The sequence below is a fragment of the Corynebacterium xerosis NBRC 16721 = ATCC 373 genome (assembly GCF_001552415.1).
Taxonomy (GTDB): Bacteria; Actinomycetota; Actinomycetes; order Mycobacteriales; family Mycobacteriaceae; genus Corynebacterium; species Corynebacterium xerosis.
On record NZ_BCRD01000007.1, the window covers coordinates 1 to 100486 of the forward strand.

At 69.9% G+C, this 100486-nt stretch carries 88 protein-coding genes and 1 pseudogene; 25 read left to right on the forward strand and 64 right to left on the reverse strand.

The annotated features are described in order from the left end of the window. The 4 genes and pseudogenes from acnA to CX1_RS10600 all read left to right on the forward strand — a co-directional run. Nucleotides 1-409, forward strand: a pseudogene (gene acnA / locus CX1_RS10585) (aconitate hydratase); the annotation flags it as partial. Nucleotides 410-536: 127 nt separating this feature from the next. Next, nucleotides 537-1103, forward strand: a complete 567-nt coding sequence (locus CX1_RS10590; protein WP_046650530.1) for a TetR/AcrR family transcriptional regulator — start codon at nt 537-539, stop codon at nt 1101-1103. Nucleotides 1104-1261: 158 nt separating this feature from the next. After that, the gene (locus CX1_RS10595; protein ID WP_046650529.1) at nt 1262-2005 is read left to right on the forward strand and encodes a glutamine amidotransferase; all 744 of its coding nucleotides are present in this window, start codon (nt 1262-1264) and stop codon (nt 2003-2005) included. Nucleotides 2006-2014: 9 nt separating this feature from the next. Then, the gene (locus CX1_RS10600; protein WP_082719314.1) at nt 2015-2830 is read left to right on the forward strand and encodes a glutamine amidotransferase; all 816 of its coding nucleotides are present in this window, start codon (nt 2015-2017) and stop codon (nt 2828-2830) included. Here the strand turns inward: CX1_RS10600 and CX1_RS10605 are convergent. From CX1_RS10605 to CX1_RS10615, 3 genes are all read right to left on the reverse strand, one after another. Continuing rightward, nucleotides 2827-3267 carry a hypothetical protein gene (locus CX1_RS10605; RefSeq protein ID WP_060925655.1) on the reverse strand — a complete coding sequence of 147 codons (441 nt, stop codon included), beginning with the start codon at nt 3265-3267 and terminating at the stop codon, nt 2827-2829. The genes CX1_RS10600 and CX1_RS10605 overlap by 4 nt on opposite strands. Nucleotides 3268-3327: 60 nt before the next feature. Beyond that, complete coding sequence (locus tag CX1_RS10610) at nt 3328-3642, reverse strand: hypothetical protein (RefSeq protein WP_046650527.1); 315 nt, start codon at nt 3640-3642, stop codon at nt 3328-3330. A 213-nt stretch (nt 3643-3855) separates the two neighbouring features. Beyond that, nucleotides 3856-4341 (reverse strand): Lrp/AsnC family transcriptional regulator, encoded by a 486-nt coding sequence (locus tag CX1_RS10615; RefSeq protein ID WP_046650526.1) that lies wholly within the window; start codon nt 4339-4341, stop codon nt 3856-3858. Between the two features lie 273 nt (nt 4342-4614). Between CX1_RS10615 and CX1_RS10620 the strand changes: the two genes are divergently transcribed. Then, nucleotides 4615-8286: an indolepyruvate ferredoxin oxidoreductase family protein gene (locus tag CX1_RS10620; RefSeq protein ID WP_060925656.1), complete on the forward strand. Its 3672-nt coding sequence runs from the start codon at nt 4615-4617 to the stop codon at nt 8284-8286. A 55-nt stretch (nt 8287-8341) separates the two neighbouring features. On the opposite strand, the gene CX1_RS10625 is transcribed toward CX1_RS10620, so the two are convergent. Further along, nucleotides 8342-9973, reverse strand: a complete 1632-nt coding sequence (locus CX1_RS10625) for an ABC-F family ATP-binding cassette domain-containing protein (protein WP_060925657.1) — start codon at nt 9971-9973, stop codon at nt 8342-8344. Between the two features lie 102 nt (nt 9974-10075). Here CX1_RS10625 and CX1_RS10630 point away from each other — a divergent pair, with 102 nt between their 5' ends. Further along, nucleotides 10076-11308 carry a lycopene cyclase family protein gene (locus CX1_RS10630; RefSeq protein WP_082719315.1) on the forward strand — a complete coding sequence of 411 codons (1233 nt, stop codon included), beginning with the start codon at nt 10076-10078 and terminating at the stop codon, nt 11306-11308. A 103-nt stretch (nt 11309-11411) separates the two neighbouring features. Further along, nucleotides 11412-12878 (forward strand): amino acid permease, encoded by a 1467-nt coding sequence (locus CX1_RS10635; protein WP_046650952.1) that lies wholly within the window; start codon nt 11412-11414, stop codon nt 12876-12878. Nucleotides 12879-13155: 277 nt separating this feature from the next. Here CX1_RS10635 and CX1_RS10640 read toward each other — a convergent pair whose 3' ends face one another. The 7 genes from CX1_RS10640 to CX1_RS10670 all read right to left on the reverse strand — a co-directional run bounded on the left by CX1_RS10640 (nt 13156) and on the right by CX1_RS10670 (nt 19572). Next, nucleotides 13156-13587 carry a metal-sulfur cluster assembly factor gene (locus CX1_RS10640; RefSeq protein WP_060925659.1) on the reverse strand — a complete coding sequence of 144 codons (432 nt, stop codon included), beginning with the start codon at nt 13585-13587 and terminating at the stop codon, nt 13156-13158. After that, the gene (gene sufU / locus CX1_RS10645; protein WP_082719316.1) at nt 13584-14102 is read right to left on the reverse strand and encodes a Fe-S cluster assembly sulfur transfer protein SufU; all 519 of its coding nucleotides are present in this window, start codon (nt 14100-14102) and stop codon (nt 13584-13586) included. The genes CX1_RS10640 and sufU overlap by 4 nt, the downstream gene beginning before the upstream one ends. 73 nt (nt 14103-14175) lie before the next feature. Beyond that, nucleotides 14176-15408: a cysteine desulfurase gene (locus CX1_RS10650; protein ID WP_046650950.1), complete on the reverse strand. Its 1233-nt coding sequence runs from the start codon at nt 15406-15408 to the stop codon at nt 14176-14178. Then, a complete protein-coding gene (gene sufC, locus CX1_RS10655; protein WP_046650949.1) occupies nt 15401-16162 on the reverse strand; it encodes a Fe-S cluster assembly ATPase SufC in 762 nt (253 codons plus the stop codon). Before sufC ends, CX1_RS10650 begins: the two co-directional genes overlap by 8 nt. Nucleotides 16163-16236: 74 nt before the next feature. After that, the gene (gene sufD / locus CX1_RS10660) at nt 16237-17427 is read right to left on the reverse strand and encodes a Fe-S cluster assembly protein SufD (protein WP_046650948.1); all 1191 of its coding nucleotides are present in this window, start codon (nt 17425-17427) and stop codon (nt 16237-16239) included. A gap of 4 nt (nt 17428-17431) precedes the next feature. Next, the gene (gene sufB, locus CX1_RS10665; protein ID WP_046650947.1) at nt 17432-18880 is read right to left on the reverse strand and encodes a Fe-S cluster assembly protein SufB; all 1449 of its coding nucleotides are present in this window, start codon (nt 18878-18880) and stop codon (nt 17432-17434) included. Continuing rightward, entirely contained in the window at nt 18877-19572 is a 696-nt protein-coding gene (locus tag CX1_RS10670) for a helix-turn-helix transcriptional regulator (RefSeq protein WP_060925660.1), read from the reverse strand. The genes sufB and CX1_RS10670 overlap by 4 nt, the downstream gene beginning before the upstream one ends. Nucleotides 19573-19798: 226 nt before the next feature. Between CX1_RS10670 and mptB the strand changes: the two genes are divergently transcribed. From mptB to CX1_RS10695, 5 genes are all read left to right on the forward strand, one after another. Beyond that, nucleotides 19799-21481 (forward strand): polyprenol phosphomannose-dependent alpha 1,6 mannosyltransferase MptB, encoded by a 1683-nt coding sequence (mptB, locus tag CX1_RS10675; RefSeq protein ID WP_046650945.1) that lies wholly within the window; start codon nt 19799-19801, stop codon nt 21479-21481. Between the two features lie 98 nt (nt 21482-21579). Then, on the forward strand, nt 21580-22527 hold the full coding sequence (locus CX1_RS10680; protein ID WP_046650944.1) for an ABC transporter ATP-binding protein: 948 nt from the start codon (nt 21580-21582) through the stop codon (nt 22525-22527). A 1-nt stretch (nt 22528) separates the two neighbouring features. Continuing rightward, entirely contained in the window at nt 22529-23317 is a 789-nt protein-coding gene (locus CX1_RS10685) for an ABC transporter permease (RefSeq protein ID WP_046650943.1), read from the forward strand. 28 nt (nt 23318-23345) lie between these two features. After that, on the forward strand, nt 23346-24347 hold the full coding sequence (locus CX1_RS10690; RefSeq protein ID WP_046650942.1) for a COX15/CtaA family protein: 1002 nt from the start codon (nt 23346-23348) through the stop codon (nt 24345-24347). Between the two features lie 37 nt (nt 24348-24384). After that, complete coding sequence (locus tag CX1_RS10695; RefSeq protein WP_060925661.1) at nt 24385-25380, forward strand: quinone oxidoreductase family protein; 996 nt, start codon at nt 24385-24387, stop codon at nt 25378-25380. Nucleotides 25381-25495: 115 nt separating this feature from the next. On the opposite strand, the gene CX1_RS10700 is transcribed toward CX1_RS10695, so the two are convergent. Further along, nucleotides 25496-26416: a heme o synthase gene (locus tag CX1_RS10700; RefSeq protein ID WP_046650955.1), complete on the reverse strand. Its 921-nt coding sequence runs from the start codon at nt 26414-26416 to the stop codon at nt 25496-25498. Between the two features lie 328 nt (nt 26417-26744). On the opposite strand from CX1_RS10700, the gene tkt reads away from it, so the two are divergent. The 5 genes from tkt (at nt 26745) to pgl (ending at nt 33667) form a co-directional block, all read left to right on the forward strand. Next, on the forward strand, nt 26745-28844 hold the full coding sequence (tkt, locus tag CX1_RS10705; RefSeq protein WP_060925662.1) for a transketolase: 2100 nt from the start codon (nt 26745-26747) through the stop codon (nt 28842-28844). Nucleotides 28845-29030: 186 nt separating this feature from the next. After that, complete coding sequence (gene tal, locus CX1_RS10710) at nt 29031-30149, forward strand: transaldolase (protein ID WP_060925663.1); 1119 nt, start codon at nt 29031-29033, stop codon at nt 30147-30149. 111 nt (nt 30150-30260) lie between these two features. Then, nucleotides 30261-31814, forward strand: a complete 1554-nt coding sequence (zwf, locus tag CX1_RS10715) for a glucose-6-phosphate dehydrogenase (RefSeq protein WP_046650940.1) — start codon at nt 30261-30263, stop codon at nt 31812-31814. A gap of 48 nt (nt 31815-31862) precedes the next feature. Next, complete coding sequence (locus tag CX1_RS10720; protein ID WP_046650939.1) at nt 31863-32933, forward strand: glucose-6-phosphate dehydrogenase assembly protein OpcA; 1071 nt, start codon at nt 31863-31865, stop codon at nt 32931-32933. Further along, nucleotides 32930-33667: a 6-phosphogluconolactonase gene (pgl, locus tag CX1_RS10725; RefSeq protein WP_060925664.1), complete on the forward strand. Its 738-nt coding sequence runs from the start codon at nt 32930-32932 to the stop codon at nt 33665-33667. Before CX1_RS10720 ends, pgl begins: the two co-directional genes overlap by 4 nt. An 83-nt stretch (nt 33668-33750) precedes the next feature. Here pgl and secG read toward each other — a convergent pair whose 3' ends face one another. The 46 genes from secG to aspS all read right to left on the reverse strand — a co-directional run bounded on the left by secG (nt 33751) and on the right by aspS (nt 85251). Continuing rightward, nucleotides 33751-33987, reverse strand: a complete 237-nt coding sequence (gene secG, locus CX1_RS10730) for a preprotein translocase subunit SecG (RefSeq protein ID WP_046650954.1) — start codon at nt 33985-33987, stop codon at nt 33751-33753. Between the two features lie 161 nt (nt 33988-34148). Continuing rightward, entirely contained in the window at nt 34149-36926 is a 2778-nt protein-coding gene (ppc, locus tag CX1_RS10735) for a phosphoenolpyruvate carboxylase (protein WP_046650936.1), read from the reverse strand. A gap of 161 nt (nt 36927-37087) precedes the next feature. After that, a complete protein-coding gene (gene tpiA, locus CX1_RS10740) occupies nt 37088-37870 on the reverse strand; it encodes a triose-phosphate isomerase (protein ID WP_046650934.1) in 783 nt (260 codons plus the stop codon). An 83-nt stretch (nt 37871-37953) separates the two neighbouring features. After that, nucleotides 37954-39165, reverse strand: coding sequence for a phosphoglycerate kinase (locus CX1_RS10745; protein WP_060925665.1), 1212 nt, complete (start codon nt 39163-39165; stop codon nt 37954-37956). Between the two features lie 102 nt (nt 39166-39267). Beyond that, a complete protein-coding gene (gene gap / locus CX1_RS10750) occupies nt 39268-40275 on the reverse strand; it encodes a type I glyceraldehyde-3-phosphate dehydrogenase (protein WP_060925678.1) in 1008 nt (335 codons plus the stop codon). A gap of 198 nt (nt 40276-40473) precedes the next feature. Then, nucleotides 40474-41466, reverse strand: coding sequence for a DNA-binding protein WhiA (gene whiA, locus CX1_RS10755; RefSeq protein ID WP_060925666.1), 993 nt, complete (start codon nt 41464-41466; stop codon nt 40474-40476). 61 nt (nt 41467-41527) lie between these two features. Continuing rightward, nucleotides 41528-42481, reverse strand: a complete 954-nt coding sequence (locus CX1_RS10760) for a gluconeogenesis factor YvcK family protein (protein WP_060925667.1) — start codon at nt 42479-42481, stop codon at nt 41528-41530. A gap of 60 nt (nt 42482-42541) precedes the next feature. Next, nucleotides 42542-43435, reverse strand: coding sequence for an RNase adapter RapZ (rapZ, locus tag CX1_RS10765; RefSeq protein ID WP_046650932.1), 894 nt, complete (start codon nt 43433-43435; stop codon nt 42542-42544). A 10-nt stretch (nt 43436-43445) separates the two neighbouring features. Further along, complete coding sequence (gene uvrC, locus CX1_RS10770) at nt 43446-45479, reverse strand: excinuclease ABC subunit UvrC (RefSeq protein ID WP_060925668.1); 2034 nt, start codon at nt 45477-45479, stop codon at nt 43446-43448. Beyond that, a complete protein-coding gene (locus CX1_RS10775) occupies nt 45479-45961 on the reverse strand; it encodes a PH domain-containing protein (RefSeq protein ID WP_060925669.1) in 483 nt (160 codons plus the stop codon). Before CX1_RS10775 ends, uvrC begins: the two co-directional genes overlap by 1 nt. Then, nucleotides 45958-46431, reverse strand: a complete 474-nt coding sequence (ribH, locus tag CX1_RS10780; RefSeq protein ID WP_046650930.1) for a 6,7-dimethyl-8-ribityllumazine synthase — start codon at nt 46429-46431, stop codon at nt 45958-45960. The genes CX1_RS10775 and ribH overlap by 4 nt, the downstream gene beginning before the upstream one ends. Further along, entirely contained in the window at nt 46428-47687 is a 1260-nt protein-coding gene (locus CX1_RS10785) for a bifunctional 3,4-dihydroxy-2-butanone-4-phosphate synthase/GTP cyclohydrolase II (protein WP_371415588.1), read from the reverse strand. Before CX1_RS10785 ends, ribH begins: the two co-directional genes overlap by 4 nt. A gap of 10 nt (nt 47688-47697) precedes the next feature. Next, nucleotides 47698-48297, reverse strand: coding sequence for a riboflavin synthase (locus CX1_RS10790; protein WP_046650928.1), 600 nt, complete (start codon nt 48295-48297; stop codon nt 47698-47700). Nucleotides 48298-48401: 104 nt separating this feature from the next. Further along, complete coding sequence (gene ribD / locus CX1_RS10795) at nt 48402-49487, reverse strand: bifunctional diaminohydroxyphosphoribosylaminopyrimidine deaminase/5-amino-6-(5-phosphoribosylamino)uracil reductase RibD (RefSeq protein ID WP_046650926.1); 1086 nt, start codon at nt 49485-49487, stop codon at nt 48402-48404. A gap of 1 nt (nt 49488) precedes the next feature. Further along, the gene (rpe, locus tag CX1_RS10800) at nt 49489-50175 is read right to left on the reverse strand and encodes a ribulose-phosphate 3-epimerase (RefSeq protein WP_046650925.1); all 687 of its coding nucleotides are present in this window, start codon (nt 50173-50175) and stop codon (nt 49489-49491) included. 31 nt (nt 50176-50206) lie between these two features. After that, entirely contained in the window at nt 50207-51694 is a 1488-nt protein-coding gene (locus CX1_RS10805) for an RsmB/NOP family class I SAM-dependent RNA methyltransferase (RefSeq protein WP_046650923.1), read from the reverse strand. After that, on the reverse strand, nt 51695-52642 hold the full coding sequence (gene fmt / locus CX1_RS10810; RefSeq protein WP_046650922.1) for a methionyl-tRNA formyltransferase: 948 nt from the start codon (nt 52640-52642) through the stop codon (nt 51695-51697). 8 nt (nt 52643-52650) lie between these two features. Further along, nucleotides 52651-53154 carry a peptide deformylase gene (def, locus tag CX1_RS10815; protein WP_046650921.1) on the reverse strand — a complete coding sequence of 168 codons (504 nt, stop codon included), beginning with the start codon at nt 53152-53154 and terminating at the stop codon, nt 52651-52653. 88 nt (nt 53155-53242) lie between these two features. Beyond that, nucleotides 53243-55300, reverse strand: a complete 2058-nt coding sequence (locus CX1_RS10820) for a primosomal protein N' (RefSeq protein WP_060925670.1) — start codon at nt 55298-55300, stop codon at nt 53243-53245. 36 nt (nt 55301-55336) lie between these two features. Continuing rightward, entirely contained in the window at nt 55337-56548 is a 1212-nt protein-coding gene (gene metK, locus CX1_RS10825) for a methionine adenosyltransferase (protein ID WP_046651383.1), read from the reverse strand. Between the two features lie 160 nt (nt 56549-56708). Next, complete coding sequence (gene coaBC / locus CX1_RS10830; RefSeq protein ID WP_046651384.1) at nt 56709-57959, reverse strand: bifunctional phosphopantothenoylcysteine decarboxylase/phosphopantothenate--cysteine ligase CoaBC; 1251 nt, start codon at nt 57957-57959, stop codon at nt 56709-56711. Between the two features lie 13 nt (nt 57960-57972). Continuing rightward, complete coding sequence (gene rpoZ, locus CX1_RS10835) at nt 57973-58254, reverse strand: DNA-directed RNA polymerase subunit omega (protein WP_046651385.1); 282 nt, start codon at nt 58252-58254, stop codon at nt 57973-57975. A gap of 130 nt (nt 58255-58384) precedes the next feature. After that, nucleotides 58385-58954, reverse strand: a complete 570-nt coding sequence (gene gmk, locus CX1_RS10840; protein ID WP_046651386.1) for a guanylate kinase — start codon at nt 58952-58954, stop codon at nt 58385-58387. A gap of 5 nt (nt 58955-58959) precedes the next feature. Further along, on the reverse strand, nt 58960-59283 hold the full coding sequence (mihF, locus tag CX1_RS10845; protein ID WP_046651387.1) for an integration host factor, actinobacterial type: 324 nt from the start codon (nt 59281-59283) through the stop codon (nt 58960-58962). Nucleotides 59284-59559: 276 nt separating this feature from the next. Beyond that, entirely contained in the window at nt 59560-60426 is an 867-nt protein-coding gene (gene pyrF / locus CX1_RS10850; RefSeq protein WP_046651388.1) for an orotidine-5'-phosphate decarboxylase, read from the reverse strand. A 7-nt stretch (nt 60427-60433) separates the two neighbouring features. Further along, entirely contained in the window at nt 60434-63775 is a 3342-nt protein-coding gene (carB, locus tag CX1_RS10855; protein ID WP_046651389.1) for a carbamoyl-phosphate synthase large subunit, read from the reverse strand. A 3-nt stretch (nt 63776-63778) separates the two neighbouring features. Then, nucleotides 63779-64951, reverse strand: coding sequence for a glutamine-hydrolyzing carbamoyl-phosphate synthase small subunit (gene carA / locus CX1_RS10860; protein WP_060925679.1), 1173 nt, complete (start codon nt 64949-64951; stop codon nt 63779-63781). A gap of 56 nt (nt 64952-65007) precedes the next feature. Beyond that, nucleotides 65008-66369 (reverse strand): dihydroorotase, encoded by a 1362-nt coding sequence (locus CX1_RS10865; RefSeq protein ID WP_046651390.1) that lies wholly within the window; start codon nt 66367-66369, stop codon nt 65008-65010. After that, the gene (locus CX1_RS10870) at nt 66366-67322 is read right to left on the reverse strand and encodes an aspartate carbamoyltransferase catalytic subunit (RefSeq protein WP_046651391.1); all 957 of its coding nucleotides are present in this window, start codon (nt 67320-67322) and stop codon (nt 66366-66368) included. The genes CX1_RS10865 and CX1_RS10870 overlap by 4 nt, the downstream gene beginning before the upstream one ends. Then, a complete protein-coding gene (gene pyrR / locus CX1_RS10875) occupies nt 67319-67915 on the reverse strand; it encodes a bifunctional pyr operon transcriptional regulator/uracil phosphoribosyltransferase PyrR (protein ID WP_046651392.1) in 597 nt (198 codons plus the stop codon). Before pyrR ends, CX1_RS10870 begins: the two co-directional genes overlap by 4 nt. A gap of 189 nt (nt 67916-68104) precedes the next feature. Next, entirely contained in the window at nt 68105-68986 is an 882-nt protein-coding gene (locus CX1_RS10880) for a PPK2 family polyphosphate kinase (RefSeq protein WP_046651393.1), read from the reverse strand. A 9-nt stretch (nt 68987-68995) separates the two neighbouring features. Further along, a complete protein-coding gene (gene nusB, locus CX1_RS10885; RefSeq protein WP_060925671.1) occupies nt 68996-69640 on the reverse strand; it encodes a transcription antitermination factor NusB in 645 nt (214 codons plus the stop codon). Nucleotides 69641-69648: 8 nt separating this feature from the next. Beyond that, entirely contained in the window at nt 69649-70212 is a 564-nt protein-coding gene (gene efp, locus CX1_RS10890) for an elongation factor P (RefSeq protein ID WP_046651394.1), read from the reverse strand. 108 nt (nt 70213-70320) lie between these two features. Then, nucleotides 70321-71412 (reverse strand): M24 family metallopeptidase, encoded by a 1092-nt coding sequence (locus tag CX1_RS10895; protein WP_046651395.1) that lies wholly within the window; start codon nt 71410-71412, stop codon nt 70321-70323. After that, nucleotides 71409-71900: a type II 3-dehydroquinate dehydratase gene (gene aroQ, locus CX1_RS10900; RefSeq protein ID WP_046651396.1), complete on the reverse strand. Its 492-nt coding sequence runs from the start codon at nt 71898-71900 to the stop codon at nt 71409-71411. The genes CX1_RS10895 and aroQ overlap by 4 nt, the downstream gene beginning before the upstream one ends. Continuing rightward, entirely contained in the window at nt 71897-72994 is a 1098-nt protein-coding gene (gene aroB, locus CX1_RS10905; RefSeq protein ID WP_060925672.1) for a 3-dehydroquinate synthase, read from the reverse strand. Before aroB ends, aroQ begins: the two co-directional genes overlap by 4 nt. A 119-nt stretch (nt 72995-73113) precedes the next feature. After that, nucleotides 73114-73644 carry a shikimate kinase gene (locus CX1_RS10910; protein WP_046651397.1) on the reverse strand — a complete coding sequence of 177 codons (531 nt, stop codon included), beginning with the start codon at nt 73642-73644 and terminating at the stop codon, nt 73114-73116. 12 nt (nt 73645-73656) lie between these two features. Further along, complete coding sequence (gene aroC, locus CX1_RS10915; protein WP_046651398.1) at nt 73657-74844, reverse strand: chorismate synthase; 1188 nt, start codon at nt 74842-74844, stop codon at nt 73657-73659. A gap of 30 nt (nt 74845-74874) precedes the next feature. Continuing rightward, entirely contained in the window at nt 74875-75327 is a 453-nt protein-coding gene (locus CX1_RS10920; protein ID WP_046651399.1) for a prepilin peptidase, read from the reverse strand. Between the two features lie 10 nt (nt 75328-75337). Next, nucleotides 75338-76162 (reverse strand): shikimate dehydrogenase, encoded by an 825-nt coding sequence (locus CX1_RS10925; protein ID WP_060925673.1) that lies wholly within the window; start codon nt 76160-76162, stop codon nt 75338-75340. Next, the gene (locus tag CX1_RS10930; protein ID WP_244465584.1) at nt 76159-77271 is read right to left on the reverse strand and encodes an endolytic transglycosylase MltG; all 1113 of its coding nucleotides are present in this window, start codon (nt 77269-77271) and stop codon (nt 76159-76161) included. Before CX1_RS10930 ends, CX1_RS10925 begins: the two co-directional genes overlap by 4 nt. Nucleotides 77272-77450: 179 nt before the next feature. Next, nucleotides 77451-77951, reverse strand: coding sequence for a Holliday junction resolvase RuvX (gene ruvX / locus CX1_RS10935; protein ID WP_046651539.1), 501 nt, complete (start codon nt 77949-77951; stop codon nt 77451-77453). Between the two features lie 3 nt (nt 77952-77954). After that, on the reverse strand, nt 77955-80624 hold the full coding sequence (alaS, locus tag CX1_RS10940; RefSeq protein WP_060925674.1) for an alanine--tRNA ligase: 2670 nt from the start codon (nt 80622-80624) through the stop codon (nt 77955-77957). Between the two features lie 83 nt (nt 80625-80707). Then, nucleotides 80708-82135 carry a replication-associated recombination protein A gene (locus CX1_RS10945; protein ID WP_046651541.1) on the reverse strand — a complete coding sequence of 476 codons (1428 nt, stop codon included), beginning with the start codon at nt 82133-82135 and terminating at the stop codon, nt 80708-80710. Nucleotides 82136-82147: 12 nt separating this feature from the next. Then, nucleotides 82148-83335: a phosphotransferase gene (locus tag CX1_RS10950; RefSeq protein ID WP_046651542.1), complete on the reverse strand. Its 1188-nt coding sequence runs from the start codon at nt 83333-83335 to the stop codon at nt 82148-82150. Between the two features lie 95 nt (nt 83336-83430). Beyond that, nucleotides 83431-85251, reverse strand: a complete 1821-nt coding sequence (gene aspS / locus CX1_RS10955; protein ID WP_060925675.1) for an aspartate--tRNA ligase — start codon at nt 85249-85251, stop codon at nt 83431-83433. Between the two features lie 249 nt (nt 85252-85500). On the opposite strand from aspS, the gene ypfJ reads away from it, so the two are divergent. After that, entirely contained in the window at nt 85501-86376 is an 876-nt protein-coding gene (gene ypfJ, locus CX1_RS10960; protein ID WP_046651543.1) for a KPN_02809 family neutral zinc metallopeptidase, read from the forward strand. Here ypfJ and CX1_RS12115 read toward each other — a convergent pair. Beyond that, the gene (locus tag CX1_RS12115) at nt 86373-86966 is read right to left on the reverse strand and encodes a DUF4112 domain-containing protein (RefSeq protein WP_169793218.1); all 594 of its coding nucleotides are present in this window, start codon (nt 86964-86966) and stop codon (nt 86373-86375) included. The two genes, ypfJ and CX1_RS12115, sit on opposite strands and share 4 nt — an antisense overlap. A gap of 34 nt (nt 86967-87000) precedes the next feature. Between CX1_RS12115 and CX1_RS10970 the strand changes: the two genes are divergently transcribed. Continuing rightward, nucleotides 87001-87801 (forward strand): hypothetical protein, encoded by an 801-nt coding sequence (locus CX1_RS10970; protein ID WP_244465581.1) that lies wholly within the window; start codon nt 87001-87003, stop codon nt 87799-87801. A gap of 22 nt (nt 87802-87823) precedes the next feature. Here CX1_RS10970 and CX1_RS10975 read toward each other — a convergent pair whose 3' ends face one another. Beyond that, nucleotides 87824-89272 (reverse strand): HNH endonuclease signature motif containing protein, encoded by a 1449-nt coding sequence (locus CX1_RS10975; RefSeq protein ID WP_052753374.1) that lies wholly within the window; start codon nt 89270-89272, stop codon nt 87824-87826. A 408-nt stretch (nt 89273-89680) separates the two neighbouring features. Here CX1_RS10975 and CX1_RS10980 point away from each other — a divergent pair, with 408 nt between their 5' ends. The 5 genes from CX1_RS10980 to CX1_RS11000 are packed head-to-tail and all read left to right on the forward strand — an operon-like array spanning nt 89681 to nt 94399. After that, a complete protein-coding gene (locus CX1_RS10980; protein WP_046651545.1) occupies nt 89681-90799 on the forward strand; it encodes an LLM class flavin-dependent oxidoreductase in 1119 nt (372 codons plus the stop codon). A 19-nt stretch (nt 90800-90818) separates the two neighbouring features. Then, nucleotides 90819-91475 carry a CE1759 family FMN reductase gene (locus CX1_RS10985; RefSeq protein WP_060925676.1) on the forward strand — a complete coding sequence of 219 codons (657 nt, stop codon included), beginning with the start codon at nt 90819-90821 and terminating at the stop codon, nt 91473-91475. 10 nt (nt 91476-91485) lie between these two features. Next, nucleotides 91486-92364, forward strand: coding sequence for a VOC family protein (locus CX1_RS10990; protein WP_046651546.1), 879 nt, complete (start codon nt 91486-91488; stop codon nt 92362-92364). A gap of 2 nt (nt 92365-92366) precedes the next feature. Further along, nucleotides 92367-92933, forward strand: coding sequence for a transglutaminase-like domain-containing protein (locus CX1_RS10995; RefSeq protein WP_046651547.1), 567 nt, complete (start codon nt 92367-92369; stop codon nt 92931-92933). Between the two features lie 35 nt (nt 92934-92968). Beyond that, nucleotides 92969-94399 carry an L-serine ammonia-lyase gene (locus CX1_RS11000; RefSeq protein ID WP_060925677.1) on the forward strand — a complete coding sequence of 477 codons (1431 nt, stop codon included), beginning with the start codon at nt 92969-92971 and terminating at the stop codon, nt 94397-94399. A gap of 6 nt (nt 94400-94405) precedes the next feature. On the opposite strand, the gene hisS is transcribed toward CX1_RS11000, so the two are convergent. Then, nucleotides 94406-95692 (reverse strand): histidine--tRNA ligase, encoded by a 1287-nt coding sequence (gene hisS, locus CX1_RS11005; RefSeq protein ID WP_046651548.1) that lies wholly within the window; start codon nt 95690-95692, stop codon nt 94406-94408. 10 nt (nt 95693-95702) lie between these two features. Beyond that, on the reverse strand, nt 95703-96386 hold the full coding sequence (locus CX1_RS11010; RefSeq protein WP_046651549.1) for an MBL fold metallo-hydrolase: 684 nt from the start codon (nt 96384-96386) through the stop codon (nt 95703-95705). A 162-nt stretch (nt 96387-96548) separates the two neighbouring features. Between CX1_RS11010 and CX1_RS11015 the strand changes: the two genes are divergently transcribed. Beyond that, entirely contained in the window at nt 96549-97385 is an 837-nt protein-coding gene (locus tag CX1_RS11015) for a peptidylprolyl isomerase (RefSeq protein ID WP_113569992.1), read from the forward strand. Between the two features lie 127 nt (nt 97386-97512). On the opposite strand, the gene CX1_RS11020 is transcribed toward CX1_RS11015, so the two are convergent. Next, nucleotides 97513-99774 (reverse strand): RelA/SpoT family protein, encoded by a 2262-nt coding sequence (locus tag CX1_RS11020; protein ID WP_082719320.1) that lies wholly within the window; start codon nt 99772-99774, stop codon nt 97513-97515. Continuing rightward, the gene (locus CX1_RS11025) at nt 99767-100348 is read right to left on the reverse strand and encodes an adenine phosphoribosyltransferase (protein ID WP_046651551.1); all 582 of its coding nucleotides are present in this window, start codon (nt 100346-100348) and stop codon (nt 99767-99769) included. The genes CX1_RS11020 and CX1_RS11025 overlap by 8 nt, the downstream gene beginning before the upstream one ends. Nucleotides 100349-100486: the final 138 nt, after the last annotated feature.

A 100486-nucleotide genomic window follows, 5' to 3' on the forward strand; every position in this document is an offset into this window, starting at 1 on the left:
CGGCACCCCGCTGGTCGTCATGGGCGGCAAGGAGTACGGCACCGGTTCCTCGCGTGACTGGGCCGCCAAGGGCACCCTGCTGCTGGGCGTGAAGGCCGTCATCGCCGAGTCCTTCGAGCGCATCCACCGCTCGAACCTCATCGGCATGGGCGTCATCCCGCTGCAGTTCCCGGAGGGCGAGTCCTGGAAGTCCCTGGGCCTGGATGGCACGGAGACCTTCGACATCACCGGCATCGAGGAGCTCAACGAGGGCACCACGCCGAAGAACGTCAAGGTCGTCGCGACCAAGGACGGCGGCGAGACCATCGAGTTCGACGCGCTCGTGCGCATCGACACCCCCGGTGAGGCCGAGTACTACCGCCACGGCGGCATCCTGCAGTACGTGCTCCGCAACATGATCAACGGCTAGTCGCTTCCCCTCCGCGAGGAGGGGGTGACCCGCCATTGATCGGGCGCGCGGGGCCGGGCCGGTCGGTTTTCGAGCCGTCCGTCCCGGCCCCGGGTGCTTGGATGGAGAGGATTGCAGGTGGCCCCCGATGCCGAGAGTCAGTAGCAAGGACCTCCGTTCGCGCCGAAGCGAGATTCTCGAGGGCGCGCGCGGTTGTTTCGCGGAGTTCGGCTATGACGGGGCGACCGTTTCCCGGTTGGAGGCGGCCACGGGCAAGTCCCGTGGCGCGATCTTCCACCATTTCGGTTCCAAGGAAGGCCTCTTCCTCGCTTTGGCGGAGGAGGATGCCGATCGGATGGCCGAGGTGACCGCCAGTTCGGGTTTGGTCGAGGTGATGCGCGACGTCGTCGCCCACCCCGACCAGCACGAGTGGTTGGGCACCCGGCTGGAGATCGTCGGGCGCTTGCGCACGGACGCCGATTTTCGGCGGAAGTGGCTCGAGCACCAGGAGCATCTCGACGGCGCGGTGCGCAATCGCCTGCGCGACAGCGCCAAGTCGGGATCCCTGCGCGACGATTATTCCCCCGAGGCCCTGCGTTTGCTGTTGGAGCTGATGCTCGACGGCATCATCACGCGGGTGGCCACGGGCCGGTCGACCGAAGGCATGGATGAGGTCCTCGATTTGATCGAGGAGTCCGTCCGCCGGCCGCGGTAGCCCGGTTACAGGGTGCTTTGCGAACAGGTTCTGAATGCGCAGCCCGTCCCCGCTTCTGCGGGGGCGGGCTGCGTTGCTTTTCGACGCTCATGCGCACCCCGATCGGCGTGGGCACCCGATAAACCACCCGAAACGATGCCGGACTAAGCTGTCTATTCATGAACGGTGGACGAGATCGGGGACGCTTCCTGCTGGTGGCGCTGCGCGACGGCGACGACGTCGCGGTCGCCGAGTACGAGGACTTCCTGCGCGGCACGCGCTTGCCGAAGGACCGCCTGATCCACCACCCCATCACGTCGACGTCCGACGTGCTGCCCGACCTGTCCGGCTTCGACGGCGTCTTCGTGGGCGGCAGCCCCTTCAACGTCACGGACCTGGTGCATTCGGAGCTGCAGAAGCACGTCCACGATCAGCTCTACGACCTGCTCGTCTCCCCCGTTCCCACTCTGATGCTGTGCTACGGAAACAGCTTCGCGGCATTCGCCGGCGGTGGCCGCGTGGACCGCTCCCACCCGGAGCGCGTGGGCGTCAGCGAAGTGAACCTGACCGAGGCCGCGGCGGATGACCCGATCGTCGGAAAGCTGGCGAAGTCCTTCAAGGGGCTGACCGGCCACAAGGAATCCGTCGTGGAGCTGCCGGAGGGCGCCGTCCTGCTGGCGACGGGCCCCACGTGCCCCGTGCAGGCGTACCGCGCCAACCGGTCGACGTGGGTGACGCAGTTCCACCCGGAGATGGACGCCGAGGGCATCATCCGCCGCATGGGCTTTTACATGGACGCCGGCTACTTCAAGCCGGAAGAGGTCGAGGAAATCTCCGGCATCGTCCGCGCCACCGACCTGGGGCCTGCGGAGCAGATCCTGCATCACTTCATGGATTACTGTCTGGACCGGTCAGACGGATAATCTGGGGGCATGTCCTCCTCCGCCGACTTTTCCGCCGCCCCCGGCCCCGCCGACCGGCGACCCGCGACGACTTCCCGTGCCCAGGCGCCGGCGAAGCCGTTCCTGCTGCTGTCGACGCGCGCCGAGGACGCGGCGGCGCACGCGGAGCAGTTGTCCTTCGCCCGGGCGGCTGGGTTGGCGCCGGCGATGCTGCACCAGCTGCGCCTCGAGCGCGAGCGACCGAAGGCCCTGGATTTGGAGCGCTACGGCGGAGTGATCGTCGGCGGCGGCCCGTACAACGCCTCCGACGAGTCGAAGTCCGCCGTGCAGCTCGAGGTGGAGGCCTGGTTCGACGACCATCTCGCGGAAGTGCTGGAGACGGACTTCCCGTTTTTCGGCGCCTGCTACGGCGTCGGTCTGTTGGGCACGGTCGGCCGCGGCCGCGTCTCGCGCAAGCACGGAGAGGAGGCCGCCGTCGTGGAAGTCAGCGTCACGCCGGAGGGCGCGTCAGACCCGGTGCTGGCGGGCCTGCCCGAGCGGTTCCACGCGATGGTCGGCCACAAGGAGGCCATCGAAGAGCTGCCGGCGGGGGCGACGCTGCTGGCCACCGGCGCGTCATGCCCCGTGCAGATGTTCCGTCTGGGCCGCAACGCCTACGCCTCGCAGTTCCACCCGGAACTCGATGCCGACACCTTCGAGCAGCGTCTGCGCATCTACGCCGACCAGGGCTATTACCAGCCGGGCGGCAACGATCGCGCTGTGGCGGACGCCCGCCGCTTCGACGTCGCTCGCTCGGCGCAGGTGCTGCGCAACTTCACGCGCCTGCATTCGGGGCACAGGGGCTAGAACATCCGCCCCACTGTCGGGCAGTTGGCGGCGGTGTATTCGTCGACGCGCATGAGCGACCCGCTGTTCATCATGCCGCCCGTCAACGCGCCAGCGAGGCCCGCGAAGGGGTCGGTCACCATTTGCTCGGCGGTCGCCTGCTGCGTGGACCAGTATTCGGCCACGCGCTCGACGTCCGGTGCGATCTCTTCGGGGGCGACTTCCGCCGCTTCGTCGAACATGGCGGACAAGTCCCCCATTGCGGAGACCATCTGCACGCTGCTTTCGAAGAAGTTCGAATTGTTCATCGCCTGATTCGTGGCGGTGACGAATCGGTCCTTGTGCTTTTCCATCACCCCGCAATATGCGTCGATGGACCGGGTGGGCCCGCAGGCGGACATTCCCGCCGCGACGATGACGCAGACGCCGAGCGCCGCGATATGACGGATCTTTCTCATGATCGTCCTTTGATGGAATCAACCAAAATGTGAATGGATTTCCGGTCGCACTGCCGATGTTCAGGTGAACAAATCCCAGATGCCGAACAGGACGAGTGCGCCGGATGCGACGATCGCCCCCATGTCGAGGCCGCCGAGGAAGGACATCTCGTTGAAGAAGTAGATGAGGAACAGCCCCAATGCGATGAGCATGAGTGCCCGCGCCCGTTCCAACAGCCACAGGAGCCCTTCCGCCACCTTCTCCATCGTGTTCATGCCGGCGACGGTGCGCGCGGACGCGGTTCCATCCGAGGCCTTTGATTCCAGGTATTCCTTCCCCCACCCCCATGCCCCGCTGAGCAGTGCGACGACGACCAGAAGCAGTATGAATTCCACGACCGCGGCTCCCTTGAAAAGGGCGGGGCGAGAAGTTGCCCCGCATTCGCCTTTCAGCGTGCCCGATTCTTGTGGAGGACACCAGACGCGCATTCCGGTGCCCTCAATCTTTGTGTGTCTGAATTCACTGCGAGTTTCCGTCGAAAAGAAGGAGAAAGAGCTTTCAGGAAAGCGCGTTGCTTTGCGACGCCCGCGGTCATTCCCTTCGGTCGATCACACGGTGCGGCGCAGATCCTCGAGGAGCGGGAGAATGCGGTGCGGGATCCGGCGCCGGAGGACGATTTCGGAGCGCATCCGTTCGACGCCGTCGATGGCGATGATCGCCGAGAAGATCTCCTCCAGGTGCGCATGGTCGCGGGCCGCCAGGCGGCAAGCGAGGTCTTCGGTGCCGGCGACCGAATCGGCGCGGAGGATGAACGGGATTTCCGCGATGCGCGCCACGACCGTGTCCAGATCCGCCTGGCGGAGGGTCAGGTGCACGTCGGCGTTGAGAGGGTAGCCCAGCGCGGCCGGGTCGAGCGCCGGGGTGAAGTCCGGGATGACGCCCGCGGCGACGAGCTTGTCCATCCGTGATTGGGCGGTTCCGCGGGCCACTCCGAGGCGGCGGGCGTACTCGCGCACTCCCGCTCTCGGTTCCGCGACGATGAGGCGCAGCAGATCGACGTCGAGCTTGTCCAGGGGCTTCGGGGGCGGGGCCATAGCGGGCGTCCTTTCGTCGTCAAGCGCTTATGTCCGCATAGCGTGTGGAACGGGCGCAATCCGGGCCAATGGCCCAGGTTTTCGGCGAGTCGCATGCGCACATTGCCCAACTGGTACCGATTTCAGTGGACACCCGTGACTATGCCGTGGTTCACACCCTAGCGTGACGGGCACCACAAACCCAGTGGTGCATCTCCCCGTCGCCGGACGAGGCGGCGGTCACGACGACGGCCCCGCGGCACCCACGCGGGCGAAGGACGACAGGTGATCCCCATGACCACGATGCTCCCTCCCCCGTTCCGACCCGACGATCCCCGACACGACGGCCACCACGGCCAAGGCGGCGACACCCGAACGGCCCCCGGCCGAACGACGGACCGTCCCGGCGATCGTCTCGACGAGACCGGCCGCCCGGACGCCCGGGGCCGCGACATCGTCGCCGAACGCCTCACCGCCGACAAGGGCACCGTCCACCTGACGGGCATCCAGGCGCTCGTGCGCACGGTGCGCGACCGTGCGCTGGCCGATCGGGCCCGAGGATTGAAGACCGCCTCGTTCATCTCCGGCTACGAGGGTTCCCCGCTGGGCGGCTACGACCTCGAGCTCGCCCGCCGCAAGGACCTGCTGGCACCCCTCGGCGTCGTGCACCTGCCGGCGGTCAACGAGGAACTCGGCGCCACGTCGGTCTCCGGCTCCCAGCTCGCCGCCGGCGCCGGCACCCTGCGCGAGGGCGTCGACGGCGTCGTGGGCTACTGGTACGGAAAGGCTCCGGGCCTCGACCGCTCGGTGGACGCCCTGCGGCACGCGAATCTCGCGGGCACGTCGCCGACCGGCGGCGCGGTGGCCATCGTCGGCGACGATCCTTTCGCCAAGTCGTCGACGGTGCCGTCGTCCTCCGAGCGGCTGCTCGCGGACATCGGCATGCCCGTGCTGGTGCCCGCGGACTCCGCCGAGGTGGTCAAGCTGGGCATCCACGCCGCGTGGATGTCGCGCGAGTCCGGCCTGTGGACGGCGCTGCGCGTCACCGCGGCCGTCGCAGACGGCTCCTCGACCGTCACGCTCGACGGTCCCCCGGTGGCGCCCGCTCCCCCGGCCGACGGGCATTCCCCGTCGGCGCGCACCCTCGGTGCGACGCTCCACGAACTCGAGGCCTCCCGCGTCGGGGTGCGCCTGGATCGCGCCCGCGCCTACGCTCGCGACCGCGGCCTCAACCGCGTCCTCCACGAAGGCGACGCCGATCGCCTGGGCATCGTCTGCGCCGGAGCACCCGCCCTGGCGGTCGAGGAAACCCTGCGCGACCTAGGCTCCCCCGACGGCGTCCGCGTGCTGCGCTTGGGCATGACGTGGCCGCTGGACCCCGAGCAGATCGACGACTTCGCCGCCGGGCTCGACGAGATCATCGTCGTCGAGGACAAGGGCACCTTCCTCCTGGAGTCGGTGCAGGCCGCCCTGTACGAATCGGACCATCGTCCGCGCCTGGAACCCGCCCGCGACATCGCGGCCGCACTGCCTCCGGTGCTCGGCCGACTCGGGATCTCGCACGATGCTCCGGCTCCCGCGCCGATCCGTCGCAAAGCACTGCCCCTGTCGGTGCCCGCCCGCACGCCGCACTTCTGCTCCGGCTGCCCCCACAACGCGTCGACGCGCGTGACCGGCGACAGCCTGGTCGGCGCGGGCATCGGCTGCCACGCGATGGTGCTGCTCATGGACGAAAACCGCGTCGGCGACGTCACCGGCACCACGCAGATGGGCGGCGAGGGCGCGCACTGGATAGGCATGAGCCCGTTCGTCCGCGAGCGCCACCTGGTGCAGAACCTCGGCGACGGCACGTTCTTCCACTCCGGCTCGCTGGCCGTGCGCGCGCTGGTGGCCTCCGGCGTCGATGTGACCCTGAAGCTGCTGCACAACGGCACGGTCGCCATGACCGGCGGCCAGGACCCGGTCGGGCAGATGCCGCTGGCCGGGATCCTGAACCTGCTGCGCGCCGAGGGAGTCGGCCGCATCGTGGTCACCACCGATGACGTCGCCCGCACCCGCAAGGAGCTCGGCGGCGGCTTCGCGGGTGCCTTGCGCAGCCGCTTCGGGGGCCGCGCCGTGGAGGTCCGCGACCGCGCCGACCTCGCCGACGTCCAACGCGAGCTCGCCGCCGAATCCGGCGTCACCGTCCTGGTCCACGATCAGGCCTGCGCCACGGAGCTGCGCCGCGCCCGCAAGCGCGGCAAGGCCCCGACGCCGACGAAGCGGATCGTCATCAACGAACGCATCTGCGAGGGTTGCGGCGACTGCGGCGAGAAGTCCGGCTGCCTGTCCGTCCAGCCCGTCGACACCGAGTTCGGGCGCAAGACCCGCATCGACCAGACGACCTGCAACCTCGATTACTCGTGCATCCAGGGCGACTGCCCCGCGTTCACCGAGGTCACGGTCGATCCCGACGCGCGTGCCGAGGGGTCGGCCATCGCGGGGGCCCGGGTCTCCTCGCTTGACGACGCTGACCTACCCGATCCCCCGGCGGTTCACCTCGGGGCCGGCCGCAGCTGGAACGTCCGCGTCACCGGCGTCGGCGGCACCGGCGTGGTCATGTTGGCCGCCGTCATCGCCGCCGCCGCGCGCGAAGATGGCCGCCACGTCCGCGGCGTCGACATGACGGGTCTGGCGCAGAAGGGCGGCGCCGTGGTCTCCGACGTGCGCATTTCCGACGGTGCCTTGGAACAGTCCGGCCTGGTGCCCGCCGGCGCCGCCGACCTGCTGCTGGCCCTCGACGGGCTGACGTCGGCCGATCCCGCCAATCTCGCAGTGATCGACGCGGCCCGCACCACCGCGGTCGCCTCGTCGACCTCGACGCCCACCGGCGTGATGTGCACCGACGTGCGCGCCGAACGCCCGGATGGCGTGGCGCTGGCCGGGGCGATCGGCCGCTCCGCCGCTCGCGCGGTCACCGCCGACGCCGCCGCAGTGGCCCGCGCCATCTTCGGCGACGCGACCGTGCAGACCACCCTGTTGCTCGGCGCGGCCGTGCAGGCCGGGGCACTGCCCGTCTCCCCCGCGGCCGTGGAAAACGCCTTGCGCAGCAACGGCATCGCCGTCGCCGCCAACATCCAGGCGTTCCGCCGAGGCCGCCAGCTCGTCGCCGCCCCGGAGGCGGTCGCCGCGGCGATCGCGAATGCCGCGCCGACGAAGACGGCGCCGACGAAGAAGGCGAACAAGTCCTCCGTCTCCGGTGCGCCCGCCGCCCCGGCCTGGGCCAAGCTGCTCGTCAGCGAGGTTTTGGGCACCCCGGTAGAGGGCGGCCTGGCCGTCGAACTCCCCGCCGACCTGCGCGAATCCATTGCCCTGCGCGTCGCCGAGCTGAAGGCGTGGGGCGATGCATCCGACGCCCGCCGCTACGTCGAGGACCTCGCCGTTCTCGCCCGCGCCGAACGCGGGGTCGCCCCGCGCAGCACCACGCTGCTGCGCGCCGCCGCATTCGGCCTGCACAAGCTCGCCGCCTACAAGGACGAGTACGAAGTCGCCCGCCTCGCCCTGGACAAGGGCTTCCTCGACGGCGTCGCCGACGAATACGGCGAAACCGCCGACGTGAAGATCCTCCTCCACCCGCCCTTCCTGCGGGCACTCGGAATGGACCGGAAGATGCGCATGGGCACAACCGCGCGTCCGGCGCTGCGGGCCCTGACCAAGGCGAAGCGCTTGCGCGGCACCGCCTTCGATCCCTTCGGGCGCACCGCCGCCCGCCGGTTCGAGCGCGAACTGCGCGACGCCTACCGGGGGCGGCTCCTCGAGTTCGCCGCCGAGATGGACGCGGAGGCCGACGACGTGGCAAAGCAGAAGTTGCTTTCCGACGCCACCGCGCTCGCCGCACTGGCCGACTCGGTGCGCGGCTACGAGGACATCAAGGAGCGGTCCGCCGCGCCGCTGATGGAGGCACTGGGCATGATCGCCCCCGAATGATCGCGGTGTGGCCCGGGGCCCGGGGCCGGTTGGCCGGCTGGGCGGGTCAGCGGACCTACGCCAGCTCGACGATCTCCATGTACTCGTCGTTCCACAGGTCCTCGACGCCGTCGGGCAGCACGATGACGCGCTCCGGCTCGAGGGCCTCGACGGCACCGGGGTCGTGGGTGACCAGGACGACGGCGCCGGTGTAGGTCCGCAGCGCGTCGAGCACCTGCTCGCGGGACTGCGGATCGAGGTTGTTGGTGGGCTCGTCGAGAAGCAGCACGTTGGCGCGGGAGGATACCAGCGCCGCCAGGGCCAGGCGCGTCTTCTCGCCGCCGGACAACGTGCCCGCCGGCTGGTCGAGCTGGACGCCGGAGAACATGAACGCGCCGAGCAAACCGCGCAGCTCCTGCTCGTCGACGTCGGGGCACGCGTCGACGGTGTTCTGCCACACCGACTTCGCCGGGTCGATGGTGTCGTGCTCCTGGGCGAAGTAGCCCACCTTGAGGCCGTGGCCGGAGACGATGCCGCCCTCGCCGTCGGTGCGCTCCACGCCGGCCAGCAGCTTGAGCAGCGTCGTCTTGCCGGCGCCGTTGAAGCCGAGGACGACCACGCGCGAGCCCTTGTCGATGGCCAGGTCCACGCCCGCGAACACCTCCAGCGAGCCGTACATCTTGGTCAGGCCCTTGGCGTTCATCGGGGTTTTGCCGCAGGCCGCGGGCTCCGGGAAGGAGATGTGGGCGACCTTGTCGTCGACGCGGACCTCATCGAGCTCGCCCATCATCCGCTCGGCGCGGGCGACCATCTGCTTGGCCGCGCGGGCCTTGGTGGCCTTCGCGCCGAGCTTGTCGGCCTGCTTCTTCAGCTGCGAGGCCTTCTTTTCGGCGTTGGCGCGCTCGCGGCGGCGGCGCGCCTCGTCGGTGGCGCGGGCGTCGAGGTACTTGGACCATCCCATGTTGTAGACGTCGGCCTCGGCGCGCACGGCGTCGAGGAACCAGACCTTGTTGCACACGTCGCCGAGCAGTTCGACGTCGTGGCTGATCATGATCAGGCCGCCCTCGTGCTTGGACAGGAATCCGCGCAGCCAGGTGATGGAGTCGGCGTCGAGGTGGTTGGTCGGCTCGTCGAGAAGCAGCGTCGTCGCGGACTTGCCGCCACCGGCCGATGCCGCGAAGAGGATCTGCGCCAGCTCGACGCGGCGGCGCTGGCCGCCGGACAGGGTCTTCAGCTGCTGGTCGAGGACGCGCTCCTCCAGGCCCAGCGCGTCGCAGATGCGGGCGGCCTCGGCGTCGGCCTCGTAACCGCCGAGGTCGTGGTAGCGCTCCTCCAGCCGCGAGTACTTCCGGATCGCGGCGTCGCGCTTGCCGTCGGATTCGGAGGTTTCCATGATCTCCTGCTGCCGCTCCATGTTGCGGCGGATGGAGTCCAGGCCGCGGGCGGACAGCACGCGGTCGCGGGCGGTCTGCTCGATGTTGCCTTCGCGGGAGTCCTGGGGGAGGTAGCCGATCTCGCCGGAGCGGGTCACCGTGCCGCCGTAGGGCTCGCCTTCGCCGGCGAGGATCCGCATCGTGGTGGTCTTGCCGGCGCCGTTGCGCCCGACGAGGCCGATGCGGTCGCCGGGCTGGACGCGCAGCATCTCGCCCGGGGCATCCAGGAGGGTGCGGGCGCCGACGCGAACTTCGAGGTCATGGGTGACAATCACGTCGGTCCACCCTACCAGGAGGTATGCGCCGTCCCGGCATCGCCCGATTCCCGTCGACGACGTACGTGGATCGGGTTCGGCGCCGCCCGATATGGTGAGGCCATGAGTCAATTCGGACGTCGGTCCGGGAGCCCCCGCACCCGCGCCGTGGTTCTGGGCCTCGGCCCCGCCGGCCGCATCGCCGCACACCGGGCCGCGGCCCGCGGGTGGGACGTCATGGCCCTCGACCCCGCGGGCGGTTCCATGCCGTCGACCGTCGGCGCGTGGGCGCATCAGCTCCCCGCATGGCTGCCGGCGGACGCCGTCGCGTCGCGGTTCCGGCCGTCGGTGGTCACCTCCGGAGGTCGGCGCCGATTGCTTGACGACGACTACGTGGTCCTCGACACGGCCGTTTTGTCCCGGCTCGGTGGATTCGACGTGTGCCGGGAGCGGGGGATGCGGCACGCGGACGGTGCCGTGACGATCCGGGACGGGGACGGGGACGGCGAGGACTTCGGGGCGTGGACGAGCTCGGACGTCGTCGTCGACGCCGTCGGGGCCGCCCCGGGCGCCGCGGTCCTCGAGGCCAGGCAGCTGGCCTTCGGTCACGTGTTCCGCGAAATCGATGTGCCGGAACACTTGCGCGTGCCCGTCCTCATGGACTTCACCGTGCCCACGGGCACGGATCTTCCGCCGGACCGAGCCGATGCGACCGGAAGCTACCCCGCCACCTTCTCCTACCGCCTGCCGCTCGGCGATGGCACGTGGCTGATCGAGGAGACCATCCTCGCCGCCCGCGCCTCCTCGGGCGCCGACGATCCGCGGCGGGCCGAACTGCACGCCCATCTTCACCGAATGCAGTCGCGCCGCCTTGCCGATCTCGGCCTGGATCCCGCACGGGCGATCGCCGACGAAACCGTCGACTTCCCGATGGGGCCACGGCACCTGCCGGACGACGACCCACGCAAGGGCCACGGGCACTTCGGCGCGGTCGGCGGGTGGATGCATCCCGCGACCGGTTACTGCGTCGGAGCGGTGCTCGCCGACGTCGACCGTTTCCTCGACCAGCTGGAGGCCCGCGCCGACGCCTCGCCGCCCGGTGGCCGGCCGCTGGCGTGGCTGCGCAGGCGAGGGCTCCACGTCCTCCTGGGCTTCGACGCGGACCAGACGCGCGAGTTCTTCGACTCCTTCCTTTCGCTTCCCGACGCCGCCATCCGCGAATACCTCACCGGCACGTCGACCCCGAGGACCCTGGCGGTCATGGTGGCGCTGGCGATGCCGTTGGGCCGCCGCAACCCGAAGACCCTCGCCCGGCTGCTGGCCACCTTCGCCGACGGCAAGCCCGTCGACGGATAGGCCGGTCGCACATCGCACGGCATGTCCGTGGTGCGGCCGACACCGTCGCAAAGCAAAGTCCCGAAGCGCCGGCGCAACCCGGCCCGGGGCATATGATCTCCCCATGACCGCATCCCTCGACGCGAAGGGCCCGCTGGGCCACACGGGACAACTGCAGCGCACGCTGCGGGCCCGCCACCTGAACATGATCGCCATCGGCGGCGCCATCGGCACCGGCCTGTTCGTCGCCTCCGGCGCGACCATCTCCGAAGCCGGGCCCGGCGGTGCACTGGTCGCCTACGCGCTGATCGGCTTCATGGTGTGGCTGGTCATGCAATCGCTCGGCGAAATGGCCGCGTACCTGCCCGTCGCCGGATCCTTCCAGGAATACGGCACCCGCTACGTCTCCCCCAGCTTCGGCTTCGCCCTCGGCTGGAACTACTGGTTCAACTGGGCCATCACCGTCGCCGCCGAACTCGTCGCCGCCGCCCTGGTCATGCGCTACTGGTTCCCCGACGTGCCCGCCATCGTCTGGTCCGCCGGGTTCCTGCTGCTGCTGTTCCTGCTCAACGCCCTGTCCGCGCGGGCATTCGGCGAAGGCGAATTCTGGTTCGCCGCGATCAAGGTGATCACCGTCGTGGTGTTCCTGATCATCGGCGTGGCCATGATCGCCGGCATCATGGGCGGCACCTCCCCCGGCGTGCAGAACTGGACCACCGGCGACGCGCCCTTCGTCGGCGGCGGCATGGGCATCCTCGCGGTGTTCATCGTCGCCGGCTACTCCTTCCAGGGCACCGAGCTGGTCGGCGTTGCCGCCGGAGAGGCCGAGAACCCCGAGAAGACCATCCCCAAGGCCATCCGCACCATCTTCTGGCGCATCCTGCTGTTCTACATCGGCGCCATCGCGGTCATCGGCTTCCTCATCCCCTACACCGACCCGAACCTGCTCAACGCCGCCGAGGACAACATCGCGGTGTCGCCGTTCACCCTCGTCTTCGACCGCGCCGGCATCGCCGTCGCGGCCGGCCTGATGAACGCCGTAATCCTCACGTCGGTCCTGTCGGCGGGCAACTCCGGTCTCTACGCCTCGACCCGCATGCTCTATTCGTTGTCGCGGATGGGGCAGGCGCCGCGGTTCTTCGGCAAGCTGTCCAACCACGACGTGCCCATGCGCGCCCTGGTGGCCACCGCGTCGATCGGCATGTTCGGCTTCCTGACGTCCATCGTCGGCGACGGCGCGGCGTACACCTTCCTGCTGACGCTCTCCGCGCTGGCCGGGTTCCTCACGTGGATCGGCATCTCCTACAGCCACTACCACTTCCGCAAGGCGCTGAAGGCCCAGGGCGTGCCGCTGACCGCACTGCCGTACAAGGCGCCGTTCTTCCCCGCCGGCGCGGTCATCGCGTTGATCATGTGCTTCGGCGTGGTGCTCGGCCAGGCCTACGGGCCCGTGACCACCGGCGAAAACGTCTTCGCCATCCTGTCGCCCTACCTGGGCATCCCCGTGTTCCTGGCGCTGTGGTTCGTGCACAAGCGCGTCACAGGTTCGCGGGCCGTCAAGCCCGAGGAGGCGGACCTCTCGCGCGAGTAGTGCGCGAGTGCTGCTCGGTCGGTCGCACTTCAGCGGTCGCGCCCCAGCGGTGCTGTTCGGCCAGTGAGGCGGAACCACGCGTAAACCCACCCCGAATGGTTTAACCCACCCGTTACAGCGGGTGGGTTAAACCATTCGGGGTGGGTTAGCCGTTTCTCGGAGCATTGGCTCCCATTTCGCAGCGCAACGCCGGCGGTGCGCCCAGAGCGCATCGCCGGCGGGGGCAGTCGGAGGGAACGCGGGCCGTAGTCAAGCGAAACGCGGCGCCGCAACCGCCCTACACCGAGAAGCCGAGCGCGCGCATCTGCTCGCGGCCGTCCTCGGTGATCATGTGCGGGCCCCACGGCGGCGACCACACCCAGTTGAGCTGCATCTCGGTGATCTGCGGGTGATCCAGCACCAGCGTCTCGGTCTGATCGAACAGCATGTCCGTCAGCGGGCACGCCGGCGACGTCAGCGTCATGTTGATGACGGCCTTCGACTTGCCCTCGATCCAGATGTCGTAGACCAGGCCCAGGTCGACGACGTTGACGCCCAGCTCGGGGTCGACGACGTCGTACATGCGGTCCTCGACCTCGATGGCCAGCTGCTCCTGCTCGGGCGTCTGCTCCGGGCGCGGCGGCACCTCATAGGTGCTGCCGTCGAGGCCCGGGGCCGGGTTCTCGCCGGCCTCCGGTGCGGTGGCGTCGGTGGTGTTCGGCTCGGTCATCGGTTCACTTCCTTGTCTCCGGTGGTGTCTGTGCCGGTGGTGTCTGTGCCGGCGGGCGCCGCATCCGCGGAGCCGTCGGCGAGCGCGTCGGCGGTGGCCGCCTGGAACGCCTTCCAGCCCAGCAGCGCGCACTTCACGCGCGCCGGGTACTTCGAGACGCCCGCGAACGCCACGCCGTCGCCGATCAGGTCCTCGTCGCCTTCTTCTTTGCCGCGCGAGGTGATCATCCGCTCGAACTCGGCGAGCTTGGCCATCGCCTCCGCCACGGGCTTGCCCACGATTTCCTCGGCCATCACGGAGGTCGACGCCTGCGAAATCGAGCAACCGACGGCGTCGTAGGACACGTCTTCGACGGTCTCGCCGTCGTCGGAAAGCCGGACGCGCAGGGTCAGCTCATCGCCGCACGACGGGTTGACGTGGTGGACTTCCGCGTCGAAGGGATCGCGCAGGCCGCTGTGCTGCGGGTGCTTGTAGTGGTCCAGGATGACTTCCTGGTACATCGACTCCAGCTTCACTCCCGGCTCCTTTCTGTGCGGCCGCGCGGTGCCCGGCCTTCTCGCTTTACGACGCCCCGGCGTCCCCGGCGCATCACGCGCCGAAGAACTCCTTGGCATCGCGGATGGCGTCGGCGAGGGCGTCGACTTCATCCAGGGTGTTGTACAGGTAGAACGACGCGCGGGCGGTGGACTGGACGCCCATGGCGCGGTGCACGGGCCACGCGCAGTGGTGGCCGACGCGGATGCACACGCCGCGGTCGTCGAGGACCTGGCCCAGGTCGTGCGGGTGGATGCCCTCGACATGGAAGGAGATCGCCGCGCCGCGGTTTTCCGCGGTGTCGGGGCCGATGATGGTGACGCCGTCGATGGCCTTGAGGGCCTTCAGCGCCGCCTCGGTCAGCTCGTGCTCGTGCTTCGCGATCTCGTCCATGCCGATGGCCGACAGGTACTTCACGGCGGCGCCGAGGCCGACGACCTGGCTGGTCATCATCGTGCCGGCCTCGAAACGCTGCGGCGGGGCGGCGAAGGTCGTCTTTTCCATGGTGACGACCTCGATCATCGATCCGCCCGTGATGAACGGCGGCAGTGCCTCGAGCAGTTCGGGGCGGCCCCACAGGGCGCCGACGCCCGTCGGCCCGAGCATCTTGTGTCCGGAGAAGGCGAGGAAGTCCACGCCGAGCTCCGCCACGTCGATGGGCATGTGCGGCACCGACTGGCAGGCGTCGAGGACGGTCAGCGCGCCGACCGCCTTGGCCCGGCGGACCATCTCGGGGACGTCGGCGACGGCGCCGGTGACGTTCGACTGGTGGGTGAAGGCCACGACCTTGACGGACTCGTCGAGCTCGAGCGAATCGAGGTCGATTCGGCCGTCCGGGGTGACCCCGTACCACTGCAGCGTCGCGCCGGTGCGCCGCGCCAGCTCCTGCCACGGCACGAGGTTGGCGTGGTGCTCCAGCTCGGTGACGACGATGACGTCGCCCTCGCCGATGCGGTGCTCCCCCGCGCGCTCGTCGCCGAGCGAGAAGGCCACCAGGTTCAGCGCCTCCGTGGCGTTCTTGGTGAACACCAGCTCGTCGTAGCCCGCGCCGATGAACGACGCGATGGCCTCGCGCGCGTCCTCGTAGGCGTCGGTGGCCTCCTCCGCCAGCTGGTACGCGCCACGGTGCACGGGCGCGTTGTGCTGGGTGATGAAGTCCACCTCGGCCTCGATGACCTGGCGCGGGCGCTGCGACGTCGCCCCGGAATCCAGGTACGTCAGGCGTCGCCCGTCGCGCACGGAACGCGACAGGATGGGGAAATCACCGCGGAGCGAGCGATCAAGCATTGACGAACCGCTCGTAGCCGTGCTCCTCCAGCTCGTCGGCCAGCTCGGGGCCGCCGGACTGCACGATGCGGCCGTCGGCGAAGACGTGCACGTGGTCGGGGCGCACGTAGTTCAGGATGCGCTTGTAGTGGGTGATGATGAGGATGCCGCCGTCGTTTTCGTCCTGGTAGCGGTTGATGCCGTCGGAGACGACGCGCAGGGCGTCGACGTCCAGGCCGGAGTCGGTCTCGTCGAGGACCGCGAACCTCGGCTTCAGCAGGTCGAGCTGCAGGATTTCGTGGCGTTTCTTCTCGCCGCCGGAGAAGCCCTCGTTGACCGAGCGCTCGGAGAACGACGGGTCGATCTCCAGGTCGGTCATGGCCTCGCGGACCTCCTTGACCCAGTGGCGCAGCTTCGGGGCCTCGCCGCGCACGGCGGTGGCGGCGGTGCGCAGGAAGTTGGACATGGAGACGCCGGTGACCTCGGTCGGGTACTGCATGGCCAGGAACAGGCCGGCGCGGGCGCGCTCGTCGACCTCCATCTCCAGGACGTTCTCGCCGTCCAGGAGGATCTCGCCCTCGGTGACCTCGTAGCGCGGGTGGCCCGCGATGGTGTAGCTCAGGGTCGACTTGCCGGAGCCGTTGGGGCCCATGACGGCGTGGGTCTCGCCCGACTTGATGGTCAGGTTCACGCCCTTCAGGATCGGCTTCGGCTCGCCGGCCTCGTCGGTCGGCAGAACCTGCGCGTGGAGATTGCGGATTTCCAGGGTGCTCATGGGATGGGCTGTCCTTTTCTTTCGTCTTCGTCGCTGTTCGCGTCTGTGTGGGGAGTGGCTCGGGGCCGGGGCGGCTAGAAGCCGCCGGTTTCGAGCTCGTGGTCGATGAGCGCGATCAGGCGCTCCCGGATCGACTCCACCGGGATCAGGTTGATGACCTCGTTGAAGAATCCGCGGACAACGAGGCGGCGGGCCACGTCCTCCGGGATGCCGCGCGACAGCAGGTAGAACAGCTGGTCATCGTCGAAACGGCCCACCGTGGCGGCGTGGCCGGCGCCGGCGATCTCGCCGGTCTCGATCTCCAGGTTGGGCACCGAGTCGGCGCGGGCGCCCTCGGTGAGCAGGAGATTGCGGTTGAGCTCGTAGGTGTCGGTGCCCGATGCCGCGGCGCGGATGAGCACGTCGCCCACCCAGGCGGTGCGCGCGTCGGTCTTGCCGGAGCCCGGCTCGCCCTGGAGCGCGCCCTTGTACATGACGTTGGAGCGGCAGTTCGGCACGGCGTGGTCGACGAGCAGGCGCTGCTCGAAGTACTGGCCGGCGTCGGCGAAGTAGACGCCGAGCAGCTCGGCGTCGCCGCCGGGGGCGGTGAACTTCACGCGGGGGACGACGCGGACCACGTCGCCGCCGAAGGTGGCCACGGAGTGGCGCAGGACCGAATCGCGGCCCAGCGAGGCGTGGTGGCCGGACAGGTGCACGGCGCCCTCGTCCCAGTTCGCCAGGCTGACGACGGCCAGCCGACCGGCGTCGCCGACGACGAACTCGACGTTGTCGGCGTGGACGCCGGTGCCGCGGTAGTCGAGGATGACGACCGCTTCGGCCTGCTCGCGCACGTCGATGACGATGTGGCCGTAGGAGACGTTGCCCTCTCCCGGGCCGTCGACCGTGACGGTGACGGGTCCGCCGGACAGGGCGCCCTTGCCGAAGGTGACGATGGTCGCCTGCTCGAAGGACGAGTAGGCCTGCGCGGCGACGCGATCGGTGGGCGTGCCGGCGCGGCCGAGGCGCTCGTCGTCGCGGCCCACGGTTTCGACGGTGACGCCCTCGGCGTCCGCGCCCTCCACGGTGATGGCGGCGGCGACGGGGTCGCCGGCGGTGCCGTCGTGGAGGCCCGCGAGGCGGCGCAGCGGGGTGAAGCGCCACTCCTCGTCGCGGCCGCGGGGGACCGCGAAGTCCTCGACGTCGAAGGAGGCGAACACGTCGCCCTTGTTGGCCAGCACCCGGCGCTTGTGCTCGGACTGGCCCTCGTTGGTGATAACGCTGGTCATTGGATTAACCGACCGAACCTTCCATCTGCAGTTCAATGAGGCGGTTGAGCTCGAGGGCGTACTCCATCGGGAGCTCCTTGGCGATGGGCTCGACGAAGCCGCGGACGACCATGGCCATGGCCTCCTCTTCCTCGATGCCGCGGCTCATCAGGTAGAAGAGCTGGTCATCGGAGACCTTGGAGACGGTGGCCTCGTGGCCGAGCGTGACGTCGTCCTCGCGCACGTCGACGTACGGGTACGTGTCCGAGCGGGAGATCGTGTCCACCAGCAGCGCGTCGCACTCGACGTTGGAGTGGGAGTGCTTGGCGCCCTTGTTGACCTGCACCAGGCCGCGGTAGGCGGCGCGGCCGCCGCCGCGGGCGACGGACTTGGACACGATGTTCGACGACGTGTGCGGCGCCATGTGCACCATCTTCGCGCCGGTGTCCTGGAACTGGCCCTCGCCGGCCATGGCGACGGACAGAACCTCGCCGCGGGCGTGGGGGCCGGTCATCCAGACGGCCGGGTACTTCATGGTGACCTTGGAACCGATGTTGCCGTCGATCCACTCCATGGTCGCGCCCTCTTCGGCCTTGGCGCGCTTGGTGACCAGGTTGTAGACGTTGTTCGACCAGTTCTGGATCGTCGTGTAGCGGCAACGGCCGCCCTTCTTCACGATGATCTCGACGACCGCCGAGTGCAGCGAGTCCGACTTGTAGATCGGCGCGGTGCAGCCCTCGACGTAGTGGACGTAGGCGTCCTCGTCGACGATGATCAGCGTGCGCTCGAACTGGCCCATGTTCTCCGTGTTGATGCGGAAGTAGGCCTGCAGCGGGATGTCCACGTGGACGCCCTTGGGCACGTAGATGAACGAGCCGCCGGACCAGACGGCCGTGTTGAGCGCGGAGAACTTGTTGTCGCCGGCCGGGATGACGGAGCCGAAGTACTCGTGGAAGATCTCCGGGTGCTCCTTGAGCGCGGTGTCCGTGTCCAGGAAGATGACGCCCTGCTCCTCCAGGTCCTCGCGGATCTGGTGGTAGACGACCTCGGACTCGTACTGCGCGGCGACGCCGGCGACGAGGCGCTGCTTCTCCGCCTCGGGGATGCCGAGCTTGTCGTAGGTGTCCTTGATGTCCTGCGGGAGATCCTCCCACGTCTGCGCCTGCTTCTCGGTGGAGCGGACGAAGTACTTGATGTTGTCGAAGTCGATGGTCGACAGGTCCGCGCCCCACGTGGGCATGGGCTTCTTGTCGAAGATCTCGAGTGCCTTGAGACGCGTGTTCAGCATCCACTCGGACTCGTTCTTCTTCGCGGAGATGTCGCGGACGACGGCCTCCGACAAGCCGCGCTCGGCGGCGGCGCCGGCGGCGTCGGAATCGTGCCAGCCGTACTGGTAGGCGCCGATCGAGTCGATGATTTCCTCGTCGGTCTGCGGTGCCTGCACCTTCGCGGATTCGTTCTGGGCGAGGGTCATTGTCCGCTCCTTTCTGCTGGTGCGTGGGTGGTGACTGGGGTCAGGGGGATGTTCGTCGTGCAAATCCCGTTTCCGTCGGCGATGGTCGCCAACGGCTGGGTGTGCTGCCCCAGCAGATTACTGACCGCCTCATGTTCGGCGGCGCACAGCTGGGGGAAGTCCTGCGCGACATGGCTGATCGGGCAATGGTGGTGGCAGATCTGGACGCTGCCGGTCGTCTCGCTGACCGTCGCCGCGTAACCGTGGCGGCGGAAAGCGGTGACGACCGCCCCGACGACGTCGTCGAGGTCGGTCTCTCCGCCCACCGGCTCGATGCCGGCGAGGATCTCGGCGACCCGCCGCCGCGCGAACGCGGAAACGGCGGCGTCTCCCCCGGCGTCGCGCAGCGCGTCGAGCGCCGCGGCGGCAAGGGAATCGTAGGCGTGCCCGAACTTCGCCCGGCCGTCGTCGGTGAGCCGGAAGGACTTCGCTGGCCGGCCGCGGCCGCGGGGGCCGGTGGCCGGTGCGGGCGCGGTCTCGGCGAGACCTTCGTCGACGAGGATGTCGAGGTGCCGGCGCACTCCTGCGGCCGACAGCCCGAGCTCCTCGGCGATGGTTCCCGCCGAGGCCGGATTGTGTTCGAGCAGCGCGAGCAAGATCCGGCGGCGCGTGTCTCCGTCGCCGCCCTTGGTGGACGTATCGTCGTTGGCCATGCCGCTGGTTCACCTCCCGTGTGAGTGGGCGTCCGGTTCGCGTGAGCGTTTCGGGGCCCGGTCGTGGTCCGCACCCGGTGGCTGCCGGGTATTAGACAACACGAGTGTTCCGTAAATCGGCCCAGATGTCCAACGTCATGGCCCCGCGTGTCATGGGCCGGCACCGTTCCCGCGGCCGCGGGCCGCCTTCGGCCGATCGGCGGTCGGGGGCCGCTAGACTTGCCCCGTGCCCGAGACTCCCCTCCGCGGCGGCGCCGCCCACTGGATCATCGACGCGTTGCCGCGCATCGGCCGCGCCGGTTCGCGGTCGGCGTCGCTGCACCGCGGCACCGAGTCTCCCCTGGCGTTCCGCGTCGATCATCGCGAGCTGCGCCGTTTCACGTGGCTGCGGTGGCTGGGCACGCTCGGCGCGATCCTCGTCCTCGTCGGCGGCGTCGGGGCGGGCGCGACCCCGGTGGTGGGCAACGTCTTCTGGGAGACTCCGGTCGGTTCGATGCTCGGCCGGATGCTCATTTCGTCGACGATCGTCACGTTCACGGGCATCGGGATGCTCATCGCGGCGTGGCTCGGCGTCGGCGCTTTCGTGGCCTCGGGCGCGCGGACCCGCGTGACGTCGGTGGACACGGGCATGCTGGTGCGCACCTTCGCGGCGTGGGTGATCCCCCTGATCTTCACCGCGCCGCTGTTCACCCAGGACATCTATTCCTATTTGGCGCAGGGCGCCGTCGTCGACCGCGGCATGGACCCGTATGCGGCGGGCCCGGTGGAGTTGCTGGGCACCGAGGACCCGCTCGCCCGCTCCGTGCCGTTGATCTGGGCGGACTCCCCCAGCCCGTATGGCCCGACGGCGATGGTGGTGGCGTGGGCGATCGCCGCGGTCACCGATGACGCCGTGCTGCCGTCGGTGTTCCTGCATCGCGCGGTGTCGGTGGCGTCGCTCTACGTCGTGGCGTGGGCGCTGGTCCGCCTGGCGCAGCGCTGCGGCGTCAGCCCGCAGTTCGCGTTGTGGCTGGGCGTGCTCAACCCGCTGACGCTGCTGCATCTGGTCGGCGGCGTGCACAACGAGGCCCTGCTGCTGGCGTTCCTGCTCTCCGGCATGGAGCTGTGCCTGGTCGCGCTCCACGGCAAACCAATCCCCGGCACACCGGACGATCCCGTCGAGCCACGCTCGCCCGCCTTGAGCCGCAACGGCTGGCTGCTTTTCGCGGCCGGCGTGGCGCTGATCGCCATGGCCGGCATGGTCAAGGTGACGGGTTTCGTGGCCCTCGGGTTCGTGGGCATGGCCCTGGCGCGCAGGTTCGGCTTTACGACGATGGCCGTGGCCCGCGCAGCGGCCGTCACCGCGGCCACCGCCGCGGCAACCATCGTGGCCTTCTGCCTGGCCTCGGGGCTGGGCTTCGGCTGGATCACCAGCCAGGGCGGCGCGGCGACGGTGCGGTCGTGGATGTCACTGCCCACGCTGCTGGGCATCTCCTCCGGATTCGCCGGTCGCGTGCTGGGCATCGGCGACGTCTCCGAGGCCGCGCTGTCGCTGATCCGGGGCCTGGGCATCCTGCTGGCGGCGGCGTGGCTGCTGCGCATGCTCTGGGCGACGTTCCGGGGCCGCATCCACCCGCTCGGCGGTTATGGCCTGGCCATGTTCGCGATGGTCCTGCTCTTCCCGGTGGTCCATCCCTGGTACCTGCTGTGGGCGCTGGTGCCGCTGTCCGGCTGGGCCGACCGTTCCCAGTTCCGCGTGGCCGTCGTGGCCTACTCCGCGATTTTCAGCCTCACGGTCCTGCCGCGCGGCCTCGGCCTGCCGCCGGGGACCGTGCTGCAGATCTATCTCGGCTCCATCGCGGCCTTCGTCGCCTCGATGGCGATCATCCTCGCCATCGCCTGGCGCACGAAGGTTTTCCGGCTGCGCTGACGGCCCATCGGCGGCGCGGCCGCCCGGGGAGCCGACGGTCCGTCGTCAAGCGCCCCGCCGGGCCCCCGCCCCCGGGGCCTGGCCTAGGATGACCAACCGTGACCAGGAACACCGACTCCCCGGCGCTGCTGCTGCGCGGCGTGACCAAACGCTTCGGCGACGTCACCGCCGTCGACGGGCTGGATCTCTCCCTCGCCCGCGGCCGCGTGCTCGCCCTGCTGGGCCCCAACGGCGCCGGCAAGACCACCACCGTCGAGATGTGCGAGGGCTTCGTGCGCCCCGACGGCGGCGAGGTCCGCGTCCTGGGCCTCGATCCCATGCGCGACACGGATGAGCTGCGCACGCGCATCGGCATCATGCTGCAGGGCGGCGGGGCGTACCCGGGCGTGCGCGTCGGGGAGATGGTCGAGCTGGTGGCCTCCTACTCCGCGGATCCGCTGGACGTGGATTGGCTTCTCGACGTCGTCGGCCTCACCCGTCACCGGGGCACGTCGTACCGGCGCCTGTCCGGCGGCCAGCAGCAGCGGCTGTCGCTGGCGTGCGCGCTGGTCGGTCGCCCCGAGCTCGTGTTCCTCGACGAGCCGACCGCCGGCCTGGACGCGCAGTCGCGCCTGGCCGTGTGGGACCTCGTGTCCTCGTTGCGCCGCGACGGCGTGACCGTCGTGCTGACCACGCACCTGATGGACGAGGCCGAGGCGCTGGCCGACGACGTCCTCATCATCGACCGCGGCCGCGCCGTGGCGTCGGGCACCACCGCCGACATCACCGGCGGTACCTCGACCCAGGCGACTGTCGTCGAGTTCGACCGAGCGATCGACGTCCGGGCGTTGGCCGCGCACCTGACCGTGCCGGGCGGCCGGGCAGTCGACGTCGACGCCACGGCCCCCAACCGCTACCGGGTCACCGGCGCTGCGACTCCGGAGGGCATCGCCGCGATGGCCGGTTGGTGCGCCGACCAGGGCGCGTTGATCACGGAGCTGCGCGTGGCCCGCCGCAGCCTCGAGGACGTCTTCCTGGACATCACCGGCCGAGAGATGAGGAGCTGACATGGCCCCGACCACCCGCTTCCCCGAGGGCACCTTCGCCCCCGCGCCGAAGCGCGCGCCGATGGGCCGCGTCCTCGCGTCGCAGACGAAGCTCGAGTCGACGCTGATCTGGCGCCACGGCGAGCAGATGCTGTTGACCATGATCATCCCGCTGGCGATGCTCGTCGGTTTCACGCTCGTGCCGGTGCTCGACCGCGAGGCCCCCATCGTCTCGGTGTTCCCGATGGTGCTGGCCGTGGCCACGATGTCCGCCGGGTTCACCGGCCAGGCCATCGCCGTCGGCTTCGACCGGCGGTACGGGGCTCTCAAGCGCATCGGCGCATCGGCCTTGCCGAAGTGGGGCATCATCGCCGGCAAGGCGGGTGCGGTGGCGATCATGGTCACCGCGCAGTTCCTCATCTTCTCCGCCGCGGCGCTGGCGCTGGGCTACCGCGCCCCCGTCGCCGCCTTCGCTCTGGCCTACGTGGTGACCATGTTGGGCACCACCGCCTTCACCGCCATGGGGTTGCTGATGGGCGGCACGCTCGGCGCGGAGCTGATTCTCGGCCTGGCGAACCTGATCTGGTTCGTGCTGCTCGGTGCGGCGACGTTCGTGGCGGTCGGCCCGGAGCTCGGCGACGGTGCCCGCACGGCGCTGACCCTGCTGCCGTCGGTGGCGCTCACCGAGTCGCTGATCGCCGCTTTCGACGGCCGGTTGGCCTGGTACCCGCTGGCCGTCCTGGCCGCCTGGGGCCTGGCGTGCGCGATCGCCGCGACACGCCTGTTCAGGTTCGAGGCGAAGGGGGATTAGCCGGGGCCACCGGGTAGGCTTGTGAGACGTGAGCGACGCCGACCGTAAACTCCCCCTGTCCTTTCTGCCGTTGCCGACGATCGGCGCGCAGAAGATCATCGCCCTGCTGGTGCTCATCGCGCAGGCGGGCATCGCGGTCACCGGTTCGGTGGTGCGCGTCACCGGCTCCGGCCTCGGCTGCGACACGTGGCCGCAGTGCCACCCCGGCAGCTTCACCCCGGTCGGCGGCGCCGCGCCGTGGCTGCACCAGGCCATCGAGTTCGGCAACCGCCTGCTGACGTTCGTGCTCGTCGCCCTGACCCTGGCGCTGTTCCTGGCGGTGCTGCGCGCCGGCCGCCGCAAGGCGATAGTCGTGCTGGCGTTCCTCAACGGCCTCGGCGTCATCGTCCAGGCGATCATCGGCGGCATTTCGGTGCTCGTCGATTTGAAGTGGTACGCCGTCGCCCTGCACTTCCTGCCCTCCATGGCTCTGGTCTGGCTGGCGGGAATGGCGTGGGTGAAGATCCAGGAGCCCGACGACGGCCACGAGGTCCGCGTCTACGCCCGCCCGCTGCGCCAGCTCGCTGCGGCGTCCGGTCTCGCGCTGGTCGCCACCCTGGTCACGGGCACGATGGTCACCGGTGCCGGCCCGCACGCCGGCGACGCCTCGGTGCTGCCGGAGGATCGCCTGCAGTTGCCGATCGCCGAGCTGTCCCACGTCCACGCCGGCTTCATGTACCTCTACCTCGGTTTGTCCGTCGGCCTGGTCTTCGGCCTCATCGCCCAGAACGCGGAGCCCGCGCTGCGCAAGTGGGGCTGGTGGCTGGTGGCGCTCATCGCCGCGCAGGGCGCCGTCGGCATGGTCCAGTACTGGTCCGGCGTGCCCGAGGCGCTCGTGCCCGTCCACGTCGCGGGCTCCGGTGCGCTGACCGCCGTGACCGCCATCGTGTGGCAGCTGGGCTGGCGCCACGCCGGCGGCACGGCCACCGCCACCGGCTCCCCCGCCGGCGATGCGGAGTACAACTCCCATTCCGCGAGGGTGACCGCGTAGGATCTCGGGGCCGCCGTTTCGCCGGTAGCCTGGCCGCATGCGCGGCATCATCATCGAATCCTTCGGCGGCCCCGAACAGCTCGACTTCCGCGAGGACCTCCCCGACCCCATCCCGGGCGACGGGGAGGTCCTCGTTTCCGTCGGCGCGGTGGGCGTGAATTTCACCGACGTCTACCAGCGCGAGGGCATCTACCCCCGCCCCCTGCCCTTCACCCCGGGGTCGGAGGGCGCCGGGGTCATCCGCGACCTGGGCCCCGGCGTCGCGGGCGGCCCGGACGGCTGGTCCGTCGGTGATCGGGTCGCATGGTGCAACGCCCCGGATTCCTACGCCGAACTCGTCGCCGTGCCCGCCGATTCTCTCGTCGCCATTCCGGATTCCATCCCCGACGACGTCGCCGCGTCGATCCTCCTGCAGGGTTTGACGGCGCATTTCCTGGTCCACGACGTCGGGCGCCTGTGCCCCGGTAACACCGTCCTGCTCACCGCCGGCGCCGGCGGGGTGGGCCTGCTGCTCACCCAGTTGGCCGTTGCCGCGGGTGCGCGGGTGGCCACCATCGTGTCCTCCGACGAGAAGGCGGCCCTGTCGCGCGACGCCGGCGCCGAGCTGGTCCTGCACTACGACGACGACGTCCCCGCGCGCATCCGCGACTGGACCGGCGATCGCGGCGCAGACGATCCCGGGGTCGACGTGGTCTTCGACGGCGTCGGCAAGGCCACCTTCGACGTCTCGTTGCAGTGCGCCCGCGTCCGGGGCCTCGTGGCGCTCTTCGGCGCCGCGTCGGGAGCCGTGCCGCCCATGGATCCCCAGCAGCTCAACCAGCACGGCTCGCTTTTCCTCACCCGACCGCACCTGCGCCACTTCATCCGCGACCGTGCGGAGCTCTCCCATCGCGCCGGCGAGGTGCTCTCCCGCATCGCCGATGGCACGCTGCGGGTCCGCGTCGGGGACCGTTTCCCGCTTGACGACGCCGCCGGGGCGCACCGCGCCCTCCAGTCGCGGGCCACGACCGGGTCGCTGGTGCTGCTGCCCTGAGCCGGGCACGAGAAAACCGGGCACGAGAAAGCCGGGCACGGCAAAACCCCTCCCGGACCGCGAAGGTCCGGGAGGGGTTCGTCGTCAAGCGAAGGCGCGTGGGGGGATGGCAGGGCTAGAAGCCGGCCATCTCCGCGATGGTCTGCAGGCCGAGCACCGCGTCGACGGACAGGCCGACGCACACCAGGGCGAGGTAGTTGTTCGACAGCAGGAACAGCTTCATCGGCTTGATCTCGCCGCCGGCCTTCACGGACTTGTGCAGCGCGACGGCGCCCCACATGAACCAGACGCCCGCGAGCACCGACACCGCCAGGTAGACCCAGCCGGCGGCCGGGATCAGCAGGAAGGTCGTCAGCACCGTCGCCAGGGTGTAGGCGATGATGCGGACCGTGACGTACAGCGGCGGGCGGACGACGGGCATCATGGGCACGCCCGCGGCCTCGTAATCCTCGCGGTACTTCAGGCCCAGCGCCCACGTGTGCGGCGGGGTCCAGAAGAAGATGACCAGGAACAGGACGATGGCCTGCCACCAGTGGAACCAGCCCGTGACGTCCGGCGCGTTGTCCGTGATGACAGCCCAGCCGACCAGCACCGGCATGCAGCCCGCCGCGCCGCCCCACACCACGTTCTGGTCCGTGCGGCGCTTCAGCCACATGGTGTAGACGAAGACGTAGAACGCGATGGTCAGCAGGATGAACACGCCCGCCAACAGCGAATTGCACAGCAGCCACAGCCACAGGAAGCTGGCCACCGTCAGCACCGAGCCGAAGATCATGGCGTTGCGGTTGCTCACCGACTGACGGGCCAGCGGACGCTTGCGCGTGCGGTTCATGACCTTGTCGATGTCCGAATCGGCGACCATGTTGAACGTGTTCGCCGCGGCGGCGCCCATCCAACCGCCCACCAGGGTCAGCAGAATGAAGCCGACGTGGACCTTGCCGCGGTCGGCCTGCAGCATCGCCGGAATCGCGGCGACCAGAAGCAGTTCGATAACCCGGGGCTTGGTCAGCGCCACGTACGCCTTGACGGTGTCCAGCAAAGGGGGTCCTCTCGCATGAGTTGAAGCTCCAACCCAATCGGTCGGGCGGAAGGCCGGAAAAGTTCCCGGACCCGCGCGACGTCACGGAAACGGCCGGGCGGGCGAACGCGTCAGCGCCGACAACCCGGGACCCGGCAATGGTAGCGCCTGACCGATGCCCCGGCGGGCACCGGGGCCGCGTGCCGCGCGGCGGCTCGGCTCCGGCGCGATCGGGCGGCTTCGCGCTGTTGCCAATAGTTCCCGCGCGCGGGGCCCGGAATTGCCGCGCGCTAGGCATACAATGAAACGGAAAATCATTCGCGAGCGAGAACCAGGAGCATCTATCGTGACCCTCTCCCCCGAGCTGCAGGCCCGCGTCGAGCGGAATTACCCCTCGGATTGGACCGACCTGGACACCCGGGCCGTCGACACCGTCCGAGTGCTGGCCGCCGATGCCGTGCAGAAGTGCGGGTCGGGCCACCCCGGCACCGCCATGAGCCTCGCGCCGCTGGCGTACACCCTGTACCAGCGCGTCATGCGCCTGGACCCGCAGAACCCCAAGTGGGCCGGGCGCGACCGCTTCGTGCTGTCCTGCGGCCACTCCTCGCTGACCCAGTACATCCAGCTGTACATGGCCGGTTTCGGCCTCGAGCTCGACGACATCAAGTCCCTGCGCACCTGGGGCTCGCTGACCCCGGGCCACCCGGAGTACGGCCACACCGACGGCGTCGAGATCACCACGGGCCCGCTGGGCCAGGGCCTGGCGTCCGCCGTGGGCATGGCCATGGCCGCCCGCCGCGAGCGCGGCCTGTTCGACCCGGAGGCCCCCGCCGGCCAGTCGCCGTTCGACCACTTCGTCTACGTCATCGCCTCCGACGGCGACGTCCAGGAAGGCGTCACCGCCGAGGCGTCCTCGCTGGCCGGCACCCAGCAGCTGGGCAACCTCATCGTCTTCTGGGACGACAACGGCATCTCCATCGAAGACGACACCACCATCGCCTTCACCGAGAACGTCGCCGACCGTTACCGCGCCTACGGCTGGCAGGTCATCGAGGTCGACGGCGGCGAGGACGTCGCGGCCATCGAGCGCGCCGTGGCGGAGGCCAAGGCCGACACCGGCCGCCCGACCTTCATCCGCGTGCGCACCGTCATCGCCTACCCGGCCCCCAACGCCATGAACACCGGCGCCTCGCACGGCGCCGCGCTGGGCGACGAGGAGCTGGCGCTGATCAAGAAGGAGCTCGGCTTCGACCCCGAGCAGACCTTCGAGGTCTCCGACGAGGTCATCGCCCACACCCGCGCCGTCGCTGAGCGTTCCGACGCCGACAAGAAGGCCTGGGGCGAGGCCTTCGACGCGTGGGCCGAGGCCAACCCGGAGCGCAAGGAGCTCTTCGACCGCCTGACCGCCGGCGAGCTGCCCGAGGGTTACGCCGACGAGCTGCCGACGTGGGAGCCCGACGCCAAGGGCGTCGCCACCCGCAAGGCCTCCGAGGCCGCGCTGCAGGCCCTGGGCAAGACCCTGCCGGAACTGTGGGGCGGCTCGGCCGACCTCGCCGGCTCCAACAACACCGTGATCAAGGGCGAGCCGTCGTTCGGCCCGAAGGAGATCACCACCGACACGTGGACGGCGACCCCCTACGGCCGCAACCTGCACTTCGGCATCCGCGAGCACGCCATGGGCTCGATCCTCAACGGCATCGCGCTGCACGGCGGCACCCGCCCCTACGGCGGCACGTTCCTCATCTTCTCCGATTACATGCGCCCGGCCGTGCGCCTGGCCGCGCTGATGGACATCTCCCCCATCTACGTGTGGACGCACGATTCCATCGGTCTCGGCGAGGACGGCCCGACGCACCAGCCGATCGAGCAGCTGGCCTCGCTGCGCGCCATCCCGGGCATGACCACCCTGCGCCCGGCCGACGCGAACGAAACCGCCGCCGCGTGGGCCGCCGCGCTGGAGGGCCCGTCCGGCCCGAAGGCCCTGGCCCTGACCCGCCAGAACGTCCCGGTGCTCGAGGGCACCAAGGAGAAGGCCGCCGAGGGCGTCCGCCGCGGCGCGTACGTGCTCGCCGACACCGAGGGCGGCGCCCCCGACGTCATCCTGATGGCCACCGGCTCCGAGGTCCAGATGGCCGTGGAGGCCGCAGGCGTGCTGGCCGGCGAGGGCATCAAGGCCCGCGTCGTGTCCGCCCCGTCGCTTGACTGGTTCGATCAGCAGGACGAGGAGTACCGCGAGTCGGTGCTTCCGAAGTCGGTCCGCGCCCGCGTGTCCGTCGAAGCCGGCATCGCGATGCCGTGGCACAAGTACCTCGGCGACGCCGGCCGCGCCGTGTCCATCGAGCACTTCGGCGCCTCCGCCCCGTACCAGCGCCTGTTCGAGGAATTCGGCATGACCACGGAGGCCGTCGTCGCGGCCGCCCGCGAGTCCGTCGAGGCCGCGAAGTAAGCGCCACCCGCCCCATCGGGGTCCCCACCGCCGGGGCCCACCGCCGCCCCGGCCCGCCGTCGAGCGCGCCGGGGCGGCGGCCCCTTTTCGGCGGTAACGTGGACGGCGCACGTCCGCGACCACGGCCGCACCCGGCCCACGAGCCGCATGCGCCGCACAAGCAACGAACAGAAGGAAAGTGCACTGATGACCAACCCGAATCTCGACGCCCTCGCATCCGCCGGTACCTCGGCATGGCTGGACGACCTCTCCCGTCAGCGACTCGACGGCGGTGAGCTGAAGTCCCTGGTCGACGACTACGCCGTGGTGGGCGTGACCACCAACCCGGCGATCTTCTCGTCGGCCATGACCACCGGCGACGCCTACGACGCCCAGCTGCGCGAGCTGGCCGCGTCCGGCGCCGACGCCGCCGAGACCGTGTTCACCATGGCCATCGACGACGTCCGCCGCGCCTGCGACGAGCTCGCGGACGTCTCCGCCCGCAGCGGCGGCGCCGACGGCCGCGTCTCCATCGAGGTGGACCCGCGTTTCGCCGACGATTACGACGAGACCATCGCCCAGGCCCGCCAGTTGTGGGAGCGCGTGGGCAAGTCCAACGCCATGATCAAGGTCCCCGCCACCGACGCCTCGCTGCCCGCCGTGTCGGATGCGCTGGCCGACGGCATCTGCGTCAACGTCACCCTGATCTTCTCCCTCGAGCGCTACCGCCAGGTGGTCGACGCGTTCATCACCGGCATCGAGCGGGCCAAGGAAAACGGCCACGATCTGTCGAAGATCCACTCGGTGGCGTCCTTCTTCGTCTCCCGCGTCGACTCCGAGATCGACAAGCGCCTGGAGGCACTCGGCGGCGACGCGCTGGCGCTGCGCGGAAAGGCCGGCGTGGCCAACGCCCGTCTGGCGTACCGCGAGTTCGAGCGTTCCTTCGGCGCCGACGCCGAGCGCTGGGCCCCGCTGTCCGCCGCCGGAGCCAACGCCCAGCGCCCGCTGTGGGCGTCGACCGGCGTCAAGAACCCGGACTACCCGGCCACCCTGTACGTCACCGAGCTCGCCGGCCCGCACACCGTCAACACCATGCCGGAGAAGACCCTGCGCGCCACCGCCGACGCGGACCTCGACGGCGTCACCGACACGCTGTCGGGCCAGGGCGACGAGGCTCAGACCGTCATGGACGGCATCGCCGCCGCCGGAGTCGACCTCGACGACGTGTTCGCCGTCCTCGAGCGCGAGGGCGTGGAGAAGTTCGTCGACAGCTGGCAGGAGCTGCTCGACTCCATCGACGGCCGCCTGCGCGAGATCCGCGGCTAGTTCGGCACCGAGCCGGCGATCGCGGCCGGGCCCCGACGGGCCCGGCCGCCGCCGTGCATCCGGGCCTCCGCGTCCCCTCCGTACCGATCACCTCCCCGAAAGAACCCTTCAGTGACATCTGACATCTCCGGCGCGATCGCCGACGATTGGTCCAATCCACTGCGCGACCCGCAGGACAAGCGACTCCCCCGCATCGCCGGTCCCGGCGGCATGGTCATCTTCGGCGTCACGGGCGACCTCGCCCGGAAGAAGCTCCTGCCGGCCATTTACGACCTGGCCAACCGCGGCCTGCTGCCGGCGTCGTTCGCGTTGGTCGGCTACGGCCGCCGCGAGTGGACCAAGGAGTACTTCGAAAACTACGTCCGCGAAGCCGTCGAATCCGGAGCGCGCACGCCGATCCGCGAGAACGTGTGGCAGCGCCTGGCGGAGGGCATCCACTTCGTGCAGGGCACCTTCAACGATGACGAGGCCTTCGACCGGCTGGCGGACAAGCTCGCCGAGCTCGACGCCTCCCGCGGCACCGCCGGCAACTGGGCGTACTACCTGTCCATTCCGCCGGACAACTTCCCCGACGTCTGCCATCAGCTCGACCGCGCCGGCCTCGCGCAGGCGGGCCCGGACAATTGGCGGCGCGTGGTCATCGAGAAGCCCTTCGGCCACGACCTCGAGTCCGCCCAGGAGCTCAACCAGATCGTCAACTCGGTCTTCCCCGAGAAGTCGGTGTTCCGCATCGACCATTACCTGGGCAAGGAGACCGTCCAGAACATCCTGGCCATGCGTTTCGCCAATCAGCTGTTCGACCCGCTGTGGAACTCGCATTACGTCGATCACGTGCAGATCACCATGGCCGAGGACATCGGGTTGGGCGGCCGCGCCGGTTACTACGACGGCATCGGCGCCGCCCGAGACGTGATCCAGAACCACCTGTTGCAGTTGCTGGCCCTGGTGGCCATGGAAGAGCCCGTCGCCTTCACCCCGGAGGAGCTGCAGACCGAGAAGATCAAGGTGCTGCGGGCCACCGAGCCTGTCCGCCCCCTGTCGAAGACCACCGCCCGCGGCCAGTACTCCGCCGGGTGGCAGGGCAGCCACTACGTCAAGGGGCTGCGCGAAGAGGACGGTTTCGATCCGGAGTCGATCACCGAGACGTATGCGGCGTGCACGCTGCAGATCAATTCCCGCCGGTGGGCGGGCGTGCCGTTCTACCTGCGCTCCGGCAAGCGCCTGGGCCGCCGCGTCACCGAGATCGCCCTGGTCTTCAAGTCCGCGCCGCACCTGCCGTTCGCCGACACCATGACCACGGCGCTTGGCCAGAACGCCATGGTCATCCGCGTCCAGCCGGACGAGGGCGTGCTCATGCGCTTCGGTTCGAAGGTCCCGGGCTCCACCATGGAGGTCCGCGACGTCAACATGGACTTCTCCTACTCGGAATCGTTCACCGAACAGTCGCCGGAGGCCTACGAGCGCCTGATCCTGGACGCGCTCCTCGACGAGGCGAGCCTCTTCCCCACCAACGAAGAAGTCGAGTTGTCCTGGAAGATCCTCGACCCGGTCATCGAGTACTGGGGCAAGCGGGGCCGCCCCGACGAGTACCCGGCGGGCACGTGGGGCCCGGAGTCCGCCGATCGGATGCTCGAGCGCGAAGGCCGCACCTGGCGCCGTCCCTGACGGGCGGGACAGGCAAGCAGGGATTTTGGGAAAGGAATCACCGTGCCAATGATCATCAATCTGCCCGACACCGATACGCGGGTCATCGCCCGCCAGTTGGTGACCCTCCGGGAAAAGGGCGGCATCGTCACCACCGGCCGCGTGCTCACGCTCATCGTGCTCGCGCAGCGCGACGATGACCTGGAGACCATCATCAAGACGGTCAACAACGTCTCCCGCGAGCATCCGGCCCGCGTGCTGGTGCTCGTCGCCGGCGAGCCGCGGGGCGCCAACCGCCTCGACGCCGAGCTCCGGTTGGGCGGCGAAGCCGGTGCCGCGGAGGTCGTCGTCATGCATCTGGAAGGCGAGGTCGGGGCGCACCCGGAGGCCATCGTCACTCCCCTGCTGCTGCCGGACACCCCGGTGGTGGCGTGGTGGCCGTCGACGCCGCCGCAGGTGCCCGCGGCCACGCCGATCGGCCAGATCGCGCAGCGCCGCATCACGGACTCGCTGGCCGATCCGGACGTCAATGCGGTGTACACGCGCCGCACCGGCTACACGCCGGGTGATTCGGATCTCGCGTGGTCGCGCCTGACGGCGTGGCGCGGGGTGCTGGCGTCGGCGCTGGATTTCCCGCCGCACGGTGAGATCACCGCGGCCCGCATCGAAGGCCCCGGCGAGGACCCGTCCGTCGACGTCGCCGCCGGGTGGCTGGCCGATCGCCTCGCCGTTCCGGTGGTGCGCGTGGTCACGGACGAGCCGGAGGTCCCCGTCGACGCCGACGGCGACGCCAAGCCCCCGGTGACCAAGGTGGTGCTCACCCGCCATGGCGACGAGGGCGAGCCCACCGACGTCACCGTCGAGGTGGAGAACGCCTCCACCGCATGCGTGACCATCACGGGCCGGCCGCCGTTCAAGGTGGCCCTGTCGCGGCGCACCACCGTCGACTGCCTTGCCGAGGAGCTGCGCCACCTCGACCCCGACACCGCCTACGCCCGCGCGTTGCGCGGCTTGGGCCGCATCCGGCGCTTGACCGTCGAGCAGGCGGAGCAGGCCCGGCTTGACGACGGTGCCGGCGCGCTCGGTGCCACGCCCGCCAACCGGGCATTCCCCCGCGACCCCGAGGAGTCCCGCCGATGACGGCCACCCTGCCCGCCCCCGAATTTTCCCGCCACTCCGACCAGGACGCCCTGGTCGAGGCCGCCCGCGCCCGCTTCGTCGACGTCGTCGCCGAGGCGCAGGGCGCCGACGGCCTGGCGCGCATCGCGGTGACCGGCGGCGGCGCCGGCATCGGTCTGCTGGCCGCCCTGGCCGCCGATTCCGGTGACGTCGATTGGTCCCGGGTGATGGTCTTCTTCGGCGACGAACGCTTCGTCCCGGAGGAGTCCCCCGACCGCAACGTCGGGCAGGCCCGCGAGGCGCTGTTCGACCACGTGGACATCCCGGAGTCCTACATCTTTCCCATCGCCCCATCCGGCGGCGCCTACCTGGAGGACCCGGTCTGCGCCGCGGACGCCTACGCCGACATCCTGGCCATGCACGCGCCCGACGGCTTCGACCTGCACCTGCTCGGCATGGGCGGCGAAGGCCACGTCAACTCGCTGTTCCCCCACACGCCGGCGATCGCCGAGACCGAGCGCACCGTCGTGGAGGTCCGGGATTGCCCGAAGCCCCCGCCGACCCGCGTGTCCCTGACGCTGCCGGCCGTCAACGCCAGCCAGCGCGTGTGGCTGCTGGTCGCCGGCGAAGCCAAGGCGGAGGCCGTCAAGGCGATCGCCGACGGCGCCGACCCCGCCGAATGGCCCGCATCCGGAGTGCGCGGGAAGGCCGAGACCATCGTCTTCGTCGACGAAGCCGCGGCGTCGATGCTCTAGCAAAAAACGGAACCGGGGCCCGGGCGATGAACTCGCCCGGGCCCCGGTTCCTTGTCGCGGCGTTTACGCGCCTGACGCGCGATCTACCAGTTGAAAGCCTGGAACAGGCCCAGCAGCACGATCGACGCCAGCCACAGGATGGCGGTGATGATGGTGACGTAGTCCAGGTTCTTCTCCACGACGGTCGAACCCGACAGGTTCGACTGCATGCCGCCGCCGAACAAGCTCGACAGGCCACCGCCCTTGCCCTTGTGGAGCAGGACGAAAAGGGACATCAGCACGGAGGTGATGACCAGGACGATCTGGATGGCGAGGTACACGCGCACTTCCCTACGGTTCACGACGATTGTTGGGCAACTGCTGCGGGCCGGATGGCGACGAACGGCACCGGACCCGCGATCAACTGCCCAGGATACCGCACGGAGGGTACCCGGCGCAGACCGCGGTCCGGCGTTTCCGCCGCCGCTGTCCGGCTCGCACGTTATCCGGAGTTGCGCAGCGCCGTCGCCAAGCCATTCATGGTCAACTGGATGCCCCGGCGGACCTTGTCGCGGGAATCGCCGGCGCGGTATCGGCGCAGCATCTCCAGCTGGATGGCGTTGAGCGGCATCAGGTACGGGAACCGCATGTCCACCGAACGGGCCAGCAGCGGGTTGTCCTCCAGGAGCGTGGAATAGTCGGTGACCTTGAGGAACATCTCCAGGGTGAGCTCGTACTCCTCGCGGATGCGGCTGAAGATGCGGTCGGCGACCTCGCGATCGGACACCAGATCGGCGTAGAGCTTGGCCAGGTGCAGGTCCGACTTCGACATCACCTGCGCCATGTTCGACAGCACCGAATTGAAGAACGGCCAGGACTCGTTGAGCTCGCGCAGTTCGGCCAGGCGCGACCCGTCGGGGTCCTCGCCCACCCATTCGTTCAGCGCGGTGCCGACGCCGAACCAGCCCGGCACCATCGACCGCTGCTGCGACCAGGCCAGCACCCACGGAATCGCCCGGAGATCCGAGATCGACGTCGTTTGCTTGCGCGACGACGGCCGCGAACCGATGTTCAGGCTGCCGATCTCCCCGACGGGCGTCGAGGTCTCGAAGAATTCGATGAAACCGGGATCGTCGTGCATCAGCGCCGCGTAGGCGTCGCGCGACAGCTCCGAGATCTCCGACATCACGTCGTAGGCGCGGCCCTGATCGTCCAGGTCCTCGAGATCGAGCAGCGTCGACTCGATCGTCGCGGCGACCAGCGCCTCCAGGTTGCGGCGGGCGGTGACGGGGTGGCCGTACTTGGCCGAGATGATCTCGCCCTGCTCGGTGATGCGCACCGACCCCTGCACGGCGCCCTTCGGCTGCGCGAGGATGGCCTCGTAGGACGGTCCGCCGCCACGGCCCACCGTGCCGCCGCGGCCGTGGAAGAGGCGCAGACGCACGCCTTCCTCGCGGGCGACGGCGGCGATGGCGGTCTCCGCGTCGTAGAGCGCCCAGTTCGCGGCGAAGTAGCCGCCGTCCTTGTTCGAGTCGGAGTACCCGAGCATGACCTCCTGCAGATCGCCGCGCGACGCGACGTAGCGGCGATACAGCGGCACGTCCCACGCCTCGCGCAGCACCGAGGCGCCGGCCTGCAGGTCCTCGATGGTCTCGAACAGGGGGATCACGTCGACGGTTCCGCTGGGAGCCCCGTCCTCGACGGAGATCAGACCGACCTCCTTGAGCAGGATCATCGGCTCCAGCAGATCCGACACCGACGAGCACATCGAGATGATGCAGTGCGGCACGACTTCGGGGCCGTAGGCCTCGACGGCGTCGGCTGCGGCGCGCATGATGCCCAACTCACGGGCGGTGACCTCGGACAGCTCCACGCCCCGCGGTACCAGCGGGCGCGCCGACGTGAGTTCCCGGGTCAGGATCTCGACCCGGCGGCGCTCGGGCAGCGAACGATAGTCCTCGGCCACGCCGGACAGGCGGAAGAGCTCGGTGAGGATGTCCTCGTGGCTCTCCGAATTCTGGCGCAGATCCAGCGAGTACAGGTGGAAACCGAAGACGTCCGTGGCGCCCTGTATGTCGGCGAGACGATGGTCGGCGATGAGGTCGTCGTGGCTGCGGCGCAGCGACGCCTCGACGACGTCCAGATCGGCGCGCATCTCCTCCACGCTCGAGTATGGCTCATGGCAGGACCAGTCGCCCTCCACGACCGAGGCCCCCAACCGGGAAATGGCCGTCGCCGCGACGCGGCCGCGGATGCCGTGGACGGCGCGGCGGTACGGCTCGTCGACGCGGTTGGGCACGTCGTTCTGTCCGCGGTTGGCCAGTTCCACCAGATCGACGGACACCTGGGTGAGCCGATCGGAGAAGCTCAGCTCCCGCTCCAGGGAATGAAGCTGCTTGACGTAGTGGCGCAGGATCGTCCCCGCCGCGCGGTCGGTGGCGTAGCGGACGACGTCCTCGGTGACGTAGGGGTTGCCGTCGTGGTCGCCGCCGATCCACGAGCCCATGCGGACGACCGGGTTCTCCGGCACGTCGTCACCGCCGAGCTCGCGCATCATCGCCGCGACGTCGCGGTTGAGCTTCGGCACCGTCTCCAGCAGGGACAGCTGGTAGTAGCGCAGGCCGACCTCCACTTCGTCGCGGATGTCGGGCCGGTTCATGCGGATCAGGGCGGTTTGCCACAGCGTCATGATGCGCCGGCGGATCTCCAGGTCCAGCGCCTCGAGCTTGGCCTCGGTGCGGGCGGTGCGTGGGGCGTTGATCACCTCGTGCCGGGCGCGCATCGATGCGCCGATGTGCTTCTGCACGTCGAAGACCGTGCGGCGGCGCGTCTCCGTCGGATGCGCGGTGAGCACCGGCACGACCTCCGCAGACTCCATCATCGATCCGATCTCCGCGCCCGGGACGCGGGCATCGCGCAGCTTCGCCCACGTGGCCTCGAGCGAGGAATCGCGGGGCGCTTCGCCGGCGTCGAGGCCCTCCTCCACCAACCGCTCCTCGTGGAGATCCTCGGCGAGGTTCGCCAACAGCGCGAAGTGCGTGAACGCGCGGATGATCGGCGTCGCCTCCACCGGGTCGATGTCGCGGAACAGCGCGGTCAGCTCCCCGACCTCCGCCTCGCCCCGGTGGAGGCGAAACGCCGTGCGCCGGGCATTCTCCACCAGATTGAAGACCTCGTCGCCCTCCTGCTCGCGGATCACGTCGCCGAGGATCCGGCCCAGATGCCGGATGTCGTCGCGCAACGTTTCGTCGCTTGTTTTCCTCGTCGCCTGTTCCTGCATGTTCGCGTCTCCTGTACGTGACGTCGGTGTCCGTCGTGAAGCCGGACCGGAAGAAGCCGGCGCCCCGGATCAACGGGTGAACGTTGCCGGGGCGCCGGGCCGGGCCCGGTCGTCGGGCCTGGGTTGTTGGCCAGGTTATGTGACCTGGAAGTCGAGCCTGGTTACTTGACCGCGTCGGCGGCCAGGGCCGAGAGCTTGGCGAAGGCCTCGCCATCCAGCGACGCGCCGCCGACCAGGCCGCCGTCGACGTCCGGCTGGCCGACGATGTCGGCGACGTTCTCGGCCTTGACCGAGCCGCCGTAGAGGATGCGCATGTCCTTGGCCAGCTTCTCGCCGCCCAGCTCGGCGACGGTCTCGCGGATGGCCTTGCAGACCTCCTGCGCATCAGCCGACGAGGCGACCTTGCCGGTGCCGATGGCCCAGACCGGCTCGTAGGCGATGACGACCTTGGCCAGGTCCGCCTCCGACAGGCCTTCGAGGGATCCCTTGACCTGCTCGACGACGTGCTCGACGTGCTTCTCGGCCTCGCGGACCTCGAGCGGCTCGCCGACGCAGACGATCGGGGCCATGGAGGCCTTCAGCGCCGCCTTGGCCTTCTTGGCCACCAGCGCATCATCCTCGCCGTGCATTTCGCGGCGCTCGGAGTGGCCGACGACGACCCAGCGGCAGCCGAGCTTGGCCAGCATCGCGGCGGAGATCTCGCCGGTGTAGGCGCCGGACTCGTGGACGGAGACGTCCTGGGCGCCGTAGGTGACGGCCAGCTTGTCGCCCTCGACCAGCGTCTGCACGGACCGGATGTCGGTGAACGGCGGGATGACCGCCACGTCGACCTTGTCGTAGTACTCCTTCGGCAGGGCGAAGGCGAGCTTCTGCACGACGCCGATGGCCTCCAGATGGTTGAGGTTCATCTTCCAGTTGCCGGCGATGAGGGGCTTGCGAGCCATTGTGGGTGTCACTTCCTGAAGTGGTTTACGGGTGGAGATGGAGGGCCGGCGGGATGCCGCCGGCCCCGGGGCGCGTGCCGGTGCTAGGACTCGAGCACCTGGACGCCGGGCAGATCCTTGCCCTCGAGGTACTCGAGGGAGGCGCCGCCGCCGGTGGAGATGTGGCTGAAGCCGTCCTCGTCGAGGCCGAGCGTGCGCACGGCCGCGGCGGAGTCGCCGCCGCCGACGACGGAGAAGCAACCGTTGTCGCTGGTCGCGTCGATGATGGCCTGGGCGACGAAGCGCGTGCCGTTGGCGAACGCCTCCATCTCGAAGACGCCCATCGGGCCGTTCCAGAACACGGTCTTGGTCTCGGCCAGCTTCGCGGCGAAGGCCTTGGCGGAGTCGGGGCCGATGTCCAGGCCCATCCAGCCATCCGGGATGGCGTCGGCGGACACGACCTTGTGGTCGGCGTCCGCGGAGAACTCCGAGGCGACGACGACGTCGGTCGGCAGGACGATCTGGTCGCCGTAGCGGTCGAGCAGGTCCTTGCAGGTGTCGATCATCTCTTCCTGCAGCAGCGAGCCGCCCACCGAGTGGCCCTGGGCCGCGAGGAAGGTGAAGCACATGCCGCCGCCGATGATCAGGTAATCGACCTTCGGGGCCAGGGCCTCGATGACGCCGAGCTTGTCGGAGACCTTGGAACCGCCGAGCACCACCGCGTACGGCTTCTCGGGCGCCTCGCCGACCTTGCGCAGCACTTCGAGCTCGGACTGCACCAGGCCGCCGGCGTAGTGCGGCAGCTTCTTGGCCACGTCGTACACCGACGCCTGGGCGCGGTGGACCACGCCGAAGCCGTCGGAGACGAACGCGCCCTCGGGGACGAGGGCGGCGAGCTCGGCGGCGAAGGCCTCGCGCTCGGACTCGTCCTTGGAGGTCTCGCGGGCGTCGAAGCGGATGTTCTCCAGCAGCAGCACGTCGCCGTCGGTCAGGCCGTTGGCGCGCTCGTGGGCGTCCTCGCCCGAGACGTCGCCGGCGACCGCGACGTAGCGGTCGAGGCGCTCCGACAGGGCCTCGGCGACCGGGGCCAGCGAAAGCTCCGGGTTGACCTCGCCCTTGGGGCGGCCGAGGTGGGCGGTCACGACGACCTTCGCGCCGGCGTCGGACAGCGCCTTCAGAGTCGGCACCGAGGCGTCGATGCGGCCCGGGTCGGTGATGGAGCCGTCCTTGAGGGGGACGTTGAGGTCGGAGCGAACCAGGACGTAACGGCCCTCGACGCCCTCGTCGAGGAGATCCTGCAGGGTCTTGACGGTCATGACGGTGTCTTCTTTCGTTGTTCGAGCCGTTGCATATGCCCCAGGGCCGGGGTGTGCCCGCGGGCACACCCCGGCCCTGGGGTCGTGGGGGAAACGAAGAGCTTAGAGGCGCTCGCCGACGTAGACCGCGAGGTCGACGAGGCGGCAGGAGTAACCCCACTCGTTGTCGTACCAGGACACGACCTTGACCTGGTCGCCGATGACCTTGGTCAGCGGGGCGTCGAAGATGGAGGAACGGGAATCGCCCTCGATGTCCTTGGACACGATCGGCTCCTCGTTGTAGCCGAGGATGCCCTTGAGCTCCGCGGACTCCGAGGCCTCCTTGATCGCGGCGTTGACGGACTCGACCGAGACCTCCTTCTTCGCGGTGAAGGTCAGGTCGGTGACGGAGCCGGTCGGGACCGGGACGCGCAGCGCGTAGCCGTCCAGCAGGCCCTTCAGCTGCGGCAGGACCAGGGCGACGGCCTTGGCGGCACCGGTGGAGGTCGGGACGATGTTCAGTGCGGCGGCGCGGGCGCGGCGCAGATCCTTGTGCGGGGCGTCGTGCAGGCGCTGGTCACCGGTGTAGGCGTGAATGGTGGTCATCAGGCCACGCTCGATGCCGAACTTCTCGTCCAGCACCTTCGCCATCGGCGCGAGGCAGTTGGTGGTGCACGACGCGTTGGAGATGATGTTGTGCTTCTCCGGGTCGTAATCGGTGTGGTTCACGCCCATGACGAAGGTCGCGTCCTCGTTCTTCGCCGGAGCGGAGATGATGACCTTCTTGGCGCCGCCGTCGATGTGCGCCTTGGCGGCCTCGGCGTCGGTGAAGAAGCCGGTGGACTCGACGACGACGTCGACCCCGACCTCGCCCCAGCCCAGGTTCTTCGGGTCGCGCTCGGCCCAGACGGTCATGCGCTTGCCGTCGACGGTGATGGACTCGTCGTCGTAGGTCACCTCGGCGTCGAGCTTGCCCATGATCGAGTCGTACTTCAGCAGGTGGGCGAGCGTCTTGTTGTCGGTCAGGTCGTTGACCGCCACAACCTCGACGTCGGCGCCTTCCGCGATGATGGCGCGGAAGAAGTTGCGCCCGATGCGGCCGAAGCCGTTGATGCCTACACGAACCGTCACGATGATCTCCTCCAAAGGAATCGGCTAAAAATTGCCCTGCGGGCCCGGGATCCGGACCAACTGGTTCACCTTCGAATTGTACGTGCGGTTGCGCCGTCGCGCAGGGGTGGAATGTCCGGAATCTAGTGAGACGCCTCACCAACGGACATTCGGTGCCGGGAACATGCCCGTTTGGGCGTGATCCGGCTCATGGCGGACCTACTCCACGTCGTCCCCGTCGAAAAGCTCGTCCGTGACGACGGACGACGTATCGGGGATGCCCGTTTCGGCGGCCCGCCGATCCGCCATCGACAGCAGGCGGCGAATGCGCCCCGCCACGGCGTCCTTGGTCATCGGCGGATTGGCCAGCTGGCCGAGCTCCTCCAGCGACGCCTGGCGGTGCGCGACCCGCAGTTCACCGGCCGTGACCAGGTGCTCGGGGACATCCTCGCCGAGGATGTCCAGCGCACGCTCGACGCGGGCCGCCGCCACGACCGCCGCCCGGGCCGACCGGCGCAGGTTCGCGTCGTCGAAGTTGGCCAGGCGGTTCGCGGTGGCCCGGACCTCGCGGCGCATCCGCTGCTCCTCCCACTCCAGGCGGGTGGTCTGGGCGCCCATGCGGGTCAGCAGTGCGCCGATGGCCTCTCCGTCGCGGATGACCACGCGGTCTCCCCCGCGAGTTTCCTTGCTCTTGGCGGGGATGCCCAGGCGACGGGCGCAGCCGACCAGCGCCAGCGCGGCCTCCGGGCACGGGCACGTGACCTCGAGCGCCGACGATCGGCCCGGCTCCGTGAGCGAACCGTGGGCCAGGAACGCGCCGCGCCATGCGGCTTCGGCGTCGAGGATGGTGCCGCCGATGACCTTCGGCGGCAAGCCCCGCACCGGCCGGCCCGCGCGGTCGACCAGCCCGGTGCGGCGGGCCAGATCCTCCCCGCCCTCGGCGACGCGGACGATGTAGCGCGACGTCTTGCGCAGGCCACCCGGGCTGAGCACCTGCAGTTCCGGCTCATGGCCGAACAGGGAATCGATCATGCCCCGCAGACGGCGGGCGACGGCGCCGGAGTCCAGCTCCGCTTCGACGACGATGCGCCCGGCGACGAGGTGCAGGCCACCGGCGAACCGCAGAATGGCCGCGACCTCCGCCGACTGTGCGCTCTCCTGGCTCACCGGCACGCGCGCGAGCTCGTCCTTCACCTTGGGCGTCAACGCCATTGCCGCACTCTCCTCACATCGGCGATCGGTTCGCCATGGGGCTGGAGTTTAGCGGCCCCGTTCAGCGGGGAAGCAACTCCCCCAGCGCTGCGGCGACCTTGACCGGGTCGTGGCGTTCTGTCCACCCGCCTTCGGCGTCGATCTCGCGGACGTCGGCGTAGACCACTTCCGCCGACAGCGTCGCCGCCGCCCGCTCCAGGTAGCTGCGCTCCGAGGCTCCGCCGATGGTCGATTCGTCGACGAGGATCTTGTCCAGCGTCAGGTCCGGGGCGTGCTGGGTGAGCATGTGCACGTGGCGTTCCGACGAAAAGCCGGCGGTCTCCCCCGGTTCGGAGGACAGGTTGAGCACCACCACCCGCTGCGCCGAGGTGTCGCGCAGGGCCCCGACCAGTTCGGGCACCTGCAGATGCGGCAGCACCGAGGTGAACCAGGAACCCGGGCCGAGCGTGACCATGTCCGCGGACATGATAGCTTCCACCGCATCGGGCGTGGCCGGCGGATTGTCGGGGATGAGGCGGATGCGGCGAACCTGCCCGGGCGTCGTCGCCACCGCGACCTGGCCGCGGACGGGACGCACGACGCGCGCGTCGTCCTCGAGCCCCACCACCTCCGCCTCGATGTCCAGGGGGCGCGGGGACATGGGCAGCACCCGGCCGCAGATGCCCAGCAGCGACCCGATCTCGTCGAGCGCCCGGACTTCGTCGTCGAGGACGCTGGTCAGCCCGGCGATGATCAGGTTGCCCACCGCGTGGCCGGCCAGCGCGCCCGTGCCGCCGAAGCGGTGCTGGAGCACGTCCTCCCACAGCCGGCCCCGCTCGTCGTCGGCGGACAGGGCCGCCAGCGCCATGCGCAGGTCGCCCGGGGGAATCCGGCCCAGCTCGCGGCGCAGGCGCCCGGACGACCCTCCGTCGTCGGCGACGGTGACCACGGCGGTGACCTCGTCGGCGATCCGGCGGACGGCGCGCAGCGTGGCGAACAGGCCGTGGCCTCCGCCGAGGCTCGTGATGGCGGTCATGGGATGGGACTCCTCTGGTGTCGAATGGGGTGGCCGGGGCGGGCGGTGGCGGCTGCCCGGTCAGTCCCTTTCGATGTCGCGGTGGATGACGTTGACGTCGATGCCGTTGAATTCGCCGAGCCTGCGGCCGAGCGCCTCGGACATGGCCACGCTGCGGTGGTGGCCGCCGGTGCAGCCGATGGCGATGGACATGTGGTTCTTGCCTTCGCGCCGGTAGCCCGGGAGGATCACCGAGATCAGCTGTTCGACGGTATCGAGCCACCGGGGCGCGTCGTCCTGCGAGAGGACGAATTCCGACACCGGCTGATCGGTCCCGCGCCCGGACCGCAGCCCCGGCACCCAGTACGGGTTCGGGAGGAAGCGGACGTCGAGGAGGAGATCGGCGTCGCGCGGGGCGCCGTGCTTGAAGCCGAAGGACTGGATGGTCACGCGCTGGCCGCGCGACGACGGGTCCGAGAAATGGACTTCCAGCGCTCGCCGCAGATCGTGCACCGACATCTTGCTGGTGTCGAGGACCAGGTCCGACATCGCCTTTATCCCGGCGAGCATGCGCCGCTCGCGCTGGATGCCCTGCGTCAGGGTGCCGGATTCCTGCAGCGGGTGGGTGCGCCGGACGGAGTCGTAGCGTGCGATCAACGTGTCGTCGTCGGCGTCGAAAAAGATGACCATGGGCCGGCGGCCGGATTCGTGCAGCCGGTCGAGGACGTCGCCGAGCGAGCCCGCGAAGGCTCGAGACCGGACGTCGGTGACGATCGCCAGCCGTTCCACGGGCGAGTCCGCCTCGAAGGACAGCTCGACCATGCGCATGATCAACTCCGGCGGCAGGTTGTCGGCGACGTACCAGCCCATTTCCTCGAGGACGGCCGCGGCGGTGTTGCGGCCGGATCCGGACATTCCCGTGATCAGGACCAGTGACGTGTCGGGTTCCGCGGCTCCGGCGTTGGCGTTGGTCATGTGGCCCAGCCTACGTGCCTTCCCGGTGCAGCGCCGCGTGCACGGATTCGGCCAGCGCGGGCCCGAATCCGGGCACTTCGCGGATCTCGTCGACGGTGGCTCCGCGCAGCTTGGCGACGGATCCGAAGTGCTTCACCAGCTCGGATCGGCGCTGCGGCCCCAGGCCCTTGACGCCGTCGAGCGCGGACGATCGCATCCGCTTGGAACGCTGCTGTCGGTGGTAGCCGATGGCGAATCGGTGGGCTTCGTCGCGGATGCGCTGCATCAGGTACATCGCCTCGGAGTTGCGCGGCAGGATCACGGGTTCGTCGTCGCCGGGCACCCAGATCTCCTCCAGCCGCTTGGCCAGGCCCACGAGCGTGACGTCGGTGACCCCGAGGTCGTCGAGCACCTGCTGGGCGGCGGCGACCTGCGGCGCGCCGCCGTCGACGATGAACAGTTGCGGCGGGTAGGCGAACTTGCGGCCGGTCACGGATTCCTCGACGACGCTTGACGACGCCTCCCCGGTCGGCCCCGCGGCCTCTTCCTCGAACATGACGGCATCGTCTTCGGGCACGGCGAGCTTGTCCTCGGCATGGCGGCGGAAACGCCTGCGGACGACCTCCGCGATCGACGCGACGTCGTCGGAATGCCCGTCGCCGGCGGCGTCCTTGATGCGGTACCTGCGATAGTCGACCTTGCGGGGCAAGCCGTCCTCGAAGACGACCAGCGACGCCACCACATCGGTGCCCTGGATGTGCGAGATGTCGGTGCACTCGATGCGCAGCGGCGCCTCGTCCATGAACAGGGCGTCGCGGATGCCCTCCAGGGCCTGCGAGCGGGCCGTCAGATCGCCGCTGCGCTTGAGCTTGTGCTGGGCCAGCGCTTCGACCGCATTGCGGTGGACGGTTTCCAGCAGCGCCTTCTTGTCGCCGCGTTGCGGGACGCGGATCTCGACGCCGGCGCCGCGGATGCCCCGGAGGAATGCGGCGACTTCCGCGGCGTCGTCCGGCTCGGTTTCGACGATGATCTGGCGCGGGACCGCATCGGCGGCTCCGGAGGACGAATCGCCGTCGACCTTCGCGTGTTCGGCGGCGTCGCCGTAGAACTGGGTGAGGAACGTCGACAGCAGTTTCGGCAGCGCGGGGTCCGGTTGGCCCTCCGGCAACGGCCCGGTTTCGGAATCGCCGGATTTCTCCACGACCCATCCCCGCTGGCCGTGGATGCGGCCCTGGCGAACGTGGAAGATCTGGACGGCGGCCTCGAGCTCGTCTGAGGCGAACGCGATGAAGTCGGCGTCGGTGGCGTCGCCGAGCACCACCGCCTGCTTCTCCATCACTTTCTCCACGGCGGCGAGGTCGTCGCGGATCTTGGCGGCCTTCTCGAAGTCGAGATCATCGGCGGCCGCCCCCATTTCCCTGCGCAGCTGCGCGGTCAGGGAACCGGTGTTGCCGACCATGAAGGACACGAAGCCGTCGACGATCTCACGATGCTCGGCGGCCGAGACGCGGCCCACGCAGGGCGCCGCGCATTTGTCGATGTACCCCAGCAGGCAGGGCCGGCCGAGCTGCTGGTGACGGTTGAACACGCCCTTCGAGCACGTCCGCGCGGGGAACAGTCGGATGAGCAGGTCCAGGGTCTCGCGGATCGCCCAGGCGTGGGAGTACGGGCCGAAGTAGCGGACGCCCTTGCGGCGCGGGCCCCGATACAGGAAAAGGCGCGGGTATAGCTCGCCGACGCTGACGGCCAGCATCGGGTAGCTCTTGTCGTCGCGGTACATGACGTTGAACCGCGGGTCGTACCGCTTGATCCAGGTGTATTCCAGCTGGAGGGCCTCGACCTCGGTGCGCACGACGGTCCAGATGACCTTCGACGCCGACTGCACCATCTGCCGCGTGCGCGGGTGCAGGTTGGCGACGTCCTGGAAATAGTTCGACAGGCGGGCCCGCAGGTTCTTCGCCTTGCCGACGTAGAGGACGCGCCCGCCATCGTCGAGGAAACGGTAAACGCCCGGCTCGACCGGGATGGTCCCCGGGGCCGGGCGGTACGTCGAGGGATCCGCCATCAGTCTTCCGGCATGTAGCGGTCCTCGAGCTCGCGGAAGCGGCGGACCGCCTCGACCACGGAGGCGCCGTCGCGGGACTGCAGCGCCCACATGGGCACGAACTCGAATTCGGGCAGCTCCAGGCGCGCCCAGCGGGCGTCGGCCGGGAAGCTCAGGCCGTGGACGACGTCCCACGGATAGAACCGTGCACCCAGGAAGTTGCGCACCTCGACACCGCGGGAATCGACCCGGACGCGGGGGCGCAGCATCAGCAGGCACGCCGCGGAGATGATCAGCCCGAGCACGGGGAACGCGAGCACGTCGATGGACGTGACCTGGGCACCGGTGTCGCCGACGTCGACGACGAGCCCCATGAAAATGTGAACGGCCATCACCACGGCGGCGGAGCCCCAGGCCCACAGCTTCATGGTCTTGGACGTGACCACGAGCTCCCAGCGGGAGTCCGTGCGGTCGGCCGTCTTGTTCTCGCTCGCGCGATTCACTCCTCGCCCAGGGTGCGCAGCAGCGCCGCGGTGTGCAGCGCCGCGATGGTGGCCTCGCGGCCCTTGTCCTCGACCGAACCGGGCGCGCCGGAACGGGCGACCGCCTGCTCGTGGGTGTCGCAGGTGAGCACGCCGTTGCCGATCGGGGTCCGCTGGTCCAGCGCGATGCGGGTCAGGCCCTGCGTCACGGAATCGCAGACGTAATCGAAGTGGGGCGTGCCACCGCGGATGACGCAGCCCAGCGCGACCACGGCGTCGTGGTCGTCGGCGAGCGCCTGCACCACGACGGGCAGTTCCAGCGCGCCGACGACGGTGTAGTCGCGGACCATGGCGCCGGCCTCGGTGGCGGCGGCCACGGCGTTGTCGCGGAGTTGGCCGGTGATGTCGTCGTTCCAGTGCGCGGTGACGATCGCGACGCTCATCCCCTCCGCATCCGGGATCTCGATGTCGGGCAGTCCGGCTCCGCTCACTTCTTCTCCTCCTGGTCGCCTTCGGCCCCAATGTAGTCGTCGAGCCACGGCAGGTCATGTCCCATGCGCTGTTGCTTGGTGGTCAGGTAGCGCACGTTGTCGGCGTTGACGTCCACGGGCACGGGCACGCGGCGGCTCATTTCCAGCCCGTAGCCGCCCAGTCCGGCGCGCTTGGTCGGGTTGTTGGTCAGCAGCGCCATGCTGCGGACCCCGAGGTCGCGGAGGATCTGGGCGCCGGTGCCGTACTCGCGGGCGTCGGCGGGCAGGCCCAGGGCGAGGTTGGCGTCGACGGTGTCGGCGCCTTCGTCCTGCAGGTGGTACGCCTCGAGCTTGTGCATCAGTCCGATGCCCCGGCCCTCGTGCCCGCGCATGTACAGGACCACGCCCCGGCCGGCGGCCTGGACGATCTCCATGGACTTGTGCAGCTGCTGGCCGCAGTCGCAGCGCCGGGAGCCGAAGACGTCGCCGGTGAGGCATTCGGAGTGAACGCGCACCAGCACGTCGGAGCCGTCGTCGGAGGCGGGATCGCCCACGACGAGCGCGACGTGCTCGACGCCGTCGACGAGGCTGCGGTAGCCCACGGCCCGGAACTCGCCGAAATCGGTGGGCATGCGGGTCTCCACGACCCGCTCGACCAGGTGCTCGTGGCGGCGGCGGTACTCGATGAGCTGCTCGATGGAGATCAGCGCCAGCCCGTGCTCGTCGCAGAAGCGGCGCAGCTCCGGGGTGCGGGCCATGCCGGTCGGGTCCTCCTCGGACACGACCTCGCACAGCACGCCGGCGGGCCGCAGCCCGGCCAGGCGGGCCAGATCCACGGCGGCCTCGGTGTGGCCTGCGCGGGTGAGCACGCCGCCCTGCATCGCGCGCAGCGGCACGACGTGGCCGGGGCGGGTGAACTCCTCGGACGTCGAGTTCGCCGCCGCGAGCCGCTGGATGGTGTACGCGCGGTCGGCGGCGGAGATGCCGGTCGACCCGGTCGCGGCGTCCACGGTGACGGTGTACGCCGTGCCGCGCACGTCCTGGTTGCGGGCGACCATGGGCGGCAGGCCCAGGCGGTCGCAGTCCGCGCCGGTCAACGGTGCGCAGATGTACCCGGACGAGTACCGGACGGTGAACGCCACCAGTTCCGGCGTCGCCATTTCCGCGGCGAAGATGATGTCGCCTTCGTTCTCCCGGTCCTCGTCGTCGACGACCACCACGGCCTTGCCGGCGGCGATGTCGGCGATGGCCCGTTCCACGCTGTCGAGTTCAATCACGGCCATGAGCTTATCGGGGCAGCAATTTCTCGATGTACTTGGCCACCACGTCGACTTCCAGATTGACGGTGGCGCCGGCATCGAGCGTGCCCAGGACGGTGTCGGCCAGGGTCGTCGGGATCAAGCTGACCTCGAACCAGCGCGCACCGTCGTCTCCCCCGACCGCGGAGACGGTCAGCGAGGTGCCGTCGACGGCGATGGAGCCCTTCTCCACCACGTAGCGGTCGAGCTCGTCGGGAAGCGAGATGCGCACGACCTCCCAGTGCTCGCCGGGCATGCGGGACACGATCGCGCCGGTGCCGTCGACGTGGCCCTGGACGATGTGGCCGCCCAACCGGGCCCCGGCGGCCACCGCGCGCTCGAGGTTGACGGGCGAACCGACGGCGAGTCCGCCGAGGCTGGTGCGGTCGAGCGATTCCTGCATGACGTCGGCGGTGAAACCCTCGTCGTCGAACTCCGCGACCGTCAGGCACACGCCGTTGACGGCGATGGAGTCCCCGAGTTTCGCGTCGCTGACGGCCAGCTCGCAGCCGATGCCGAGGCGAATGGCGTCGCCCTGGTCCTCGATGGCGGCCACGCGGCCGAGTTCCTCGACGATTCCGGTGAACACTGGGGTGGTTCCTTTCGTTGGTGCTGCAATTGTGTGCCGCCTCGTTGGGCCGTGCCTTCCCGTTCGGCGCGTGCCCTTGCTTGACGACGCCCGCGGGGACGCCGTCAGCCCTTGCGCACGGATTTGATGAGCACGTCGTCGCCGAGCAGTTCGACGCCGATCGTGCGAAAGCGGACGATGTCGTCGACCGTCGTGGCGGAGGCGGTGTCCACCACCGCGGTGCCCGCTCCCAGGAGCCCCGGCGCCACGTAGGACTCCACGGCGTCGACGAGGCCCGCGGACAGGAATGCTCCGGCGAGCCGGGGCCCGCCCTCGACGAGGACGTCGATGATCCCGAGGTCGGCGAGCACGTCGACCACGACGCTCATGTCGCGGGTCTGGATGTGCCGGAACTTGCCGGCCTCCGCCGCTGCCGCGCCGACGTACTCTCCCGGTGCGAAGCCGCCGCGGATCGCGGCATCGTCCGGGATTTCCTTGCGCCCCACCGCCACGCGCAGCGGCTGGTGGCCGTGCAGCGTGCCGTCGGGCTTGCGCGCGGTCAAACGCGGGTCGTCGGCGAGTACGGTGCCGGTGCCCACGATGATGGCGTCGCGTCGGGCGCGGTCCACGTGGACGCGGGCACGAGCGGTCTCGCCGGTGATCCACTGCGAGGATCCGTCGGTGGCCGCCGCCAACCCGTCGATGGTGCCGGCGGTCTTGAGCGTGATGTGCGGGCGGCGCGTGGCCTGCCAATGCAGCCACGGGCGCAAGACGCCGTCGGCGACCTCGCCGCGCAACGTTCCGCGCACCACGTCGACTCCCCTGGCGTCCAGCCAGTCGGCCCCGCCGCCGGCCACGGGGTTGGGGTCGTCGACGGCGTAGACGACCTGCGACACCCCGGCGTCGATGAGCGCGCCCGTGCAGGGGCCCGTGCGTCCGTGGTGGTGGCAGGGCTCGAGCGTGACCACGGCGGTGCCGCCCCTGGCCCGCTCGCCGGCCATCTCCAGCGCCTGCGCTTCGGCGTGCGGCCCGCCGACCGGGTCCGTGCCGGCCACGGACACCGGGATCCCGGCCGCGTCGAGGATCACGCAGCCCACCGGCGGATTGGGCGAGGTGGTGCCCCGCACCCGCTCGGCGGCGGCGATGGCCGTGCGCATCGCCTGATCGGGCGACAGCGGCGTGGCCGCGACGAGGTCGGTGAAGATGGGCATGTCAGCCTCGGCTTTCCTCGGCGCGCAACTGGCCTTCGACGGCCAGCGCGCGCAGTTCGTTGACGGCGTCGTTGGGGACCTCCGCGCCGTAGACGGCGGAACCGGCGACGAAGGCGTCGCAACCCGCCTCGGCGGCGTCTGCGATGGTCCCCGAAGCGATGCCGCCGTCGATCTCGATGATCGTGCCCAGCCCGCGCAGGTCGATCTGGTTGCGCAGGACGCGGACCTTCTCCAGCTGCTCCGGCATGAACGACTGGCCGCCGAAACCGGGCTCGACGCTCATGACCAGCACCAGGTCTAATTCGTTGAGGTGCTCCAGCCACGGTTCGATCGGGGTGCCCGGCCGGACGGAGATGCCCGCCTTCACCCCCGCCTCGCGGAGCTTGCGGGCCAGCGCGATCGGGTCCGGGGACGCCTCGACGTGGAAGGTGACGCCGGCGGCGCCGGCCTCGACGTAGCCGTCTACCCACTTCTCCGGCTCCTCGATCATGAGGTGAACGTCCAGCGGCTTGTCCGTCACCTTCGCCACCGCGGCCATCACGGGCACGCCGAAGGAGAGGTTGGGCACGAAGTGGCCGTCCATGACGTCGACGTGGATCCAGTCGGCGTCGGACACCGCCTCGATCTCCCGGTCGAGGCGGGCGAAATCGGCGGACAGGATCGAGGGCGCGATGATCGGGGTGCTCATGCCCCCGAGCCTACCGCGCCCCCGCCGTCGGCTACGCGGGCTTTCGCAGCACCGCGAAGAACATGGCGTCGGTGCCGTGGCGGTGGGGCCACATCTGCACCGAGGGGCCCGGGCCGACGTCGCCCATGGGCTCGACCAGCGGCCTGGCGTCGAGTTCCTCCAGTCCCAACTGCCGGACCGCCTTGTCGACGGCACCGCGGGTTTCGCGCAGGTGCGGGGAGCACGTCGAGTAGACGATGACGCCGCCGGGGCGCACGAGCTTCGCCGCCGATTCCAGGAGTTCGCCCTGGAGCGTGGTCAGGCCGGGCAGGTCGTCGGTGGTCTTGCGCCAGCGCGCCTCCGGGCGGCGGCGCAGCGAACCGAGGCCGGAGCACGGTGCGTCGACGAGCACGCGGTCGTAGCCGCCCTCCAAACCCGGATCGCGGCCGTCGGCGACGTGGACCGTCACGGGCAGGCCCCGCACCGAGTTCTCCACGAGACCGGCGCGCTTGGCCGAGAGCTCCACCGCGTCGACGGTCGCGCCGTCGATCTTGGCGATGCCGCCCAGGAACGCCGCCTTGCCGCCGGGGCCGGCGCACAGGTCGAGCCAGCGGCCGCCGTCCTTGCCCTCGACCGGGGCCATGGTCGCCGCGCGCGCGATCAACTGCGAGCCCTCGTCCTGCACGGCGGCCAGGCGCTCCTTGACCGGACCCAAGTCACCCGGGTCTCCGGACTCGATGCGCACGCAGTACGGCGACCACGGGCCTTCTTCGCCGCCGGTGATCAGGGCGAGTTCCTCGGCGCTCATTTCGCCGGGCTTGGCCACCAGGTGCACGATCGGCCGAGCATCATCGGCGGCCAGCGCGTCGGCCAACTCCCCCGCCTGCGCGCCGAGCGCCTGGGCGAAGGCGTCGGCGATCCAGCGCGGATGGCCGTGCTTGAGGGCGAGGTGGCCGACGGGGTCGCGGGACGCGTCCGGGGCGATCTCCGCCACCCACGCGGCCTCGTCCTTCCCGGACACGGTGCGCAGGATCGCGTTGACGAATCCCTTCGCCCCGACCTTGCCCGCGCCGATGACCGCCCGCACGGACGTGTCGACCGCCGCATGGGCGCCGACGCGGGTGCGCAGCAGCTGGTAGGCGCCCAGGCGCAGGACGTCGAGCACCTCCGGGTCGATGTCGGCGAGCGGGCGCGTGGACGCCTCCGCGAGCACGGCGTCCAGCAGCCCCTCGGCGCGCAGGGTGCCGTAGGTCAACTCGGTGGCGAAGGCGGCGTCGCGGCCCGACAACTTCCGGGCGCGCAGCTCCTTCGGGAGCATGAGGTTGGCGTAGGCGCCGTCGGCGCGCACCGCACCGAGGACGTCGAGGGCGACCTGCCGGGGCGCGTCGATGGCGCTGGCCTTGCGGCGCTGCCCGTCCGAACTGCGGTTGCGCCCGGCCCCTTGACCGCCTTGACCACCCTGGCCGCCCCGGCCGCGGCGCTGACCGGAGGCGTTGCGGCGCCTCGTGTTCTTGGACCGGCTTCCGCTCTGCTCGGGCATCTAGACCAACTTCCCATCGTCCGGCCGGGCGCCGCGCGCCCAGTCCACTGCGTTCATCATGCGCTTGCCCGGCGGCTGCACGTCGCCCAATGCGACGGCGGTGCCCCCGCCCGCGCCGACGAGGACGCGCTTCTTCTCCACGCGGATCCGGCCCGGTTCCAGCGGCGCCTGGTCGAGTGCGTCGTCGTCCCCGGCCACCGGCGTGACGGGGCCGAGCTTGAGGCGGTCATCGCCGAGCATCGTCCACGCGCCCGGTGCCGGAGTGTGGGCCCGGATGCGGCGGTCGATGAGGTGGCCCGGCATGGACCAGTCCACGCGCGCGTCGTCGGAGACGATTTTCGGCGCGTGGCTGACGCCGTCGGCCGACTGGGCTTCCGGACGCAGGCGTCCGGCCTCGAGCCCGTCCATCGTCGCCGCCAGCAGCGCCGCGCCGGACTGCGCCAGGCGGCCCAACAGGTCGTCGGCGGTGTCGGTGGGCTTGATGGCTTCGGTCACGGTGCCGAAGACCGGCCCGGTGTCGAGGCCCTCCTCGATGAGGAAGGTCGAGGCACCCGTGATCTCGTCGCCGGCGGCGATGGCCGCCTGCACGGGCGCTGCGCCGCGCCAGGCCGGGAGAAGGGAAAAGTGCAGGTTGACCCAGCCGTGGGCCGGCACGTCCAGCAGATCCTTCGGCACGAGGTTGCCGTACGCCACCACGGGGATGCAGTCGGGGGCCAATTCGGCCAATCGGGCTCGCGCGTCGGCGTCGGAAAGCGAAACCGGGTCGATGACCTCGATGCCGTGCTCCAAAGCGACGGCCTTGACCGGTGACGGCTTGAGCGAACGGCCCCGGCCGACGCGGGCGTCGGGGCGGGTGAGCACCGCGACGACCTCATGGCCCTCGTGCTCGATGAGCGCGCGCAGCGCGGGGACGGCGGGCTCCGGGGTGCCGGCGAAAATCAGGCGCATGCTCTCCCCTACTTCCCGGCCAGGAACCAGTCGGCGGAACGCAGCTCGCGCATCGCGGCCTTGCGGGACTCCGGCTGGAGGCGCTTGAGGAAGAGCACGCCGTCGAGGTGGTCCGTCTCGTGCTGGATGCAGCGGGCGAGCAGGCCCTCGGCCTCGAGGGTCACCGGGGTGCCGGTGCGGTCCTGGCCGGTGGCGCGCACCCGCAGGAAGCGCTCGGTGGCGGCGTTGATGCCGGGGATGGACAGGCAGCCCTCGTCGTCGACCTCGGTCTCGTCGCCCACCGGCTCCCAACGCGGGTTGATCAATTCGCCGCGGCGATCGTCGCAGTCGTAGACGAACACGCGCTGCAGGACGCCGACCTGGTTGGCCGCCAGGCCGACGCCTCCGGCGGCGTCCATGGTCTCCAGCATGTCGTCGACGAGGTGGCCCAACTTCGCGTCGAAGGCGGTGACCTCGTCGGCGCGGGACACCAGGACGGGGTCCCCGAACAAGCGGATCTCTCGGACGGACATGCTTCGCATCAGCTCCTGTGCGCAAATGGGGAAAGACGGGCGGGGTTCGCGCCGTCGAATCGATGGTCGATGCTACCCGACCGGGACGTCAGCCGAACCGCGCCGGGTCGACGATGACCCGCACCGGCGCAGGATCCCGCCGGGTGGCCCGCACCCCGCGCGCGGCCCGCAATGCGCGGCCGAGTTCGCGCGCCCGGGATCGTTCCACCCGCACCAGAATCCGCCGGATCGGCGTGCCCGGCTCGATGCCCGCCGGGGGCCGCCCGCCCGGGGGCAGGTCGACGGGGCCGAGGATCTCCGCGCCCTCGGGCGCCTCGAAGTCGGCGAGGAACCGCTCCACGCCCTCGGCCGTCCCGTCGATGGCGGCCATGCGCGTCGCCGGCGGCAGCCCGGCCGCGGCCCGGTCCGCCAACTCGCGGGCGGCGGCGCCGGTGACGTCCCAGTTGACCAGGTTCCCGACCACGGGCACTGCGGCGTCGGCGTCGATGACCACGTTGCCGCCGTCCGCTTCGGGCCGCACCAGATGCACCGCGCGCGCCCATGTGGCCAGCGCCTCTTCCTGCGCGCGCAGGTCCTGCCGGTTCATGGTCGCCCACGTGTCCAGGATCAGCGCCGCGCCGTATCCGCCGGGCGCCCGCGGTTCGGCGCCGGGCGTGGCCACGACGATCCGCGCCCCCGGCGCCACCTCGTCGAGGATCCGCTCCCCCGACGACGAGATCACCGGGTGCGGCCGGAACATCCGGCCCAGGTCCTCGGCCGTGCGTTCCGAACCGATGATCACCGGCCGCATCCGCGTCCCGCCGCATTCGTGGCAGCGGTGCCGCACGTCGATGCGCCCGCACCAGCGGCAGGTGGGCGGCGCGGCGTCCTCGTGTCCCGCATTCGCGTGGCCCGGGCCATTGCTTTGCGACGGCCCGTGGGGAATCTCCAGGGGCCCGTTGCAGTGGCGGCACCGGGCGGGCGTGCCGCAGCGGGCGCAGGACAGCGTGGGCACGTAGCCCTTGCGGGGAACCTGGACGAGGACGGCCATGCCCTCGCGCAAAGCGGTGCTGGCCGTCCGGTACGCCGCCGCGGGCAACCGGCCCCGGGAGAAGTCCTCCGGATCCGCTTCGGTGTCCGTCGACGGGATGATGCCCGGCATGCGCGCGGCCAAGGTCTCCACCGTCGGCACCAGGCCATGGGCCCAGCCCGATTCGACCAGCAGCTCCACCTCGGCGGTGCGCGTCGTCGACGCCAGGATCAGGGCGCAGCCCTCCTGCGCCGATCGGGTGACCAGCACGTCGCGGGCGTGGACGTAGGGTGCGCGGGGATCGACGAGGTTGTCGTCGCCGTCGTCGAGGATCACGGCCAACCGCAGATTCGCCACCGGCGCATACGCCGCCGACCGGGTGCCGATGACCAGGCGGCCGGAACCGTGGAGGATGTCCAGGTAGCGCCGGTACCTCGACTCCGGCCCCAGGCCCGCGGCCAGCACCGTGATCTGGCGGGGGCTGACCAGCTCCCGCAACGCCGCCTCCAGCGCATCGACGGCGCGCTGGTCGGGAACGACCATGAGCACGCCGCCGCCGTCGCGGGCCACGGCCACCGCCAACTCGGCCAATCGCATGGCCACGTCCTCGCCGGGAGCCGGATGCCACGCAGCCCGGGCGGCCGCGCCGGAGCGCACGGCGGACGTGAACGACCCCCCGAAGGCGTAGGCGTCCCATGCGGCGAGGTCTGCGTCGTCAAGCTCGAGCCGCCCCAATTCCTCCCACGTCGGGCCCGGACCCTCGCCCCGCGCCTTCTCGGCCCGGGCGTGGCGCGACGGAACCGCCGACCGGATGATGTCCGAGCGCACGCCCGCGTAGAGCTCCGCCAGCGAATCGACCAGCGCCGCCAACTGCGGCGGATACACGACCTCGGGCGACACGACGTCCTTGAGCGGGGTCAGCGCGCCCTCGTGCTCCGCGGCGGCCGCGCGCTCGAGGATGATGCCGTTGACCAGCTTGCCGGAAAACCGGATGCGCACCCGCGTGCCCGGCTGCGCCGCGGCATCCATGGCGGCCGGCACCGAATAGTCGAACGGCCGGTCCAGCTGCGGCAACCCCAGCAACGGCAGGACCCGGGCCACCGGCCGATCGGCCATGGTGTCCCGGGTCTGCGTCATGGCACCCAATCTTAGAGACGGGCCGCCGCGAAAGCGCTACAGGCCCGCCGCCGCGCGCAGATCCGCCGTGCGGTTGACGCGCTCCCACGGCAGATCGACGTCCGTGCGGCCGAAGTGGCCGTAGGCCGACGTCGGCCCGTAGATCGGGCGCTTCAGGTCCAGCTCGCGGATGATCGCCGCCGGGCGCAGGTCGAAGACCTTGCGGATGGCGTCCTCGATGACCTTGCGGTCGACCGTGCCCGTGCCGAACGTCTCCACGTACAGGCCCACCGGGTTGGCGCGGCCGATGGCGTAGGCCACCTGCACCTCGACGCGCTCGGCCAGGCCGGCGGCCACGACGTTCTTGGCCACCCAACGCATGGCGTACGCCGCCGAACGGTCCACCTTCGACGGATCCTTGCCCGAGAACGCGCCGCCGCCGTGGCGGGCCATGCCGCCGTAGGTGTCCACGATGATCTTGCGGCCGGTCAGGCCGGCGTCGCCCATGGGGCCGCCGACGACGAACGAGCCCGACGGGTTGATCAGCAGCTTCAGCGACGTGACGTCCAGGTCCGGCAGGCCCTCGGCGGCCAGCACGGGGTCGATGACCTCGCGGCGCAGATCGGTCTCCAGCTGCTCGTGGGTCACGCCCGGATTGTGCTGGGTGGAGATGACCACGGTGTCCAGCGCCACCGGGATGTCGTTTTCGTCGTAGCCGACGGTCACCTGGGTCTTGCCGTCCGGGCGCAGGTAGTCGAGGGTGCCGTCCTTGCGGACCTCGGTGAGCCGGCGGGCCAGCCGATGCGCCAGCGCGATCGGCAGCGGCATGAGCTCCGGGGTCTCGCGCACGGCGTAGCCGAACATCAGGCCCTGGTCGCCGGCTCCGGCACGGTCGTCGGCCTCGATGTCGCCGCCCGAGTTGCGGGACTCCAGCGATTCGGTGACGCCGTCGGCGATCTCCGGCGACTGCTCGCCGATGGACACCGACACGCCGCAGGTGGTGCCGTCGAAGCCCTTCTCCGACGAATCGAAACCGATCTCCATCAGGCGGCGGCGCACGATGCGCGGGATCTCGACGTAACCGCGGGTGGACACTTCGCCGACGACGTGCACCAGGCCGGTGGTGACCACGGTCTCCACGGCCACGCGGCTGTCCGGGTCGACCTCGAGCATGGCGTCGAGGATCGCATCGGAAATCGAATCGCAGATCTTGTCCGGGTGTCCCTCGGTGACGGATTCGCTGGAGAACAGGCGCAGGTCGTGAGCCACGGAAAGCCTTCCTAACCGCGCGGACGATTGCGCCGCGCCGGGGTTCGTTTGCTGGGTACCCGAGGAATCATAGACCAAGCGGTTCAGTTCGCGTCGCACGGGTCCCGGATACGGGGGCGGGTGTCGGCCTTTGCCTGACGGGCTTGACGACGGCCCGTCGTCAGCCTCGGGCGGCGACCCTCCGCGACACCGCGTCGAGGATCTGCGCGGCGACGGCGTGCTTCGACCCGTGCGGCACATCGTCGACGGGGCCGTCGGCGTCCAGGATCCAGCCGACGTTGTCCTCCGCGCCGAAGGTGGCGCCGCCGGAGACGTCGTTGCACATCAACAGGTCGCAGCCCTTGCGGGCGAGCTTCGCGGTGGCGTGCTCCAACGGGGTCGCCGACTCGTCGCCGGTTTCCGCGGCGAAGCCGACGATGACCATGTCCTCGCCGAGCTCGCCGTCGGCGCGGCGCCGGACGGTTTCGGCGAGGATGTCGGGGTTCTCCACCAGATCGATGCGCGACAGCGCGTCGTCGGCGGCACCCTTCTTCAGCTTCGAATCGGCCTGCGACGACGGGCGGAAGTCCGCCACGGCCGCGGCCATGATCACCACGTCGGCGCCCGGGGCCTCCTCGGCCATCGCGTCGGACAGGTCGCGCGCGGAGGTGATGGAGCGCACCGTCACGCCGGGCGGGACGTCCAGCGCGTCGACGGAACCGGCGATCAGGGTGACGTCCGCGCCGCGCTGGGCGGCGACGTCGGCGAGGGCGAAGCCCTGCCGCCCGGAGGAATGGTTGCCGATGAATCGCACCGGGTCAATGGCCTCGCGGGTGCCGCCGGCCGTGACGACCACGCGCTTGCCCTCGAGGTCGCGGGTGAACGCATCGGGCTTTTCGACGGCCAGAAGTGCGAACTTCGCGATCTGCTCGGCTTCCGGCAAACGACCGGGGCCCGTGTCGACGCCGGTGAGGCGTCCGTGCGCGGGGTCCAGGACGATGGCGCCATGGCGGCGCAAGGTGGCCACGTTGTCGCGCGTCGCGGGGTGGTTCCACATCTCGGTGTGCATCGCCGGGGCGAAGACCACCGGGCAGGTGGCGACGAGCAGCGTCGCGGTGAGGAGGTCATCCGCGCGGCCATGCGCCGCACGGGACAGGAGATCGGCGGTCGCCGGTGCGATGACGACCAGGTCGGCTTCCTGGCCGACCCGGACGTGGCGCACTTCATCGACGGCGTCGAAAACGGTCGTCGACACCGGATTGCCGGACAGCGCCTCGAACGTCGCGGCGCCGACGAAGTTGAGCGCCGACGGCGTCGGCACGACCCGGACGGAATGGCCCCGCTCGGTGAAGGCGCGCACCAGATGGCACGCCTTGTAGGCGGCGATCCCCCCGGCCACTCCGACGACGACGTTCAGGCGCTGATCCCCCATGCCGGCCCCTCGCCTACCCCTCGGTGTGCTCGAGCAGGCCGGCGTTGATCTCGCGCAGGGCGATGGACAGCGGCTTCTCCGCGATGCCCGGCGTGACCAGGGGGCCCACGTACTCGAGCATGCCCTCGTCGATCTGCTGGTAGTAGTCGTTGATCTGTCGCGCGCGCTTGGCGGCGAAGATGACCAGCGCGTACTTGGACGAGGCGGTCTTCAGCAGCTCGTCGATCGGCGGGTTGGTGATGCCGACCGGCGGGTCGAAGACTGCTTCGGGTGCGGCGGCGATGTCCTGGGTCACTGTGACGATCTCCCTGTGCTGTAGGTGAAAGTGTGCGCGCCGCGGGAACCGATGGGAATCGGTCCCCGGCGCGGAAAAACCGGCGGCGGCGACGGGATGGCGAACCATCCCGGCTCCGACCGCCGGAGGGTCATTTTCCGAGCAGCGCCGCGGTGATCTCCGCGACTGCCTGATCGATGTCCTCGTTGACGACCTTCTGGTCGAACTCGTCCATCGCATCCATCTCGGTGCGGGCCGTTTCCAGCCTGCGCTTGATGTGCTCTTCCGATTCGGTGCCGCGGCCGGTCAACCGCTCCACCAGAATGTCCCAGCTCGGCGGGGCGAGGAAGAGCAGGTGCGCCTCCGGCGACGCCGCCCGAATCGAGCGGGCGCCCGCGAGGTCGACCTCGACCAGGACCGGGCGTCCGGCGGCGAGCGCCTCCTCGACCGGCTGGCGGGGAGTGCCCGAACGCTGCAGGCCGCCATGGATGTCGGCCCACTCGAGCATGTCGCCGGCGGCGATGCGCCGGTCGAACTCCTCGCGGTCGACGAAGAAATAATCCTCGCCGTCGACCTCGCCCGGGCGCGGGGCCCGGGTGGTCATGGAAACGCTGAAATACAGGTCCGGCACCTCGGCGCGCAGCCTGCCGACCACGGTCGACTTGCCTACGCCGGCGGGACCGGAAAGGACCACCAGTCGAGAAACGGAGTCCCCGGGCATGGCGATTACTCGGCGGAGAAGCCGAAGCGCTCCAGCAGGGCGCGACGCTGGCGGTCGCCGAGGCCGCGCAGGCGGCGGGTCTGGGCGATCTCCAGATCGGTCATGATCTCCTGGGCCTTGACCTTGCCGACCTTCGGCAGGGCCTCGAGAAGAGCGGAGACCTTCATCTTGCCGATGATCTCGTCCTCGTCGGCCTGCTTCAGGACCTCGGGCAGATCGGTAGCGCCGCGCTTGAGCTTGTCCTTCAGCTCGGCGCGGACCTTGCGGGCCTGAGCGGCCTTCTCAAGGGCGGCTGCACGCTGCTCAGGGGTCAACTGCGGAAGGGCCACGGGTTCCTCCGTTAAAAGATAGACATTGTGGGATGGTCCGGTCGATCGGACCGGAGGTGACCGTACCTCACCAACACGTTTCCGTGTCAATGCACCGCGCGTGTCCGCCGTTTCGGGAGGACATCACGGTCGCCCACCTGGGCGATGCGCCGATCAACTCCGGCAAGCATAGCACCGGAATGCCCGGATGCAGGAACCGCCGCCCCAATCCGCACCACCTTTAACAGCAGGTGGCCGGGTTGGAACGGCGGTTGCGCGCGTCCGTGGGCGACGGCGCTATGCGGGGTACTCCCCCGCGGCGCGCGCCACGGCGGCGGCCAGCGCATCGGCGTCGGGCCCATGGCGCAGGATCCCGCGGGAGATGTTGGGCAGCGCCAGCCTCCTGCAGTCGCCGGCCAGGCGATCCACGTCCGCCGGCCCCGCGCCCTGGGCGCCGACGCCCGGCATGAGGATCGGCCCCGCCAAATCGTCCAGACGCGGCGCCCGCTCCAGCGTGGCACCGACGACGACGCCCACCGGCCCGGACGGTTCACCGGCGGCCACGTGCGGGGCATTGCGCTGCGCCGCACGGTCGACGATGTCCTGGGCCAACTCCACGGCGCGGCCGTCGCGGTCCAGCATGGCGCCCTGAACCGAACGCCCCTCCGGGTTGGAGGTCGCGGCCAGCACGAACACCCCGCGCCCCGTTTCCTCCGCCAGGGACAGCGCCGGTTCCAGCGAACCGAAGCCCAGGTAGGGAGACACGGTCACGGCGTCCACGGCCAACGGCGAGCCGTCGGAAAGCCAGGCGTCGGCGTAGGCCGCCATGGTCGAACCGATGTCGCCGCGCTTGGCGTCGGCCAACGTCAGCGCGCCACCGTCGGACAGATCCGACAGCGCCCGTTCGAGAATGGCGAAACCCTTCGACCCGAAGGCCTCGTAGAACGCCACCTGCGGCTTGACCAGCGCGACGGTGCCCGCGAAGGCCTCGACGCAGATCCGGGTGAACGTTTCGACGCCCGCGACGTCGACGCCCAGGCCCCAATCACGCAACAGCGACGGGTGGGGATCGATGCCCGCGCACAGCCGGCCCCGGGCCTCCGTGGCCGCGACGAGGCGCGAACCGAAGCCCGCGCGCTCGCCGCTCGACGGCGATTCAGCCACGCCGCACCTACTGCCCGAGGACGTGCAGGTCCTGGAGGGCCTGCACCTCCATCTCGTTGTTGCGCACCGCGGAGATGCCCTGGACCGCCGCGACGGCGCCCTGGACGGTGGTGACGCACGGGACGTTCATGGCCACGGCCGCGGCGCGGATCTCGTAGCCGTCCGAGCGGACCTCGGCGGAACCGACCGGGGTGTTGATGATCAGATCTACCTCGCCGCCGCGGATGACGTCGACGATGGTCTTCGCGCCGTCGACCTCCGGGCCCTCGTCGGTGAGCTTGTTGACGACCTCGCAGTCGATGCCGTTGCGGCGCAGCATTCCCGCCGTGCCGTGGGTGGCCAGAATGCGGAAGCCGAGGCCGGCCAGGCGCTGGATCGGGAACACCAGGGTGCGCTTGTCGCGGTTGGCCAGCGACACGAACACCGTGCCGGAGGTCGGCAGCTCGCCGTAGGCGCCGGCCTGGGACTTGGCGTAGGCGGCGCCGAAGTCGCCGGCCAGGCCCATGACCTCGCCCGTCGACTTCATCTCGGGGCTGAGCAGGCTGTCGAGCTCGCGGCCGTCCGGGCTGCGGAAGCGGTTGAACGGCAGCACGGCCTCCTTGACCGCGATCGGCGCGTCGGCCGGCAGCGAACCGCCGTCGATGTCGCGGGGCAGCATGCCCTCGTCGCGCAGCTCGGCGATGGTGGCGCCCATCATGATCCGCGACGCGGCCTTCGCCAGGGGCACCGACGTCGCCTTGGACACGAACGGGACGGTGCGCGAGGCGCGCGGGTTGGCCTCGATGACGTACAGCGTGTCGTCGCGCAGGGCGTACTGGACGTTCATCAGGCCCTTGACGCCGATGCCGTGCGCCAGCTTGGCCGTGGACTCGCGGACCAAGTCGATGATGCCCTGGCCCAGCGACATCGGCGGCAGGGCGCACGCCGAGTCACCGGAGTGGATGCCGGCCTCCTCGATGTGCTCCATGACGCCTCCCAGGTAGACCTCGTCGCCGTCGCACAGCGCGTCGACGTCGATCTCGATGGCGTTGTCCAGGAATCGGTCGACCAGCACCGGGTGCTCGCTGGACAGCTCCGTGGCGCGGTTGATGTAGTCCTCGAGGGTCGCCTCGTCGTACACGATCTCCATGCCGCGGCCGCCCAGGACGTAGGACGGGCGGACCAGGACCGGGTAGCCGATGGAGTCGGCGACGTCGCGGGCCTCCTCGAAGGAGGTCGCGGTGCCGAACTTCGGCGCGGGCAGACCGGCGGCGGCCAGGACCTTGCCGAACTCGCCGCGGTCCTCGGCCAGGTCGATGGCGTCCGGGGTGGTGCCGACGATGGGCACGCCCGCGGCCTCGAGGCGCTCGGCCAGGCCCAGCGGCGTCTGGCCGCCCAGCTGCACGATCACGCCCGCGACGGTGCCCGACTGCGACTCCGCGTGGTAGACCTCCATGACGTCCTCGAACGTCAGCGGCTCGAAGTAGAGGCGGTCGGCGGTGTCGTAGTCCGTGGAGACGGTCTCCGGGTTGCAGTTGACCATCACGGTCTCGTAGCCGACGCGGGAGAGCTCCAGCGCGGCGTGGACGCAGGAGTAGTCGAACTCGATGCCCTGGCCGATGCGGTTCGGGCCGGAGCCCAGGATGATGACCTTGTCCTTCTCGGTCTGCGGCGCGACCTCGGACTCGGCGGCCGGATCGAGCTCGTAAGCCGAGTAGTGGTACGGGGTCTTCGCCTCGAACTCCGCGGCGCAGGTGTCCACGGTCTTGAACACCGGGTGGACGCCGAGGCGCCAGCGCAGCGAACGCACGCCCTCTTCACCGGCGAGCTCGGGGCGCAGCGCGGCGATCTGGGCATCGGACAGGCCCCAGTACTTGGCCTCGCGCAGCAGATCCTCGTCGACCACGGGGGCGTCGAGAAGCGCGGTGCGGATGTCCTGCAGGTTCTCCATCTCGGTGATGAACCACGGGTCCAGGCCGGAGGCCTCGTGGATCTGATCGACGGTGGCGCCGAGGCGCTGGGCCAGCTCCACGTCGTAGATGCGGCCCTCGGTCGGGCGCTTCAGGTCCTCCAGCACCGCGTCGACGTCGGTGGCGCGGTCGCCGGCGATGTACTCGTCGGACTGCGTCCAGAAACCGGCCGGCTTCGACTCCAGCGAACGCATGACCTTGCCCAGCGCGCCGATGTAGTTGCGGCCGATGGCCATGGCCTCGCCCACGGACTTCATGGTCGTGGTCAGGGTGTCGTCGGCGCCCGGGAACTTCTCGAAGGCGAAGCGCGGGGCCTTGACGATGACGTAGTCCTGCACCGGCTCGAACGCGGCCGGGGTCACGCCCGTGATGTCGTTGGTGATCTCGTCGAGCGTGTAGCCGATGGCCAGCTTCGCGGCGATCTTCGCGATCGGGAAGCCCGTGGCCTTCGACGCCAGCGCCGACGAACGCGACACGCGCGGGTTCATCTCGATGGTGATCAGGCGGCCGTCGCGCGGGTTGATGGCGAACTGGATGTTGCAGCCGCCGGTGGCGACGCCGACCTCGCGCAGGATGGCGATGCCCTGGTCGCGCATGATCTGGTACTCGCGGTCGGTCAGCGTCAGGCCGGGGGCCACGGTGACCGAGTCGCCGGTGTGGACGCCGAGGGCGTCGACGTTCTCGATGGAGCAGATGACCACGACGTTGTCGTCGCCGTCGCGCATCAGCTCCAGCTCGAACTCCTTCCAGCCGAGGATGGACTCCTCGATCAGGACGTTCGCCTCGGGCGAGGCGGCGAGACCACCGCCGGCGATGCGCTCGAGGTCTTCCTCGTTGTACGCCAGACCGGAGCCCAGGCCACCCATGGTGAACGACGGGCGGACGACGACGGGCAAACCCAGCTCCTTGACCGTCGCATGAACCTCGTCCATGTTGTGGCACACGGCGGAGCGGGCGGATTCGCCGCCGATCTTGGCGACGATGTCCTTGAACTTCTGGCGGTCTTCGCCGCGCTGGATGGCGGGGATGTCCGCGCCGATCAGCTCGGCGCCGTACTTCTCCAGGATGCCCTCGCGGTCCAGCGCGATGGCCGCGTTGAGCGCGGTCTGGCCGCCGAGCGTCGCCAGCACGGCGTCGATCGGGTGGCCTTCGGCGGCCTCCTTGGCGAAGACCTTCTCGATGTAGGAGGTCTGGATCGGCTCGATGTAGGTGGCGTCGGCGAACTCGGGGTCCGTCATGATCGTCGCCGGGTTGGAGTTGATCAGGGTGACGCGCAGGCCCTCCTCGCGGAGGACGCGGCACGCCTGGGTGCCCGAGTAGTCGAACTCGCAGGCCTGCCCGATGACGATCGGGCCGGAACCGATGACCAGGACGTGATTGATGTCGTTGCGGCGAGGCATGTTCTAGTTCTGGCCTTCCTGGTTGGTCGAGCCGGCGCGGTCCATCAGCGCCATGAAGTCGTCGAAGAGGTTGTGGGCGTCGTGCGGGCCGGCCGCCGACTCCGGGTGGTACTGCACGGAGTAGGCCATGCCCGACTCCAGCGCCACGCCTTCGACGGTGTCGTCGTTCAGGCAGGTATGCGTCACCTTGGCGGGGCCCCACGGGGTGTCCCAGTTCTTGCCCGGCTCGCCCTCGAGGGCGAAGCCGTGGTTCTGCGCCGTGATGTAGATGGTGCCGGTGACGTGGTCCTTCACGGGCACGTTGATGCCGCGGTGGCCGAAGCGCATCTTGTAGGTGGACAGGCCCAGGGCGCGGCCGAGGATCTGGTTGCCGAAGCAGATGCCGAACAGCGGCATGCCGTCGTCCATCGCGTTTTTGGCCACCTGGACCATGGCGTCGGCGGTGGCCGGGTCGCCCGGGCCGTTGGAGATGAACACGCCGTCCGGGGCGTGGGTCTTCTTGATCTCCGGGTACGGGGTGTTCGCCGGCACGACGACGACGCGTGCCCCGCGCTTGGCCAGCTCGCGCGGGGTGTTGGCCTTGATGCCGAGGTCGTACGCGACGACGGTCGCCTTCGCCTCGCCCTCCGGATCGATGACGTAGGTCTCCCCCGCCGTGACCTCGGTGGACAGGTCCGCGCCGGCCATGGAGGGCTGGGCGCGGACGATCTCGACGAGCTCGTCGACGGGCTTGGCGGCGTCGTCGCCGGAGAAGATGCCCGCGGCGATGGAGCCGTGGTCGCGGATGTGGCGCACGATGGCGCGGGTGTCGACCTGTCGGATGCCGATCAGGCCCTGCGCGACCATCTCGTCGACCAGGGTGCGCTCGCTGCGCCAGTTCGACGGCGCGCGCGACAGGTCGCGGATGACGTAGCCGGCGGCCCAGATGCGGCCGTCGTGGGACTCGGAGTCCTCGTCGTTCCAGCCCGTGTTGCCGATCTGCGGCGGCGTCGCCACGATGATCTGGCGGTGGTAGGACGGGTCGGTCAGGGTTTCCTGGTAACCGGTCATGGCGGTGGTGAAAACCGCTTCGCCGAGGGTGGTTCCGGTGGCGCCGAAACCTCGGCCCCGGAAGACCTTGCCGTCGGCGAGTACCAGGACCGCGGGGGTGTTGTTGTCCGCGGGGGCGTTGCTCACGTGGCTGCCTTTCTCGTTTTCTTCCGCATGGAGGGTGTCCTTGTGGTGCTTGCCCATCAGGCAGTGGCCTTTCCGTCGTGGGCCGTGACGCGTCCGCGCAGCACCGTGGCGGCGACGGAGACGGCCATCTCCATGTCTTCGTAGGGGGTGTTCTCGGCCTTCGACGCCAGGTCGGCGCCGCGGACGGTCCAGGGCCGGCCGGGGTCCACGACCGTGAGGTTCGCGGGCTCGCCGACGGCGATGGGTCGCCCGTGGCCGGGCAGGCGGACGATCTCCGCCGGCTTTTCGCTCATGACCTTCGCCAGCCAGCGCCAGTCGCACGGGCCGTCGAGGACGAACTGCTCGGCGATGATCGGCAACGAGGTCTCCAGGCCGAGCATGCCGGGCTTGGCGTGCTCGAACTCGCAGCACTTCTCTTCCGAACCGTGCGGCGCGTGGTCGGTGGCCACGCAGTCGATGACGCCGTCGATGAGCGCCTCGCGCAGCGCCTTGGCGTCGCGGTCCTCGCGCAGCGGCGGGTTGACGCGGTTGACGCCGTCGAAGGTCTCCAGGCGCGCGTCGGTGAGCACCAGGTGGTGCGGGGTGACCTCCGCAGTCAGGGGAATGTCCTGCGCCTTGGCCCACTTGATCAGCTCGACGGTGCCTTCGGTCGACGCATGGCAAATGTGCATGCGGCCGCCGTAATCGCGGGCCATGATGGCGTCGCGGGCGACGATCGACTCCTCGGCCACGCGCGGCCAGCCGCCGAGGCCGAGCCGGGCGGCGGTCGGGCCCTCGTGGGCAACCGCGCCCTTGGTCAGGCGCGGGTCCTCGCAGTGCTGGGCCAGCAGGACGTCTTCGCCGCGCGCGTACTCGATGGCGCGGCGCATGATCTGCGGGTCGTCGACGCACTTGCCGTCGTCGGAGAACATGCGGACCTTGGACTGCGAGTCGGCCATCATGCCGAACTCCGTCAGGCCCTCGCCCTTGAGCCCCTTGGTGATGGAGCCGACCGGGTGCACGTCGCACAGGCCGATGGCCTGCGCCTTGAGCCACACGGACTCGGCGATGGCCGGATCGTCGGTGACGGGCGCGGTGTTGGCCATGGTGAACACGGCGGTGAAACCGCCGCGCGCGGCGGCGGCCGAACCGGTCGCCAGGGTCTCCGTGTCCTCGCGGCCGGGCTCGCGCAGGTGGACGTGGATGTCCACGAGCCCGGGCAGCAGGACCAGCGAATCGAAGTCGAGGACACGGGCGTCGTCGTCCGACGCCTCGACGTCGGCGCCGATGGCCGCGATGACGCCGTCGCGGATGAGGACGTTGACGTCCTCGCCTTCGCCGTAGGGGCGCACGCCGGTCAGCAGGAGCTCGCCGGGCGCGGCGGCGGCCAGGGGGCCGACGGGCGGGAACGCGGAATCATCGTGATGGTTGCCGGTCACAGTGCCGCTCCTTCCGGGGCGAACGAGGTTTCGGCCGTCAGCAGCGTGAACAACACCGCCATGCGGACGTGCACGCCGTTGGACACCTGCTGCAGCACCGCAGTGCGCGGCAGATCCGCGACGTGGTCGTTGATTTCCATGCCTCGCAGCATGGGGCCGGGGTGCAGCACCACGCAGTCGTCGCGAAGCAGCTTCTCCCGGTCGCGCGACAACCCGTAACGGGTCGCGTACTCGCGGTGCGACGGGAAGAACCCGCCGTCCATGCGCTCGGCCTGGACGCGGAGCATCATCACCGCGTCGGCGTCGGGCAGCTCGGGCTCCATGCGGTGGGCCACGCGCACCGGCCAGTTCTCCACGCCGTAGGGCAGGAGGGTCGGCGGCGCGACGAAGACGACCTCGGCGCCCAGCGCCGCCAGCAGGTCAGCGTTCGAGCGGGCGACGCGGGAGTGCAGGATGTCGCCGACGATGACGACCTTCCGGCCCTCGATGCCGCCCAGGCGCTGGCGCAGGGTCACCGCGTCGAGCAGCGCCTGCGTCGGGTGCTGGTGCTTGCCGTCGCCGGCGTTGATGATCGCCGGCGCGTTGCCGTGCTGGCCCGTCCACTCGGCGATGAGCTTCGCGGCACCGGACGCCGGGTGACGCACCACGATCGCGTCGGCTCCGATGGCGTCGAGCGTCAGCGCGGTGTCCTTCAGGCTCTCGCCCTTCTTCACCGACGACGACGACGCCGAAATGTTGATCACGTCGGCGCTCATCCACTTGCCCGCGGTCTCGAAGGACGCGCGGGTGCGGGTGGAGTTCTCGTAGAAGCACGTGAAGATGGTGCGGCCGCGCAGCGTCGGCAGCTTCTTGATTTCGCGGCCCGCGAGGGCCTCCCTGAAGCGATCCGCCTCGTCCATGAGGCCGACGATCTCGTCCTTCGACAGATCGGCGATGCTCAGGAGGTGCTTCACGACGCCTGCGCCCGGCTCAGGATGACCGCGTCGCGGCCATCGATGTCCTCGACCAGGACGCGGACGTCCTCGTGGCGCGCGGTGGGCAGGTTCTTGCCCACGTAGTCGGCGCGGATGGGCAGCTGCCGGTGGCCGCGGTCGACCAGCACGGCCAGCTGGATGATGTCCGGGCGCCCGACGTCGTTGAGCGCGTCGAGCGCGGCCCGGATGGTGCGGCCCGAGAACAGCACGTCGTCGACGAGCACCACGATGGTGTTGTCGATTCCGGCGTCCGGGATCCGCGTCGGCTGCAGCGCCCGGTGCGGGCGATTGCGCAGATCGTCGCGGAACAGCGTGATGTCCAGGGAGCCGGTCTCCGGCTTCACCCCGGAGTACTCCTCGATGCGCTCGGCCAGCCGTTCGGCCAGGGGCACGCCGCCCGACGGGATGCCCAGCAGCACCACCCTCGGCGCGTCCGATCCGTCCAACGCGGTCTTTTCGATGATCTGGTGCGCGATGCGCGCGACGGTTCGTCCGACCTCGTCGGCGTTGAGCAGTTCCGTGATGTCCGCGGAAGTGCCCTCGCCCGGGTTCGGGATTGCGTTGTCGCTCATCGTGACCTCCTTCCCCGCCTCTCCGTGCGGTCCGTTAAAGGATGTCCCGTGATTGCCCACGGTTACGGCTGCGATCCTACCAGCCGCCCCGGGCCAAACCCCGCAACCCCCGACCCCTGATTCACGGCGCACCGAACGAGAACGCCATCAGGGGAATCATGACCGCGATGGGCCACAGGATGGCCACGGCTATTTCGTCGCCTCGAGCTTCTTCTTCGCGTCCGCGACGTCGAACTCGGCGGTCGGCCACTCGAGCTCCAGCCCGCGCAGCGTGTCCAGCAGCAGGCCCTTGACCACCAGGCGCGAGTACCACTTGTGGTTGGCGGGCACGCAGTACCAGGGATTCGTTTCGGTAGACGTGCGGCGCAGGGCCTCGTCGTACGCCGCCTGATAGTCGTCCCACAGGGCGCGGTCGGCGATGTCGCCGACGTCGAATTTCCAGTGCTTGTCGGAGCGCTCCAACCGTTCCATCAGGCGCTCGTACTGCTCGTCAGGGTCGATGTGCAGCATCACCTTGATCAGGTGGACGTCCTGCGCGGCAAGCTCGTTTTCGAACTCGACGATCTGGTCGAAGCGCCCCTCGATTTCGTCGAGCGGGGTCAGCTCCTTGACCTTCTCCACCAGCACGGCCTCGTAGTGCGACCGGTCCCACACGGCGATGCGGCCGGGCTTGGGCATGCGGATCCGCGACCGGTACAGGAAGTCGTGCTCGTTTTCCTCCTCGGTCGGCCGCCCGAAGGAAAACACTTCCACGCCCTGCGGGTCGACGCCCTTGAGAACGTGGCGCACCACGCCGCCCTTGCCGGAGGTGTCCATGCCCTGCAGCACGATGATGATCCTCGGCGCGTCCCCGTCCCCGCTGCGCGACGCGGCGTACATCCGCTCCTGCAGGTCGGCGATCTCCTCGTCGTGGTCGTCGAACTGCTCGGCGGCGATGGCCTTGCCCTTGCCGTTGTTCGGCAGGCCCGGGGTGGCGTCGGCGTCGACATGCAAAAGCCGCCACCCCTCCCCGACTTTCAGCGCGTGCGCGTCATCGAGGGTGAAGTGGCGGTGCTTTCTCTTGTTGCCCATGGGGCAATGCTAGTGCGTTTCGCTTGACGACGGCCCGGCCTCGTCGTCGTCCGCCGCATCTGCAGTGGCCTTCGAGTCCGTGGCTTCGACCAGTTCGACGCCCGGCTCCGGCATCGCCGGCGTGCCCGGCACGATCGGCGCGGCTTCCGGGGACGCCGAGGTCACGCGGACCGCGGCGGCGGCCATGCGGGCCTGGCCGGCGATGTCGGCTTCGGCGTCGAGCACCGCGTTGATGTACGGCGGCGCGACGTCTGTCGAGTACTCGCTGGCCAGCTCCACGCCCTCGACGACGGCAACGCGCGCCGGCACGTCGGGGTTGTGGAACAGCTCCCAGGTGCCCACGCGCAGGATCGCACGGTCGACCGCCGGCAGGCGGCGCAGCGGCCACTCCGGGGACAGGTACGACGCGATGGTCGAATCGATGCCCTCGATTTCCAGGGCGACGCCGCGGACGATTTCCTCGGTGTACTCGGCGATCGGGGCGACGCCCGACTGCTCGTCGCGGGCCAGCACCAGTCGCTCGTCGACGAGCTTCTCCGGCTGGACGCCGCGCTGCTCCGCCTCGAACAGCAGGTCCACGGCGCGGCGGCGGGCGCGGTAGCGGGAGCCGCGGCGCTTGTAGTTGGCTTCCTTGCCCTTGTTCTTGTCTGACATGGAGGCGATCAGTTGTTCACGCGCGAGAGGTAGGAACCGTCGCGGGTGTCGATCTTGAGCACGTCGCCGGTCTCGATGAACAGCGGGACCTGGACCTCGGCGCCGGTCTCCAGGGTGGCCGGCTTGGTGCCGCCGGTGGAGCGGTCGCCCTGCAGGCCCGGGTCGGTCTGCGAGACGGTGAGATCGACGGAGACGGGCAGCTCGGCGAAGAGCGGCTCGCCCTCGTGGAAGGACACCTGGACGGAGGTGTTCTCCAGCAGGAAGCGCGCGGCGTCGCCCATCAGGTGCGGGGCGAGGTTGATCTGGTCGTAGGTCTTCTCGTCCATGAGGACGTAGTCCTCGCCGTCGCGGTACAGGAAGGTCATGTCGCGGCGGTCCACGGTGGCGGTCTCGACCTTGACGCCGGCGTTGAACGTCTTGTCGGTGGTCTTGCCGGAGACGACGTCCTTCAGCTTCGTGCGCACGAACGCGGGGCCCTTGCCCGGCTTGACGTGCTGGAACTCGACGATCTGCTGCAGCTTGTTGTCGATCTTCAGCACGAGGCCGTTCTTGAAGTCGGAGGTGGATGCCACGAATAGCTCCTGTTGGGGTAGACGACGGGTCTGACCGGTACACGATACCCCCGTGACCCCGCCCAATGCGAAAGGGACTCGCCGGACGGGATCGCGCCGCAGGCCGGGTCAGACGGTTTTCGGCAGCGGGGTGATGATCTCGGGCTCGCCGTCGGTGACGATGACGGTGTCCTCGATGCGCACGCCACCGTAGCCGGGGACGTAGATGCCGGGCTCGATGGTCAGCGTCATGCCGGTGACCAGCGTCTCCGTGGACCGGCTCGACGCGTAGGGGGCCTCGTGGACGTCGAGGCCGATGCCGTGACCGGTGGAGTGGACGAAGTACTCGCCGTGGCCGGCGGCGACGATGATCTCGCGGCAGGCGCGGTCGACGTCGGCCAGCGGGGTGCCCGGGCGCGCTGAGGCGACGCCGGCGAGCTGTGCCCGCAGGACCGTCGAGTAGATCTCCATGGCGAAGTCCTCGGCGGCGTCCGGCCCGCCGACGATGAGCGTGCGCGTCATGTCCGAGTGGTAGCCGTCCTTGGCCGCGCCGAAGTCGATGGTGAGCAGATCACCGTCGCGCAGTTCACGATCCTCGGCGCCCGCGTGCGGCTTCGCGGAGTTCGGGCCCGAGGCGACGATCGTGTCGAACGCGATGCCGTCGGCTCCCCCGATGCGCATGCGGTGCTCCAGCTCGGCGGCGACGTCCCGCTCGGTGTTGCCGGCGGCGATGGCGCCGGATTCGAGGAGGCCCTCGAACGCCTTCACCGCGATGTCGGCGACCGCGCGCAGCGCCTCGAGTTCGGCGTCGTCCTTGACCGCACGGAGCTTTTCGACGAGGTCGGCGGTCTCCACCAATTCCTCGCCCTTGGCCGCATCCAATGCCGCCGCGATGCGGCGCATGGCTGCGACGGTGACGTGGCCGGCTTCGAAGCCGAGGCGCTTGACCCCGGCCCGCCCGGCCAGCTCGATGGCGCAGTTTCGGGACAGGTGCAGCTCCAGATCCGGCGCCTCGACGCCGATCTGGGTCGTGTAGCGGCCATCGGTGGACACCATGGCCCGGCCGTCGGCGTAAACGAGCACGGCGCCGTTGGACCCGGTGAATCCGGTCAACCAGCGCACGTGCTGCGGATGATCGACGACGATGGCGTCGCAGCCGGCGTCCTCGAGCTCGGCGGCCAACAGGGCGCGGCGATCGGCGTACGAAACGGTCGAGCTCATCGGGTGGTCCCTTCGTCGGTCTTCTGCCCGGCCGTGATCTGCGCCGCCACTCGCCTCAGCGCCAAGCCGTACCCGTTGGTCCCGCAGCCGACGATGATGCCGGCGGCCAGCGGCGAAAGCAGCGACGTGTGCCGGAACTCCTCGCGGGCGTGGACGTTGGAGATGTGCACCTCGTGGAAACCGGCGCCATCGGCGACCTCGGCGAGGGCGTCGCGTAGGGCGACCGACGTATGCGTCAAGCCGCCGGGGTTGATGATGATCGGTCGCCCCTTGTCCGCCGCCTCGTGGACCCAGTCGATGAGCTCGCCCTCGTGATTGGACTGGCGGCAGTCGACGGTCACGCCGAGCTCGTCGGCAAGCGATTCCAGGCCCGCGACGACGTCGGCGAGCGTGGTCGAACCGTAAACCTCGGGCTCGCGCTTGCCCAGGCGATTGAGGTTGGGGCCGTTCAGCACGACGACGGTGGGCGGGTTCCCGGCGGCGCTCATCGGGCCGACTCCTCGGCGGCGGGGCGCCCGGCGGCGGCCAGCGCCGCATAGGCCTCGCGCAGCTGATCCTCGGACGGGCCCTCCAGACGCGAGGTCTCCCCCGGTGCCGTGAGCACCACGAAGCGGATGGTGCCGCGGCGGTTCTTCTTGTCGCGGGTCATGCCGGAGAACAGCTCGTCGTACAACCCGTCCGGGTACGTGGTGGGCAGGCCGATGGACTCCAGGATCGTGCGGTGGCGCTCGACCAGATCGGCGTCGATGAGCCCGGCGATGCGGGCCAGCTCCGCGACGTAGACCATGCCGACGGCGACGGCGTGGCCGTGGCGCCAACGGTAATCCTCGTGGCGTTCGACGGCGTGGCCGAAGGTGTGGCCGTAGTTGAGCGTCTCGCGCAGCCCGGCCTCCTTCAGGTCCTCCGACACCACGTGCGCCTTGACGCGGATGGCGCGCTCGATGAGCTCCGGCAGGGCGCCGTCGACGTCGAGGCACGCGGCCGGGTCCGACTCGTAGAGGTCGAGGATCGCGGTGTCGGAGATGAAACCGGCCTTGATGATTTCGGCGGAACCGGCGACGAGCTCCGCGTGCGGCAGGGTGCGCAGGAAGTCGAGGTCCACGAAGACGCCCGACGGCTCGTGGAACGCGCCGACCAGGTTCTTGCCCGCGGCGGTGTTGATGCCGGTCTTGCCGCCGACGGCCGCGTCGACCATGGCCAACAGCGTGGTGGGCACCTGGTAGACCTTGATGCCCCGCATCCACGCCGCCGCGACGTAGCCGCCGAGGTCGGTGGCCGCCCCGCCACCGACGGCGACCACCGCGTCGGCGCGGCCCACGCCGCGCTCGCCCAGGACGTCCCAGCAGCGTCCGGCGGACTCCAGCGTCTTGCCGTGCTCGGCGTCCTCGATCTCGAGGGTGAAGGCGTTGACGCCCTTGGCGGCCACCGCTTCGGCGATGCGGTTGGCGGCGCCGGCGACGCTGCCCTGGTGGATCACGCAGACGTTGGCCGCCTGGCCCGCGGCCTCGGCGATCTCGGCGACGAGGCCGGTGCCGATGCGCACCTCATAGGGGGCGGGTCCGTTGACGGGGATGCTGGTCACGGTTCGCGGGGTCCTTTCGGGGCGCGGGGTGGATGGTGGGGCCGAACCCGATCGAGCCTAGCCGGAACGGGGCCGGATCAGGGCCGGATCAGGTCCGGATCGGGAACGATCCGAATCGCTCAGTCCTGCTCGCAGTCGCCGTCGGCGGAATCGAGGTAGCCGAGGATCTCCGCGACGACGCGCTGCGGCGACCGGGAGTCGGAGCGGGCCTTGAAGCTCGCGACCTCCTCGTAGAACGGGCGGCGGAACTCGTACAGGCGGCGGTAGTGCTCTGCCGGATCATCGGCGGCCAGGACCGGCCGACCGGACTCGCCGGCGGTGCGGCGGACGCCCTCTTCGATGCTGACCTCAAGGTAGACGACGTCGTGGTCGGCCAGGCGATCGCGGGTGGCCTGCGACAGCACGGCGCCGCCGCCCAGCGAGATGATCCCCGAGCGCTGCAGGGCCTCGGCGATGACCTCTTCCTCGATCTCTCGGAACTTCGGCTCGCCGAGGCGGGTGAACACGTTGCCGCAGGTGTCGCCCTCCCGCTCCTCGATCATGTGGTCGGTGTCGGTCAGCGGCGCATGCAGCGCGCGCGCCAGGCGACGCCCGATGGTGGACTTGCCGGCGCCGGGCGGACCGACCAGGACTACGCGGGGAGTTGCCATCGTCGACGCAACCTACTCCCAGTCCAGACGGTCCGCGACCTGGGCGAGGTAGCCGTCGACGTTGCGGCGCAGCTCGGTGAGCGAGTCGCCGCCGAACTTCTCGGTGACGGCGCGCGCCAGGGTCAGGGCGACCATCGTCTCGGCGACGACGCCGCCGGCGGGCACGGCGCACACGTCGGAGCGCTGGTGGATGGCGGTCGCGGCGGCGCCGGACTCCATGTCCACGGTCTTCAGCGCGCGCGGCACGGTGGAAATCGGCTTCATGGCGGCGCGGACGACCAGCGGCTGGCCGTTGGTCATGCCGCCCTCCAAGCCGCCGGCGCGGTTGGTCAGGCGATCGACGCCGCCGTCGACGCGGACCATCTCGTCGTGGGCCTGCGTGCCACGGCGGCGCGCCTCCTCGAAACCGTCGCCGATCTCGACGCCCTTGACGGACTGGATGCCCATCAGGGCCGACGCCAGCTGCGCGTCCAACCGCGCCTCGCCGGAGATGTGCGAGCCCAGGCCGACGGGCAGCCCGTGGACGACGACCTCGACGATGCCGCCGAGCGTGTCGCCCTGCTTCTTCGCGGCCTCGATCTCGGCGACCATCGATTCCTCGGCCTCCTTGGAGAAGGCGCGCACGGGCGAATCGTCGATGGCGTCCTGGTCGGCGAAGGTCGGCAGGTCGCCCTCGTAGGGCTGCGACGCACCGATGGAGATGACGTGGCTGACGATCTCGACGCCCAGCGCCTCGCGCAGGATCGACCGCGCGACGGTGCCGGCGGCGACGCGCGCGGCGGTCTCGCGGGCCGAGGACCGCTCGAGGATGTTGCGGGCGTCCGTGTGCCCGTACTTCAGCATGCCGTTGAAGTCGGCGTGGCCCGGGCGCGGGCGGGTCAGTGTGGCGCCGCGGGCGCCGTCGAGCTCGGCCGGGTCGACCGGGTCGGCGCTCATGACGGTGGTCCACTTGGGCCACTCGGTGTTGCCGATCATGATGGCCACCGGCGACCCCAGCGTGCGGCCGTGGCGCACGCCGCCGAGCAGCGTGACCTCGTCGGCCTCGAACTTCATGCGGGCGCCGCGGCCGTAGCCGAGGCGGCGGCGGGCGAGCTGCCGGGAGACGTCGTCCCGGGTGAGGGGGAAATCGGCGGGGACGCCCTCGATCATGGCGACGAGCGCCTGCCCGTGCGATTCTCCTGCGGTGGTCCATCGAAGCATGCGGACATCATCTCATGTTCGTAACGCCCATCACCCCATAGGTCCCCCGAGCATGACCCCCGCGCACGCGACCAGCATCGATGGCCCATGCGGAAGCCTCTTTTCCCGCACCAGCATCCCCGCGATGCCCGTCAGCAGACCCGCGATCACCATGGCAAGCAGCGTGCCCGGCACGCCCGCCGCGACGGCGGTGGCTCCCCCGAGCGCCAGCGCCAGTTTCACGTCCCCGCCGCCCATCGCGCCGTGCTTGACGACGCCCACCGCCCCATATGCGCCGGCCCACGTCGCGGCGCCGAGGGCGAAAGCGGTGGACGAGCCGTCGTAAAGCGAAAAAAGCCCCGCCACCGCGCCCGCCGGCAGGGTCAGATGGTCCGGGAGACGGCGCGACGTCAGGTCGTGCCACGCCAGCCACGCCGCCCAGGGCACGAAAGCGCACCAGAACGGCCACCAGCCGATCACCCCGGACGAGAGCCCCCACCCCATGGGCGGAAGATTAACCCGGGAAGAGGGCCTCCCGCATGGCGGCCTCCGGGGCGGGCCTGCCGGTGAACTGCTCGAACTGGCCCAGCGCCTGATGGAGCAGCATGGTCAGCCCGCCGAGGGCGGCGTGGCCGTTGCGTTCGGCGGCCTGCACCAGCGGCGTGGGCCACGGGTCGTAGATGACGTCGAGGATGCGCGGCGCGCGGGCCAGAGGGCCGGCGTAGCCTTCCAGCGCCTCCGACGGCACGGTGGAGACCAGGACATCGGCGGCGCCGGCGACGTCGGCGAGATTCGGGGCCGTGAACGGCACCCACGTGAAGCCCACGCCGAGCTGGGCCGCCAGCGGCTCCAGGGCGTAGACGCGCTCCGACCGGGCGACCGCGGAAACGTGGCGCACGCCGGCCTTCGCCAGCGCCCACAACGCCGGTCGGGCCGTGCCGCCGGCCCCGACGAGCACCGCGCGGCCGTCGGGCAGCCGGTGGGCGCCGAGTTCGCGCAGGGCGCCCGTGACGCCGTCGCAATCGGTGTTGTCCGCGCGCCAGCCGTCGCCGACGCGCACCAGCGTGTTCGCCGACCCGATGGCCCGGGCGCGGTCGGTGGCCTCGTCGGCGAAATCCAGGGCCGCGAACTTGCCCGGCATGGTCACCGAGAAGCCGGCGTAGGAGGCGTCGGCGCCGCCGACGATGCCCGGCAGCTCCTCCGCCGCGCATCGGAAGCGCCCGTACTCCCAGTCCTCGAGGCCCAGCGCCGCGTAGCCCGCGTTGTGCAGGATCGGCGAGCGCGAATGCTCGACCGGATCGCCCAGGACCGCGGCGCGGTGCGCGATCGCCGGGGTCATCGGTTGGAGTCGAGGACGCCGTTGGCGATGGACTCCTGGATCGCCACCTGGTGCTCCTCGAAGGTCGTGGTGAAGACCGTGCGGCCATCCTTGTCCACGGTGACGAAGTACAGCCACGGCCCCTCGGCGGGGTTCTCCATGGCGGTGATCGCCTCGATCGACGGCGACGCGATCGGGGTGTCCGGCAGACCGTCCTTGGCGTAGGTGTTCCACGCGGTGACGCGGGCGCGGTCCTCGTCCGTGGTGGCGATCTCCTGGTCCTCCAGGTCGTAGTTGACCGTGGAGTCGAACTGCATGCGCATCGGCTCCTCGAGACGGTTGAGGATCACGCGGGCGACCTTGTCGAAGTCGCCGTCCGGCGCCTCCATCTGGATCAGCGAAGCTGCCGTGATCAGCTCGTACGGCGACAGGCCGACGCGCTGGGCGGAGGCCTCGAGGCCGGTTTCCTCGTACCGCGCCGCGGACTCGGACACCAGCGAGTAAATGATCTCGCCGGCCGACGCCTGCGGGTTGAACTGGTGGACGCCTGGCGTGATCAGGCCCTCGAGGCGGCGCGGATCGTCGCCGCGGGAGCCGACCTCGTTCGCGGCCCACGCGGGCACGCCGAGGGCGGCCGGGTCCATGGTGCCCGCCGCCTGCTCGAGCTCGGCGGTGGAGACGCAGTCGCCCTCCCCCATGCACGAGGCTTCGGAGATGAGGGTGAAGATGCCCTTGCGGACGTCATCCGACGCCACGATGTGGGTGTCCATCAGACGCGTGCCCGTCGGGATGTCTACGGTGCCGGCCTGGTTGGCCGAGTCCAGCAGCGCCTCGACGGCGGAGGCCGCCGACATCTTCTTCTCCAGGCGGTAGAAGCCCGGCTGCAGCTCACCGGAGCGGGAGTGGGAGTTCGCCGCGGACATGAAGGCGTCCTCGGTGGCGACGATGCCCTGTTCGGTCAGTTCCGTCGACAGATCCGACAGGGACGAACCCTGCGCCACCTCGACGACCACGGTCTCGCCGTTGCCCTCGCCGGTGAAGTCGCCCGACACCCCGCCGCGCATCCACAGGAAGCCGACGCCGGCGAGGATGATCACGCTCAACAACACCGAGGTGACGTTGATCGCCATCGACGTCTGGCGGCGACGGACACGTCCGCGGCGGCCTTTTCGGGGCTTCGCGGTCCTTGCGGCCGACTTGGGGCCAGTGCTCATCTCGGTCTCCTCGGGGACGGGCACCCGACCGGACAAGGTGGTCGGGACAATCTTGTTGATTCTCCCCCATGTGACGCCCGATTGTCACATTTCAATCACGGAGTGTCGCGCAGAGCGTCACGGCGCTGATCCAACCATGACTGCAGGATCTCCACCGCCGCCGCCTGATCGATGATGCGGCGGCCCCCCTTGACGTCGATTCCGGCCTGGTGAAGACGGGATTGGGCCAGCACGGTGGTCATGCGTTCGTCGGCCATGCGAATGCGCACGCCCTCCCCCAAACGGCGCCGCAACCGGAAGGCGACGTCCCCTGCCTTGCGGGCCGACGTGCCCGGTTCACCGTCGAGCATGAGCGGCAGGCCGATGACGATCTCGACCACCTCCAGCTCCTCCGCGAGCTCCACCAGGCGGTCGATGTCGGCGCCGTCGGGGCCGCGGCGGCCGGTTGCCCGGGCGATGGTCTCCACCGGAGTGGCCAGCAGACCATCGGGATCGGACATGGCGACGCCCACGCGGACGTCGCCGACGTCGATGCCCAGGCGCCGCCCGCGGCCGGGGTCGTCGGAACCGGGGCGGTCGAACCGGAGCGTGGCCATGAACTAGCCCAGCGAGTCCGCGATCGCGGCCAAGCCGGCGTCGATGCCCGCGGGCTCGGAGCCGGAGCCCTGCGCCAGCTGAGGCTTGCCGCCGCCGCGGCCGCCGATGCGCTCGCCCAGGAGCTTCACCAGGTCGCCGGCCTTGTGGCCGGCGTCGACGGCGGCGTCGGTGACGGCGACCGCGAAGGGCGCCTTCCCGTCGGCCTCGGCGGCCAGCGCGATGATCGCGGGACGGTCGGAGAGACGGCCGCGCAGGTCGTTCGCCAGCGAACGGATGTCCTTGGCCTGGGTGCCCGCGGGCAGCTGCAGGCCCAGGAAGGTCACGTCGCCGATGACGCGCGCCTGGTCCAGGTGCGACTGGGCGTCGGCAAGCAGGCGGGCGGCCTTGAGGTCGGCGACCTGCTTCTCCGCTGCCTTCAGGCGCTCGGACAGCTGCGCGATGCGGTCCGGCAGCTGCGCCGACGGGGACTTGAACTCGGCGGCGAGGCGCTCGGCGAGCATGCGCTCGGTGGACAGGTACCGGAAGGAATCCATGCCGGAGTACGCCTCGATGCGGCGCACGCCGGAACCGATCGACGACTCGCCCAGCACGGCCACCGGGCCGATCTGGGAGGTGTGGTCGACGTGGGTGCCGCCGCACAACTCCATGGAGAACGGGCCGCCCATCTCGACGACGCGGACCCGGTCGCCGTAATTCTCGCTGAACAGGGCCATGGCGCCCATGGCGCGGGCCTCGTCGAGCGAGGTCTCGATGGTGTTGACGCGGTAGTCGGCGTCGGCGGCCTCGTTGGCGATGGCCTCGATGCGCGACACCTGCTCCGGGGTCAGCTGCTCGCCGTACTTGAAGTCGAAGCGCAGGTAGCCCGGCTTGTTCATCGAACCGGCCTGCGTGGCGGTGGAACCGAGGACCTCGCGCAGCGCGCCGTGGATGAGGTGCGTGGCCGAGTGGGCCTGCTCCGCCTTGTGGCGCCACGCCGGATCGACGGCGACCTCCGCCAGCTCGCCGACGGCCAGCTCGCCGCCGACGACGCGGCCCTTGTGCAGCCACAGCTTCTTGCCCACGCGCTGGACGTCGTCGACCTCCAGCACCGCGCCGGAGGCGGTGGTGATGCGGCCGTGATCGGCCATCTGGCCGCCGCCCTCGGCGTAGAGCGGGGAACGGTCGAGGATCAGCTCGACTTCGCCGCCCTCGGAGGCGCGCTCCAGGCGCGCGCCGTCGGCGACGAGACCGACGACGGTGGCCTCGTCGACGAGCTTGTCGTAGCCGGTGAACTCGGTCGGGTGCTCGTCGATGAACTCGCGGTAGACGCCGAGGTCGCCGTGGGTGCGCTTCTTGGCGGCGTTGTCGGCCTTGGCGCGGGCGCGCTGCTGCGCCATTTCGCGGTCGAACTCGTCGCGGTCGACGACGAGGCCGGCCTCTGCGGCCATCTCCATGGTCAGGTCGATGGGGAAACCGTGGGTGTCGTGCAGGGCGAACGCATCGGCGCCGGCCAGCTGCGTCGACCCCTCCGACTTCGCCTTCGCGGCGACGCTTTCGAACAGGTGGGTGCCGGCCTCGAGGGTCTTCAGGAAGGCCTTCTCCTCGGTCAGCGTGACGCGCAGGATGCGGTCCCAGTTGTCGGTGATCTCCGGGTACGACGGCGTCATGGTGTCGCGGACGGACTCCATCAGCGGCTGCAGCGTCTCGCCGGTCGCGCCCAGCAGCCGCGCCGAGCGGATGATGCGGCGCAGCAGGCGGCGCAGGATGTAGCCGCGGTCCGAGTTGGACGGGGTGACGCCGTCGAGCATGAGCATCAGACCGGTGCGGCAGTGGTCGGCGATGACGCGGAAACGGACGTCGTCGACGTTGCCCGCCTCGCCGCCGGCGCCGTAGGTGGAGCCGGTGAGCTTTTCGGCGACGTCGATGACGGGGCGCAGCAGGTCGGTTTCGTAGACGTTCTCGACGCCCTGCAGCAGGAACGCGACGCGCTCGATGCCCATGCCGGTGTCGATGTTCTTCTTCGGCAGCGGGCCGAGGATCTCGAAGGAGTCCTTGCCGGTGCCCTCGCCGCGCTCGTTCTGCATGAAGACGAGGTTCCAGATCTCGATGTACCGGTCCTCGTCGGCCTCCGGGCCGCCCTCGACGCCGTACTCGGGGCCGCGGTCGTAGAAGATCTCCGAGCACGGGCCGCACGGCCCGGGCACGCCCATCGACCAGTAGTTGTCGGCCATGCCGCGGCGCTGGATGCGCTCTTCCGGGACGCCGACGACGTCGCGCCAGATGTCGTGCGCCTCATCGTCGTCGAGGTAGACCGTGACCCACAGCAGCTCGGGATCGATGCCGTAACCGCCGTCCTCGACCGAGTTGGTCAGCAGCGCCCACGCGTGCTTGATGGCGCCTTCCTTGAAGTAGTCGCCGAACGAGAAGTTGCCGGCCATCTGGAAGAAGGTGTTGTGGCGGGTGGTGATGCCCACCTCCTCGATGTCGAGGGTGCGCACGCACTTCTGGATGGAGGTGGCGGTGGCGAACTCCGGGGTCTGGTGGCCCAGGAAGTACGGCTTGAAGGGGACCATGCCCGCGTTGACGAACAGCAGGTTCGGGTCGTCGAGGACCAGCGAGGCGCTGGGGACCTCGGTGTGCCCCGCGTTCACGAAATGGTCGATGAAACGCTTCCGGATCTCATGGGTCTGCACGGAGTCGGGTCCCTCTTTCGCGACGTTCGGTGATTGCCGCGCGATTGCGGCGATAGCCGTGCCAGCATACCCCCTTGCCCGGGCTACTTCGGTGTCGGGCCGCCGCGTTTGCCGCGGGCGATTCCCCGCACGATCCCGCGCAGGGTGGCCAGGTGCTCGCGCATGGCGCGTTCCCGGCCGTGGGTGCCCGGACGGTAGTACTCGGCGTCGGCGAGCGGGTCCGGGGCGTACTGCTGCTTGACGACGCCCTTCGGGTCGTCGTGCGGGTACGCGTAGTCCACGGCGTTGCCCAGGGCCTTGGCGCCGCTGTAGTGGCCGTCGCGCAGGTGCGGCGGGACGGCGCCGTACTTTCCGGCGCGGACGTCCTTGAGCGCGGCGTCGATGCCGGTGATGACGGAATTCGACTTCGGGGCGGTGGCCAGGTGGATGACCGCCTGCGCCAAGGGCAGGCGCCCCTCGGGCAGGCCGATGAGCTGCACGGCCTCGGCGGCGGCGACGGCGACCTGCAGCGACGAGGGGTCGGCCATGCCGATGTCCTCGCTGGCCAGGATGATGATGCGGCGGGCGATGAACCGCGGGTCCTCGCCGCCCTCGATCATCCGGGCCAGGTAATGCAGCGCCGCGTCGACGTCGGATCCGCGCACCGACTTGATGAATGCGCTGGTGACGTCGTAATGCTGATCGCCGTCGCGGTCGTAGCGGACCACCGCGCGATTGACGGAGGCCTGCACCGTCGCCTCGTCGAGCACGCCCCCGTCGGGCACGGCCTCGGCGGCGGCCTCCAGGTACGTCAGCGAGCGGCGGGCGTCTCCCCCGGCCAACGCGACGAGCTGGTGCAGCGCGTCTTCGGCGATGGTCACCCTCCCGTTCAACCCGCGCTCGTCCGATGCCGCACGGCGGATGACTTCGGCGACGTCGTCGTCGGAAAGCGGCTCCAGCTGGAGCAGAAGGGACCGGCTCAGCAACGGGGAGACCACCGAGAAACTCGGGTTTTCCGTCGTCGCCGCCACCAGCAGCACGGTGCGGTTCTCCACCGCGCCGAGCAGGGCGTCCTGCTGGGTCTTGGAGAAGCGGTGGACCTCGTCGATGAAAAGCACCGTCTGCACGCCCTCGCGCACCAGGTGCTTGCGCGCCCGTTCGATGACGGCGCGCACTTCCTTCACGCCGGCGTTGAGGGCCGACAGCGCCTCGAACCGGCGGCCCGTGGACGTGGAAATCAGGCTGGCCAGCGTGGTCTTGCCCGTGCCGGGCGGCCCGAACAGGATGACGGAGGTGTCTCCCCCGCCGTCGACGAGCCGGCGCAGCGGCGCGCCCTCGCCGAGCAAATGCTTCTGCCCGACGACCTCGTCGAGGGTGCGCGGCCGCATCTTCACCGCCAGCGGCGCATGCGAGCCCGGATGGAAGTAGGCCCCGGCGTCGGCTCCGTCGCCCGATGTGCCCGATGCACCCGATGTGCCCGACCCCGGCACTCCGGAGAAGGGGTCGTCGAAAAGCCCCGGTTCACCCGCCATGTGGCGCCCCGCTTACCCGGACACCAGGGCGACCACCGCGCGGGCGAAGTCCCCGACCTCGCCGGAACGGGGGTCCTCGCAGCCGCCGGCGAAGATCTCCAGCGCACGCGCCGTGCCCAGCAGATCGCGCCGTTCCATCACGCCACCGCCGATGCCGGCGGAATCCTCGCGCTCCGCGGGCTCGACGGCCCCGGCGGTCAGCGCCTCCTGCGGCGAGCCGTAATGCAGGATGGTGACGGTGATCAGCGTCCACCCGAGCAGCGCCGTCATCAGACGGGTGCGCAGGTGCTGGTCGCCGACGACGCCCGGCCACAGCGGCCGGACCTCCTCCGCCCACGAGCGAACGAAGGCCTCGGTCTCCTCGGGGCTCGGCGGCCCGGTGAACACGTGCAGCGGGAAGCCCGCGATGACGCTGGCGACGTCGAACGTGGCGTCGCGGAAACCCGCCCACTCGTAGTCGAGGAACGCCACGCGGTTGGCCATCATGATGTTGTCCGGGGCCAGGTCGAAGGGCGTGAACGCCCGGTGGTGGCCCGAGGAGATCCGGCGCGCGGCTTCCGCGGCGAGACCGCGGACGCCGTCGGTCACGGTCAGGCCGGCGGCCTCGATGCGGCCCATGCCGGACTCGATGGCCCGGACGATGCCGCGATCGCGCTCGCCGGAGACGTCCTCGTCGCCGCGGTGGCGGGCCCACATGCGCGACAACAGCGTGTTGAACCCGTCCTCGCGCTCCGCGGTGCCCGCGTGCATGCGGCCCAGCGCCGCCCCGAGCGAGCGCAGCGCACGCAGCCGCGCGTCGGAATCGCCGCCGTCCAGGACATCGGCCAAGGTCGGCGCGTCGCCGGCGTCGGAAATGACGATGATCCTCTTGGCCACGTCATGCGCCAACAACTCCGGGCCCGGGCGCACGTCCTCCGGCAGCGACGTGGCGAACTGGTACGCCACGATCTCGCGCAGCAGCGCCGGATCCGCACCCGCCGCCGACGACTCCGGCAGCCGCTTGACCACCAGGGACCGCACCGGCAGGAACGGATTCGGTGACACCCGCAGACGCAGCACCATCGCACGGCTTGAACCGCCCAGATCCTCTGGGTCGGTCAGCTCCGGGCGGCCGCCGAAGCGCGACGCCAGCAGCTCTCCGGCCGTCGCGATGACGTCGGCGACGTCGTGCTCGTTGCTCGGGTTGTCGAGGGAATCCATGATCTCCTTGGGCTCGCGCCCTCATCGTGCTGCGGTGGCGGCTGCGGCTGCGGCCGCCACCTGGCCGGACTACTTGCCCGGCTTGGTTGCCCGGACTACTTCGCCTGCTCGGCGTCCGGGTTCTTCTGCTTGGACTTGTCCGCCTTCGGCTTGAAGTCGATGCCCGACTCCTTGCGCTGCTGGGCGGTCACCGGCGCCGGGGCGTCGGTCAGCGGATCGACGCCGCCGCCGGACTTGGGGAAGGCGATGGTCTCGCGGATGGAATCGACGCCGGCGAGCAGCGAGACGATGCGGTCCCAGCCGAACGCGATGCCGCCGTGCGGCGGGGCGCCGAAGGCGAAGGCGTCGAGCAGGAAGCCGAACTTCTCGTGGGCCTCCTCGTCGGAGATGCCCATGACCTCGAACACGCGCTTCTGCACGTCCTGACGGTGGATTCGGATGGAACCGCCGCCGATCTCGTTGCCGTTGCAGACGATGTCGTACGCGTAGGCCAGCGCCTCGCCCGGCTCCTTGTCGAAGGTGTCCAGGTGCTCCGGCTTCGGCGACGTGAACGCGTGGTGCACGGCGGTCCAGGCGGAGTGGCCCAGGGCGACGTCGCCCGAGGCCTTGGCGTCGGCGGCCGGCTCGAACATCGGCGCGTCGACGACCCAGGTGAAGGCCCAGTCGCCGTCCTTGATCAGGCCCAGCTTCTCGGCGATGGCACCGCGGGCGGCGCCGAGCAGGGCGCGGGCGGACTTGGTCTCGCCGGCGGCGAAGAAGATGCAGTCGCCCGGCTTGGCGCCGACGTGGGCGGCGATGCCCTCGCGCTCGGCGTCGGTGATGTTCTTGGCCACCGGGCCGGCCAGCTCGCCGTCTTCGCCGACGAGGATGTACGCCAGGCCCTTGGCGCCGCGCTGCTTGGCCCACTCCTGCCACGCGTCGAGCTGGCGGCGCGGCTGCGAGGCCCCGCCCTCCATGACGACGGCGCCGACGTACTCGTTTTTGAACACGCGGAAGGTGGTGTCCTTGAAGAACTCGGTGCACTCGGTCAGCTGGATGTCGAAGCGCAGGTCCGGCTTGTCGGAGCCGTACTTCTCCATGGCCTCGCGGTAGGTCATGCGCGGGATCGGGGTGGTGATCTCGTAGCCGCCCTCGCGCCAGATGGCCTTCAGGATCTCCTCGGCCAGGGCGATGACATCGTCCTGCTCGACGAAGCTCATCTCGACGTCGAGCTGCGTGAACTCCGGCTGGCGGTCGGCGCGGAAATCCTCGTCGCGGTAGCAGCGGGCGATCTGGTAGTAGCGCTCCATGCCGCCGACCATCAGCAGCTGCTTGAACAGCTGCGGCGACTGCGGCAGGGCGTAGAAGGAACCGGGCTTCAGGCGGGCCGGCACCAGGAAGTCGCGGGCGCCCTCCGGGGTCGAGCGCGTCAGCGTCGGCGTCTCGATCTCGGTGAAGTCGTTCGAATCCAGCACGGCGCGGGCGGCTCGGTTCATCGCGGCGCGCAGGCGCATGATCTTCGCCGGGCCCTCGCGGCGCAGATCCAGGTAGCGGTACTTCAGGCGGGTCTCCTCGCCGACCTCGTTGGCGCTGGACGCGTCGTCGAGCTGGAACGGCAGCGCCGCCGACTCGTTGAGGATCTCGAGCTCGGTGACGTTGAGCTCGATGTCGCCCGACGCCAGGTTCGGGTTCTCCGAACCCTCCGGGCGCTTTTCGACGACGCCGGTCACCCGCACGCAGTACTCGCTGCGCAGATGGTGCGCCCGCTCGGCGACCTCGCTCTCGCGGAAAACGACCTGGGCGAGACCCGAACGGTCGCGCAGGTCGATGAAGATGACGCCACCGTGGTCGCGGCGGCGGGCCACCCAACCCGTGAGGGTGACGGACTGTCCGGCCTGGTCGGCGCGGAGCTCGCCGGCGAGATGCGTACGCAGCACTATTGGGGTCCTTCCAATGCTTTGCCTGAAATGAATGCTTGAAATGATTGCTCGATCATCGTCGCCCTCTCGGGCGCGCGTCGTAGGCAGTCTACCCGCCGCGCCGGATCGGCTCGGGGGCCGGGCCGTCGCAAAGCGGAGGTGGCCGAAGGCGCATGCACCGGAACTCCGTGAGCGCCGGTCAATCCGGAGTGATGCTCGTCTCGTGTCGGGCTCCCGCCGCGGCGTTCCTGCTGGCATACTCGGTGCATGACGTTCCGTTCAGATTTCCGAAAGAGCGGCGACCGCGCGCGCCGCGGTGGCGTCGGTGGCCGAGGCGGCATCGCCGTCGGCGGTGGCATCGGCGGCCTGCTGATGGTCGGCCTGTTCCTTCTCCTGGGCGGCGACCCCTCGCAGCTCCAGCAGCCGTCCCAGCAGGGTGGCGGCCAGCGGCAGACGCAGCAGGGCATGGACCACTGCCAGACCGGCGAGGACGCCAACAACAACGTCGACTGCCGCATCGAGTTCACCGGCATCTCCGTCGACCGGGTGTGGGAGGAGCAGCTGCCCGCCCAGGCCGGCATCGCCTACCAGGCGCCGGGCATCGAGATCTTCTCCGGATCGACGCAGTCCGGCTGCGGTTACGCCTCGGCATCGACCGGCCCGTTCTACTGCCCGGCCGACGAGTACTCCTACTACGACGTGTCCTTCTTCGATCAGCTGGAGCGCATGGGCGGCGGCGACGGTCCGCTGGCCCAGCAGTACGTGGTGGCCCACGAGTTCGCCCACCACATCCAGAAGCTCGAGGGCACGCTCGGCCGGTCCAACTACAACGACCCCGGCCCGGATTCCGATGCCGTCAAGGTCGAGCTGCAGGCCGATTGCTACGCCGGAATCTGGGCGCACTTCGCGGACAAGGGACCCGACGCCATCATCGAGCCGCTGACGGACCAGCAGGTCGCCGACGCCCTCCAGACCGCCCGCGCCATCGGCGACGACACCATCCAGGGCCACTCGGGCGGCGAGATCCGCCCCGACCTGTGGACGCACGGCTCCGCCGAACAGCGCGCCGACGCCTTCCTGACCGGCTACAAGACCGGCAAGATGGCCCAGTGCGACACCCTCGAGCGCGGGGTGTACAGCTAGTACCCCGCCTGGATCAGCGCGATGAGGCCCCAGACCGCACCGATCGCCAGGGCGATGATCGACGCGACGAGGACCACGAGCAGAACCACCGCCCCGATCAAGTAGCGTTTCGACGACTTCGCCGCACCGGCGGGGTCGTCGAGTGCTTTCACCATCAGCCGCTCGTTGCGGATGTTGGCTCGGAAGAAGAAGTCGAAGGCGTCCCCGATCAGCGGGATCGCGCCGATGGTCATGTCCAGCAGCAGATTGAACGCCATGCGCAGCAGAATGACGAACGGCACGCGGTAACGGATGCCGTCGATGACCAGCCCGGCCGTGGCCACCGCGCCCGCCGCATCGCCGACGCCGGGGATGATGCCGACGAGCGGGTCCAGCCCGACCCGCCGCTTCGTGCCCGGGATGGTGAACAGGTCATCCATCACGTGGGCGATCGCCCGCGAGGTGCGATTGAGGGACCGCGGGGCGGCGCCGGCGCCGCCGGCGGCATCGGCGGAATCGGGGTAACGGGACTGCGGACCACGGGAGCCGGGGCCGCGGGAGTCTGTATCACGAGCTTCCGAGCTGCGGGAGTGACGGTGATTGGCGTTCATGTTCACCAGCGTAGGCGCCGGTAGCGTGGATGCCATGACCGACGCCATGAACAACGATTCGACCCATGCCGTGACCGATGCCGTGACCGACCCATCCCCCGGCGGCAACGCCACCGCTTTCCTCGGCGCCTTCAACGACATCGAGGCTCATCTGCGCCGCGATCTGCGGGCGAAGCCGTCCGATGGGTTCAAGTGGATGGTCAACCTCAGCCACCGCAAGCATCGGCTTTCCGACGCCCAGCGTTCCGCGCTCATGGCCTTCTCCGACCTTCGCAACGCCATCAGCCACGGCGAGTACCGCAATGGCCGGCCCATCGCGGACCCGCTGCCGGAGACCGTCGCCGACGCCGAACGGCTGGCCCGTAATCTCATCGACCCGCCGACGGTGCTCGGGGTGCTCCCCGACCGGAAGCCCGTCACGGTGACGCCGGAGGATTCGGTGGAGAAGGTCTTCGCCGTGCTCGCCGAGTCGACCTATTCGCAGTTCCCCGTCTACGCGGGTGGCGTCGAGCGGGGCCGCTGCACCGCCTTGCTGACGACGGATGCCGTGGCCATCTGGGTCGCCCACGACTACGGCGACGACGGACGACTCGAGGCCAAGACCGTCGCCGACGTGCTCGAATGGGCCGGCTCCCGCGACATGCCCTACTTCATGCCACGCACGGTGACCGTGCAAGACGCCGTGACCGCGCTGACGATCCCGGGCGACGACGGTTTGGTGCCGCGGGCGCTGATCATCACCGAGCACGGCCGCCCCGACCAGAAACCGCTGCGCGTCGTCGGCGGCGCCGACCTGCCGACCCTCTGGGCCGAAGTGCAGCTCGGCTCCTACTAGGTCCGACCGGGATCAGCGCCGCTCACAGCATCGAGCCGAACGGCGGCACGTCCGGGTACTTTTCCAGCTTCTCCTTCATGGTCAGTTTCGCGTCGGGGTGCGTGGCATCGGGGCCGTAGAGGTCGTCGTACATGTCCATGGCGGCATCCAGTTCGGCTTCGCGCCGAGCCAAGGCTTCTTCCGTGATGCGCCGGGCCTCCTCCTCGGCCGCCTCCCGCCTTTCGTTGAATTCCCGGAGCACTGCCGTCTTGCGCGTCAACCGTGCATCGAACGTCTGGCGGCCGAACCCCGCCAATGGCCCGTCCGGCATCGTGGTGAACGTGTGCTCCCCGTCGCGGCTGGTCCACACTTCCGTCCCGTCGGGAAACGCGGTCACGTCCCACAGCTTCGACGTCTTCAGATTATGGTGGCGCCGGCACAACTTGTGCAGGTTCGGGGTGCTGGTCGGGCCTCCCGCGCTCGGATCTTCCTTGTCGAAGTTCATCACGTGGTCCGAATCGTCCTGGTGCGCCGGCCGGCAGCAACCGGGGAAACGGCACACCCCATCGCGTCCTTCGATGAACGCATCCATGGCCTCCGTGGGCACGTACCCGTCGGTGCTGCCGTTGGACGACATGCGCACGTGCGTGGCGCGCTTCGTCCATTCCTCCGTGGCCAGGCCGGACAACCACCCCGGACCCGACATCCACGCGCGCCCGCCGTCGATCGCCCGGTAGACGTTGAACACCACCTGCACCCGGGTCTTCGAACGGATCAAGTGCATCAGCGCTTCGGTCCGCGAGCACCCGTGGGCACGGGCGATGGCGTCGAGGCCGTCGAGGAACTCCCGGCCCTCGTCCGCGCGCAGAGTGGCCCTGAAACTGGTGTGGGTCGGCGAGCGATCGTCGACGTTGAACTGCCGATCCTCGGCGGGGTCCGGCGGCTCGGAGTCGTCCGGCGGATCCTTCGGCCGGACCTCCGGCTGGAGGACCTCGACGATGTGGCACAACTGCCTCGACAACGATTGCCACCCGACCAGCGCCTGCCGCGGCCTCTTCGGCGCCAGGTACCGCAGAAGGCGGTCGCAGAACGCGTCGAGATGATCATCGGCCAGGCAGTACACGGCGGAGGCGACTGCCTTCATGTGCGACATCGGCAGGAACGGCCGCTCCTCCAGCAGCTCCGCCAATCTCGGCAGACGTTCCAGGGCGATGCCCAGATCGCAGTAAGCGAAACCCTCGTTGCGGGTGATGCCCAACCGCGGATGCAAGGTGGCCAAGTGGTGCTCGACGTCGGCCATGGACTCGGGGCACGCCGCTTCGGCGATGACCAGATCGCGCGCATTGCGCTCCAACCCGGCCGCGCACAGCGGATCGCCCCGGTCCTCGTGGGCATAGCGGATGTCGGGAAACTCGAAGTGACGGCCATCGTCCTGGCCATCGGGTGGATCGTCGTCACGGTGGTGGGTGCCGGTGCAGTCAGTGTGCGCCATGGTCGGTCCCGGATTTGCTCGATCGAATGAAGGTTCACAAGAGCTTGTCGACGGACTCCCCCGGACCCCATCGCCGCGGGAGGTGACGGCTGCCAAACTCCCCCGCCGTCACCACCGATGATACCCCACATCGAATGAGCGTGCGACCCGAGCTGAATCGCCCACGGCAGTAATCGATGTGGACGTACCCATGTGCGAACCGCCGACGACGCCCCCACGTCCACACCCGTCGGCGCCACCCGCAAAAGGGCCGAACGAGGATGCGCGGGCCGTCGCAAAACAAGAACGCGGAACGCGACGCGCCGAACCCGCCTCTTGCACGATCGCCCCGCAAGCGTTATTGTTGACATATCACCAAAGTGGGACGGGAAGATCCCCCCCCGGCCCCGGAACAAGGAGCGAGCAACAATGCAGTTCGGCATCTTCACCATCGGCGACGTCACCACCGACCCGACCAACGGCACCACCCCCACCGAGCACGAGCGCATCGACGCCATGACCCAGATGGCGCTGAAGGCCGAGGAAGTCGGCCTCGACGTCTTCGCGACCGGCGAGCACCACAACCCGCCGTTCGTGCCCTCCTCCCCGACGACCCACCTGGGCTACATCGCGGCGAAGACCGAGAAGCTGCAGCTGTCGACGGCCACCACGCTGATCACCACCAACGACCCGGTGAAGATCGCCGAGGACTTCGCCTTCCTGCAGCATCTGGCCGGCGGCCGCGTCGACCTCATGATGGGCCGCGGCAACACCGGCCCGGTCTACCCGTGGTTCGGCAAGGACATCCGCCAGGGCATCCCGCTGGCCGTGGAGAACTACCACCTGCTGCGCCGCCTGTGGCGCGAGCGCCCCGTCAACTGGTCCGGCGAGTTCCGCACCCCGCTGCAGGGATACGTGTCCACCCCGTGGCCGCTGGACGACACCCCGCCGTTCGTCTGGCACGGCTCGATCCGCTCCGTGCAGATCGCCGAGCAGGCCGCGTTTTACGGCGACGGCTTCTTCCACAACAACATCTTCTGGAACAAGGAGCACACGGCGAAAATGGTGGGCATCTACCGCCGCCGCTTCGAGCAGTACGGCCACGGCCAGGCCGACCAGGCGATCGTGGGCCTCGGCGGCCAGGTCTTCATCGGCGACACCGAGGAAAAGGCGAAGAAGTTCTTCCGCCCCTACTTCGACAACGCCCCGGTCTACGGCCACGGCCCGACGCTGGAGGAGTTCACCGAGATGACGCCGCTGACCGTCGGCACCGTCGAGCAGGTCGTCGAGCGCACCATGCAGTTCGCCGATTGGGTCGGCGATTACCAGCGCCAGCTGTTCCTCATGGACCACGCGGGCCTGCCGCTGGAGGTCGTTCTCGAGCAGATCGAGATCCTGGGCAAGGAGGTCGTCCCGGAGGTCCGCCGCCGCATGGAGGCCCGCCGCCCGGAGCACGTGCCCTCCGACCCGCCGACCCACGCCACCCTCAAGCTCGACCGCGACCACCCGCACCACAAGGTGCAGCCGGGCCGCGTCGAGGACAAGTAGAACGGGAAAGGAGCGCCCGATGCGCACCATCGCAGTCATCACGGCCGGTTTGTCGACTCCGTCGTCGACGCGGCAGCTGGCCGACATGCTTTCCGACGCCACCGTCGCCGCCATCACGGCCCGCGGCGAGTCGGCGGAGGTGAAGGTCATCGAGGTCCGCGACCTCGCCCGCGATCTGGCCGACGCGTTCACGGTCGGCGGCCTGTCCTCGCAGCGCCTGGACGAGGCGCGGCGCACCGTCGCCTCGGCGGACGCGGTCATCGCGGTCACGCCGGTGTTCAAGGCCTCGTATTCGGGCCTGTTCAAGATGTTCGTCGATTCGCTTGACGACGACGCGCTGCGGTCCGTGCCCATCGTCCTCGGCGCGACCGCCGGCACGGCCCGCCACTCGTTGGCGGTCGACCACGCGTTGCGCCCGCTGTTTTCCTACATGGGCGCCATGGTCGCGCCGACCGGCGTGTTCGCCGCCACCGACGATTTCGGCGCGGCGACGTTCACGGAGGGTACCGCTCCCCTGACCTCGCGCGTCTCCCGCGCCGCCGGCGAGCTGGCCGATCTGGTGCTGGCGCAGGGCGTCGGCGGTCTGGCGGCCGGTTCGACGCGCCGCTCGGGGTCGGGCGTGGAGGAGCCGTCGGGGCCGTCGTTCGGCGACCTGCTCAAGGGGCACCTGGGCTAGATTCGGGGCCATGCGAATCATCCCGAACATCTGGTTCGACGGCACCGCCCTCGAGGCCGCCGAGTTCTACGCAGGCGTCTTCCGGGAGGCGGTGGTCACGAAGATCGTCACCTACCCCGAAGACGGCCTGCCCGACTTCCAGGCCCACATGGCGGGCAGGCCGCTGACCGTGGACGTCGAGATCCATGGTCGGCGGCTTTCGCTGATCAACGCCGGCCCGGAGTTCCGGCCCAACCACTCCATCAGCTTCCTGCTCAACTTCGATCCGTCGCAGTACGACGGCGGCGTCGACGAGGCCACCGCTTACCTCGATTCCGTCCACGACGCGCTCGTCGACGGCGGGGGCGTGATGATGGAGCTCGGCGAGTACCCCCACAGCGCTCGCTACGCCTGGATCCGGGATCGCTTCGGCGTGACGTGGCAGCTCATGCTCACGAATCCGTCGGGCGAGGATCGCCCGTTCCTGACGCCGTCGTTCATGTTCGGCGGAGCGAACCAGGACAAGGCCCGGGAGGCCACGGATTTCTGGATCTCGGTCATCGACGCCTCCGCCCGCGGCGCCCTCGTCGAATACGACCATGGCGCCGTGATGTTCACCGACTTCCGGCTCGCCGACGAGTGGTTCGCCGCCATGGATTCGGCGGTGCCGCAGGACACGACGTTCAACGAGGGCATCTCCCTGCTCGTCGAAGCCGAGCCCGGCGCCGAACTCGATCGCCTGTGGAATGAACTCTCTTCCGATCCTGCCGCCGAGCAATGCGGCTGGTGCAAGGACCGGTTCGGGGTGTCGTGGCAGGTCGTCCCGGAGAACATGGACGAGCTCATGACACGCCCCGGCGCCTACGGCACGCTGATGGGCATGAAGAAGATCGAGGCGGAAGAGTTCTGACCATGCTCCCCGACGACTCCTTCCTCGCGGCCACGGAGATCATCGACGCCGATGATCCCGCCGTGGCGGCGTTGGCCGCCGAGCTACGCGCCGACACCCCGGACGCCACCATCGCCGCGACGTTCGCCCATGTCCGCGACCGCATCGCGCACGTCGATGATGACGCCTCCGCGACGGACGCCGTCACCGGAACAATTGCAGTCTCAGCCTCCGAGACGCTCGCTGCGGGAGTCGGCCACTGCTTCTCCCAGTCGCACCTGTTGGCGGCGCTGCTGCGGGCCAACGGCATCCCCGCCGGGCTGCGCTACCAGGAGGTCGACGGGCCCGCGGGTGCCCCGGTCCTCCACGGCATCGTTTCCGTCTGGGCCCCCTACCTCTCCGCGACGGGCGGCTGGCTGCTGCTCGATCCCCGCTACCCCGCCGGCGATGCCCGACACTCGGGCCACGAGTGGCAGACCCGATCCCTGCAGCCGCCGTTCGAGCGCAACCTCCCGGAAATCCACCCCGACCCCTCGCCGGCGGTCGTCGCCGCGCTGCGCTCCGGCGGACCATTGCCCACGCAACCGTAACGCCGCCGAAACGGCCGCTTTGTACTGTGGGCCGCATGACCATCAGCGTCGTCGATCTGTTCAGCATCGGCATAGGCCCGTCCTCGTCGCACACCGTCGGCCCGATGCGCGCGGCCACCGCGTTCATGCGGGGGCTGGCCGACGCCGCCCCACCCGACCTCGTGCACGTGGAGCTGCGCGGTTCACTGGCGGCGACCGGGCGGGGCCACGGCACGGATCGGGCGGTGGTCCTCGGGCTGGCCGGGCACGAACCGGCGACGGTCTCGCAGCACGCCGAACCGCTGCCCGGCGCCGACGTCCCCACCGAGGGAATCGCCTCCGGGCCGATGGGTGACGTGGCCTACCGGATCACCTTCGACACCTCGGAAATTGCGGGGCACCCCAATGGGATGATCTTCACCGCCCACACCGGTGGCGAGGCGTTCACGCAGGAGTGGTTCTCCGTCGGCGGCGGCTTCGTCCTGTCCGGCGAAGACATGGCGGCGCTGCGGGGAGGCGACGGTGCGGGGGAACTCGGCGCGGGCGTCACCACCACCGGCCGCGGTGGAGACGTGCCCCACCCCTTCACCACCGGCGACGAACTGCTGGCGCAATGCCGCGACCACGGGCTCGACATCTCCGACGTGATGGCCGCCAATGAGGCCGCGCTGCATGGCGGGACGGTGGGCATCGCCAGGCATCTCGATGCCGTGTGGCGCACCATGCGCGAGTGCATGGACAACGGGATTGACGCGGCCGACGTCAACGGCGGCATCCTGCCCGGCGGCCTCGGGGTGCGGCGGCGCGCCCCGGACCTGCACGGGCAGCTCACCGAGATCCGCTCCGACGACGGCGAGGGCACCCACGCCGACGCGCTGTCGGCGATGGAATGGGTGAATCTGTGGGCGCTGGCGGTCAATGAAGAGAATGCCGCCGGCGGACGCGTGGTCACGGCGCCGACCAACGGTGCGGCGGGGATCATCCCGGCGGTGATGCGCTACGCGCTCGACCACGTCGTCGGGTTCACGCCCGAAGCCGCCCGGCGGTTCCTGCTCGCGGCCGGCGCGATCGGCATCGTGGTCAAGGAGAACGCCTCGATCTCCGGGGCCGAAGTCGGCTGCCAGGGCGAGGTCGGGTCGGCGGCGGCGATGGCCGCGGCCGGTCTGTGCGAGGTCATGGGCGGCGAGCCCCGTCAGGTGGAGAATGCCGCCGAAATCGCCCTCGAACACAATCTTGGGCTGACGTGCGATCCGGTCGGGGGCCTGGTGCAGATCCCCTGCATCGAGCGCAACGCCGTCGCAGCGGTGCAGGCCATCAACGCCGCGAGGCTGGCGCGGCTCGGCGACGGCGACCACGCGGTGACGCTCGACGAGGCCGTGCGCACCATGGCCGCCACCGGCCGCGACATGATGACCAAGTACAAGGAGACCTCCACCGGGGGTCTCGCCATCGAACTGAAGATGCCCGTCAACCGGACGGAGTGCTGAGCTCCCCTAACTAAGGCGCGCCTGCAGCTGGGCGACGACGTCGTCAAGCGCCACCGCGTGCTGCTCATGCGCGGTCAAGTCCTTGAGCTGGACCTCGCCGGCCTCCAGCTCGGACTCGCCGAGCACCAGGGCAAACCGGGCGTCGGCACGGTCCGCGCCCTTCATCGCACCCTTGAGGCCACGGCCGCCGTAGGACATGTCGGAGCTGATCCCCGCATTGCGGAGCTTGCCGACGAGCACCGCCATCGCGCGAGAGGCGTCCTCGCCCAGGGCCACGCCGTAGACGTCGACGCGGCGCTCGTCGCCGAAGGTCTTGCCTTCGGTCTCCAGGGCCAGCAGGGCGCGGTCGACGCCGAGGCCGAAGCCGATGCCGGAGAGTTCCTGGCCACCGAGCTGCGCCATGAGGCCGTCGTAGCGGCCGCCGCCGCCGATGCCGGACTGCGCGCCGAGGCCGTCGTGGACGAACTCGAAACAGGTCTTGGTGTAGTAATCCAGGCCGCGGACCATGCGCGGGTTGATCACGTACTCGACGCCCATGTCGTCGAGGAGGCCGGTGACCGTCTCGAAGTGGGTGCGGCATTCCGGCGACAGGTGGTCGAGCATGAGCGGCGCGTCGGCGGTCATCTCCTTGACCTCCGGGCGCTTGTCGTCGAGGACGCGCAACGGGTTGAGCTCGGCGCGCCGGCGGGTTTCCTCGTCCAGCGGCAGGCCGAAGAGGAAATCCTGCAGCTTGCGGCGGTACTCAGGGCGGCAGGAATCGTCGCCCAGCGAGGTCAGCTCCAGGCGGTGGCCCGTCAGGCCGATGCCCCGGAACGACGCGTCGGCCAGCGCCACGACCTCGGCGTCCAGGGCCGGGTCGTCGACGCCGATGGCCTCGACGCCGACCTGCTGCAGCTGGCGGTACCGGCCGGCCTGCGGGCGCTCGTAGCGGAAGAACGGGCCGGCGTAGGACAGCTTCACCGGCAGCTGGCCGCGGTCGAGGTTGTGCTCGATGACGGCGCGCATGACGCCGGCGGTGCCCTCCGGGCGCAGCGTCACGGAGCGGTCGCCGCGATCGGCGAAGGTGTACATCTCCTTGGACACGACATCCGTGGACTCGCCGACGCCGCGGGCGAACAGGCCCGTGTCCTCGAACACCGGCAGCTCGATGTGCTCGTAGCCGGCCAGGCGGGCGCGATGCTGCAGGTAACCGCGCACTGCCTCGAAGGCGCGCGAGTTCGGCGGCACGTAGTCCGGCACGCCCTTCGGGGCGGTGAAGGGTCGGATCTTCTGCTTCTTCTGCTGCTCGGTCACCCGGGCAACCTTACTTCACCTGCGCGAGGAACGGATTATGGGCCTTCTCCTGCCCGATCGTCGACGTCGGGCCGTGGCCGGGCAGGATGGCCAGGTCGTCGTCAAGCGGGAGCACGCGGTTCTTCAGCGAGTCCATCATCGCCTGCGGATCGGCGCCCGGCAGATCCGTGCGCCCGATCGAGCCCGCGAAGAGCACGTCGCCGGAAAACACGATCTCGTCGCCGCCGTCGCGGGCGCGCAGCATGACGCAGCCCGGTGAATGCCCCGGCGCGTGGATGACCTCGAAGGCCAGGCCCGCGAACTTGACCTCCTCGCCGTCGTCGAGGTCGTGGATGTCGCTCGGCGGCACCATCTCGGCGACGTTGAACATCTTGCCCAGGCTCAGGCCCGCGCCGATGAGCGGGTTGTCCAGCATGAAGCGATCGTGCGGGCTGATGTACACCGGGATCCCCCACTCGCGCGAGACCTCGCCGACGTCGCGGGTGTGGTCGATGTGTCCGTGGGTCAGCAGCACGGCCTCCGGCTCGAGGTTGCGCTGCTCGCACTCCGCCTTCAGCCGCCCCAGCGCGTCCATGCCCGGATCGATGATGACCACGGGGATCGGGCCGTCTGCGGCGTCCGCCTCCATCGAATGGCCGGTGGCGACGTAGCAGTTGGTCTCGAGCGGACCGGCGGGGAAACCGATGATCTCCATGGGGCTCCAATCGGAAAGGGCGGCGCAGCGTTTCGTCGAACATACTACTTCGCCCCGCCGATCCCGCTGCACCACCCCGCCGCCCGTGCAGGGCATAATGTCACGGCAGACGGCCGGGACACCGGCCGACCGCCAACGGATACGCCAGCGAAAGAGGTAGCAGTGCAGGGCAACGAACAGCGACGCCGCGAGGCGATGAAGAATCTCGAGCGCGAGCTGGGCCGCCGCGACCGCGCGGAGAAGGCCAAGCCGCTGGGCGTCGTCGTCACCACGCTGGCCATCCTGGTCGCCCTGGTCGGCGGCATCTGGTTCCTGACCACCATGGGCGACGACGAGGACGACCTCACCGCCAGCGAGACGGAAACCACCAGCCCCGAGCTGACCCCGCTGGCCATGGCCCGCGCCGAGGCCCTGCCCGACACGGTGACCTGCGAGTACCCGGCCGGCGGCGGCGAAGCGGCCAAGGACGTCTCCACCCCGCCGACCGATGGCATCGCCACCACCGGCACCGTCACGGTCACGCTCAAGACCAACAACGGCGACGTCCCCATGGAGCTCGACCGCTCCATGTCCCCCTGCGCGGTCAACGCCATCGAGCACCTGGCCAAGGAGGGCTACTACGACGACACGGTCTGCCACCGCATGACCACCGGCCGCCTCAACGTCCTGCAGTGCGGCGACCCGACGGGCTCCGGCGCCGGCGGCCCGGGCTTCACCTTCGCCGACGAGTACCCCGCCGACGAGTCCGAGCCGACCGACTCGGTCATCTACCCCGAGGGCTCCATCGCCATGGCCAACTCCGGCCCTGACACAAATGGCTCGCAGTTCTTCCTCAACTACGGCCCCGGCCAGCTCCAGCCGAACTACTCCATCCTGGGCACCATGACTCCGGAGGGACTGGACGTGGTCAAGGGAATCAGCGAGAAGGGCATCGAAGGCGGACAGACCGACGGCAAGCCCGCCGAAGAGGTCCGCATCGAGTCCGCCACGGTCTCGTAGGCCACGGTCTCCCACTTCCGTAAACCAGTCCCGCTTCACGACGGCCACCGACCCCGCACATCACTGTGCGGGGTCGGTTTTCGTCGTAAAGCAATCGCGTGCGGAACAGATGCGTGAGTGAAGCGCCCTACCCGCCGCTGGTGACGCGGAAGACGTCGTAGACACCCTCGATGCCGCGCAGCACCGAGATGATGTAGCCGAGCTGCTTGATGTCCGAAACCTCGAACGTGAAGCGCATGACGGCCACGCGATCCTCCGCCGTGTGCGAGGACGTCGCGATGATGGAGACCTTCTGCTCGCTGATGGTGCGCGTGATCTCCGACAGCAGACCGTGGCGGTCCAGGGCCTCGATCTGCACGGTGACCGTGAAGACCGCGCCCGAGGAGTCGCTGGCCCACTCGACGTCGATGAGGCGTTCCGGCTCCTCCTTGAGCTTCGCCGCATTCGTGCAGTCCGTGCGGTGCACGCTGACGCCGCCGCCGCGGGTGACGAAACCGAAGATCTCGTCGCCCGGCACCGGGGTGCAGCACTTGGCGAGCTTGGCCATCATGTCCGCCGAGCCGGCGACCAGGACGCCGGCGCCGTCGGCGCGGCGGCGCTTCTCCGGGGCCTGCAGCTTCGACAGCGGCGTGCGGGCCGCCAGCTGGTCCTCGGCGTCGTCCTGGCTGGAGAACTGCGCCATCAGGCGGTTGGTGACGTGCTTGGCGCTCACCGCGCCCTCGCCGATGGCCGTGTACAGCGCGTCGACGTCGGCGTAATGCAGCTCGGAGGCGATCTGCTTCATCGTCCGCGGCGTGAACAGGCGGTGCATGGGCAGGCCACCGCGCTGGACCTCCGCGGCCAGGGCGTCGCGGCCGGCGTCGAGCGCCTCCTCTCGGCGTTCCTTGGCGAACCACTGGCGGATCTTCGCCTTGGCCCGCGGGGACTTCACGAACGCCGCCCAGTCCTTCGACGGTCCGGAATGCGCGTCCTTCGAGGTGAAGACCTCGACGCGATCGCCGGTCTTCAGCGCCGACTCCAAGGCCACGAGCTTGCCGTTGACCTTCGCGCCGATGCAGCGGTGACCGATCTCGGTGTGGACCGCGTAAGCGAAGTCGACCGGGGTGGCGTCGACCGGCAACGTCATGACGTCGCCCTTCGGCGTGAACACGAAAATCTCGTTCGACGCGAGGTCGTAGCGCAGCGAATCCAGGAACTCGTTGGGGTCGGCGGCCTCGCGCTGCCAATCCAGGAGCTGGCGCATCCACGCCATCTGGTCGACCTCGGCGGCGTCGCCCTTGTGCGAGCCCTTGGTCTCTTTGTACCGCCAATGCGCAGCAATGCCGTATTCGGCGTTGTAGTGCATCTCGTGGGTGCGGATCTGCACCTCCAGCGCATTGCCGCCCGGGCCGATCACCGTGGTGTGCAGCGACTGGTACACGCCGAAGCGCGGGGCCGAGATGTAGTCCTTGAAGCGGCCCGGCATCGGCTGGTACAGCGAATGCACCGCGCCCATGGCGGCGTAACAATCCTTGGTGGTGTCGACCAGGACGCGGATGCCCACCAGGTCGAAGATCTCGTCGAACTCGTGGCCGCGCACGATCATCTTCTGGTAGATCGACCAATAGTGCTTCGGCCGGCCCATGACGGTCGCCTCGATGTGGGCGGAGCGCAGATCGGCGGTGATCTCGTCGGAGACCTGCTTCAGGTAGCGGTCGCGCTGCGGCGCACGGTCGGCGACCAGGCGCACGATCTCGTCGTACTTCTTCGGGTACAGGATGGCGAAGGACAGGTCCTCCAGCTCCCACTTGACGCTGGCCATGCCCAGGCGGTGCGCCAGCGGGGCGATGACCTCGAGGGTCTCGCGGGCCTTCTTCGCCTGCTTCTCCGGCGGCAAGAAGCGCATGGTGCGCATGTTGTGCAGGCGGTCGCAGACCTTGATCACCAGCACGCGCGGGTCCTGGCTCATGGCCACGACCATCTTGCGCACGGTCTCGCCCTCTGCGGCCGAACCCAGGGCGACCTTGTCCAGCTTGGTCACGCCGTCGACCAGCCGCGCGACCTCCGGGCCGAAATCGCCGGTCAGGTCATCGAGCGAATAGTCGGTGTCCTCCACCGTGTCGTGGAGCAGCGCCGCGACCAGCGTCGTGGTGTCCATGCCGATCTCCGCGGCGATGGTCGCCACGGCCAGCGGATGGGTGATGTACGGCTCCCCCGACTTTCGCTTGACGCCCTCGTGGAGCTTCTCCGCGACGTCGTAGGCCCTCTGCAGCTGCGACAGGTCGGCGCGCGGATGGACCTCCCGGTGGATGGCCACCAGCGGATCCAGGACCGGATTGACCTTCGTCCGAGCGCCGGTCAGGCTGCGGGCCAGGCGGGCGCCGTAGCGGCGCGGCGACCGTTCAGCCATTCTCCGCCCCATCGGCGGAGTCGGCGGAGCCGGTCGAATCGGCGCCGTTGACCACGTAGAGAGGCAGATCCGACAGCTTCTCGCGTCCGCCCAGGCCCGGCACCTCCAGCACGGCGCAGAGGCCGGTGACCTCGGCGCCGCACTTCTCCAGCAGCGCCCGGGCCGCGGCCATGGTGCCGCCGGTGGCCAGCACGTCGTCGACCAGGACGACCCGCTTGCCCCGCAGATCCAGACCCGACGCCGGAATCTCCAGCGCCGCGGACCCGTATTCCAGGTCATAGGACTCGGTGTGCACCGGCGGGGGCAGCTTGCCCTTCTTGCGCACCGCCAGCACGCCGAGCTCCATGCGGTAGGCCACCGCCGAGCCGATGAGGAAACCGCGGGCGTCCAGGCCACCGATCACGTCCGCACCGAATTCGGTGCACGCCTCCGCGACCTCGTCGACGATGAGGCGGAATCCCTCGGGATCCGCGAGCACCGGTGTCAGGTCCTCGAAAAGGACGCCGGCGGTCGGGAAATCGGGCACCAGGCGAATCAGGTCGTCCAGTGCGGCCCGCGCGTTCTCATATGCCACGGGGATCCTCGCTTTCAGGGAAACGGGAGCATGACGGATGCAAAAATTGCGTTGTCGGGACAACGTTACCCTCATCTTTCCACGTCCCGTGACTGCAAAAGCCATCGGCCCGCGCGGGAAGCCGGTGAGCTTCCCGCG

Excerpts from the sequence above, each read along its gene's own strand:
- CX1_RS10590 (WP_046650530.1), top strand. The coding sequence starts at position 537 with ATGCCGAGAGTCAGTAGCAAGGACCTCCGTTCGCGCCGAAGCGAGATT.
- CX1_RS10595 (WP_046650529.1), top strand. The coding sequence starts at position 1,262 with ATGAACGGTGGACGAGATCGGGGACGCTTCCTGCTGGTGGCGCTGCGC.
- CX1_RS10600 (WP_082719314.1), top strand. The coding sequence starts at position 2,015 with ATGTCCTCCTCCGCCGACTTTTCCGCCGCCCCCGGCCCCGCCGACCGG.
- CX1_RS10605 (WP_060925655.1), bottom strand. The coding sequence starts at position 3,267 with ATGAGAAAGATCCGTCATATCGCGGCGCTCGGCGTCTGCGTCATCGTC.
- CX1_RS10615 (WP_046650526.1), bottom strand. The coding sequence starts at position 4,341 with ATGGCCCCGCCCCCGAAGCCCCTGGACAAGCTCGACGTCGATCTGCTG.
- CX1_RS10620 (WP_060925656.1), top strand. The coding sequence starts at position 4,615 with ATGACCACGATGCTCCCTCCCCCGTTCCGACCCGACGATCCCCGACAC.
- CX1_RS10630 (WP_082719315.1), top strand. The coding sequence starts at position 10,076 with ATGAGTCAATTCGGACGTCGGTCCGGGAGCCCCCGCACCCGCGCCGTG.
- CX1_RS10635 (WP_046650952.1), top strand. The coding sequence starts at position 11,412 with ATGACCGCATCCCTCGACGCGAAGGGCCCGCTGGGCCACACGGGACAA.
- CX1_RS10640 (WP_060925659.1), bottom strand. The coding sequence starts at position 13,587 with ATGACCGAGCCGAACACCACCGACGCCACCGCACCGGAGGCCGGCGAG.
- CX1_RS10650 (WP_046650950.1), bottom strand. The coding sequence starts at position 15,408 with ATGCTTGATCGCTCGCTCCGCGGTGATTTCCCCATCCTGTCGCGTTCC.
- sufC (WP_046650949.1), bottom strand. The coding sequence starts at position 16,162 with ATGAGCACCCTGGAAATCCGCAATCTCCACGCGCAGGTTCTGCCGACC.
- sufD (WP_046650948.1), bottom strand. The coding sequence starts at position 17,427 with ATGACCAGCGTTATCACCAACGAGGGCCAGTCCGAGCACAAGCGCCGG.
- sufB (WP_046650947.1), bottom strand. The coding sequence starts at position 18,880 with ATGACCCTCGCCCAGAACGAATCCGCGAAGGTGCAGGCACCGCAGACC.
- CX1_RS10670 (WP_060925660.1), bottom strand. The coding sequence starts at position 19,572 with ATGGCCAACGACGATACGTCCACCAAGGGCGGCGACGGAGACACGCGC.
- CX1_RS10685 (WP_046650943.1), top strand. The coding sequence starts at position 22,529 with ATGGCCCCGACCACCCGCTTCCCCGAGGGCACCTTCGCCCCCGCGCCG.
- CX1_RS10695 (WP_060925661.1), top strand. The coding sequence starts at position 24,385 with ATGCGCGGCATCATCATCGAATCCTTCGGCGGCCCCGAACAGCTCGAC.
- tal (WP_060925663.1), top strand. The coding sequence starts at position 29,031 with ATGACCAACCCGAATCTCGACGCCCTCGCATCCGCCGGTACCTCGGCA.
- CX1_RS10720 (WP_046650939.1), top strand. The coding sequence starts at position 31,863 with ATGATCATCAATCTGCCCGACACCGATACGCGGGTCATCGCCCGCCAG.
- pgl (WP_060925664.1), top strand. The coding sequence starts at position 32,930 with ATGACGGCCACCCTGCCCGCCCCCGAATTTTCCCGCCACTCCGACCAG.
- ppc (WP_046650936.1), bottom strand. The coding sequence starts at position 36,926 with ATGCAGGAACAGGCGACGAGGAAAACAAGCGACGAAACGTTGCGCGAC.
- tpiA (WP_046650934.1), bottom strand. The coding sequence starts at position 37,870 with ATGGCTCGCAAGCCCCTCATCGCCGGCAACTGGAAGATGAACCTCAAC.
- CX1_RS10745 (WP_060925665.1), bottom strand. The coding sequence starts at position 39,165 with ATGACCGTCAAGACCCTGCAGGATCTCCTCGACGAGGGCGTCGAGGGC.
- whiA (WP_060925666.1), bottom strand. The coding sequence starts at position 41,466 with ATGGCGTTGACGCCCAAGGTGAAGGACGAGCTCGCGCGCGTGCCGGTG.
- CX1_RS10760 (WP_060925667.1), bottom strand. The coding sequence starts at position 42,481 with ATGACCGCCATCACGAGCCTCGGCGGAGGCCACGGCCTGTTCGCCACG.
- rapZ (WP_046650932.1), bottom strand. The coding sequence starts at position 43,435 with ATGACCAACGCCAACGCCGGAGCCGCGGAACCCGACACGTCACTGGTC.
- uvrC (WP_060925668.1), bottom strand. The coding sequence starts at position 45,479 with ATGGCGGATCCCTCGACGTACCGCCCGGCCCCGGGGACCATCCCGGTC.
- ribD (WP_046650926.1), bottom strand. The coding sequence starts at position 49,487 with ATGCCCATCTTCACCGACCTCGTCGCGGCCACGCCGCTGTCGCCCGAT.
- rpe (WP_046650925.1), bottom strand. The coding sequence starts at position 50,175 with ATGAGCACCCCGATCATCGCGCCCTCGATCCTGTCCGCCGATTTCGCC.
- CX1_RS10805 (WP_046650923.1), bottom strand. The coding sequence starts at position 51,694 with ATGCCCGAGCAGAGCGGAAGCCGGTCCAAGAACACGAGGCGCCGCAAC.
- fmt (WP_046650922.1), bottom strand. The coding sequence starts at position 52,642 with ATGCGCCTGATTTTCGCCGGCACCCCGGAGCCCGCCGTCCCCGCGCTG.
- def (WP_046650921.1), bottom strand. The coding sequence starts at position 53,154 with ATGTCCGTCCGAGAGATCCGCTTGTTCGGGGACCCCGTCCTGGTGTCC.
- CX1_RS10820 (WP_060925670.1), bottom strand. The coding sequence starts at position 55,300 with ATGACGCAGACCCGGGACACCATGGCCGATCGGCCGGTGGCCCGGGTC.
- coaBC (WP_046651384.1), bottom strand. The coding sequence starts at position 57,959 with ATGGGGGATCAGCGCCTGAACGTCGTCGTCGGAGTGGCCGGGGGGATC.
- gmk (WP_046651386.1), bottom strand. The coding sequence starts at position 58,954 with ATGCCCGGGGACTCCGTTTCTCGACTGGTGGTCCTTTCCGGTCCCGCC.
- carB (WP_046651389.1), bottom strand. The coding sequence starts at position 63,775 with ATGCCTCGCCGCAACGACATCAATCACGTCCTGGTCATCGGTTCCGGC.
- pyrR (WP_046651392.1), bottom strand. The coding sequence starts at position 67,915 with ATGAGCGACAACGCAATCCCGAACCCGGGCGAGGGCACTTCCGCGGAC.
- CX1_RS10880 (WP_046651393.1), bottom strand. The coding sequence starts at position 68,986 with ATGGGCAACAAGAGAAAGCACCGCCACTTCACCCTCGATGACGCGCAC.
- nusB (WP_060925671.1), bottom strand. The coding sequence starts at position 69,640 with ATGTCAGACAAGAACAAGGGCAAGGAAGCCAACTACAAGCGCCGCGGC.
- CX1_RS10895 (WP_046651395.1), bottom strand. The coding sequence starts at position 71,412 with ATGAGCTCGACCGTTTCGTACGCCGATCGCCGCGCCCTGTTGGCCGCC.
- aroQ (WP_046651396.1), bottom strand. The coding sequence starts at position 71,900 with ATGAGCGCCGCCGGGAACCCGCCCACCGTCGTCGTGCTGAACGGCCCC.
- CX1_RS10910 (WP_046651397.1), bottom strand. The coding sequence starts at position 73,644 with ATGGCAACTCCCCGCGTAGTCCTGGTCGGTCCGCCCGGCGCCGGCAAG.
- aroC (WP_046651398.1), bottom strand. The coding sequence starts at position 74,844 with ATGCTTCGATGGACCACCGCAGGAGAATCGCACGGGCAGGCGCTCGTC.
- CX1_RS10920 (WP_046651399.1), bottom strand. The coding sequence starts at position 75,327 with ATGGGGTGGGGGCTCTCGTCCGGGGTGATCGGCTGGTGGCCGTTCTGG.
- CX1_RS10925 (WP_060925673.1), bottom strand. The coding sequence starts at position 76,162 with ATGACCCCGGCGATCGCGCACCGCGCCGCGGTCCTGGGCGATCCGGTC.
- CX1_RS10930 (WP_244465584.1), bottom strand. The coding sequence starts at position 77,271 with ATGGCGATCAACGTCACCTCGGTGTTGTTGAGCGTGATCATCCTCGCC.
- ruvX (WP_046651539.1), bottom strand. The coding sequence starts at position 77,951 with ATGGCCACGCTCCGGTTCGACCGCCCCGGTTCCGACGACCCCGGCCGC.
- CX1_RS10945 (WP_046651541.1), bottom strand. The coding sequence starts at position 82,135 with ATGGCGGGTGAACCGGGGCTTTTCGACGACCCCTTCTCCGGAGTGCCG.
- CX1_RS10950 (WP_046651542.1), bottom strand. The coding sequence starts at position 83,335 with ATGGATTCCCTCGACAACCCGAGCAACGAGCACGACGTCGCCGACGTC.
- ypfJ (WP_046651543.1), top strand. The coding sequence starts at position 85,501 with ATGACGTTCCGTTCAGATTTCCGAAAGAGCGGCGACCGCGCGCGCCGC.
- CX1_RS12115 (WP_169793218.1), bottom strand. The coding sequence starts at position 86,966 with ATGAACGCCAATCACCGTCACTCCCGCAGCTCGGAAGCTCGTGATACA.
- CX1_RS10970 (WP_244465581.1), top strand. The coding sequence starts at position 87,001 with ATGACCGACGCCATGAACAACGATTCGACCCATGCCGTGACCGATGCC.
- CX1_RS10975 (WP_052753374.1), bottom strand. The coding sequence starts at position 89,272 with ATGGCGCACACTGACTGCACCGGCACCCACCACCGTGACGACGATCCA.
- CX1_RS10980 (WP_046651545.1), top strand. The coding sequence starts at position 89,681 with ATGCAGTTCGGCATCTTCACCATCGGCGACGTCACCACCGACCCGACC.
- CX1_RS10985 (WP_060925676.1), top strand. The coding sequence starts at position 90,819 with ATGCGCACCATCGCAGTCATCACGGCCGGTTTGTCGACTCCGTCGTCG.
- CX1_RS10990 (WP_046651546.1), top strand. The coding sequence starts at position 91,486 with ATGCGAATCATCCCGAACATCTGGTTCGACGGCACCGCCCTCGAGGCC.
- CX1_RS10995 (WP_046651547.1), top strand. The coding sequence starts at position 92,367 with ATGCTCCCCGACGACTCCTTCCTCGCGGCCACGGAGATCATCGACGCC.
- CX1_RS11000 (WP_060925677.1), top strand. The coding sequence starts at position 92,969 with ATGACCATCAGCGTCGTCGATCTGTTCAGCATCGGCATAGGCCCGTCC.
- CX1_RS11010 (WP_046651549.1), bottom strand. The coding sequence starts at position 96,386 with ATGGAGATCATCGGTTTCCCCGCCGGTCCGCTCGAGACCAACTGCTAC.
- CX1_RS11020 (WP_082719320.1), bottom strand. The coding sequence starts at position 99,774 with ATGGCTGAACGGTCGCCGCGCCGCTACGGCGCCCGCCTGGCCCGCAGC.